The sequence below is a fragment of the Rhodococcus erythropolis R138 genome (assembly GCF_000696675.2).
Lineage (GTDB): Bacteria > Actinomycetota > Actinomycetes > Mycobacteriales > Mycobacteriaceae > Rhodococcus_F > Rhodococcus_F erythropolis.
Map to the genome: position 1 here is coordinate 6,110,132 of NZ_CP007255.1, position 115,343 is coordinate 6,225,474.

Here is a 115,343-nt window from a genome sequence, read left to right on the forward strand (position 1 = left end):
CCGCGATCGGCCGACACCGCGGCAACCCATCGCCGATACGCAGTGGCGCCAACGCGACCTCGAAAACGAAGTTCGTTCGGCAATCGCCGCGGGCATCGACGGATTCTCCGTCGACATCATCGCCAAGGCAACCGACACCAGTTGGTGGGGTTCCACCGTGCCCACCGCCCTGATCAAAGCGGCCGCAGCAGTCGATCCGAATTTCAAGATCATGCTCATGCCTGATATGAACGGCGCGTTCAAAAACATGACCGCAGCTCAAATGGCAGCAGAGATGAAACCGTATTCGACCATGGCATCATCGTTCAAATTGAACGACGGACGGCTCGTGATATCTCCATTCCTTGCCGAAAACAAGACAGCGGGCTGGTGGTCGGAGTTCATCACTCTTATGAAGAATTCTTACGGCATAAATGTGGCATTTGTTCCGGTTTTCCTCGACGCTGCAGCCAACCGGAATTCTTTTGCATCGATCAGCTACGGGATGTCGAATTGGGGTAATCGAAATCCGGCAGGAAATCCGCTCTCGGGATCGAACCCGAACTCTCCGATGGGACTTGCCGCTGCCGCTCACTCCTTGGGAAAGATATGGATGCAACCAGTCGCCTTCCAAGATGTTCGTCCAAGTCAGTCGATCTACGACGAGGCACAGAATTCACAGAATCTGCAGAACATGTGGCAGATTGCGATTGCGTCCAACAGCGAATGGGTACAGCTCGTCACCTGGAACGACTACAGCGAGGGAACGTCGTTCGCGCCCAGCGTCGGCCATGGGCGTGCGTTGCTCGACATGAGTTCCTACGGGTTGTACAGCTTTCGCACCGGCGCCTCACCCGCGATTGTTCGCGACACCGCGTATCTCATCTACCGCAATCAGTCGGCCTCCGCGGTCCCCGTCAATCGCTCTGCTGCCCCTATGACACTGCGCCAATGGTCATCCCCCGCTCGCGATACCGTCGAAGTCCTTTCCTTCTTGACGGCGCCGGCGGTCGTCAAAGTGACGGTGGGAACCACGACAACTACCTGCAATGCCCCGGCCGGGATGAGCAGCTGCATCGCCCCGTTGAAAGTAGGTTCCATCAAGGCTTCTGTCGTTCGCGGCACTACCGAGGTGTCCCGGGTGAGTTCGCACGCTGCCGTAACGGCAACCCCGTACAACCAGAATCTCGAGTACCTGGTTGATTCCAGTCGAAGATAACGGTGACGACGAAGATCGGGTGTGTCCGTCGACTCACCCGATCTTCGTTGCGCCATCGGTTTCGGCTGCAATTGGTAGCTCGGGCAGCGATACCGCCCCCGTCCGCTCCACCTTCACTGCCAACGTCACAGCGGCGGCCAGTGCTGATACGCCCGCTCCGATCCAGTACAAAACCGCGAACGAATGCAGGGTCGGCACAGCGCTCGCACCGATCACCACCGTTGAACTGGCCAATACCGCTGCCGCAACGGCGCTTCCGGTGGAGGTACCGACCGAACGGAGCAGGCTGTTGAATCCGTTGGCCGAGGCAGTCTGATGGATCGGCGCAGATTCGGTGATCAGAGTCGGCATGGCCGCCAGGGAAAATGCCACACCGGCCGATACCACGGCAGCGCCGATCACGATATTGACCAACGTCGGCGCCAACAGCACACGCAAGACATATCCGATTGCAATGACGATCGCACCCGACGCCAACGTAGCCTTCGCTCCCCATCGCCTCGTCACTTTCGACGACACCGGCGCCAATCCGATCATCAGGACTCCGCCCGGCATCATCGCCAGTCCGGCTTCGGCAGCCGAGAGTCCGAGACCGTCCGCCGACGCCAGGGGCAACTGAAGTTCCTGCGTTGCCGCCAACGCGCTGATGAACATGGCAAAACCGAGTAATACTGCGCAGACGTTCGAAACCAGAATCGGAGCGCGAAGGGAAGTCCGCAGATCGACCAGTGGTGCCGGCGTGTGCAGTTCCCACGGAATCCATCCACAGAGCAAGACCACGCCGGACGCGATCAGAACCAGAACCTCGGGGCTTGCCCAGCCCCATTCGGTTCCTTTCGAAACGGCCAGCAGCAGTGCAGTCATAGCGAGTGTGAGGACCGTGGCCCCCAGAAAGTCGAAGCGTCCGCGACTCTTCACCGCCGATTCCGGCACCACCAGCGGCAAGACGACTATCAGTACTACCCCGAATCCACCGGTGACCCAGAAAAGCGCGGGTAGTCCCCAGTGCGCCGAGATCACCCCAGCCATCGGCATACCGAACATGCCACCGATCCCCAACGTCGCACTCATGAGAGCTACTGCACCACTGAGCTTTTCCGGAGGAAGGACATCGCGCATGATGCTGATTCCGACGGGCAGAAGTGCCGTCGCGAACCCCTGCAACGAGCGCCCGAGGATCAGTAACCAGAAACTCTGGCTGAGCGCAGCAACCATGCAGCCGACGATCATCACGGCAAGACAGACGAGCATCATCGCGCGCTTGCCGAACATGTCGGCGAGTCTGCCGATGAGAGGGGTTGCGACGGCACCGGTCAGCAACGTCGAGGTCACCAGCCAGGAAGCGGTGGACGACGATACTCCCGATGCCGTCGCGAACGCAGGCAGGACCGGCACCACCAAGGTCTGTTGCAGCGCGACCACCACACCGCTCAGACTCAGGACGCCGACGACCCACCCGGTCCGCGCTTTCGCGCGAACAGTCTTGTCCGTCAAGCGTTCGAGCGAGCGGCTACTCCGGCGTCGACAGGAACCACGATGCCACTCATGTGGGCACTCGCGTCGGCGGCGAGGAACAGGACTACTCGCGTGATCTCGAAGGGATCCAGCCAACCGACCGGCTGCGCATGCAGAGTCGCGTACACGGGTTCGACGTCGTCTGCCGTCGGCGATTCGAGGTCAGGCCGCATCATTGCGTACATCATGTCGTTGTGAATCATCGGCGTCGAGATATTCCCCGGCGCAATAGCATTCACGGTCACACCCGAGTTGGCCAGTTCGAGCGACACACTCTTCGTCAAACCGATGACGCCCCATTTGGAGGCGCCGTACGCCGCCATCTGGGTGCCACCTGATCGACCCATCATCGAGGAAATCGTGATGATGCGACCGTAACCACGTTCCGCCATTCCACCTGACACGGCCGCAACGGTGTTGAACACACCGGTCAGGTTCGACGAGATGACTTCGTTCCACTGTGCCGACGTCATCGACGTGATCGGAGCGGGCACGGACACACCGGCATTCGCGACGGCGATGTCGACACGGCCGAACTCGGCTTCAGCGCGGGCAACGAGCGCGTCCATTGCGTCGCGATCAGCAGTGTCCGCCTTGACGGCAATGCACCGACGACCGGTGGCTTCCACCAAACGAACGGTTTCCTTCAGATCCTCCTCGTTTGCGAGGGGGTAGGCGACGACATCACTGTTCTCGCACCGGTCGCAGATCACGATGTCCGCGCCACGCTCCGCGAATGCGACAGCGTGGGCGCGCCCCTGACCGCGCGCGGCGCCGGTGATCAGTGCAACTTTTCCTTCGAAGCTGCCTTCGAGGCTGTTCATGCCGTCTCCTAGTTCGTCGTATGCAAGCGTGCGCTGTACTGCATGCGTACTCCGAACCCGCCCGAAAGAAACAGTCGATCCCGGACAGCGGGAATCCAGCCGATCACTGGTAAACGGCGGTCTCGAATTCCAGGTATCCGTTGATGGATCCAGCGTCCGCGAACGGCAGAATCTGCGTTGCCCAGAACCCGCCGACGCCGGTCTGCCGGTCGATCCAGTAATAGAGGTTGGCAAGACCCGCCCAAGCCAGCGATCCGGCCGGCCTACCGGTGGGTGCCACCTCTTCATTTGTCATGAAGGAGTATGCCCATCCCTTGGGTACACCGGGGAAGAATTCCGCATCGTTGGACAGCGTCGGGAGAACTCCGGGCAACAACCCCACGTGCTGGCCTTCGAGCCCGTTCTGAACGGCTGCAGCTACCGTCTCCGGCGACAACACGCGACCGGATGTGCCCGCGCCGTCGTTGAGCCACATACGAATGAACTTCATGTAGTCGCCGACAGTGCCGTGCAAACCGTGACCACCCATGTGCACCTCGGGTTCGGCCGGAAGCTCGAATCCGATGAGCGGAGTGAGGCTTCCGTCGCTATCACGCTGATGGATCGGCGCAAGTCGATCCTTCATCGACGGGCTCATCGTGAATGCCGTATCGGCCATCTCGAGAGGTTCGAAGATGCGCTCACGCATGACATCGCCGAGTCGCTGACCTCGAATCGACTCGACGACCTGTCCGGCCCAGTCGATGTTGGTGCCGTACTCCCATTTCTCACCCGGGTCGAAGAGCAGCGGTGTCGTGAGCGCCGCTTTGCTACACGTGATCACGCTGGGCTGCCCATGTTCCTGCGAGAGCCGGTTGTACGACTCGTTGAAGAAGTCGTAGCCGAACCCTGCAGTGTGAAGGAGCAGCATGCGAGTGGTGATGTCGCGCTTGGGTTCCCGAAGAACGGGGTTTCCACCGGCGTCGAAACCGTCCAGGACCTTCAGCTCACCGATGTCGGGAACATAGGTCGCTGCAGGTGCATCGAGATCGAGCAACCCCTCCTCCACACATTGCAAGACAGCGGTACCGGTGATCGCCTTGGTGGTGGAGAAGAGCGCAAAGGTTGTATCGAAGGTCATCGGAACGCCGGAAGCGAGAGTCCGCTCGCCCGCAGCACCCTCGTAGATGTTGCCTTCTCGATCCGTGATCATCGCGACAACACCCGGGACGCGATCAGCCCCCTGAGTTGCTCGCGCCAGCACGTCGTCGAGGCGCTGCTTCGAAAGGGGCTTCCGCGCAATATCTTCGATCGTCACTGCATTTCTCCATCCGACTTGCAACTTGTCTTGTCGAACAGAATGTAACGGCGATCACACACCCGGCTCTGCCTCGAAACGGCAGGAAAACTGTCTCGTTTCGGCAGAACCGGGCAGAGTCTGGAGTCAGCTCTGGGGCGCTCCGATATTCACCAGCCAGGAAATACCGAATTTGTCTGTACAGGCGCCGAATTCGTCGCCCCACATCTGCTTCTCGAGCGGAACGCTGACGGTACCCGTTCCCGACAGTTGCTCCCAGTACCCGCGCAGCACATCGCCGTCGTCGCCGCTGAGGCTGACCGTGATGTTGTCGCCGGGGTTGTACGGCATGCCTGGCGGAGTGTCAGCACCCATCAGGGTGTATCCCTGATCGGTTTCGAGCATTCCGTGCATGATCTTGTCCCCGCCTTCGCCGGGATTGCCGAATTCACCGAACGTGCTCAGCGCCAGCGTGCCACCGAAAATGCCCTTGTAGAACTCCAACGCTTCACGCGCGTTACCGTTGAAACTGATGTACGGATTGAGTCGAGTTGCCATGACGTACTCCTAGCTCGTGGGATTGCTGTCACGTTCGATTTCAATCCTTGCAGAACGCTCCGACACGAAACAACGGATCATCGCAGTTCATCGAGTGCGTAAACCGATCGTCATGACCGTTCAAACAACCGTCCTCAGAGTGGGTTCCGAGTCTCGGAAGGCAACTCTCCGAACCGTTTCCGGTAGGCGGCCGCAAACATGCCCAGATTGACGTAGCCCCAGGCGTTTGCGATTTCGGAGACGGTTCTCCCCTCGGAACGCAACAATTCGCTGCGTACCCCCTCCAGTCGACGCGCGCGCAATCGTTGCCCCGGCGTGGTGTCTCGGTACCGCCGAAATCCCGCAGTGAGCGCCCGGACACTGACACCCACCGCAGCGGCGATCTCGGACGCCGTCGGCACCGAGCGCGCAAAGGTATCGATGTACTCCTCCGCCGATCGCACGTATGCCGGTTCGGCGGAGGCGACGTCGGCGCCGAGTTGCATCCCGGCCTGCGTCGCCCACTCGTCGAGAAGCTGAGCCGTGATGAGTTCTTGAACCCTGGCGCCCAGCCTTTCACTCGACATCGCGTCAGGCGACTCTGCAATCGCGCAAACGACGTAGTCCATCAATGCGAGCCAACTCGAGCCACGCCCGCCGATGGTGCACTTGTGCCGCCACAGCCGATCGTCGGGAACCGCCCCGTACCACTGCTGGGCGTGGTCGGCGACAAGCTGATGCGGCACAGTGAGATTCAGCTGCAGATGATCCTCGTCGAATTCGACGAAATAGTCGGTCCGACTACAGTCGGCGACAAAAGTCTCCCCCACGGCAGTATTTGCCGCAGCTCCCCGGCCAAGGGCATGTCGGCCGTTGCCTCTGATCGTCGTCAGAACCAGAATGTTTCCGGCCTCAGGAGAACATTCACCGACAGAGACCGGAATGCCGTAGCAGAATCGGGTGACGTCGATCTTGCCCACCGCCGCCGAGTACATGTCCGAAGCCGGCTTCAACCGACTTCCTATCGGCGTGACCGTATACGGCATGTAGATGTTGTCGGACCATTCCTTGATGCGGTCCCAGTCCCGAGAAAAGGCCTGGTGATGCTGCATGGTGGGCCGGCCGGCCGCGTCGATGAGCAGGGCATCCTCGAACATGGTTCGAGTATCGCACCAGGGCCTGGGAAGGTCACGAAAGTGAGCCGACGCGGTCTATGGCTGTACGGCGGCAGGTCGTGTTGCAGCAAAAAGCAGCGAATCCACCGCGGTCCCCCGGATCACCATGTGCGCCCTCATCCGCCCCTCCTCCACCATCCCGATTTTGGTGAGCACCGACGCCGACGCCGAGTTCTCCGGACGACACGTTGCCTGCACGCGCTGTGCTCCAAGGCGAGCGAAGGCGAGTCCCAGGACCGCGCTCCCTGCCTCGGATGCATAACCTCGTCCTTGGGACTTCGGGTTCACGACAAAACCGAGTTCCGCCCGCCGGTGCGCGGCGGATACTTCCCACACAGCTACGGAACCGATGACCGTTCCATCAGCCTTCGACGTGATGGCCAGGGTGAACGTGCGACGTTCGACGAGCTCAGCTTCGAGTGCCGCGTCAGCCAGGAATGCCCTGGTCACCGCGGGGGTGTTCGGCCCCCAATCAACATATCTACAGACGGCAGGGTCGGACGCGTACTGATGGACGGCATCTTCATCCGCGGCAGTGAAATCTCGAAGAACAAGGCGTTCCGTAGTCAACATGAACATCCAGCGATCCTAGAGCGAGCCCAAAAGCACCCCTTGACTCGAACGCATGTTCGAGTATTCTCTGAGTAGGGGATCGGGGGATTCAATGAGTGTCTATCTGTCGGACGTGGTTTCGGGTTCTGCGGTGGGGTTGCGCGGACGCCTGTGGCAGTTGTCTGCTTCTGAGTTGCGTGCGGCTGCGGTGTCGGCGAGTGCGGAGATTCTGCGGCTCGAGGCTGTGCGTGTGGCGGTGGTGGACGAACTCTCGATGCGCCCGGATGATCAGGTGATCGCGAGCCGCGGGGTGGGGTGCTGGTTGGCGGCGAACACGATGCTGCAGGTTCGGGACGGGAAGAAGATCGCCGCGTTGGGTGCGGCGCTACGACCGTTTCCGGCGGTGACTGCCCGGTTCGATGTCGGGGACTGCTCGTTCGAGCATGCCGTGTTGATCGTGGCGTTCTGCGAATCACCACCGAAGGGGATGCCGGACGAAGCGCTACCGAAGTGCATCGACCTGTTGTTGGCTGCCGCGTCCGGGGTGGAGGCCACGACCACGAAGGTGCGGAACGTGATCGCGACCTTGGAGCGAGTGTTCGAATCCGATGAGATTCCACCCGCCGAAGATAACGACCGGAACGAGTTGCGGATCGCGTCGACATTGAACGGTCGGGTGGTGGTGCGCGGCGATTTCGACGCCCTCACCGGAGAAATGTTGTTGTCGGCGTTGTCGAATCTGACGATGCCCACCCCCGCTCCGGATGGAACCCCCGATGCTCGGTCGGCAGCGAAACGCACTGCGGATGGGTTCACCGAACTGATCCGCCGGTACTTGGACTGCGCCAAGACCGGTTTCGATGGTGGTCAGCGTCCGCACGTGAACGTGCACATCAACGCCCGCGATCTCGCGGAGCATCGGGACTGCGCCGCCGCACCCGCTGCTCCTGATGGTGGAGTGGCTGTGTCGGATCTCGATGTCGGGCACATGCCCTGGCTCGGACCACTGTCCGTCTCGCAGACCAGACTCCTCGGTTGTGATTGTTTCCTCTCGACCGTGCTGCTCGACGATCACGGGGCGCCGCTCGATGCGAAACCCGGGAAACGGTTGGTCACCGCGGAGCAGCGAGTGGCGTTGATCGCGAGAGACAAAGGCTGCGCCTTCCCCGGCTGCACATGCGTGCCCGCGTGGACCGATGCGCACCATATTCGGCACTGGGCGAACGGTGGCCCGACGGTGATGAACAACCTTGTCCTGCTGTGCCGTTCACATCACCGGCTGATGCACCGCAAATCCGGGTTCGTCGGGAAATGGGAAATCCGCATCGGCGTCGACAACAAACCCTGGTTCATCCCACCACCCTCGATCGACCCCGGGCAGCACCCCCGGCCGGCGAACACCACCTTCAAAACCTGAGGTAGTACTCCTCGGGCACAACAGAACACGGCCCAGCACCGCATCGAAGGAGACCTCGATGCGGTGCCAACAGGCCATGACGCTTGATGAAGCTGTGCCCACAACGATCAGCGAGTCAGAACAAGCCCTGATGTCGGAACGCCCGTTCCCGCAGTCACCAGTACATTCTCGACGGAGTCGACCTGGTTGACCGAAGTACCGCGGATCTGCCGAACTCCCTCGGCGATACCGTTCATCCCGTGGATGTATGCCTCGCCGAGCTGCCCACCATGGGTGTTGATCGGAAGCTTGCCTCCGAGTTCGATTGCGCCACCGGCGATGAAGTCCTTGGCCTCTCCCCTACCGCAGAAACCGAGTTCCTCGAGCTGCATCAGAACATAGGGCGTGAAGTGGTCGTAGAAGATCGCCGTCTGCATGTCCGACGGGCGCAGCCCACTTTGTGACCAGAGTTGATCGCCGACAAGGCCCATCTCCGGTAGGCCGGTCAAACCGTCGCGGTAATAGCTGGTCATGATGTATTGATCTGCCCCGCTGCCCTGTGCGGCGGCAGCGATAACGGCAGGGGTGTTCTTCAGATCTTTGGCTCGTTCTGCCGAGGTGACGACGATGGCGATGCCGCCGTCGGATTCCTGGCAGCAATCGAGGAGATGCAAAGGTTCAGCGATGAATCGCGAGTTCTGATGGTCCTCGAGGGTGATCGGTTTTCCGTAGAAGAACGCCTTCGGATTGGTGGCTGCATGCTTACGGTCCGCGACGGCGATTCGACCGAAGTCCTCGCTGGACGCTCCGTATACGTGCATGTACCGCTGCGCGACCATCGCGACAAACGATGCGGGAGTACCCAATCCGTGAGGATAGGAAAAGGCGTTGTCCGTTCCCGACGAATTGACCTGCGCAACAAGGCCGGAGTTCACCTGCCCGAAACGCGCACCCGATCGCTCGTTGAACGCGCGGTAAGCGACGACGACGTCTGCGACGCCAGTGGCAACCGCCATGGCCGCTTGCTGAATCGTCGCCGCAGCGGCACCGCCACCGTAGTGAATACGACTGAAGAACTTGAGGTTCGGGATACCCACCGAACGAGCCACTGCCACTTCGGTGTTAGTGTCCATGGTGAACGAGGTAAGACCGTCGACGTCGGCGGGTGTCAGACCGGCGTCGTCCAACGCGGCTTGAACAGCCTCGGCGGCCAGTCGCAGTTCACTGCGACCGGAGTCCTTCGAGAAATCCGTGGCTCCGATTCCGACGATCGCGGCCTTGCCGGACAATGCGCTCATTCAATGTCTCCGTTTTCAATGTCTCCATTCGAGCCCGACGCCGGAAATGCCAGTGTGACCTGCGCAGTGATGTGATCTCCCAGACTGTTCTTGCCGACCACCGCGAGCGAAACGAGATCCTCGTCGTAGGAGGTCACCGTGCCGGAGAGCGTCAAAGTGTCGTAGGCGTACCACGGGACCCCGAGGCGCAGCTTGATCGACGTGAGTACTGCCCGCGGTCCTGCCCAGTCGGTCACGAATCGCTGCACCAGGCCGGTGTCCGTGAGGATGTTGACAAAAATGTCTTTCGAGCCGCGTTTCTGTGCGAGATCACGGTCGTGGTGAACATCTTGAAAGTCGCGGGTAGCGAGCGCTGCCGAGACCACAAAGGTCGGGTCGCCGTAAATCGAGAGCTGCGGAAGAACCTCTCCTACAGTGATATCCGTCGTCAAAGTCATCGTCACTCCTTCCCCGCTGAAACCGCAGGAACCGCCGAAACCTCAGAAGCCCCAACCGGCTGCCAGGCGTACAAAGTCCAGGGAGTTCCCCCGGTCTCGTCGTCTCCGGGGAAGTCGAGGTAGATCGCCTCCACCTCCATTCCGATCGACACACTCGAGGGATCGACGCCGCGCAATTCGCCGAGCATTCGCACACCCTCAGGCAGTTCAACCAGGGCAACGACGAACGGCAACGACCGACCAGGAACCTTGGGCGCGTGGTGAACGACAAAACTGAAGACCGTTCCCCGCCCTGACGCGACCACGTAGTCGGTCTGCTCCGACTTGTCCTTCCAGATCGCGGGCACGGGTGGGTGCTGCACCGAACCATCCGCACGCAGTTGAATACGCAACTCGTGTGCGGCGACACCGTCCCAGAAGAACTGTGTGTCGAGAGACGCCGTCGGGCGCAGCATCCGAGATGCGTCCAGGTCCGCAGGTACGTCAGTGGAGGGACGCTCACTTTCCGGCGGCGCGAACTTCAAGATCCGGAACATCATCTCCGAGACCAGTTCTTCGCCTACCCGCCAGAAGCTGCGGGTAGTGAAGAACCACCCTTCACCAAGACCTGTCTTCTTCGGTCCCACTACGTCTTCCAACACCGAAGAGATGGTGACTTCTTCACCCGGCTTCAAATAGCGGTGGTAGATCTGATCGCAGTTGGTCGCGACGACGGACGTGAATCCGGCCTCGTCGAGAATGTCCGTCATCCGGCCCAACGGATCGTCGGCTTCTCGAATTGCCCCCAGACCGCGCATCGTCCATACCTGCGCCATCGCCGGCGGCGCGACTATTCCGTCGTGTCCGGCGGCGCGGGCGGCCGATTCGTCGACGTAGATCGGGTTCTCGTCACCGATCGCCTCGACCCAGTTGCGGATCATCGGCAAGTTCACGGGGTCCCGGCCGGCGCGAGGAGCGCTTGGCCCGTCCTCTCGAACCCGCTCGGCAGCAGTGAGAATGGGATCTGACACGATTTGTTTCCTATCTCGGAACGCGGGGAAGCTTCAGGCCGGCGGTAGCGATCAATTCGCGCATCACCTCGTTGACTCCACCGCCGAAGGTGATCACCAGGTTGCGCTTGATCTGCATGTCCAGCCACTCCATGAGATCAGCCGTTTCGGGATCGATCGGATTTCCGTACCGTCCGACGATCTCTTCCGCGAGTCGACCGACTCGCTGGATGCGTTCGGTGGCAAATACTTTGGTTGCCGAAGCGTCGGCAATGTCCACCGACTCCGAATCACTCGATGCCACTTGCCAGTTGAGCAGTTCGTTGAGGCGATACGTCGCGTGAATCTCGCCGAGCGCGCGTCGTACGTCAACGTGATCAAGCAGGTTTTCACGCTTGGCCCAATCGAAGACGTGGTCGTAAATCCCTGCGACGCGACCTGCCGGACCGAGCATGACGCGTTCGTGGTTGAGCTGCGTCGTGATCAGGCGCCAACCCTGATTCTCTTCACCCACAAGCATGTTCGCCGGAACGCGAACGTCCTCGTAGTAGGTGGCATTGACGTGATGCGCACCGTCGCAAGTGATGATCGGGGTCCAGGTGTAGCCGGGATCTTTGGTATCCATGATCAGGATGGAGATGCCGCGGTGCCGCGAATCGGCAGACCCGGTTCGCACGGCGAGCCACACGTAATCGGCGTCATGCCCGCCGGTGGTGAAAATCTTCTGACCGTTGACGACGTACTCGTCACCGTTTCGTGTCGCCGAAGTACGCAGGGCTGCAAGGTCGGTGCCGGCTTCCGGTTCGGTGTAGCCGATCGCGAAGTGCACTTCACCGGCGAGGATCGCGGGCAGGAATTTCTGCTTCTGCTCCTCGCTGCCGTACTTCTGCAGAGTCGGACCGACGGTCTGCAACGTCACCGAAGGCAGTGGGACATCCGCCCGCACAGCCTCGTTGACAAAAATCTGCTGCTCGACTTCACCGAACCCACGTCCGCCGTACTCCACCGGCCAACCGACGCCGAGCCAACCGTCCTTGCCCATACGACGGATGACCTCACGATAGGTAGGGCCATGCCGCTCCACACGCATGATCTTGGCCTCCTCGGGCGAGATCAGCGTCGAGAAGTAGCGTCGAAGTTCAGCTTGCAATGCGCGCTGACTGTCGGTCAGATCGATGAACACCGGGCCCCCACGAGGTCGAGTCGCTGCGAAGCGCCGCCGAGCAGGCGCGCCAAGTCTTTTGCAGTCGAGTAGTAACGATGAAGCGGATACGTGACGTCGACGCCCAGACCGCCGTGCAGGTGGTGAAGCACCTGCATCGTGGCGGGTACTTCCTGGGCGATCCAGTACGCCATGACGTCGAGGTCCGACTGAGCATCCAGGCCCTCCGACACGCGCCAGGACGCCGACAACGCCGCGACGTGAAGAGTCCGCGAGGTGACATAGGCGTCGGCGATCTGCTGTGAGACCGCCTGGAACGTGGCCAGCGGCTTGCCGAATTGCTCGCGTGAGCCGACATGTGCCGCAGTGAGATCGACGGCACCGGACACCAAACCGTCTGCAACGGCTCCGATACTCGCCGTAGCGATCCGGTACAGCGTCTGGACGGCTTCCTCGCCGGCACCGAGAAGTTCACCGACTGCCTCGTCCATCGTGACTGCGAACTCCGGACTGCCGGACGCGCTGGGTGTCGGCGTCAATGCGACGCCGGCGGCGGTCGGATCGACGAGCACGACTCCGGCGTCGGTTGGCACAAGAATTCTGTGTGCGCTCGCCGCGAAAGGCACGGCAAGCACCGTCCCGCTGACGCGATACCAGTCGCCCGACTGATGGGCGGTGGTCGACGGTTGCGCCGGGAACTGCTGACCCGGCTCACCGAGCGCCGCGGTGAACACCCGTCCGGCGCTGACTCCGGTGAGCAATTCGTCCTGCTGAGCGTCGGTCCCCAGAGCGACTATGGGGAGTACGCCGAAGCCGAGGGTTGCGAGAGCCGGAATGGGAGCGGCGGCCCGGCCGACCTCGACGAGAAGAGAGCCGACGTCGGTGACCGAGAGGCCCTCACCGCCCAGACGCTCGGGCAATGCCAACGTGAGCAGATCGGCTTCGGCGAATGCCGCCCAGAGCGCGTCCGGCTCCAGTTCGCGGGCAAGGAGCGCGGTAGCCACCTCGGCTACCGCCTCCTGGGTTTCATCGGGAGTGAAGTCCACGCTGGCAATCCTGTCTCTGATGTAGAACGTGTTCTAGTTGTATCACCAACGTGGACATTTCTAAAGGCCTCTACTCACGCCGTCTAATCACGGGGCAGACCCAGAATTCTCTCCGCGGCGACGGTCAACAGAATCTGCGTGGTTCCGCCGGCAATCGACAGGCATCGCGTGTTGAGGAACTCACGCGAGAGCGGACCCTCCACCCATCCGGCTGGGCCACCCAATTCCATGGCGAACTCTGCGACATTCTGACGCTGGCGCACACCCACCAGCTTGCGGACGCTCGACGCCGGGCCCGGATCCTGACCATCCAATTGCCGCAGTGTCGTGCGCAATTCCAGCAACGAGCCCACCATGGCGGTTCCGATCAGCCCACCGAGCTTGTCTGCAACCACAGGATCGGGATCGCCCGCCAGCTCGAGCAATTCCTCCATTGCACCGCCGAGCGAAGAGCCCCCGCTCATCGCGACTCGCTCGTTGGCGAGGGTCGTTCGGGCCAGTTTCCAGCCTCCGCCGAGCTGGCCGACGACGCAGTCGTCCGGCACGAAGACGTCGTCGAGGAAGACTTCGTTGAAGAGCGCGTCGCCGGTGATCTCACGCAGCGGCGAGATCCGAATCCCGGCTGTCTTCATGTCGAGAAGGAAGTACGTGATGCCCTTGTGCTTGGGAACCTCGCGATCGGTTCTGGCGAGGCAGATGGCCCAGTCAGCTTCACGCGCAAGCGAAGTCCAGACTTTCTGGCCGTTCAGCTTCCAACCGCCGTCGACCTTCTCCGCGGTCGTACGCAGCGCGGCAAGATCCGAACCTGCGCCAGGTTCACTGAAGAGCTGACACCAGGTGATCTCACCCTTGAGCGTCGGTGTCGCAAATCTTTCGATCTGCTCCGCACTGCCGTGCTCGAGGATGGTGGGAACTGCCCACCACCCGATCACGAGATCGGGCCGGCCGATACCGACGGCCGCCAACTCTTCCTCGATCAAAATCTGTTGCGCGGCCTTGGCGCCCCGGCCGTACGGCTTCGGCCAGTGCGGCGCAAGGTAGCCCGATTCGGCCAACGCGTTGCGCTGTTCGGATTCGGGCAGCGCCACCAATTGCGCTACCTCTTCGCGAATGTCGGACCGGTCGGATTCCAGCTCACTCAAGTCGATCTGAAGGTGACGCCGTGCGCCGCCGATCGTCAATTCCGCGACGCGGGCGCGCCAGCGGGACGATCCACCCAGAATCTGCCGGAGCGACAATGCTCGACGAAGGTAGAAGTGCGCCTCGTGCTCCCAGGTGAATCCGATGCCGCCGAGCACTTGAATGCAGTCTTTTGCCGTGTCGACAGCGGCGTCCAGAGACACCGCGGCCGCCACCGCCGCCGCGATCGGAAGTTCGTCGCCCGACTCGGCAGCGACCGCACCGTCCCAGGCGACAGCTCCGGCATTTTCCACTCGGCACAGCATTTCGGCACAGATATGTTTGATCGCCTGGAACGAACCGATGGGTTTTCCGAATTGTTCGCGAATCTTCGCGTACTCCACCGCAGTACGCAGACTCCACGCCGCAATTCCGGCAGCTTCGGCAGCCCCAAGTACCGCCGCTAGATCGGAAACCGATCCTGGCGCAATGTCATCGAGGATTCGGTCGGCGTCGACCGTCACTCGGTCGAAGGAGACTCGTGCCAGTGGTCGCGACTTGTCGATCGTGTCGACCGCTTCGTAGGTCACACCTTCGCCGTCTCCGTCGACGAGAGCCCAGACGACACGCGAGCCTTCACCTTCCGACACCACGCCCGCCGACACGAGGACCGATACGCCCGAGTCTCCACCCCAGGCGTAACCTCCTTCGCCATGAAGCTCGATGCCGCCGGACGCATTCGCCGTTGCCGCAACTGGACTTTCGTCCAATACGACGGCACACGGCAACGCACCGTCGGCGAGCATTTCGGACCAGCGCTTGGCAGCGGGCGACGAACTACGCCCAACCACCAGAGCTGCAAGCGCAGTCGTGAGAACAGGACCCGGCACGAGTTCGATTGCCGCCTGCTCGAGCATTGCTGCGAGATCGACGATTTCGGCTCCGGCTCCGCCTACCGATTCAGGAACGGCGACCGAAAATATCCCGAGAGACGCGAACTCGGACCATTTCTCCCGCCACGAAACTGCTGGTCCACGGCGTACCATGTCCATCGGCGTGGCCGAGCGAGCCCAGGCCTCTATCGATTCCTGGACCGCCCGCTGTTCATCGGTCGTGGCGATTGTCACAACTGGTTCCCGCCTCTCGATAAGTGACACAATTGTTTAGAACGTGTTCTAATATGACACCTGGCCAAGAGTCAAGGCGCGAAGGAATTTGTCGATGACCACAACATCCCGATCCCGCTCCAACGCGGTTGCTTCTGCAACGCTCGGGGACGACGATCTCAGCTCCAACGCGCAACGTGAACGCCGCAAGCGGATTCTCGACGCAACCCTCGCCCTGGCGTCCAAGGGTGGCTACGAGGCTGTTCAAATGCGCGCCGTGGCCGAGCGCGCCGACGTCGCAGTCGGAACGCTCTATCGCTACTTCCCGTCCAAGGTTCACCTGCTGGTGTCCGCTCTGGCACGCGAATTCGAGAAGATCGATTCCAAGGGCAAGATCCCACCCGGAACCAGCCCGCTCGAGCGGATGCAGCTGATCCTCAGCCTCATCACCCGCGCGATGCAGCGCGATCCGCTCCTCACCGAAGCCATGACTCGCGCGTTCATGTTCGCCGACGCCTCCGCAGCGGCAGAGGTCGATCAGGTGGGCCAGTTGATGGACCGCCTCTTCGCACGAGCGATGACCGAAGAGGAGCCGACCGAAGAGCAGTTGGCAATCGCGCGCGTGATCTCCGATGTGTGGCTGTCCAATTTGGTGGCCTGGCTCACGCGACGTTCTTCGGCTACCGATGTCGCCAATCGACTGGAATTGACGGTTGAACTGCTGCTCGGTGACGGAACTCGGAAACCCGAATAGACATCCTTTGTCGCATCTGTCATTTTTGCACTGATCTGGCAGAAACGTATCGAGCCAGGAGTCGCTGCATCACCTAGATTTGAAGAGGTGAGCGCACAAGATCTGTCCATCGAACTCCGCCGAGCGCTGTCGGGCGTGGCACGCACGCCGCGTCTGCTCGTAGCCTCCGACTACGACGGGACGATGGCACCCATAGTCGCCAACCCGGACAAGGCGTATCCCCGCGCGGAAACGGTGCGTGCGCTCCGCTCCCTCGCCAGCCTGGCGTCGACGACTGCCGCCGTGATCTCGGGCCGCGCCCTCAAGGATCTGGCGGCGCTGTCCCGGCTTCCCGCCGAAGTGCAATTGGTCGGCAGCCACGGCTCCGAGTTCGACATCGGATTCGTTCACGCGATCGACGCCGACGCCAGGAAACTGCTCGACGAGATCGTCACCGAGTTGGGCCGAATCGCCGCCGACACCCCCGGCGCAACTGTGGAGAAGAAGCCGGCCAGCGTCGCCTTGCACGTACGCAACACCAGCGCCGACGACGCCGAGAAGGCGCTCATCGCCGTTCGCACCGAATCGGCCCTCTGGCCGGGTGTTCAGGTCACCGAGGGTAAGTCGGTGGTCGAGTTGGCGGTCATCGCCACCGACAAGGGCCACGCACTCGACTTGATCCGCCATCAGGACGGCGCTACCGCTGCCGTCTTCATCGGGGACGACGTCACCGATGAAAAGGCGTTCAGCAGGCTGCAGGGGCCGGACATCGGAATCAAGGTCGGCAGCGGGGACACCGTCGCCGACTATCGCGTCGACAGCACCGAGGATGTCGCTGCCGCTCTGGCATTCCTGCTCGACGAGCGTCGTACGTGGCTTTCCGGTGCCGACGCTCCGCCCATCGAGCGACTCTCGATGCTCGCCAGTCCGCGCACCGTCGCTTTGGTGACCCCGGATGCGACGCTGACCTGGTTGTGCCACCCGGAACCGGATTCCGCGGCGGTCTTCGCGCACCTTCTCGGCGGAACCGGGGCAGGGCACTTCTCGGTCGGGCCTCGCCGCACAGCCTTGCCGCTGAGCCAGAAGTACATCGACAGCACGATGACCGTTCAGACCCGCTGGGCGAGCCTGTCCGTCACCGACTACCTCCCCCACGACGTCCCGCAGGGACGAACCGACCTGACCCGCATCATTTCCGGTCAGGCAGACGCGATCGTCTCGTTTGCACCCCGTCCCGAGTTCGGCCAGGGTCAGGTCACGCTCGAGGTCGTCGACGAGGGCATTCGGGTCCTCGGCACCAACGAGCCGTACGTGCTCCGCTCCCCTGGTGTGCTGTGGAACATCGCCACCGACGGAAACCAGCAGACTGCCCACGCCATCGTCGAGCCGTCCAAGGGTGACGTCGTACTCGAATTGCGCTGTGGAACAGAAGAACTCGGCCCTTCCGAAGTTCCGGAACTCGAGCGTCGAGCGACTTCGGAGGCGTACTGGTCCGATTGGGCCAAGACGCTCGAACTGCCGAAGCTGAAGCCGGACTTGATGAAACGCTCTGCGTTGACCTTGCGCGGGCTGGTTCATGCCGATTCCGGTTCCATCATGGCCGCCGCCACAACATCCCTGCCGGAAGAGATCGGCGGAGTCCGCAACTGGGACTACCGCTACTGCTGGTTGCGCGACGCCGCCCTCACCGCAACAGCTCTCGTGAGCGTCGGATCCACCGACGAAGCCGAGAACTACCTCGACTGGGTCCACCGCGTGCTCGAAACGCTGCCGGGACCCGAGCGCCTGCACCCCCTCTACACGCTCTACGGGACTTCGCTACCGCCAGAGGCCGTCATCGATTCACTTCCCGGATACGCCGGCTCCAGGCCGGTCCGCGTCGGAAACGCCGCGAATCAGCAGGTTCAACTGGACGTGTTCGGCCCGATCGTCGAGCTGATCGTCGAACTGGCGAATGCACGCGAAAAGGCCGGTGCTCCCGATCCTTTGAGTGATCGCGACTGGGAACTGGTGTGCGCCATGGTCGAAGCAGTGCAGCGGCGCTGGTTCGAACCGGACCACGGCATCTGGGAAATTCGCGACAACCCGCGCCACCACGTCTATTCCAAGGTGATGGGTTGGGTCACCGTCGACCGCGCCGTCGATCTTGCTACTCGCTTTTCTCGCGAGGCTCTGCCCGAGTGGGCGGAACTGCGTGACCAGATCGCCGACGAAGTACGACACAAAGGCTGGAAGGACGACGTCCAGTCGTACACCGCGGCCTACGACGGTACCGATCTCGACGCCGCTACTCTGCACATCGGACTGTCGGGACTGATCGATCCGACGGATCCGCGCTTTGCAGCGACCGTCGTAGCCACCGAGGCTGAACTACGCAGCGGCTCAACGGTATACCGATACCATCACGACGACGGTCTGCCCGGCATCGAAGGCGGGTTCCACCTCTGCGCCGCCTGGCTCGTCGAGGCCTACCTGCTGATCGGACAACGCCTGCAAGCAGAGGCACTGTTCGATCAGTTGGTCGCGGCAGCGGGTCCTACCGGACTACTCGCGGAGGAGTACGACCCCATCGCGGAACGCTCGCTGGGCAACCATCCCCAGGCGTACAGCCATCTGGGATTGTTGCGCTGCGCCCAACTCCTGGCGTGAGCGCTACCCCTTGATCCGACCTGATGTTCGCCCGGCCAGCAGTTCGGTGTCGAGCATCTCGACTATCGGAACGCCGGATCCAGACGGCGACATCAGGAGCGCACCGGCGCGCCGGCCCTTCTCTTCCTGGGGCTGGCGCACCGTTGTCAGTGATTCGCGCAGCGCCTCGTCGACGCCGTCGAATCCGGTGATCGACAGTTGGCCAGGTACATCGATGCCCTGCCAGCGCGCCCAGTCCAAGGCGCCGAGAGCCAGCACGTCGGTGGTGCAGACCAGTGCGGTGATCTCGGGGTTGGTCGCGAGAGCTTCCGCCGCCGCCGAGTGCCCGGACTGCGATGTGTGGACGTACCGCTCGATCACCGTGAGTGAGAGTGGGTCCATGTCGGACGCCACCATCGCGTCGCGCACTCCTTCGATCCGCTCACGCTGGACGTGGAAGTGCGGGGACTTGAGTCGTTCCTGGCTGACCACGCCGTCCATCCGGTCGCGCCCCAGCCTCATGCAGAGCACGCCGATGTCGCGGTGGCCCAGCCCGATGAGGTAATCGGCGACCTTGCGCATGGCAGCGCGGTCGTCGATGCCCACGAGGGATGCACCGGGAATCTCGCGCGGCTGGTCACACACGACGATCGGAATGTGACGCTCGAGCACGGCAGCGAGATACGGATCGTCGTCGGCCACGGAGTAGACGACAAAGCCGTCGACGCCCGCCTGCTGGACCACGGCTGCAGCATCCACCTCGTCGCGGCCGGGCCCGGCCGGGATGAGCAGCAAGCCCTGGCCGGCGTCCTCACACGATTCCGAGAGACCGGCGAGGAAGCTCATGGCGGCCGGGTCGCGGAACGAATAACTGAGTGCTTCGGTGAGCAGGAGACCGACGGCACCGGCTTTGCGAGTTCGCAAGGAGCGGGCGACCGGATCGGGTCCGGGATATCCGCGTCGCTTGGCCGCTTGGAGCACTCGATCCCGCAGCTCGACGGAGAGCTGATCGGGTCGGTTGTACGCGTTCGAGACTGTAGTTCTCGACACATTGAGCTCGGCGGCAAGCGACGCCAAAGTGGCTTGACGGCGTGGCTGACGGGACCGGGGCATAAACGGACGTTAGCCGTAGTGCCCGCAGACGGCGCGTTGGGGCTGAACCGAAGGTGAACTACCAGCGACTATGCGCTAATGTGTAACGGTAACGGTTTCCAATAGCATTTAGCCCAGCCTTTGTTCAGGAGAAAAGCACGTGCGTTCGTCGTCGAAATTCCGCACCGCCACCGCCCTCGCGGCCGTCTCGGTCGCCGCAGCATTCGCGCTCACCGCGTGCAGCTCCAGCTCGTCGAAAGACGAAGGCATCACCGTCGTCGCATCGACGAACGTGTGGGGCGACGTCGCGCAGGCCGTCGCCGGCGACAAGCTGACCGTGACGTCGATCATCAACGAGCCATCCGCGGACCCGCACTCGTTCGAGGCGACTCCCGCCGATGCCGCCAAGATCACCGACGCATCGCTTGTCGTCTACAACGGCGGCGGCTACGACCAGTTCATCACCGACGTCCTCGACGCGGGCAAGGGTGAGCAGAAGACGGTCAACGCCTACAACCTGCTCGACGGTGGCATCCACGCCGGCGAAACCGCGGGCGAATCGCATGACGGTCACACCCACGGCGCAGTCAACGAACACGTCTGGTTCGACATTCCGACCGTCGACGCCGTCGCACATTCGGTTGCCGATCAGCTGAGCGCTCTCGATCCGGACAACGCGGCGACCTACGAGGACAACGCGAAGGCATACAGCCAGAAGCTCGCCGGCGTCACAGCGATCACCGATTCCATCGCCGCTGCCCACGCGGGCGCACCGGTGGCGCAGACCGAGCCGATCGCGCACTACCTCCTGGTCGCAGCTGAACTGAAGGACGCAACTCCCGAAGAGTTCACCAGTGCCATCGAAGACGGCAACGATCCGTCACCGGCCGCAATCGCCGCAACGCGCCAGCTCCTCTCGGAGAAGCAGGCCCGCGCACTGGTCTACAACATCCAGACGCAGGACAAAGTGACCCAGGACATGCGCACCACAGCCGAAACCGCCGGAGTGCCCGTCGTCGAGGTTACGGAGACTCTCCCCGAGGGCCTGGACTACATTCAGTGGCAGACGCAGACCGCGGAGTCGCTCGCAAACGCCCTCTCTGCCCAGTAATTATTTGCCCCACCATTTCCGAGAAGAACCGATCGGCTTGTGACAGAAACTTCCGCGAATACTCCTGTGCCCCCTGGTAACACCGTGCCTTCTGGTAACACCGTGCCTTCAAAGGCCTCCGTGCCCGCTGTGACGCTGAAGGACGCTCGATTGTCCTTCGGTGCGCGCACTTTGTGGGACGGGCTCGATCTCGAGGTACAGCCAGGTGAGTTCATCGCCGTACTCGGGCCGAACGGGTCGGGCAAGACCTCGCTCCTGAAGATTCTGCTGGGCCAATTACAACTCAGCGGCGGTAGTGCACAGATCGTCGGCACGCCGGCACGGGCCGGGAACTCACACGTCGGGTACATCCCGCAGCAGAAATCCATCGACGACGGCCTCCCGCTCCGCGGCCGCGACCTGGTAGGCCTCGGCGTCGACGGTCACCAGTGGGGTACGGGCCTACTGCGCCGGGGGCGTCGCCGCAAGATCGTCGACGACGCCATCGCACAGGTCAGCGCCCAGTCGTTTGCCGACGCTCCCATCGGTTCCATGTCCGGCGGTGAGCAGCAGCGACTGCGGATCGCGCAGGCTTTGGTCGGCGACCCGCGGATCCTGCTGTGCGACGAGCCGCTGCTCAGCCTCGACCTCGCCAACCAGCACCTGGTCTCGACGCTGATCGACAAGCGTCGGCGCAGCCATGACACCGCAGTGCTGTTCGTGACGCACGAGATCAATCCGATCCTGCCGTTGGTCGATCGAGTGCTCTATCTGGTGGACGGCAAATTCCGGATCGGGACGCCGGCCGAAGTGATGACGTCCGAGGTTCTCTCGGATCTGTACAACACCGACGTCGAAGTGTTGCAGGTTCGTGGCCGCCTCGTCGTGATCGGCACCGGAGACGCCATCGACGCGCTCGGCAGCGCAGGCGGACTACGTCCGGGAGAAGGCGTTCACCATTCGGATGAGGATCACCACCAGTGAGTAACAAGTTCACCGACGCGATGTCGCGGATGTTCGACGTGTCCGCCACCGTCGACCTACTGCAGTACGACTTCGTCCAACAGGCGTTGATTGCCGGTGCCATCCTCGGATTGTTGGCAGGCATCATCGGGCCGCTGATCGTGAGTCGTCAGATGTCGTTCTCGGTGCACGGAACGAGTGAGCTGTCACTGACGGGTGCATCCGCCGCACTTCTCGTCGGTGTGGGCGTCGGCTTCGGTGCCATCGTCGGATCCGTGGTCGCGGCAGTGCTGTTCGGGCTGCTCGGAGCCAAAGCGCGCGACCGAGATTCGGTGATCGGCGTGATCATGGCTTTCGGTCTCGGCTTGTCGGTGTTGTTCCTCTGGGCGTACGACGGTCGCACGGGAACCAGCTTCTCACTGTTGGTCGGACAGATCGTGGCGCCGGGAAACAGTGGTCTCGAACTTCTTCTGCTGTGCGCGGTCATCGTGATCGGCACACTCGGATTCATCTATCGCCCTTTGCTGTTCGCGAGCACCGACCCCGAAGTTGCTGCAGCTCGCGGTGTTCCGGTTCGGGCACTGTCGATCGTGTTCGCAGTGTTGGTCGGCATCACCGCAGCACTCGGCGTACAGATCGTCGGTGCGCTGCTGGTGATGTCGCTGCTGATCACCCCCGCAGCGGCCGCCGCGTACGTCACGGCAAGCCCACTCAAGGCCACGATCCTCTCCGTCGTGTTCGCCGAACTGGCAGCCGTCGGCGGCATCCTTCTCTCGCTGGCACCCGGCGTTCCCGTCTCGAGTTTCGTCACCTCGGTCTCGTTCGTGATCTACCTGATATGCCGACTCTTCGGATCCGCACGTCGCAAGAATGCGGGACGGATTCCGGCGCACGCCTGAACACCGAGAGCCCATACCTACCTAGAATCGAGGTATGGGCTACAGCGTTGATCTGAACAGCGACATCGGCGAGGGCTTCGGAGCCTGGACCCTGGGCGACGACGACGCCATGCTCGAACTTGTCACCAGCGCGAACATCGCCTGCGGATTCCATGCCGGTGACCCGACAACGCTGTTGGCGACTTGCGAATCAGCCGCCACCCGCGGCGTGCGGATCGGCGCGCAGGTGGGTTACCGAGACCTCGCCGGTTTCGGCCGACGCTTCATCGACATGTCCCCGAAAGACCTCACCGCCGACGTCATTTATCAAATAGGGGCACTCGACGGTTTGGCTCGCGTCGCCGGATCGCGGGTCACGTACGTCAAACCCCACGGCGCGCTTTACAACGCAATAGTCCATCACCGACGGCAGGCGCGGGCCGTGGTCGCCGCCGTCGTTGCCTACGACAGTTCGCTACCTGTTCTCGGACTACCTGGTTCGGTGTTTCTGGAAGAGGCGTGCGAAGCCGGCCTCGACGTGGTCGCCGAGGCTTTTGCCGATCGCGCGTACACGGCAGAAGGCACCTTGGTCCCCCGCACCGAGTCGGGCGCCGTTCTGCACGACCCGGCGCTGGTTGCAGAACGGGTTCGGCGAATGGTCGTCGACGGCGAGTTGGATGCGGTCGACGGGAGCACCCTCAAAATCACCGCGGAGTCGGTGTGCGTACACGGTGACAGTCCGGCAGCCGTCGACATGGCCGCAGCGATCCGCGCTCTCCTCGAATCCTCCGACGTCGAGATCACGCCGTTCACATGATCACGATCCTGCCAGCCGGTGAATCCGCAGTCCTCGTCGAATACGACGAACTGCCGAGCGTGCTGGGCAACTTCAGGGCTCTCGACGCCAGTCGGATCCCCGGAGTGATCGATCTGATTCCCGCGGCGCGAACCATCCTGATCGAGTACGACAACACGATTACCGGACGCAAACTCGTGGAGAAATGGGTACGTGGGGCCGTACCCATCGAACTCACAGCAGATGAGAGCGGGCCTGCTGTCGAGATTCCGGTCCGCTACGACGGCGACGATCTCGTCGAAGTGGGCAAGCTGACCGGACTCGGGGTCGACGGTGTCATCGAGGCTCACACGTCTGCGTCGTGGACCGTCGCGTTCATCGGTTTCGCCCCCGGCTTCGCGTATCTGACCAGCAACGAGAGAAAGCTCGAAGTTCCACGTCGATCGGATCCGCGCAGGCAGGTCCCTGCCGGTGCAGTCGGGTTGGCCGGACCGTTCTCGGGCGTCTACCCGCGTAGCTCCCCGGGCGGCTGGCAGTTGATCGGAACGACGGAACTGTCGGTGTGGGATGCCGAGCGCCGCCCGCCGGCGCTGCTTCTACCCGGCACCACAGTCACCTTTGTCCGTGCATGATTTCGGTGCAAGCATGATTTTGGTGTCTTCATCGCGTTGTTGCGGGACAATGGATTCATGGCCTGGCTCGAGGTAGTGCGTACCGGCCCGCTCGCCACAGTTCAGGACCGCGGGCGGAGAGGCTACGGCGCTCTCGGGGTCGGCAGATCCGGCGCCGTCGACATGATCTCGCACGACAGCGCGAACAGACTCGTAGGCAACACTTTTCGAGCAGCAACCATCGAAGTCACCACTGGGGGTTTTGCTATGCGGGCCGTCGGTTCGATGACGGTGGCAGTGACAGGCGCGCGGGTGCCGCTGGCCGTCGACGGACGGCCGGCACCTGACTACGCGAGCATCCACCTGGGCGGTGGCAGCACTATCGAATTGGGTTACAGCACAACCGGGTTGAGAACGTATATCTCTGCGCGCGGTGGCGTCGACGTCCCACAGGTACTCGGCAGCAGATCCACCGACACACTCTCCGGACTCGGGCCGCCGCCGCTCGCCGCCGGCGATCTACTCCTCCTCGGGGCAGAGGAAGGGACGTGGCCCACCGAAGAGTTGATTCCACCGCCCGCACCTGCACTCGGCGCAGTTCCGATCGAGATCACGCTCGGCCCCCGAAATTCCTGGTTCACCGCCGCATCCGTTCACGCGCTCCTTCACACCGCGTGGAAAGTCACCGAACACACCAACCGAGTCGGGGTCCGGTTACAAGGCCAAGGGCCTTTACATCGCTCACGCACCGAGGAATTGCCGAGCGAAGGCGTCGTGATGGGATCCATCCAGGTGCCGCCAGGCGGCCAGCCCGTCGTGTTTCTGGCCGACCATCCAGTGACTGGCGGATACCCGGTCATCGCCGTCGTTTCCGACGCCGGGATTGCGTCGCTGGCACAGCTGCGGCCCGGCAGCACCATTACCTTGAAGGCCACTACCAGGCCGTCCTAGCGCTGATAGTCTCAGCCGCGCCAGCAATGCTGCCGGCGGCGCTCGGCCGTCGCCAGAACCTGAAGGACTGTCACACTATGAGCCCTAAGAGCAGCACACTTGCTCTCGGAATAGCGTCACTGATCACTGCTGCACTCGTCCTGTCCGGATGCAGCAGTTCGGAAAGCGGCGACGCTGTCTCCAGTGATACCAGCACCAGTGAGACCACTGCTTCCGAAAGTTCTGCATCCTCGTCGTCTACCGCTGCCGCGACGCCGACTTTGCGGGACGGGACACCGTTCATTGGTGAGCGGACGACGATCGAAACCGGCGACGACCCCGAAGCGCCGAGCATCAGCGTCAGCCTCCCGCCGAGCTGGACTCACGGCGAGAACATCCCTGCCGGCGTTACGGATGCGTTGTCCAGCAACAGCCAGGAACCCAGCGGTTTCATGCCGAACACCACCGTGACGGTCGAAAACCAAGGCACCGCAACAAAAGACGAGGTTCTTGCCGCTGCGCGTGAAACGATCGCCACCCTCGACGGATGGACCGAGGTGAAGTACACCGAGATCGACGTCGACGGACAGCAGGGGTTCCGCCTCTCCGGAACCTGGACCGCCCCAAACCTGGACGTTCCGCTCTACGCCGTCATGACAGTCGTCGCTTACCAAGCCGACGACAACTCGCCGGTCTACCTGGTCAGCTTTGCGAATCAGTTCACCGACACGACGAACATGCAGACCTCCAACCAGGTGGAGGAAATCAACACCTCGATCGAATTCGGCTGAGCACCTCATGATTTGAGCGCTTGATCACCGAACAACCGCGGCGGGCCGAGACTACGACAGTCTCGGCCCGCCGTTTCACAATTCTCGGCTAACTCGAGCCGAACAGTCCGCTGAGGGAACCGAGGCCACCACTCAACGAGCCGAGCGATCCGGTTCCGCCACCGGTTCCGGGGCCAGTGGGATCAACCGGATCAACGGGATCAACCGGGTCAACGGGATCGACCACATCCGCGGCGCGGACAGTGATGGACGGGCCCAAGTTGGCGAAATTCGCACTCGACTGGAATCCGTTGCCCATCACCGTGGCACCTACCGCCAATCCACTTCCGTACACGGTTCCCGGCGCACACGAAGCAGTGACCGTGTAGCTGGTCTTCATGGTCACCGGTTTGCTGCCGTTGTTGATCCAGCCGGCACTGGTCACCTCGAGCGTCGTGGCTGTCAGTTCCGGCGTTTCAGTGGTTTCGGTCATCGTCCCGCCAACGTGAAACTTCGTGACTTTCGCCGAGCCCGGGACAAAGGTCAAGCATGCGGCATGCGTCTCGGTGAACCTGCTGATATATCCGTCGATTCCGCTCTTCTTCGACACTGTCGTGTAGGTGATCGTGTCACCGATCTTCGGGGACGCATTGTCCACGGTGCGAGTAAATGTGTAGGCACCAGAAGTTGCCGTCTCGGCAGTCGCGACTCCCGCACCCAGCGCGCTTGCGCCCACAGCAAGAGCAATCACCCCCAAACCAGCTCCAACGGTGGACAGACTACGATTCCTGGATCCAAACTTTGCCACGAACAATCTCCACTCTGTGTGGTTCCAGGACAACCGAATTCATTGATTACTGGAACTTGTTGCAACCCGACTCTCGAAGTACGATACAGTCGACCTGGACATTCGCCCAGCTTTTCGCCGAATTGGTCGCCAATCAGTTAACAACAGGCAATCAAGGCCGAAAAAGTCCTCTCAATTCGGACTTTTCCGTAAATTCTGCCGAACTGACACATAGGCAAGCGTCCGATAGGTTTCAATGGTTACCACGGCGCAACCTTTGAAGAGTCATCCCCATCGCCGTCAGCGTGAACCCCTCGAACGGAGAATTTCATGTCACGTTTCTCAATGCGCAAGACACTCACCGGAATCGCAATCGCTGCACTTGCAACCAGCGGGCTCGTAATGACCGCAGGCACCGCGGGCGCCGATGCCACCCACCCGTCCTCGGCAACGGTCAACTCCTCCAACGTCCGGATCACCAAGAGCATCGTCGGCGACGGCGAAGTTGCACCCGGCGGCAAAGTCACCGTGCGCACGGTCATCTCCACGACCAGCCACCCCGAGCGTTATGTCGACCAGTTCGTCGATCGCTACCCCGCCACGTTCAAATACATCCAGGGCACGGCGACGGTCAACGCTTGGCATTTGATCGGCGGTCAGAAGACCGAATCCGTCACGCCTTCGGTTGACACTGCCGCCCGAACCGTGAATGTGCCCAGCACCGGTTGGCTGATCTCGCCCACAGGCAGCAAGACCGTGACGATCGAGGCGCAGTACCTCGTCGCCGACGATGCACCGATCGGTTCGTACCAGGAAATATCGAGCTCGATCGGCATCTCGACGTTCAACACCGAGCAGAACATCAGCGGCGTCTACGCCAAGATCCGCGCCAAGAACCCCGGTGAGGCTGCCGCATCGGGCTCGGCAGATCTGGGCTTCGGCTCTTCTGACGGCGAGGGCGGAACCGGTTCGGCCGGCTCCTCCATCCTCGACAACCCGGCCGGCTTCATCTCCGACATCATCAGCGGTGTCCTGGCCAACGGCAGCTGATTCACCTGCTCCACCTGTAAACACTCCGTCGGGGAATGTGATCGAGGGTGGCATCGAGTTTTCGGACTCGGTGCCACCCTCGGTCTTTTGTCGCGACCGCACTCCCTCGTGCCCTGGATCAAAGAACCAAATAGGAAAGCATTACCTAAGTCATTCGCGGTATGATCCACCGATGAGTTCCACAGGATTTCCGTACTGGGCTGTGCCGGCAGGCCGGTACGTTCCGCTCCCCTTCGCGATGACGACGTCCACCATCGGGCGCGATCAGAAGCGCGTGTGGCGTGAGATCCGCCATCCCGAGCACGAACTCCTGTGGGGCGCTTCCGGCGAGATGAGCGCGTACATCGACGACGTTCGTTGGCAGATCCCACCGACGGTCGGCATGTGGATTCCGGCTGGAACTCCACGGCGCATCACGCTCGGCGCATCCACCGAGGCTCGCTTCACCTATTTCCGGCCCGAGTCGTTCCCCCACCCGTGGACGAAGCCCGCGATCATCGGCATCGACGACGTGGTCAAGACGATGCTCATCCATCTGCACCAGCGAAACATGCCTACCGAGGCTCGCTTGCGGGCGGAATCCGTGGTCTTCGACACGCTCGCGCCCATCGAGGCGGCTGATGTCGCAGTGCCGATGCCCGCCGATCCCCGGGCCCTCGCCGTTGCACGCCGCTTGATCGCCGACCCCGCCGATCAACGCGGGCTTGCCGATTGGGCCTATGTGGTCGGAGGAAGCCCCCGTACCCTGAGCCGCGTGTTCTCTCAGGGAACGGGGATGTCCTTCACCGAGTGGAGGATTCAAGTTCGCGTCCGCGCCGCGATGTCCTATCTCGCTGCGGGCGTTCCTGTTTCGACGGTTAGCCGTCGCGTCGGATACGAAACCCCCAGCGCCTTCACCAGCGTGTTCCGCAAGGTCACCGGACGAACACCGAAGAACTATTACTCGGACGCGTGCGAATTGTCAGCCTAGCTGGTCAGAAGCCGTTCATCTTCGAGACCAGTTCGGCGAAGGCATATTTGACGCTCAGCGACGTGGGCGAAGCCAGTGCCATGACTCGGGCCAGACCGAGCTGCTGAATCAGCCTGCCGTCCTTGACTGCAGGCAGGTCGGCAAACAACTTGTCCCCCATCAATCCGGGGAGCCCCTGACCACTCGCGTCGTTGAGCACGATCACGTCCGCGTCCAGTTCGTTGTACTGTTCGCGCGATGCAGTCACCGACCCCTGGGTGTCGCCGCACAGCTCTGCGCTTCCGGCCGACTGCTTCAGTCCGAGCTGGGACATCAGGATGACTCTGCCGTCGTCGGCGCAGTAATTGGTGAGGCCGTCGATGTTTCCCGAGAGGAAGGTCAAGGTTTTCCCGTTCAGATTCGGGGACCCCGCAGCCAGGTCGGCTATGGAATCGTCAGTTTCCTCGATCAGCTCAGCCGCCCGCTTCGGTTGTCCGAGTACTGAACCGATGGTCGACATCTGCTCCTGCCACGTAGTCGCCCATGCGGTCTCCTTGAACGGAATCGTGGGTGCGATCTGAGAAAGACGTGCGTAGTCGTCTTCGGTGATTCCCGAGACCACCGCGATGATCACGTCCGGCTCCAACGCCAGGATCTGCTCGAACGGCACACCGGAAGTGCTGTCGAGCAACGTGGGTTCGACGTCGCCCAACACTTCTTCGTCCCACGGCAGGATTCCGTTCTCCAAGCCTGCCCCACTGAACGACTCCATGGCGACGGGCGTCTTGCCCAGTGCGAGGACCGAATCCTGGCTGTTCCAGCCGATGGTCACGATCCGCTGAGGTTCGGTCTCGATGGTGGTCGAGCCGTACGCGTGATCTACGGTGACCGGCAGAGCGCCGGCCTCGGCCAACTGCGTCGTGTCCTCCGACGCTGTTGACTCGGTGCTGCTCTGGCAGCCTGCGAGCAGGGCAATCGCGGCCAACGCAGCCACTATTCGGGTAGTGCTTTTCATCTTCTGTCAGCTCTCTTTGCAAACGTACTTGTTTCGACCAGGCAGGTATATCGAGACCTGATCCCGGTAATGGGGTGTCGATACTCCATCTGTCCGCTGCCGCGTAGCCCTTGGCATCTGCGAGCACTTTCCGCACTCGCTCCGGCTCTACCGTAGAACTGCACAACGAGTGTTCAGATCTGGGCGAGGAGTTTCACGAGTGTCAGCGCTGCCCGAAACTCGTTCCGGTCCGATGGAGATGATCAGAGTCGGATCGTTCTCCTCCGGACGCGGCCCGCGACTGGTTGCAGCCGTCACCGGCCAGGCGTCGTATCAGGTAGCTCAAGCCCTCATTCCGGTGCTGATCGGTACCGTCGTCGACCGTGCAATCGGAAAGTCCGACAGCACAGCACTTCTCGTATGGATTGCTGTGTTGTGTGCTCTGTTCGTGGGACTTGCTCTGTCGTGGCGCATCGCGGTTCGCCTGAACACGCAGGTCTTCGTCTACGGCGAACACGACCTACGATTGAACGCTGCCAGACGGGTACTCGATGCCAGAGGCATGCAAGCTCAGCGCTCGACGGGTGAAGTTCTCACCATCTCCACCTCGGACGCCTCACACGTCTCGGGCTTCTCCTGGGTTGTCGCCGAACAGGGCTCAGCTTTTGCGGGGCTCGCCGCGGCAGTGATTTCGCTTGCCTTCGTCTCGTGGCCGCTCGCACTGATCGTCGTACTCATCACTGCTGCGCAGCTCGTATTCATTCACAAGATCAGCGGTCCACTGGACGAGCGTGTGTATGCAGAGCAGAAGAAGGCAGCCGAGGCAGGCATGCTTGCAACTGATTTCACGCTTGGGTTACGAGTACTGAAGGGTTTCGGGGCCGAGCCCACTGCCCTGTCGCGATACGTCAAGGCGAGCCGGGCGTCGATGAAAGCAGCGATCCGGACGGTCAGAGCAATGTCCAGTCTGACCGCGCTCAATTCCGGGGTCTCCGCGTTGGTGCTGGCGTCGGTCGCACTTGGAGCCGCGTGGATGGCGCATCAAGGCACGATCACCGTGGGCAACTTCGTCACCGTTGTCGGCTTGAGCAGGGTCATTGCCGGTCCGATGGAAACTCTGGGGTTCTTCGGTGCAGAACTCGCTGCCAAGCGAGGCTCCGCACGCAGGCTGTCCGAACTCCTGGCCGAGCCGCACCTGATCGAACTGCCGCCCTCCACCGCCCCGATCAGCGCTGTCAGAAGTGAAGACGCCCTGCTGATTTCGACGGACAACGGAACCGTCGTCTCAGCTCGCCGCGGCGAGGTGGTGGGCGTGCGCGCGGACGATTCCGCTCACCGACTGGCACGCCAACTCGCCTTTCAGACTCCGCTGGACCCCGACTGCTACTTCGTATTCGGCACCGATGCAACCGAACTCGGTCCGGACGGAGTTCGCGATCAGGTGTTCGTCTCCGCTCATGAAGGAACCGTGTTCACCGGCACCGTCTTCGACAATCTGGCTGCACCGAACGTCGACTCGTCGGCAATGACGTCATCTGCGCTCGACGACGTGTTGACGCATCTGCCCGACGGCCACCTCTCCGAGGTAGGTGAGCAAGGAAAGAAACTCTCCGGAGGTCAGCGGCAACGCCTTCTCCTCGCCCGCGCTTTGCATCAACCCCAGCCGATCCTGGTCCTCCACGAACCCACCACTTCCGTGGACTCTGTCACCGAACATCGAATTGCACACTCACTGAGAAACTTTCCCGACAAGGCCATTGTGGTGATCACCTCGAGTCCGACCTTGCTCCATTCGTGTGACCGTGTCGTCACGATCGACCACGCCGCTCGGGACGGAGACTCACTGTGACCGACACCCTTCCGGATGCATCTGCTGTTCCGGCTACATCTGCCTTGCCGATCGCGTCGACCACACAGACGGTCCGCGCATTGATCGCACTGCTTCGGCCACGGGGGCGAGCGCTCGCACTCACGACCGTCGTACTTCTCTCCGCTACGGCCTGCGGCCTGTCCACCCCGGCGCTGCTCGGGCTCATGGTCGATGCAGTCACGGAGGGCAAACCGTTTGTCTCACTTCTGCGTATCACCGCATTCATGCTCGGCGCAGCGGCAGCAGGAGTTGCGCTGACTTGGTGGAGCACACAGCTTCTCGCGAATGTCGCGCAGAACGTGCTGGCCGATCTTCGTGAGGACGTGTTCGCCGCCACGCTCGCGCAGACGTCGTCGCTGGTCGAGGATGCCGGAACCGGTGATCTGATTTCCCGGGTCTCGGGTGACGTCGAAGCGGTAAACACCGTCATCGCGCGGGTGCTACCCGCAACGGTGTCCGCCCTGTTCATGATTTCACTGACGCTTGTCGGTGTGGGAGTGATCGATTGGCGATTCACCGTGGCGATCGTTGCCGTTGCGCCGATTCACTATTTCGCTCTTCGTCATTTCCTCCGACGCTCCGGACCCGTCTACCGACGCTCTCGCGCTGCGCAGGCCAGGCGGGGACAGCAGCTCATCGAAACCCTGGGTGGTGCAGGTACTGTCACTGCCCTGCGTCGAACCGACGAGCACATCGGCCGAATCGCCGAGACCTCCGAGCATGCCATCAGCTTCGACATGCAGGCAGTTCGACTGCGCACCAACTTCTTCGCTCAACTCAACGGCGCCGAACTGCTCGGACTGGCCGCGGTCCTGAGCGTCGGCTACTGGCTCGTGACCACGGGGTCGGTGTCCATCGGGGCCGCTACCGCCGCTGCGCTCTACTTCCACAGTCTGTTCAGCCCCATCGCGGTATTTCTCTCGAACATCGACGAATTGCAGGATGCGGGTGCCAGCCTGGCTCGCCTGATCGGTGTCACCGCGATGCCCGGGCGTCCCGCGAGCATTCCTGCCTCGGCTCGGTCCGCACCCATCGGAGTCGACGTGGAGCGGGTTTCTTACTCGTACAACAACTCCACCCCGGTGATCGATTCGATCTCGATCTCGATCGCACCGGGGGAACGAATCGCCGTCGTCGGCAGCAGTGGTGCCGGAAAGACCACACTCGCCAAACTGATTGCCGGCATCATTCCCGTCGGGGACGGGCAAATCACCGTCGACGGCACACCGATTGACGACCTGAGTGATGCCGAACTTCGGCACAAAGTCGTCCTGGTCAGCCAGGAAGTTCACGTGTTCGTCGGGACGATCGCCGACGATCTCCGGTTGTGCGCACCAGATTCGGACGATGCGAAGATCACCGAAGCCGTCGAAACGATGAAAGCTCAATGGATCCATGAGCTTCCGGACGGGCTCGAGACCAGGGTCGGGGCGGGCGGGTACCAGTTGACGGCGGCACAGGCACAGCACATAGCCCTCGTCCGGCTGGCTCTGCTCGACCCGCCCGTCGTCATCCTCGACGAGGCGACTGCCGAAGCCGGAACCACTGCAGCAGGTCTACTCGATCAGGCAGCCGAGCTCGCAGTCACCGGCAGGACTGCCGTGGTGATCGCACACCGCCTGAGCCAAGCAGTCCGCGCCGATCGCATACTCGTCATGAGCGGTGGCCGCGTGGTCGAGAGCGGGACACATGACGAACTGATCGGCGCGGACGGTTCCTACGCTGCACTGTGGGAAGCCTGGTCGGTACGGAGCTAGAACCCCGCCAGGCTCACCTGAAAGCCGTTACAACTCAGCTGCTACGACGCCTGCGGGCGATGTCCGCCAGGACGACTCCGGCGGCAACCGAGGCGTTGAGCGACTCGACCGGACCGGCCATCGGAATCGACAGGATCGCGTCGCAGTTCTCGCGGACGAGGCGCGAAAGGCCCTTGCCCTCGGAACCGACCACGATCACCACAGGACCGCTGCCGTCGAAATCGTCGAGAGTGGTGTCACCTTCGGCGTCGAGACCGACGACCTGAACACCCTTCGACGCCCAGTCCTTGAGCGTGCGAGTGAGGTTGGTTGCCCGAGCAATCGGCAGACGAGCGGCAGCACCGGCGCTGGTACGCCAAGCGACAGCACTCACGCTCGCGCTACGACGCTCCGGAATCACGACGCCGTGTCCACCGAAAGCTGCGACCGAGCGCACAACGGCACCCAGGTTGCGGGGATCGGTGATGTTGTCCAGCGCGACGAGCAGAGGGGGCTCGGCGTGCTTACGTGCCTCGGACAGAAGATCGTCCGGGTGCGCGTAGCGGTACGGCGGAACCTGCAGAGCGATGCCCTGGTGAAGACCGTTGGCGCTGAGGCGATCCAGATCCGAGCGCGGCACCTCGAGGATGGAGATACCGGCGTCGGCAGCCCGCTGAACGGATTCCTTCAACCGGTCGTCGCTCTCGGTACCGACAGCCACCCACAGCGCCGTCGCCGGAACACCCGCGCGCAGGCACTCCACCACCGGGTTGCGACCGAGCACGGTCTCGGGACCGTCGAGAACCTTGCGGCCCGGACCCGGACGGCCACCGCGGCCCTGGTTCTGCTTCTCGTCGGCCCGGGCGGCGCGCGCTGCACGCTTTGCCGCTGGGTGCTTGGTGCGTGCCTCGGCGGGAGGCGTAGCACCGCGGCCGGCGAGACCACGCTTGTGCTGGCCACCGGAACCGGCAACCTGGCCCTTCTTGGTGCCGCCCTTACGGACTGCGCCGCGCCTGCTCGAGTTTCCAGCCATTGTTACTGCCCTGCCTTAAGGGACCATTCGGGTCCGTCGGGAGTATCGGTTACTTCGATACCCGCCTTGATGAGGCGATCGCGGACCTCGTCCGCCACCGCCCAGTTCTTTTCCGTACGTGCCTGCTGCCGACGATCGAGATCGGCCCGCACCAACACGTCCAAAGCTTCCATTGCCGTCTCGGTGTCGCCACCGGACTGCGTCCAATGCTCGTCGAGTGGGTCGACGCCCAGGATCGCGAGCATGGCCCGCACCTGACCGGCAGCCACCCGAGCCGCGTCGAGATCACCGGCAGCGAGCGCGGAATTACCCTCGCTCGCCTTGCCGTGAATCTCGGCCAACGCGATCGGCACCGACAAGTCGTTGTCGAGAGCCGCCGCGAAACCTTCGGTCCACGTACCGAGTTCGACGCCACCCGCACGCTTGTGTGTGCGCAGGACGAACGACTCGAGCCCCTGGTAGGACTTCGCGCTTTCGTCCAACGCCTCGTCCGAGTACTCGAGATTGGAACGGTAGTGCGCACTACCGAGGTAGTACCGAAGTTCTTGCGGACGAACCTTCTTGAGCACGTTCGGCACCGAGAGAACGTTGCCCAACGACTTGGACATCTTCTCGCCACTCATCGTGACCCAGCCGTTGTGCAACCAGTACTGAGCGAAATCGTCGCCGGCGCACTTGGCCTGCGCAATTTCGTTCTCGTGGTGCGGGAAGACGAGATCGCGTCCACCACAATGGATGTCGAATGCCGCCCCGAGGTAGAACTCCGCCATGGCCGAGCACTCGAGGTGCCAGCCCGGACGGCCAGGTCCCCACGGTGTCGGCCACGAGGGCTCACCGGGCTTGACGGCCTTCCAGAGGGTGAAGTCGCGAGGATCGCGCTTGCCCTCGGCCGCACTCTCGCCCTGATGAACGTCGTCGAGTTTGTGGCCGGACAGTGCGCCGTACTCGGGGTAGCTCTGCACGTCGAAGTAGACGTCGCCGCCCGCCGCGTACGCGTGGCCGTTTTCGATCAGGCGTTCCATCATCTCGACCATCTGCGTCACGTGACCGGTGGCCCGCGGCTCGATGGACGGCGGCAGCACACCCAGTTGGTCGTAGGCCCACGTGAACGACCGCTCGAACGTCGCCGCCCACTCCCACCAAGGTCGACCGGCGCCGGCGGCCTTGTTGAGAATCTTGTCGTCGATGTCCGTCACGTTGCGCACGAAGGCAACGTCGTTGCCGTGCGCCAACAGCCAGCGTCGCAGCACGTCGAAAGCGACGCCGCTACGAACGTGTCCGATGTGAGGATCGCCCTGAACTGTCGCCCCACACAGGTACACCGATGCATGTCCGGGGGCCAACGGAACAAAATCCCGAAGGGCCCGCGTACCGGTGTCGTATAGGCGCAGGGTCACGACCAGCGATCTTACCTGTCGTGTTCGGTTGTCATGACCAACGCGGTGGCCATGGCGGCGATCCCCTCGCCGCGGCCGGTCAAGCCGAGCCCGTCCGTGGTGGTCGCGGACACCGAAACAGGCGCGCCGAGAATGTCCGAGAGCACCTTCTGCGCCTCGTCGCGTCGCGGCCCGATCTTCGGTCGGTTGCCGATGACCTGCACCGCGGCGTTGCCGACGGTGAACTGGTTCTCTTCGAGCAGTCGACGAACCTCGGCAAGCATTCGAGCGCCGCTCACGCCGTCCCATTCGGGCCTGCCGGTGCCGAAAACCGAACCGAGGTCGCCAAGACCTGCGGCGGAGAGCAACGCGTCACAGAGCGCGTGGACGGCGACGTCGCCGTCCGAATGCCCCGAGCACCCGTCTGCTTCCTCGAACAGCAACCCGGCCATCCAGCAAGGTCGGCCGACCTCGATGGGATGAACATCCGTGCCGAGACCGACGCGCATCTATTTTCCGTCCTGTGAGTCCGCGCTCAACTCTGTCTCCGAGATCAGGAGCGCCCGTGCAAGGACGAGGTCGAGCGGAGTGGTGATCTTGAAGGCGAGAGCGTCGCCGGGAATCGTCTGCACCGAAACACCGAGACGCTCCACCAGAGCGGCGTCGTCGGTCGCGGCGACATCACCGGCGTCGTACGCACTGCGCAGGACGTCGGTGGAGAAGCCTTGAGGAGTTTGAACCGCACGCAACTCCGAACGCAGAGGCGTTCCGGTGACTGCGCCGAGTACGTCGACCGACTTGATCGTGTCGGTAACCGGGAGTACCGGGATGACAGCGGAGCTGCCGGCTCGGAGAGCGTCGACGACGCGCGCGATCAACGCCGGTGGTGTCAATGCCCGCGCGGCGTCGTGCACGAGTACAAAATCTGCGTCGCCGGCAGCACTGAGACCGGCTCGAACCGAATCGGTTCTTTCGGCACCACCACCGACGACGTCGACGTCCGCTGCACGACCGAGGTCGGCTACGACGGATTCGACCAGTTCAGGCGGCACAATGACAACAACGCGGTCGATCGCTCCGGATTTCCGGAGTCCATCGACCGCGCGTGCAAGCATGGTGCACCCACCGAGTTCGACAAATGCCTTGGGCAATTTCTCGCCCAATCGCACTCCCCGACCTGCGGCAGGTACCAGGGCTACTACTGCCACTGTCAGCTTTGTTGTGTTGCAGTCAGGACGCGGCCGCGAGGACCTCGTCGAGAATGGTCTCTGCCTTCTCGGTGTCAGTGCCCTCGGCGAGCGCGAGCTCTCCGACGAGAATCTGACGAGCCTTGGCGAGCATGCGCTTCTCACCAGCGGAAAGCCCGCGGTCCTGCTCACGACGCCACAGGTCACGAACAACTTCTGCAACCTTGTTCACGTCACCTGAGGCAAGCTTCTCGAGATTTGCCTTGTATCGACGAGACCAGTTGGTGGGCTCCTCGGTGTGCGGTGCTCGCAGAACCTGGAAAACCTTGTCGAGGCCTTCTTGGCCGACCACGTCACGAACTCCGACGTACTCTGCGTTGTCTGCAGGAACCCGTACTGTGAGATCGCCTTGAGCGACCTTCAGAACCAGGTACTCCTTCTGCTCACCCTTGATGGTGCGGGTTTCGATAGCTTCGATCAGCGCCGCACCGTGATGGGGGTATACGACGGTGTCTCCGACCTTGAAAATCATGTGTCCCGTGCCCCTTTCGATTCCACTAGTTTAACACGTGAAAGAACCGACCACTCATCAACTGTGCAGGTCAGGGGCATCCTTGCTCGAGCGTAGGGGTTGACAGGGCTTGTTGTACGTGCATTCAACTGGTCTGGAGCACCCCTGCATAACCGACTGAAAGCCCACGCAGACAACCGTTGTGGCGACCCGACGGCCAGCCCGCGGGACCTTATCTACTACTCTGCCTAGTGGAGTGCGAACCTGACGCCGTGGAGGACAAATCGTGACAGCTATCCGTAAGCCGACTCGTCGAGTCGCTACCGCCATTGCACTGGCTGCAGGCGCAGCCATCGCGCTGTCCGCTTGCGGTTCCGGACAGGTGAGCCAGACCGCCGTCCAGCAGGCCGCCGTGAACGGCAACAGCGCCGACCTCGGTGAGATCGCACTGCGCAACGTGCACATCGCCTACCCCTCGTCCGAGGAATACAGCATCGAGCCGGGCGGCAACGCCGTGCTCGCGTTCACCGTCGTGAACGACAGCGCCGAGACCACGGACAAGCTCGTCAGCATCACCACCGATTACGCAGCACGCGTCATCGCGGGTGAAGAGGTAGGTGGCTTGACGATCAAGCCGCAGACGTCGCTGCAGGCCGGCCAGTTGCCCGCAGGCGAAGGTGCCGCGACCGAGGCAGAGACCCAGATCAAGAACAACGAAGAGAACGACGACGCACCCGCTGCGCTCACTCTCGTCGTTCTGCAGGACATCAAGGCAGGCGTTCGCCCCGGCTTGACCGTCCCGATCACCTTCAAGTTCGAGAAGGCCGGCTCGGTCACCGTCGACGTACCGGTCGACGCAGGCCCGCAGCTCGAGCGCAACGAGTCGGACAAGTCGCCCGACGTCGCAGAAGCCGGGCACTGAGCCCGAATCACCAAGGCGCACACTGCGCTTCGCAGAACAACTTCAGAATCACACTAGAGGCGGGGTCCATGTCGGACCCCGCCTCTAGTCTGTCCCGGTGGCCAAAGTGAAATCGAACTACCGATGCTCCGAATGCCAGTCGGTAGTGCCCAAGTGGGTCGGTAGATGTCCGGACTGCGATTCGTGGGGCTCGATGACCGAGGTCGCGGTAGTGGCACCCGTCGCCAGTCGCGCCGGCGCCTCACTCGCCAAAGCAGGATCGAGCGCCGTGCTCCCTACGACGCCGGCCACGCCGCTGACACAGATCGACAGCACCTCGACGCAGGCCAAGCCCACCGGGATCGGCGAGTTGGACCGCGTCCTCGGCGGTGGCGTCGTACCTGGTTCGGTGGTGCTGCTCGCGGGCGAGCCCGGAGTCGGAAAATCGACGCTACTTCTCGAGGTCGTCTACCGCTGGGCGATGCGCAGCGCGGATGATCGAGCGTTGTACGTCACCGGCGAGGAGTCCGCCGGTCAGGTCCGACTTCGGGCAGATCGCACCAACTCTGTCCACGAACGGATGTATCTGGCGGCCGAATCCGATCTCGCGACCATCCTCGGCCACATCGAGCAGGTCAAGCCGACCCTGGTCATCGTCGACTCGGTGCAGACCATGCTTGCTGCCGACGTCGACGGAGTCGTCGGCGGCGTGACTCAGGTCAAGGCCGTCACCAGCGCCTTGACCTCCCTGGCGAAGGCCAGTGGAATCCCGGTGCTTCTGATCGGCCACGTCACCAAGGACGGCGCCGTCGCCGGACCGCGCTCGCTCGAGCATCTCGTAGACGTGGTTCTGCACTTCGAGGGTGACAAGCACTCCACGCTGCGCATGGTCCGCGGCGTCAAGAACAGATTCGGTGCGGCCGACGAGGTGGGATGCTTCGAGCTGAGCGAGCAGGGCATCAACGAGATCAGCGATCCGTCCGGACTGTTCCTGCATCACCGCGAAGAAGCTGTGGAAGGCACGGCCGTCACCGTGATGATGGACGGTAAGCGACCGCTACTCGGTGAAGTTCAGGCCCTCGTCGCCGCCACGCCTCTACCGACACCTCGTCGAGCCGTCAGTGGGCTCGACACCGCCCGTGTGGCCATGGTTCTGGCCGTGTTGGAGCGCCGCGTCGGGGTGTCGATCTCGAAGGCCGACGTCTACGCCGCGACCGTCGGCGGTATGCGGATGACCGAGCCGGGTGCCGATCTGGCTCTTGCCATAGCGGTCGCTTCCGCTGTGAAAGCAAAACCTGTCCCCAAGGGGCTCGTCATCCTCGGCGAGGTCGGACTCGCCGGAGAGGTTCGACGAGTTGCCGGTGTGAACCGACGGCTGATCGAAGCTGCCAGATTGGGATTCACCAGCGCCATCGTGCCGGTCGATTCCGGCCCGAACATTCCCGGCATGCGCGTCAACGAAGTAGCGAACCTGGCCGAGGCACTCGCCTATGCCGGATTGATGGGCGGCAAACAAGCCCCGTCTCGCCCAAAGCTCACTCCGGTGAAGTGACCGGCCTGCGGCCGACTACCGCGTCAGACCGACGAGGTGCCGAACGGGGAAGTCGGTTCGCCGTCCACGAACTCCTTGGTCTTGGCGAAGTGTTCCGACGTGATGGTCAGGAACAGTCCGCGGGACGTTCCCACCACCGTGTCCGGATCCGCTGTCGGACCTTCGACGATCACCGCTTCCGCGCTGGTGTAGACCTTGCGGCGCACAACGCCGTCGATGCGAGCCCGAAATTCGAGCACCGATCCCAACGGGATCGGTCGGGCGAAGTCGATCTCGAGGTGCCCGGTCACCACCGGCGAGCCGAGAGCCATGCATGCCATGCCTTGCGCCTCGTCGAAAGCCGTCGACAAAATGCCGCCGTGAATGACCCCCGGACCGCCCTGATACTTCTTGGCGACCTCCAGACGGCCCGTCACTTCCAACCCGTCACCAGCCCTGAAACTCATCGCCATTCCCGCAGGCTGGTCGTCGCCGCAGCCGAAGCATTTCGACCAGTGCTGAGGCAACTTCTCGCCGGCGGCCGGAAAGAATTCGACCGGCTCCGGGACAGTCAGGTCATCAGGCAGGGTCCAGGTACTACTCATGGATAGGTAATCTAAACGGGGATCAGTCCGGCGCAGGCATCGGACCCGACCGAAGTGACATCGACCTCAGCAGGGAGTTTCTCAATGATCAGTGCGATGGCGGACACACAGTCGTCGTCGGCATTGCGAGAGACCATCGCCAGGTTGGCGCCGGGTACCGCTTTGCGAGACGGGCTCGAACGAATTCTGCGCGGACGTACCGGCGCGCTGATCGTCCTCGGATACGACGAGGAGATGGAAGCGCTGTGTGACGGCGGATTCAACCTCGACGTGGAGTTCGCACCGACCCGATTGCGTGAGCTCTCGAAGATGGACGGCGCGGTAGTCCTCTCGACGGACGGCACACGCATCGTGCGCGCCAACGTCCAACTGGTTCCCGATCACAAGATTCCCACCGTCGAATCCGGCACCAGGCACCGTGCCGCCGAGCGCACGGCAATTCAAACCGGCTATCCCGTGGTCTCGGTCAGTCAGTCGATGTCGATCGTCAGTGTGTACGTCGGTGGTATCCGGCACGTCATCGACGGCTCGGCCACCATACTTTCGCGCGCCAACCAGGCCGTCGCGACGCTCGAACGATACAAAGCGCGACTCGACGAAGTGACACGGCAACTGTCGGTGGTCGAGATCGAGGATTTCGTGACTCTGCGCGACGCGTTGACCGTCGTACAGCGACTCGAAATGGTTCGCCGTGTGTCGATCGAAATCGAGCAGGATGTCCTCGAGCTCGGCACCGACGGTCGCCAGCTGGCACTGCAGCTCGAAGAACTGGTCGGCGACAACGACATTGCACGTCAACTGATCGTTCGGGATTATCTTGCCGGCCCCGAACCCATCGGCACCGCGGCGATGGACAACGTCCTCGTCGCACTCGATCGTGTCACCGACGCCGACCTACTCGATCTCACGACTCTTGCGCGTGTTCTCGGTTATCCGGGCACGATCGAAGCCCTCGACACTCCGATGACTCCTCGCGGATATCGCGTACTGATGCGTGTGCCTCGATTGCAGTTCCATCAGATCCACCGGCTGGTCGGATCCTTCGGCACTCTCCAGTCGCTGCTGGCCGCTACGGCTGCCGATCTGCAGTCGGTCGAGGGCATCGGCGGGCTGTGGGCCCGTCACATCCGTGAGGGACTTTCCCGGCTCGCGGAGACGTCGATCACCGGATCGTTCAACTAGCGGGCCTGTTCGGGCTTGCCCGCTCTCACGCGATGTTGAACGGCTCCGGAGAGCTTCGCAGTGCACCGAGCTGACCGACAACCGTGTACGCGCCTGCGCCCACCGGATTGCGCTCGGGGTTCTGCGCGGTCGCGCACTCGGGGGTCGACGTCGTGGCCGACCAGGCGACCTTGAACGCAGCTTGCTCGCCGGGAGCGAGATTGCGTACGTCGGCTGCGGGCTGGGGATAGCAGTCGACGTTGGACCACAACCGGGTCTTGCCGTCGATGCTGTAGACGAGCACCTGCTGAAGGCCGCCCGCCAGATCTCGATCACAGGGTGCCGAACCGATGTTGGTGATGACGATCGTGAAGGACGGCTCTTCACCGGGAGCGAAGGTCGCCTTGTCTGCGGTCGCCTTGACTGCCAACGACGAGTCCGCGCACTGACCAGCCGGGACCGGAGCGCCGGTGGTCGACGAGGACGAGGACGATGCCGACGTCGACGATCCCGAAGCCTGCGTGCCCGAGCCACCTGATCCACCCGCAGCACCGCCACCCGAACCACCGTTACCGTCCGGCGCGTTGGAGCCGGAAGGGTTGGGGGTGAAGGAGACGTCCGTCGTCAGCGAGGAACTCGCAGCGGCCGAATTGGCCTCAGGAGTATCGCTTCCACCGCCGAAGAGGGCGGACGCCGCCCAGATGATCAACGCCAGTGCAATGACGGCGGCACCAATGGCCAGCGCCCGGCGACGCCAGTAGATCTCGGGGGGCAGTGGTCCATTCGGTTCCAACACGGACTCAACGGTAGTTGGCGCAGGGTCCACTAACCGTCAGCTGAGGCGGCGTGTCGGTACCCATTGTCTGCTACCGGGTATCACTGCCCCGGAAGATCTAACCCTCGACGGTCTCGACGCTCTCGCCGATGTCGCCGACCGCGCCCTGAACTCGCATGTGACCGTCGGACAATGTGTACGTGACGCCGACGATCGCGCACGCACCGTTGTCCACCTTGTCTGCGATGATCCGCGACCTCTGCATGATCAACGAGCCGGTCTCCACGACGTGTCGACCTTCGAGTTCGTCGACGGTGGACAAGCCTTCGTTGCGACCCATCAGGATGGACGGAGCAACGCGCTCGACCACGCTGCGAATGAAGCCGTCGGGAACCGCACCCTTGTCCAGGGCGTCGAGCGTTGCCTTCACGGCACCGCAACCGTCGTGACCGAGGACGACGATGAGCGGCACGTTGAGCACGTGAACCGCGTACTCGATCGAACCGAGCACCGAATCGTCGAGCACGTGACCTGCCGTACGCACGACGAACATGTCGCCGAGGCCCTGATCGAAGATGATCTCGGCGGCTACGCGCGAATCACCGCAACCGAACAGCACCGCGGTGGGGTGCTGCCCATCGACGAGCTTCGCGCGATCGGCGATTCCCTGGCTGGGGTGAATGGACGCGTCGTTGACAAATCGCTCGTTGCCTTCGCGAAGGGACTTCCAAGCGGAAATGGGGCTTGATCGTGGCATTCACTCATTGTGCACCCGTCGCATTTCGGACTCTCGCCGGGAAGGTTGCGTAGACGCAAACGGAAGCTCCGCGTCCACATTCACGCCTTGTGATGGCGTGCCCGAATTGGAACTTACTTCAGAGTCAGTTTCCTGATACCGTCTCCGAACGTGACCTGGAGCACTTCGACCTTCCGAGTGTGATCGAAGAAACCCGACCAGAACGATTCGGCCGGAAAGGGGGATGGCGTGAGCACTGAAGTTGGAACAACCGGGGACGCAACGCCTGCCTCCCCCGCCAAGACGAACATGTTCTCGAACCTGCTGTCCGAGATCGGACTGCTGTTCACCTTCACCGTTCGCGTATGCGTCGCCGCTTTCACAACTCTGCGACACAAGCGCCTCGCCTGGCGTGAGGCGCTCGACCAGATGTGGTTTCTCGCCCACGTCACCTCGGTCGCTTCGGCACTGGTGATGATTCCCCTCGGCGTGGGCGTAGCTCTCCAGATCGGTTCGCTCGCAGACCAAATCGGCGCGGGTTCATACAGCGGTGCAGTCGTCGCGTTCCTCATCATCGGACAGGCCGGACCGCTGGTCTGCGCCCTGATCATCGCCGGCGTCGGCGGTTCCGCAATCTGCGCAGATTTGGGAGCGCGCACGATCCGCGAAGAGATCGATGCGCTCGAAGTACTGGGCCTGCCGGTGTTGGAACGCCTGGTCGTGCCGCGGATGATCGCAATTGCCGTCGTCTGCCTCCTGCTGAATTCGATAGTTCTCGTGATCGGTTTGGGCGCAAGCCTCTTCGTTCACGTCCTGATACTCGACGGCAACGCACAGAGCTTCCTGCGCAATCTTGTTCAATTCAGTCAACCGAGCGACTTCGTCGTCTCTGGTATCAAAGCCGTTGCCTTTGCTCTCATCTCGGGAATCGTGGCCTGCTACAAGGGCCTGACCGTCAAGCGCGGAGCTCAAGGCGTCGGCGACGCAGTCAACGAGACCGTCGTGCTCTCGTTTGTCCTCGTGTTTGTCGCCAACCTCGCAATTACCCAGTTCTACCCGCTGTTCGTCTCGGTGAAGGGTGCCTACTGATGCACCTGCCCATCGCAATTCGTGCCAAGCGGGCCAGTTCGCGCACCGTCGACGGTCTGAGTCGACTCGGCGATCAGTTCACGTTCCACGCGCGTGTCATCACCTCGATTCCGGCAACCCTCAAGCGATATTGGCGTGAAGTCGCCCGTCTCGTCGCCCAGGTGGCATTCGGTTCGGGCACCCTGCTCGCCGGCGGCGGCAGCGTCGTCGTGATCTTCGCGATCTCGTTCTTCGCAGGTTCCCAGATCGGACTCGAGGGCTACCGCGGACTCAACCTCGTCGGCCTCGCACCGCTGTCCGGCGTGATGTCCGCCATCGCGAATACTCGTGAGGTCGCACCACTCGTTGCCGCAATCACCTTGGCTGCCAAGGTCGGAACTGGATTCACCGCGCAACTCGGAGCCATGCGGATCTCCGAGGAAATCGACGCACTCGAAGTCATGGCGATTCCCTCGCTGCGATACCTGGTCACCACCCGAATGATCGCGGCGCTCATCGCGGTGGTCCCGCTGTACCTGGTCGGCCTGTTTGCTTCGTACATGGCAACGGCGCTTGCGGTGATCCGGGTCAAAGGCCAGTCGGAGGGAACATACGGCTACTACTTCAGTCTTTTCCTCTCTCCCAACGACATCTGGTTGTCGTTGATAAAAGTCATGGTGTTCGCGGTCGTCGTGACCCTCGTGCACTGCTACTACGGTTATACCGCGACGGGCGGACCTGAAGGCGTCGGACGAGCAGCCGGGCGAGCGCTGCGCACCAGCATCGTCTTCCTGGCCTTCACCGACGTCGCCATGACCATCGCGCTCTGGGGACTCAAACCTCAGGTGCCCGGGTTGACCGGATGATCGTCACGGGCACCAGTCGAATTGCACTGGCACTGCGTGGTTTACTTGCGATAGTCCTGCTGATCGTCGCCTACGTCTTCTTGTTCAGCAGGGGCACGGACACGTTCAGTTCCACACCGCAGGTCAGTGCTGTCGTCCCTGCCAGCGCCGGTGCGCTGCGAGTCGGATCCTCGGTTCAGTACCGCGGCGTCGTCGTCGGTTCGGTCGCCGATATCGAGCCTGGCACCACCGCTTCCACCATCTCACTCGCAATCGACGAGGGTGCATTCGAAGACATACCGTCGACAAGTCAGGTGCGACTGATGCCTCGCAACATCTTCGGCGACTTCTTCGTGGACTTGATTCAACCTGACGATCTCTCGCACGGTCCTGCTCTCGCGCCGGGTACCGAGTTGGTATCAGATCAGTCCGAAGTCGCGGTCCAGCTCTACCAATCGATCTCACGGATCTACTCGCTCGTTTCTTCCCTCGACCCCGCCGACATCAACGTGGCGCTCACGGCAGTCTCGGATGCGATGAGCGGCAAGGGAAACCAGATCGGTGAGTCTCTCGATTCAGTCCACCAAGCGTTGGTCGGTGCGCAGCCCGTCATCGACGGACTCGGTGACGACCTCGACGACATAGCCACGCTCGCCGACAGTCTCTCGACGAGTGCGCCCGACATGCTCGCCGCATTCGAGAACTCCATCACCACATCCAAGACCGTCGTCGAGAAATCCGACGGATTGGCGGGGCTTCTGCGAGCAGGCACCAGCACGGGATCTGCTGCCACGAGTCTGATCGGCGACAATCGCGACCGCCTGATCACCTTGGTCGACGACGCCGATTCCCTCACCGGTGCAATCACTTCGCGGCCGGACCACATCACTACCTTTTACAACGGCCTGCGCAATCTCACGATCAAACTCCCGCCCGCATTGGCGCACGGTCCCTGGCTCAGCACTGACTTGCGCCTGTCTGTCACAGATCTATATCCGTACGGAAAGACCGACTGCCCACAATACGACGGGACCCGCGGCCCCAACTGCCCTGCCGCCGCGACCGCGTTCGGCGGAACCGTCGGCCCGGTCGGCAGCCCTGCCGAACAATCCCTGATCTCAGCTATCACCCAGGGCGGTACAGCTTTGGACACTCTCGTGGCGGGGCCGGTATTTCGCGGCACGACGGTGGTGGGCGGATGAGCGTGAAGAAATCTCTGATCAGGTTCGGACTGTTTGCCGCGCTGTCGATTCTCGCCACCGTGGTCGTGGTGAGCACTCTGATCAACCCAGTCTCCGGGTCTAGTTCGCAGTACCGGGCCGTCTTCGTCAATGCCTCCGGCCTGGTCACCGGCAGCGATGTTCAGATCGCCGGGGTGCGAGTAGGGCGCGTCGACAGCGTCGAGTTGGTGAACAACCAAGCCGTCGTCGGCTTCGAACTCGAATCTACACAACGTATTCCGACCGACGGTCGGGCTGTGGTGAGGTATGCAGATCTGCTGGGGGCACGGACGATCTCGATCGAACCCGGACAGGGCGAACTCGTAGCCGGCAACTACCTCTCCCCCGGAGCCACAATTCCCGTGGAACAGACTCAGCCGGCGATCGACCTCACCGACATCCTCGGCGGTTTCCGTCCCCTGTTCGACGCACTTGACCCCGCAGAAGTCAACAAGCTTGCCGCACAAGTCGTCCAGGTATTCCAAGGACAAGGTTCCACCATCGAAAGCCTGCTGGAGCGCACAGTTGCCGTCACCGAGAACTTGACGTCCCGAGACGCGATCTTGGACCAACTACTGACCAACCTCGACCGGGTACTCACCGTCACGACGACGAATCGACCCAACTTCGTCGAGATGATCAACACGCTCGACACGCTGGTAGGCGGTTTGGCACAGGATCGCCAACAGATCTCGGCCGCAGTTGATTCCGCAGGTGCCCTGACTTCTTCCCTTCAGGACTTGGTGACGCGCGTGGAACCGGACTTGGCTGGCGCGCTGACTTCGATCGATCAGTCGGCCAGCGTCGTCGTCGACAATCGTGAGTCGCTGGCGACCGGTATCACCGCTTTCGATCAACTGTTCACCCAATTGGGAATCGCAATGAGCTACGGCAGTTGGGCGAACATCTACATCTGTAACTTCCGGCTCAGCGCGCTGGACCAATCGGTGACTCTCGGCGGCCCCGAGCGTTCGGCGGTGTGCCGATGAACTGGCTCACCGTCAAGAACCCGGTCCGCAACGGAATGATCTGCATTCTCGTCGGAGTCTGTGTCGTTCTGGCCGCACTCGTTGTCCCTCAACTGATCTTGAAGGTCAAGACCAACGAGTACAACGCCGTGTTTGCCAACGCCACCGGATTGACGCAGGACGATCCGGTCAACGTCGCGGGAGTCCCGAGCGGGGTGGTCACCTCGTTGGCGGTCAGCGGCAACTCCGTTGAAGTCACCTTCCGACTCGACGACGGCGTCACTCTCGGCGAAAACTCGCGCGCGGACATCAAGATCTCGACTCTGCTCGGCCGACGCTCGCTAGACATCACTCCGAACGGATCGCGCTCGTTACCCGGAGGTTCGACCATTCCCATCGAGAACACGAGTGTTCCGTTCACTCTCGACGATCTCGGACGAGGAGCACAATCCACTTCGGAAAACCTTGATCTGCAACAACTGCGAAACATGCTGACCGTGGTGTCCGACAACTCACCGGACGATCCCGAACTCATTCGCCGCTCGCTCGAGGGAATCGACGCACTCTCCGGAGTAGTCAACGACAACGACGTTGCGCTCCGTTCCCTTCTCACCGGAGCGCAGCAGACGACCGCAACACTGATCGAGCAGAAGGACACTCTGGAAACCCTTCTGGGAAATGCGGACCTGGTGATGGCCACGATCGCCGACCGGCGAGATGTGCTGAATGCGCTTGTACAAGACCTCAATCAGTTGAGCACCACACTTGCCCAGTTCCTGGGTGACAACCAGGCATTGGTCAACTCGGTCATGGGAGACATCCACGAGGTGACGGGAGTTCTTTCCGAGAACGAACAATCACTGACCACGTTGCTCGACAACTTCGCCCCCAGCGTTCGGTACGTCACCAATGCGACCGGTAACGGCAACTGGCTCGACCTCAACTCACCCTCCACCCTAATCCCGGACAACTGGTTGTGCGTCGTCGGGCTCGTTCAGGGGTGTCGATGACCACGACCGTCAAGAAGCTCGCCGTGCTGGCAGCGATAATGATCTGCGCGATCGGTGCGGTCCTGTTCGTCACGCGTGACGAACACCAACTCACTCTCACTGCCGAATTCACCTCGACCGACGCCATCTTCACCGGCAACACGGTGACTATTCTGGGAGTTCCCAGCGGGAGGGTCGAGAGCGTCACGCCGGAAGGGTCCCGGGTACGAGTGGCGATGAGCCTGCCATCCGGAACACGCATACCGGCCGACGCGCAGGCCTGGGTCCTGTCTCCTTCGGTCATCAGCGACCGCACGATCGAACTCGGCCCCGGCTACGAGGACGGTGAGTTCCTCGCGGACGGCGCAGTGATCCCTCTCGAACGAACTCACTCCCCTCTGACATGGGACCAGCTCACCGCATCGGTGAACGAACTGACGGTGGCGCTCGGCCCTGGCGCGGACGGCGGTGGGATCGGTGACCTCATCGGAGAAGGCGCCCACGCGTTGGACGGCAACGGGCAAGCATTCAACGATGCCGTTCGGTCCATCTCACAGGCTAGTTCGGTGCTGGCGGGTGCAAGTCCCGACATCTCCGAACTGGTGAAGAACCTGAACACCCTCGTGCAGTTGATCGCGGACAACCAGACCAAGGTCGACTCGCTGTCGAATTCGGTGACAGTCACCGCCCGCGCGTTCAGTACCCAGCGAGAAGACATCAGCGGGGCGCTCGATTCCCTGACCACGTTGCTCGGACAGGTCTCAGCGCTACTCGCCGAACACGGCGAGGCGGTCACCGCCGATCTGGGTGCGCTCGCACAGTTGGCCGGTGCAGTCGCGACCAAACAGGACCAACTGCGCGAGATCATCGAAACGGCACCAACGGGATTCGAGAACGTCGCCAACCTCGTCACCGAAGAAGGCCGAGCCAGAGCGCGATTGAACGTCGCCACCGATCTCTCACAGTTCGACACGACGCGAGAACTGTGCGAGAAGATGCCGATTCCGCTGTGCACCGGGCCTGGGATCGTCAATCCCATCGAATTTCCTTCGGCAGGCAGCTCCGACCTGGCACGCATCCTCGGTGGGGGCAACTGATGGCGTCGAACAAGTCCGTGGTGAGCGTTGTCGTGGCACTTGTCATCGCGGCGCCGTTGACCGGCTGCAGTCTCAACTTCCAGCACCTCCCCCTCGGGCGCGGTCTGCCAGGAGAGTCGTACCCGCTGAACATGGAATTCGTCGATGCGTCATTACTCCCCGTCGGCGGCGAGGTGCGGATCGGCCAGGCAGTGGTCGGCAGAGTCACGTCGATGAGCGCGGAAACCTTTGCAGCCGTGGTACATACCGAAATCGAATCGAACATCGAACTACCCGTCGGCACTCGCGCTCGGATCGAGCTGTCCACCCCGATCGGCGACGCATTTGTCAACCTCGAAGTTCCGGTCGATCCAACGGGCCCCAGGCTCGAACCAGGTTCCACCATCGCGCGAGCGGAGACCGTGCGCGGACCCGATGTCGCACAACTGCTCGGCGCCGTCGGAACTCTGTTGAACGGCAGCGGGTTGGCGCAGGTCAAGAACATCGTCAGTGAGGCTGATCAGATTCTCGACGGCAGGGAGGAGACGATCCGCGATCTGCTTGCGCGCCTTGACACTTTTCTCGGAACACTTGACGACCGAAAGGAATCGATCAATTCGGCACTGAATTCCCTGAACCGGCTCAGCGCTCTGATCGGTGACGAGAGCGCCACCATCGACGAAGGCTTGCGAACACTCACACCCGCATTGGGCGTGATCGCCGACCAACGACAACCGCTCCTCGATCTACTCGATGAAACCGATCGGCTCAGTACCGCAACCAATTCCGTGCTCGACCAGTCGGCCGACCAGATCTCCGAGATCACCGGACGACTGTCACCCATCCTCGACCAGTTCTCGGCAATGGGCCCGACTCTGAGTGAGACCATGTCCAACCTGGACAACGCGAGAGTGCTCCTCGAGCGCGCCAGCCCAGGTGATTACGTGAACATCGACCTCGACGTCGATGTCGAGGGCACCGTGACCGGGGTGCTCAACGAGATAATTCCGGGCGCCGCACCGCCACTGCCACCTCTGCCCGCCTCCGATCGGGAACTGCCGATCACGACACCCCTGCAAGGAGGAACGCGATGAAGAACCGAACCGTCTATTTCGAGATCGTCGCCTTTCTCCTCATCGCGGTGGTCAGCACGACGTACGTGCTCCGACAAGTAGGTGCCGGAGATCCCTTCACCGGAACATTCTCGGTCACCGTCGAATTGGAGAACGCGGCCGGAATCGCTCCGGGTTCGGAAGTGGCCTATCGCGGAGTCACCGTCGGCGACGTCGAGTCGGTGGAGGTGGACTCTGCCCAGGACCTCGTCGTGATGACGTTGAGCATCGCCGCCGACCAACAGATCCCCAGCGATTCGCATGTGGCCATCAGCCAGGACACCGCCGTTCCGGTATTGAAAGTTCAGTTGTCCTCGCAGACCGACGGCGGCCCGTATCTGGTTGAAGGTTCGGTTGTTCCGACTGAGCGCACTTCGATCCCGGTCGCGTTGGGAACCGTGATTGCGAATTTCAACGCTGCTGCGGACACCGTCGATCCGGCAGACCTACGGACCCTCTCGCACGAACTCGGTGAGGGATTGAACGGATTGGGTCCGGATCTGCAGGCGCTCGTCGACAACTTCGACGTGCTCGCGCGCACTGTCCAAGCCGATCAACCGCGTGTCAACACACTCGTCGAGAACTCGCGCTCACTGTTCACTGCGAACGAGGAGAATGTTGACGCTCTTCCCGAAGTTGCACTCACACTTCGCCAATTGACAGATCAGGTACGAAACTCCGATCCGCAACTGCGCACACTCCTCGATCGAAGCCCGAGTGTTCTCGACAATCAGATACTGCCTCTCATCGAACAGAGTCGTGAGCCGTTCAGTCTGCTGTTGGCCAATTCTCTCGTCTCCACTCAGATCGTCACTGCACGGATGCCCGCCGTCGACGCCTTGTTGGTGGTGGTGCCCAAAGGATTCGAGAAGTTCGGAAGTATCGTCAAAGACGGACGGGCACAGCTTGATCTGATCACAGCACTCGGACCGGTCTGTATCTACGACACGCCCCGGCGATCGGTACAGGACACCTCACCGAGCACGCTCGACAAGAACCAACACTGCGCGGACCAGTCGGGCCGGATCCAGAATCGCGGTTCGCAGAACGTCCCCACCGGAACTGGAACGATCGACGGGGTTGCCGAATACGATCCTGCCCTCGGCACAGTTGCGACCGGTGACGGAACGTCGATTCGTCTGGGCCTCAACGGTGGTCAGAACACCGTTCTCGGTGACAACTCGTTTGCCGCACTACTAGTACAAGGAACGCAATGACCGAGACACCCCAGTCCGAGACACCCCAACCCCAGACTCCTGAGAGTCCGACACCCACAATCGTCGAAAAGCCCAAGCGGCTTCGCAAGCAGACCTTGTTGATCGTTGCCGGCGTCCTGGTCGTGGTCGCGGCGCTCGGATGGGGCGCATTCGCGACCTGGCAGAAATCGGCCGACGAAGACGCGCGTACCAGCGCACTGGACAGCGGACGGCAATTCGCCACTGATCTTGCGACGTACAACTTCCAGAACCTCGATCAGAATCTTTCCGTGGTGCGTGACAACTCTGTCGGCGAGTTCGCCGGTCAGTACGCCCAGGTGGCAGCCAACCTGCAGAACATGATCGTGCAGTATCAGGCGACCTCGTCCGCTCAGATCATTTCAGCCGGGCTGGCGAGCAGTGATCGCGACAACGCCGAGGTGCTCGTGTTCCTCGATCAGACGATCACCAATACCAACTCCCCCGATCCGAGGATCGACCGTAACCGCATGCAACTTTCTCTGGTCCGCGAGGACGGCGAGTGGAAACTGAGTAACGTGCAGTTGTTGTGACCCGAAGGTCTGGCGTCACAGGCAGCCGTGTCGGTGACTGCCGATAAAGTGGCGTCCACAAGTCGACGTGTCCTTCGTCGACCAGGAGCACAGGTTCGAGGAGTGTGTCGGTAGCAGTGGCAGTGGAATCTTCGGTGCTACTGAAGTGGTACTCCGAGACGGCTCGTGACCTGCCGTGGCGACGCGAGGGCGTCAGTGCCTGGCAGATCCTGATGAGCGAGATCATGCTCCAGCAGACGCCGGTGGTGCGCGTTGCGCCCATCTGGGAAGAGTGGGTGGAGCGCTGGCCGGTACCGTCCGCGATGGCAGCGTCGAGTCAGGCAGAAGTACTTCGCGCGTGGGGCAAACTTGGTTACCCACGACGCGCGCTTCGGTTACACGAATGCGCGGGCGTCCTGGCCGCCGAGCACGGTGACGTGGTGCCGGAAGACGTCGACACCCTGCTCTCGCTACCGGGAATCGGTTCGTACACCGCCCGCGCCGTGGCGTGCTTCGCCTACGGACAGCGAGTGCCGGTGGTGGACACCAACGTACGACGCGTAGTTGCGCGAGCCGTCCACGGCAATGCGGAACCAGGCAATCCGTCCAACACGCGAGACCTCGCCGACGTCGCGGCGCTGCTGCCACGGACACGAGCGCGCGCCGCCACCTACAGCGCCGCTCTCATGGAACTCGGTGCACTGATCTGCACTGCGCGGACGCCGAACTGCGAGAACTGCCCTTTGCCGAACTGCGCGTGGGTCGCTTCGGGCAAACCGGCACACACCGGACCACCCAAGAAGGTGCAGAAGTTCGCGGGCACCGATCGCCAAGTTCGCGGAAAATTGATGGCCGTTCTGCGCGATAGCCACCGTCCGGTCGAACGCGCGCAACTCGACATCGTCTGGCCGACCGATCCTGGTCAGCGTGACCGCGCACTACATTCCTTGTTGGTCGACGGACTGGTCGAGCAGACCGATGACGGCCTGTTTGCACTGGCTGGAGAAGGTACGCCCTAGCCCACTCGCATCGGGTCGCATGCTTCTGCTGGTTCGACGGTCTGGGGTGGTGCAACTTCAGGATCCGAACGCCGAAACGCAGCGGGAACGACGGGTACCACCGGGTCGCAAGGCGGGAGCGTCAGGATCGGTAGGGCCGCTCCGGACGGTGGCCCGCTCGTCGGGTTCGCCGGCTCGGCGCCGACGTTCGGGCGATCAGTGGACACCGCTCGCGACCCGTCCGGCGACAGAGCGATCAGCAATCCCGTCAGCATGAGCAGGAGCGGCAGCACTATCGCCGCCGCCCACCGGATTCTGTTGACGGGCTGAACAGCCGCGCCGCCAGCGGACCTGACCTCGCTCCCCCGATCGGCCGCCACCAGCGCAGCGCCTATCGCCAGTTGGGCGCGCTCGCCGAGATACAGGAAGCCGAGCCCTACCGATTCGGCGGCTTCGGCGGACAACTGCCGTGACTCTTCCTTGCCGAGCATGGCGACGAGCATCTTGGGCACGGGGTTTCGTTCAGCGACGAGCAGGTCCAATGTCGCAGCAAATGTCGAGCTGTCTGTAAGCAACTCGGCGGTAGCGTAACGGTGCGCCGAGTCCACGACGCCCGCGCGCGGATCGATGGCAGCGATCACAGTCTCACTGCCGTCCGGCCAGAATGCGAGAATCGGCGAAATACCATTCAGGGCGTCGACCGTCCGCAAGTAGGCAAGGCGAGCGTCCAGACCGTTGACCAACTCGATGTTCTCGAAAGTGCTGGAGGACAATGAATCCGGGACAAATTCGCGCACGTCCGCGCGCTCGCACATCACTCCGACGACGGTGGGGCACAGGTTCGAGCGCAGGGCCCGACCGGTGGCGACCTCGGCAGCGGAGGCGAGCGCGCGTGCCGACGCTTGCGCAGAGGGAACAGTCCCGTTCGCGCCCCACGGATGACGGAACTCGTCGATCGAGCCCAGAAGGGGTGTGTCCGCATCTACGAGAGCTGTTGAAATGGAATTGTTTTCGAATACCACGCCCAGGCTTTCACGCACTGGATCCTCCATTGACTGTTTCCAACTGGTTCTGAACTGTTTCAGGTGTTGCTATCACTGTGGAGCTGTATCAGAACGTCAGGCCACCGACCGCCATTGCGCCTGGTTCCAACACCACGTCCACCGGCGCTCGGCCGTCGACCGTGACGCGATACGTCCCCGGCAGGAGTCCGACAAACGAGAAGCGACCCTCGAACGGTTTCACCGTCCGCGCTATCGCGTGCCCGCATTGATCGACGCCGTTGATCACCACCGCCTCCGAGATGCCCGACGTCACCAGACCTGAGATCCGACCATCTGCCGAGACAGCTGTCCCCTGGTCTCTCCGACCACCAACAGAATTCCCTTGTGGATCACACACTCCCGGGGTGGTCGCCACCCGCACGGTGACATCGTCCGACCGCACGCGAGCCGCCCCTCGATCTGCGGTGACCAGTGCAGCAATCGATAGACCGTCGGCGTCTTCCCGCTTTCCCGCAGTCATCGTCGCTGTCCGGGTGAAGTACCGGTCCGCTTCCAGATTGCCTATCAGGCAATGTAACCCGAACTCGTCGACACCCGAGCCGTCTCCGCAGTAGTCAGGCACGGAGGGTAGAACGAAACCTCGAGGCACCGGAAGCTGCACGACCACGTCCGAGAGCGGGTTGCCCCGGACGCCGATGTCTACGACATACGTCACCGGATCACCCTCTCGGACAATACCGTTGGACGGTCCGGTATCGAGCCCTGGACCGTCACCGGGGTCGAAGGGCGGCGCACCGTCAATCGCCGTCAACTCGACGGTGAAGGGAGAAGCGGACTCTCCCTCGGCTGCCAATCGAACATCCGACTGCATCGGTAGCGCACCGAGCGCAGCTGCGCCGACAAGTAACACTCCTGTCACCACGACTGCGCCTCGCACTCTTCGGGCGCACGCTCTCGGTCGGAGTCGGACCGTAACCGCCTTCGACCACACCTCTGACAGACGAGTTCTCACGACGCTCCTTCGATGGCCGACCCTCGGGGCCCGGTCGGGCACTCTCGACCAGATTTGGCGAATCCCGAGCTACGTTCAATAGAAGTCGCTCGAGGGACTCGAAAGCCAATGGTGACGGCATGATTATGTGGGTGAACTTCTCTCACCCGGGGTGAAGTCGCGGGTGAATTGCCCGGGATGACACGCTCTGGATTCGCACCAGCTACGCTCCTCCCTGTAGATAGATGGATCGAGACAATCCGCCCAAATCCGCCAATTAGCGTGGGGCGTGAAAGCAGAAAGGGTCCGCGTTGATGTTCGGGAGGGACGGCCACGACTGGGCAGCTATTCCCGAAAGGCGCACTCTCACCGAGTCGATTCCTCGGCAAGCACTGTTCGCGAAACTGGATCGACGCGCCGCTCTGACCGTCGTCCGTGCACCGAACGGCCACGGGAAATCGTCGTTGATCGCATCGTGGCTGCGCGCCCATCTGGCATCCGAACGAATACTCGTCTGGGTCTCGGCCCCACAGCCCTCGTCGACACTCGAAGATTTCTGGGCCGTTGTCCTCGATCGAATCCACGCTGCCGGAATCGCACTGCCCGACGTCGACGATCTCGCCGATCCTTTCACCGCTGCCGCCAAATCCCTGAACGCCCTCAGCCGCCCCGTACTGCTCGTGCTGATCAGGCCGGATCTGATATCGGAACCAGAGTTGGACGATCAGTTGATCGATCTCCTCACCCTCTGCCACAACCTGGACCTCGTGGTCACGCTCTCGGGATTCGGCATGTTCGCCGAGCCATACCTTCTCGACACGGATCACGAGGTCATCGGCGCCGATGAGCTGTTGTTCACGACATCCGATACCGCCCAATTGCTGGAACAGGCGGGGGTGCGCACGGCTGAGGGTGATGCAGAACAAATCACATCCCTGACGGGTGGGCTGCCCGCATTGGTTCGCGCCGCAGTCGCCGCCGTCAGGGACTCACGTAACAGCAACCGTGAGCGGGAGATCAAAACGAACACCGCGCAAGCGATAGACGATTACGTGACTGATTCCGTTCTCGCCACCGCTGAGCGCCTAAAGCAACATGAGTTCCTACTCGCGACCGCCTTTGGTCGATCGATCACCGTCGGCGTCGCCACAATGCTGTTCGAGTCCCAGCGCCCTGACACTGCCGAAACCGTTCATGAGATCCGCTCGCGGCTCGTGACGCTGGAGACAGCCGGCTTGTTGTCGCGCGTCGAGGCCGAAGCCGACGAAACATGGGAATTGCCTCCCGCCATTCGACGATCGATACTCGCGCACCACACTCGCGTGGGAATCGATCCGTCGCAACGTCTTTCATTCCTCGCTCACAATCGACTCGACAACGGTCATCACGCGTCGGCGCTGGACTACGCGGTCGAGGCACAGAACTGGACCCTGGCAGTAGACATCGTCGAACAACATTGGGTGACGATGATCGTGCATAACCTGGACTCGGTTCGCTCCGCCCTCCAACGGATTCCGGCGGAAGCTGCCGACAAGCACTCGGCCGTTGAGGCCGGGCGTGCCTTGTTCACGATGCATCCGAGCAAGCGATCCACGGCAATCGACTTGCTACCCGAATCGCCGGCCGAACTGTGGGAACTCGGCGCCCAACCCAGCGCGAAGGACGCCTTGAGCATCGCCTGCGTTCAATCGATCATGCTCAGGATGGCCGGTGAATACGGGCTCTCGGCAGAGACCACCAGGCGGCTGTCTCACCTCAGCCGCAGTGCGCTGGAAAACAATCCGGAAGCGGTCAGCGCACAACTCCCCCTGATGCGACTTCAATGGGCGATCAATTTTCAATTGAGCGGCAGGTTCACCGAATCCACGATCAAGGCTCGAATGGCATACCACGGCGCCCTGTCTCACGGAGTCGACTTCATCGCTCGCAACTCTGCGGGTAGTGCCGCCCTGAATTGGGCTTTGGCAGGTGAGCCGCGGCAGGCCAGACACTGGTTCGAACTCGAACAGAAGCATCCTGACCCCGGGGGTTGGCTCGAACCTGTAGTCAAGATCGCCGGCTTGACGGCACGGGCTCTCGCCGCTCTCGACACACTCGACTTCGGTGACGCACGTATCGCACTGACCGACCTCGGCGTTCCGTCCGACACCGAGGAGCTATGGGCGTTCGTCGTCTATGCGCACAGCCAATTCGCCCTGACTCAGAGCAGTGCATCTTCCGCTCTGCCCTTGCTCCACAACGCGATTGGAGTGCATTCCAAGCAGTACACGGCCACGTCTTTCGCGCTTCCTCTGCTGCAATCCGCAGAAATCGATCTCCTGCTCGCACTCGGCGAGGGAAACAAGGCGACGGCTCTGGCCAAGGAAATTGCCGATCCTGCAGCCAACCCGTGGACGCTCGCGTCGGTGGCGCGTTTACGTCAGCGAATCGGCCAGAACGAGGCCGCTGTGGCGCTGTGTCATCAGTTCGACTGGTCTGGCGAATCCTATCCGCGGGCACAGATGGAATCGCTTCTGGTGCAAGCGGTTGCACACTCCGAGCTGGGTGAGCCTCGACTCGCCTCTCAGGAGTGGTCCAGAGCGTGCAGTATCGCGGACCAAACCGGACTTCTGCGTCCGTTCGCGACCATCGGATCGGCGGACGTCGAGAAACTCGAATCGATGGCAGTAACAAAATCGCGTGCACTCGCCGAGTTCTCGAAAAGTGCTCCTGCGGAATCATTTCCGGGATCCGTACGTATCGTGGAGCTGACCGAACGCGAACAGAAGGTCCTCTCACTCCTGGCGCTCGGCATGGGGTCGGCCGCGATGGCCGACAAACTGTACGTGTCCGTCAACACCGTCAAGACTCAACTGCGCACTCTCTACAAGAAGCTCGACGCACACAATCGAAACGAAGCGATCACGAAGGCACGTCAGCTGCGCCTGCTGTAGTCCCGGGTCGGATCTGATTCGGACTACATTCTGTAGGCATGAGCACCGATACCTGTGTCTTCTGCAAGATCGTCGCGCTGACCGAGCCGGCGATTCTCGTCCACGAGAGCGAGACGACTCTTGCATTTCTCGACGCCCGACCGGTGAGTCGCGGGCACACCCTGGTGGTCCCCAAGCGTCATGCAGAAAACCTCGATGCTCTCGAAAGCCACGAGGGCGCAGAGATGTTCCGCGTCGGCACGCTCATCGCCGGAGCTCTACGCCGCTGCGACATCGCCGCTGACGGAGTCAACTTTCTGGTCAACGACGGGCGTGCCGCGGGCCAAACCGTGTTCCACTCGCACCTCCACGTCGTCCCCCGCCATCGCGGCGACAAGGCGAAGTTCGCTGCCGGACTCCTGGCCAGGCGAGCCGTCGAACTGGAGCAGGTGGGCGCGTCGATCCGCAGTCAGCTCACCGTCTGAAGGAATTCCGTCACCACTTCGCGATAGCGCTGCGGTTGATCGTCGTGAACCAGGTGGCCTGCATCGGCAATACGTACGTACCGAGTTCCCGGCCTCTCGGCCATCTCTCGCATCTGTCCCTCGGGGGTGATGGTGAACTCTCCCTCGATCAGCAAGGTCGGCACGTCGATCGCCTTCCACTGATCCCAGAAATGCCTCGTGCCCCACTCCTCCGAGATGTCGCGGAAGGTCGACACCTCGCCGTGCAGGTACCACCCGTCGTCGCGGCGGTCGAAAGAGTCGAGAAAGTACTGGCCGGCGACGGGCCCGAAGAATTCCTTCATCGCGTCCTCGGAAGCAAACGGCTGCGGCCACGCCGAGATCATCTGAGCCCAATCCGCGGCGGTGCGTCCGCGAAAATCCGGAGCCATGTCTTCGAGGACCAGTGCACAAACCTTTTCGGGATGCGATGCGGCGAAGCACCACGCGTGCAGAGCCCCCATCGAATGGCCGATCACGATCATCGGCTCCTCGATGGACGCAACGGCAGATGCCAGGTCGTCGACGAATGCCTCGGTGGTCAGCTCTGACGGCGCGGGCCGGCCGTGACCGGCGGCGTCGAACGTGTAGACGTGGCCGAACTCGCGGATCCACGGCACCTGGCGTCGCCACGTCCTCGAGCTGCCCATGAGGCCGTGCAACAACAGAATCGGTTGTCCTGTTCCACCTTCGTCATGCAACACGAGTGTCACGGTACGCGGTGAAGGTGCGCGGGTAATGTCGCTTGCATGGCAGTCGTGAAGATCAATGCAATCGAGGTCCCCGAGGGCGCCGGCCCCGAACTGGAGAAGCGCTTCGCAGCACGCGCTCATGCAGTCGAGAACTCCCCGGGCTTTCTCGGATTCCAACTCCTCCGCCCCACCGCAGGTGAGAGCCGTTACTTCGTGGTGACGCAGTGGGAGTCCGAGCAGGCGTTCGCCGATTGGCGTGACGGCCCTGCCCGCGAAGCCCATTCCGGCGAGCGTGCGAAGCCCGTCGCTTCGGGTGCGTCGTTGCTCGAGTTCGAAGTTGTCCTGGACGTCGCCGCAAAGAGCTGATCTCGAACGATTGTGCCCGCCTTGGCGGGCACAATCGACGGTCATCTCGGCTTCACGCGTTGACACGGTGCGGGCAGTAGTGCAAAAGTTCGCATGTAAACGCGATGGTCCGACAGGAATCCGGTGAAAGCCCGGAGCGGTCGCGCCACTGTAATTCGAGGTGAAGTGCCTTTTTCGGCACGACTATTTCGACAGCCAGACACTTCGGCCATCGCATGGACCTAGGGGACGCGAAAATCCCAGGAGGCTTCGATGGCTCTCGCCTATTCTCCCGATACGTCGATCGATTCGACTCGTCTTGCTTTCCTCGCCGCTGCAGTAGTTCTGTTCGCGATGCTCGCTCTCTACCTGGTCGGATTCGACCAGGGCGCTATCTCTCGCACCGGCATGTACATGCATGAATTGATGCACGACGGTCGACACTTGATGGGCCTGCCGTGCCACTAGTCGACAATTTCACGAAGCTTCTCATTCGTGGTTTGTTGGCTGGTTTGATCGCAGGCATCCTTGCCGGCGGAGTTGCATTCGTGCTGGGTGAACCGCACGTCAATGCCGCCATTGCGATCGAAGAAGCCAACAGCGCCACCGGTGAGGTTGCCGGCGAAGCCGCTGGGCATTCGCACGGTGACGAAGAAGAACCACTGGTGAGCCGCGACGGGCAGCGCGCCGGGCTGTTCCTGGCCACAGCGCTGGCCGGACTGGCACTCGGGGCGATCTTCTCGGTCGTTGCCAATTACGCTCGACGACTCACCGGAATGTCCGGGCCGTTGTTGGCGATCACCATCGCCGTCGGTGGTTGGCTGGCCATCGAGGCCGTGCCCTTCTTCAAGTACCCGGCCAATCCGCCGGCCGTCGGAGATCCCGACACCATCAACCAGCGCACACTGCTGTGGCTGGCCGCCGTGATTCTCGGGCTACTGTCCGTCACCGCGGCAGCAGCGGCGGCAAAGGCAGTTTCCGGGCACGAGTTCCTCAGCGTGCGCATCGCTGCTCCGGTGGCTGCGTTCCTGGTGATCGCCACGATCGGTTACGTCTCGCTTCCCGGCATCAACGAGGTGGGCGAGGACTTCCCGGCAACTCTGCTGTGGGAGTTCCGACTTTCCTCGCTCGCTACGCAGGCGACGCTCTGGCTCGTACTCGGGTTGGCATTCGCCTTCCTCACCGAGCGCGCGACCAAGAACACCGAAGTAGCAAAGAAGTACGCCCTTCGCTGAACCTGCTGTGCGCCTTTATTAACCGCGGGCGGTTAATAAAGGCGCACAGCAGTTCTATTTCAGCTCAGGTGATGCACTTCCTGCAGTCCGTACACCGGCGTCGGGATGCCCTCGTAACGCGCCTTCAACTGCAACGCCAAGTACAGCGAGTAGTGGCGCGACTGGTGCAGATTGCCTCCGTGGAACCACAGCGCTTCCTGCTGCGTCGGCTTCCACATGTTGCGCTGCTCGCCTTCCCACGGTCCCGGATCCTTGGTGGTGTTCGACCCCAGGCCCCACACCTTGCCGACCTTGTCGGCGGTGTCCTGACCGATCAGATCCGCCACCCAGCCGTTCATCGAGCCGTAGCCGGTCGCGTAGACCACCACGTCGGCAGGCAATTCCGTACCGTCTTCGAGGATCACGCTGTTCTCGGTCAGCTCACGAATGTTGCCGTGCGCGAGCTTGATGTCCCCGTTCGCGACCAGTTCGGCCGCGCCTACGTCGATGTAGTACCCCGAGCCGCGGCGTAGGTACTTCATGAACAGACCTGAACCGTCGTCGCCCCAGTCGTGCTCGAAGCCCGCCTTCTCGAGGCGATCGTAGAAATCCTTGTCGCGCTCATGGATTGCGTCGTACACCGGGATCTGAAACTCGTGCATGATCCGGTACGGCAGCGAACCGAACGTGAGGTCTGCCTTGTGTGTCGTCATGCCCGCGGCCAGTGCTCGCTCCGAGTACAGATCGCCCAAGCCCAAATCCATCAGCGAATCCGACTTCACGATGTGCGTCGAGCTGCGCTGCACCATCGTGACGTCGATGCCGTTCTCCCACAGTGCGCCGCAGATGTCGTGCGAGGAGTTATTGGCCCCGATCACGACGACCTTCTTGCCCACGTACTGATCCGGGCCGGGGTGCTTGCTCGAGTGGTGCTGATCGCCGAGGAACTTGTCCTGCCCGGGGAACGTCGGAACGTTGGCCTTGCCGGACATACCCGTCGCCATCACCAACTGCTTGGGACGCAACGTCAGCTTCTCGCCGTTGCGGTTGACCTCGACGGTCCATTCCTGGGTCTTCTCGTCGAACGACGCAGAGGTGCAGGTCGTGGAACTCCAGTACGGAACCTCCATGACCTTGGTGTACATCTCGAGCCAGTCGCCGATCTTGTCCTTGGGCGCGAACACCGGCCAGTTGTCGGGGAACGGCATGTATGGCAGGTGGTCGTACCAAACCGGGTCGTGCAGGCACAGGGACTTGTAGCGTCCGCGCCACTGATCACCCGGCCGCTCGTGGCTGTCGATCACGATGGCCGGAACTCCGAGTTGGCGCATCCGGGCACCGAGGGCGATGCCTCCCTGTCCGCCGCCGACGATCACGACGTAAGGCTGTGTGGTGTAACCGAGTTCGCGATCCTCGATCTCCTTCTGCTCGGCCCACGTGATGCGGTTCGGGTCTGCTCCGTGCTTGGCTCCACGAGGCCGGCGAGTGCCCTTACCTTCTTCGTGTCCCTTCAATTCCTGCAACGACGTCAGCAGGGTCCAACCTTCATCTCCTTTCAAACGAAGGTGCCCGTGCGCGCGACCGGTTGCAGTCTCGAATTCGATCCAGGCCGACGTGACGCCGTCGGCTTCGTCGGGTGTCTCGGTGGTCCGGAATCCCGAAGGATCGGTGTCGTCGAGACGCTCGGAGAGCATGTCGGCAATCTGCTCGCGACCTTCGACGGTCTTGATGTTCCAGGTGAACGACACCAAGTCTCGCCAGAAGCTGTCGAGTGCAAATTTGCCTGCCACACGCTCGATGTCACGAGCCGCGAGGGCCGACTCGAAATCCGCCAGCCAGGCGTCGACGCGTTCCTGAGGTGTCACCGCCGTCAACTTCACCTCGGGGGTGACTGCGGAATCGATGGTTTGCGTCATCACTTCTCCTTGTTTGTGAATGTGACACACAGCACATCCCATAAGTGGCCCCGGTCACAAGCGTTGCAGTCTGTTGCAATCAGCGGGCGCGGTGCCGCCGCCCGATACCGGTTACCCGCACCGATGTGCGGGCAACCGACTCACCCCTCAGTAGGCTTGAATTTGCCGAGTCCCAGCGACTGAAATCCCACGACGTAGAACAGCGTCCACAACACGGCCCAGTCCACGAAACCCAGTGCATTGCCGTGCAATCCGTCGACAACTGCCGGCTCGTGAAGAATGTGCTCTGCCGCAAAGCGGTAATAGAACAAGAATGTGACCACCGCGAGCGCAAACGTGAGCAGCGCGCGGATCGCCAGGTTGACCCCGTCCGCAAAGCCCGTGGGCTTGTTACCGAAGGCGTTGGCCCAGAAGATCATCCAGAAGGCCCAGCACACACCGAGCTGCGCCGGGAACTGATGGACCACACCACCCAACTCGGCAACGGCATCGCTTCCCACCAACACCTTCACGACCGGAAGTGCCACGAAGTACAAGCCGGTTCCGACGGCGAAGTTACCGATCGTGGCTGCGAGCGCCGTCTTACCGCCGCCGCCGAACAGTCGCCACGGCCAGTTGTCGAGCGTCTGGCCAGTCAGGATCACGACCACCACGACGCAGTAGAACCACCCGAGTACGGTGTCGACGGTCATCAACGGATCCGTGGCGGACAGCGACACGGACGGCAGACCGAACACGAAGTACAGCGCCAGCGTCGGAACGGCGACAAACGCGATCTCACACAAACCCACCAACGGCTGCTTCATCCCTAGGGAAGTCCACGGCCAATGCTGCCAGTTCAGGACCACCATCACCCAGGTCCCGAAGCCGAAGAGCACGAACAGCGCACCCGCGAAATATCCGAGGCCGCCCTCACGATCGGCCGCGAAATCCGGGTACAAACTCCCCAAGCCGTTTGCCAGGAGCCACGTCACCACGACGGCGAAGGCCGCGGTCGCGACCATGATCGCCAAGCCTTTCGCCGACTGTGGGAGTCGATCGAAGCCGGCGAACTCGCAATTGAAGCCGATGAACACAACAAAAAGGATTGCCCAGAAAAGCGCCGCGTTGAACGGCAGAGGATAGAAACTCCAGGGACTGGTGGTCGGATCGGCCAGAAGGTACCAACTCGCCACGGCCAGCACGAGAACGATCACGAGGTTCGCGATCCCGAACCCGATCCAGCGGCGTGACGGTTGTCGGCTCGGCGTGGCCGGTTCCGTGGGTGTGTCGACTGTAGCGGTCATGTGCCCTCTCCCAGATTGTCTCGCAAGATGATTCGCGAAGTGGTGGCGCAACTATGGAACCGTCGCGCGGGGTACCGGGAGGGTTGCCGAGGGTTGCAACTGCTGTCCGATTTTCCGGAATTGCAACACGGTGCAACCCTTCCGCATTGTGGTCGCCGTCACATACAAATCACTCACCGGTTCACAACCGACTGGTTCACTGCTTACGAGGAGATCTGCATGAGCATCACGGGCAAGGTAGTACTGGTCACCGGCGCCGGCCAAGGAATCGGACGCGGAATCGCTCTCCGCCTCGCCCACGACGGCGCCGACATCGCGTTGGTCGACCTCGACCAGACCAAGCTGGATGCGGTTGCCGACGAGATCAGACAGATCGGTCGTCGTGCGACGACGTTTATCGCCGATGTCAGCGATCGCGCGCAGGTTCACGCCGCAGTCGAACACGCGCACAGTGAGTTGAGCGGATTCGACGTCATCGTCAACAACGCGGGAATCGCTCTCGTCGGCCCGATCTCCGATGCGACGCCGGACGAGGTCTCCAAGATCTGGAGCGTCAACGTCGACGGTGTCCTGTGGGGAATTCAAGCCGCAGCGGCAAAGTTCCAGGCGCTCGGTCAGCGCGGAAAGATCATCAACGCGTCGTCCATCGCCGGTCATGACGGGTTCGCCATGTTAGGTGTTTACAGCGCAACAAAATTCGCGGTCAGGGCCCTCACTCAGGCTGCGGCCAAGGAATACGCGACCGACGGAATCACCGTCAACGCGTACTGCCCCGGCGTCGTGGGCACCGACATGTGGGTGACGATCGACAAGAGGTTCGCCGAGTTGACCGGTGCACCAGAGGGCGCCACCTACGAGAAGTTCGTCGGCGGAATTGCGCTGGGTCGAGCTGAAACCCCCGACGACGTAGCCGGTTTCGTCTCTTACCTCGCTGGGCCCGATTCCGACTACATGACCGGGCAGGCCGGTCTCATCGACGGCGGTCTCGTCTACCGCTGACCGAGGTGTCTTCACTGAAAGCGGCGTCTTCGCCGAAAGCGGTGTCTTCACTGAAAAAGCGGTTGCCAGAGCCTGCGATGCCGCCCGGCGAGGATCCTCGCGACTACGCGAGGACCCTCGCCGCGGTGTACGACGCGACGATGGCCGGAGACCGCGCACCGGCCCGCCCAAGGGACGTGGTTCGCCAATCGTGGCAGCGCCTGCGCGAACTCGGTATCGATCCCGAGCACAGCCGGGTCGAACCGTCGATGGACGTCGCCGAACTCGATCTCCGTCGTCGTGAGTCCGGACTGTACGACGTGCTCGACGACGTGACACGCGGACTCGAATCGGTCACCGCGAGCGGTGAGAACATCATGGTCGTCGCAGATCTTCGCGGAACTGTACTGTGGCGCAGCGGGTCCCATCGCGTACTGGACCAAGCTGCGCGTCTGGGATTTGTCGAAGGGGCGAACTGGGCGGAGGACAGCGTCGGCACCAATGCCATCGGAACGGCATTGGTGTCACGACAGGCGGTTCAGATCTTCTCGGCGGAACACTATGCGCGCAGCCATCATCCGTGGACGTGTGCGGGGGCGCCCATCCGCGATCCGCGGGACGACCGTGTCATCGGCGTCGTCGACATCAGTGGTCCTGCCAAGACCGTCCATCCCACGACGCTCGCCCTGGTCGACGCCGTCGCACGCCTCGCTCAATCACACCTGCGCGACAAGCATCGGGACAATCTCGATCAACTACGTTCTGTTGCAGGGCCGATGCTTGCACGAAGCGGATCACCCGCATTGGTGATCGACACCCACGGATGGGTCGCAGCGGTCGACGCGTTACCTCATCGCTCGCGCGTGCTGCTCCCCGCAGCTTTGGCTCCCGGCAGGACATGGTTCCCGGCACTGGGCCTTTGCGAACTGGATCCGCTTCCCGGCGGGTGGCTGGTTAGACCGATCACCACCGGCGAGAGAATCAGCGCGCCCACGGTGCATATCGATCTGCGCGATTCCGAGAACATGTCGGTGACCGTCACGTCGGGTTTCGGCGAATGGGCATACGCCCCCACCCAACGACATGCGGAGATTCTGTTCCTCCTCGGATCCGAGAGACGGGGACTGACTGCATCGCGGTTGGCGCAAGATCTGTTCGGCGACCCGGCCCGCACGGTGACCGCGCGGGCCGAGATGTCGCGTCTGCGAAAGAACCTCGCCGGAGTTGTTGCAGCGCAGCCGTACCGGTTCGTCGATGCAGCGCACGTGACGTTGTCCTGCCCCGTGAACGGCGCACATCTGTTGCCGTTTTCGAACGCCCCGGCGGTGCGTGCCGCTCGCCTTACTCAGGCCGGTTCGGAGGCCTGAGTGAGCAACTGCAGAAACACCTCTTCGGGCTGAGCGCCGGACACGGCAACCGCACGGTTCGCGACAAAGAACGGAACGCCGCTGACCTGCAGTTGGCGGGCCATGGAGAGATCTTCGCGGACAGCCTCCGCTGCGGCATCGGAGCCCAGTTGCTCGCGCACGACATCGGCGTCGAGGCCGACGCTCACGGCCAGCTCGACCAGCACCTCACGGTCGTCGATCACCTTGCCGTCGCTGAAGTGCGCTTTGAACAGCGCTTCGAGGAGTTCGTTCTGCCGCTCACCCGCGAGATGCAGCAACCTGTGCGCATCAAAGGTATTGGCGGCGATCACGGTTTCGAAATCCAAGGTCAACCCGACCTCGGCGGCCGTCGCGCTGACGTGGGCGAACATCTGACGTACCTGATCAGGCGCCATCCCCTTCATCTCGACCAAGGCGTCGAGTTCGGTTCGGCCCTCTCCCACCGGGGTCTCCGGAGCGAGCTGGTACGAGCGCCAGATGACGTTGACGCGGTCCTTGTTCTCGAAACGATCCAGCGCCGAGAGGAACCTGGTCTTTCCGATGTAGCACCACGGACAAGCGACGTCCGACCACACTTCGATGGTCACGTCTTGGTCAATCACGATTTGATCAGTCACCGAAGGTGCAACAACGAACAGGGTCGGGATTAGTCCCGAGTCACGTGACCAGGCCACACCGGAACGCGATCAACGATGCACTCACGCGGTTGGGCACACCCAGCTTGGCGAACAGCGAAGAGATATGCGTCTTGACGGTGGTCTCACCGAGGTACAGCCGCTCCGCGATGACACTGTTGGCCGCGCCTGTCGCCAGGATTGTCAGCACTTCGCGCTCGCGCTCGGTGAGCGAAGCGAGCGGAGTCTGATCGGGCGCTTGCCGACGCGGCGACGAGGCCACGATGGCGCGCAGAGAATCGCAACTGAACAACGAGTGGTCCGACGCCACTACCCGCACCGCCTGCTGGAACGCCTGCGGAGCTGCGTCCTTGCTCAGGAAACTGTGCGCGCCCGCCTCGACTGCCTGCACAACCATGTCGTCGACGTCGAAGGCGGTCATGGCAATGACCTTCGGTGGATTGCTCATGGTCATCAATTCACGCGTGGCCTCCAAGCCGCCGACCCGTGCCATTTTCAGATCCATCAGCACCACGTGGGGACGAAAACGAGTGACCTTGGCTGCGACCTGATCGCCGTCCTCGGCCTCGGCAACCACCACGATGTCCGGCGCTGCTTCCAGGATGTCCTTCATCCCGCGCCGAACCCACGCGTCGTTGTCGACGATCAAAACTGTGATGCGCGAGTCAGCGTCCATAGTGCGCTCAGATTACCCAGTGTCCCCGACAGTTAGAGGGTGGGAGGGCTACGACGACCAGGGCACCCAGCAACTGACGAGGAAATCGTCCCCCAACGCGCCTGCCTCCACCTTGCCGCCGATCTCTCGCGCCTGTTCGGCCAACCCGCGTAGGCCGGATCGAGAACCGATCGACGTCATGGGTGCAAGCTCGCTCAGCTTGTTGCGTGCGAGGATGCGGATTCCGTCGTGCGGCGACCCGGTCACGGAAATGACGAGCATCTGGTCGCTCGCGTACTTCTGGACGTTGGTCAACGATTCCTGAACGACGCGATAACAGACATGCCCCGCCAACATTCCGACATCACCCGGGAGCAACTCGGATTCGAGACGGCAGTGGATGCCTGCCGCGCGTGCACCGTTGACCAGGTCACCGATCGCGTCGATCCCCTGGTGCCCACCGTGTTCGCGGCGATCACCGCTTCCCCTGAGCACTCCGACGATTCCCTTCAATTCGTCCAAAGCCTCGTGTGCGGTGGTTCTGATCATCGCTGCGGTGTTGACGACCTTCTCGGGATTGTCTGCCGCGCTGACCTGCAACCCGCCGGCGAACAACGAGATCCGGCTCAAACTGGCCGCGATCGTGTCGTGCATGTCTCGAGCGATCCGCGTTCGTTCCTCGGTGCGAATCATCTCGTCGCGCATCACGTCGGTTTTCTCGGTGGCCAGATCCCGTACGTGCTCGGCCTCGACGAGTTCGGTTCTGGTCCGAATCAGGAGCGAGAGCGCCACGACAATGCCGACCATGACGGCAGCGACGAGCCACGGGATCCAGATGGCGACGTCGTATTGAACAACCACCGAACCGTCTTTGGGTTTCGCGGTGCCCATCGTGAGAACGGAGTACTCACGATTTCGAAAAGCGTCGTAGGTCAACGAAATTCCGCACACGACGAAGACAGCTGCCGCGGCTGCTGCAAGCCGCGGCCCACGCGCGATCCGAGCAACGGCGAACAACGCGATGAGCGCCGCCGTCGCATCGGTGGGGAAGAACAGCGGGCCGACCAGCGTGATCGCCAGAACCACCCAGGGATGTTGATGGCGCCAGACAAGCGATATCCCACCGGCCACGCCCAGGACGAACCCGATCCCGACCAATGCCGGTGGCATATTTCCCGACGCGCCTGCGATGCCCACCGTCATGAAGGAACAGAAAAGGCTGAACGCGACGGCGGCGGTAGTCCATACGCGTCGTCGCACAACGGTTCCTTTGGTGGTGATCACCGGGCAAGCGTATCCACCGCCACCGACGCCTCGAATCAGCCGAACGGGTGGACGAACCGTCAAGCTCCGACCGAAAGGATGAGGCTCCCCGATCTTTCGACCGAAGCGGTGAGCGGTCCCCACATCGTTGACTTGTGCCATACCAACTCTCGAAAGGCGCACATCATGCGATCACTCCGTACTCCCCTCGCCCTCCTCGCCGTCGGCGCAGCCCTGTTCGCAACCATCGCCTCGGGCGAGACCGACGAAGCGAAGAAGGTCGACGACAACGGGTCTTCCGCCGCACCCGCGGCTGCCTTCGGCATCGGTGACGTCGTCGAACTGGGCGACTGGCGCGTCCAGGTACACGGCGTTGTCGATCCCTATGTCTCGACCAATCAGTTCATCACCGCGGATCCCGGAAACCGCTACGTCGTGGTCGACACCGAGGTCACCAACAACAGCGACAAGCCGTCGACCGTGTCATCGATGATGTGCTTCGAACTGCAGGACTCGACCAACAAGTCGTACAACATCACGTTCACCGACAGCAGCACGTCGAGTGTCGACGGAGAGCTTGCGCCGGGTGCAGCCAAGCGAGGCGAACTGGCGTACGAGGTCCCCGAAGCCGCCGCCGGTCTTCGCCTTCAGTTCAAGTGCGACCTGTTCTCGTCCGGCTCGGCAACCATCAACCTGTCGTGAACCGCCCGGGCGATCTGCTGCTGAGTCCGTGGGCGCTGGTCTCGGTGGCCGTCATCTTGGTCAACGACCACGTACTCAAAGGGGCATTCGGGAACACGATGACGGGCAAGCTGTCCGACGTCGCCGGCGTGTTCCTGTTTCCCTTGCTTCTGCTCTCGGTTCTCGAGGTGCTCAGACGAAAGCTGGCGGGGCGAGCAGCGATCGCCTGGTCCATCGCGGTCACGGGCATCGGCTTCGCCGCGGTGAAGACGGTCTCGCCGATCGGCGACGCGTACGAGTGGGTGATCGGGTTTTTCCGCTGGACCGCAGGAGGATTCCGCGGCGAGCTCTTGCCGATCGTGGTCTTTCGTGATCCCTCGGATCTGTGGGTGCTCCCGATATTGTTCGCAAGCTACCTGGTCGTCACACACAACCGCACTCGGGCGCCGCAGGGGGCGCCCGAGCACGAGGTGATCAGTCCAGTGCCGCATCCAACGTGATGTCGACGCCGGTCAGTGCCTTGCTGATCGGGCACGTTTCCTTGGCCGCCTGGGCAACCTTGGCAAAACCGTCGGCGTCGAGGCCGTCGACCTCGGCGCGAACGGTGAGCTTGATTCCGGTGAGCTTGAAGCCGACCGTGTCGGGGCCCAGCGACACGTCTGCGGTGATGTCGAGGCTCTGCGGGGTTCCGCCGGCCTCGGCGATCAGTGCCGACAACTGCATCGCGTAGCAGGACGAATGTGCCGCGGCGATCAGTTCTTCGGGGCTGGTGGTTCCGCCGGCTTCCTCAGCTGCGCGCTTGGGGAACGACACATCGAAGGTCGCGACACCCGAGCTGGTGAGTTCGACCTGTCCCGACCCGGCTTCGAGGGTGCCGTTCCAGGCGGTGCGTGCGGTACGAGTTGGCATTGCTGTCCCTACTTCCGTCTTCACATGATTCGGTGAACGCCTTGCGATCACGAACCTACCCGCGATACGTGAAGTCACACCTACTGTTTCGGACTGCGCTACCCCAGGAGAGTCGCGGTCAGCAATTTCTCGACGCGTGCTTGCGCGGAGTTCTCCGAGGAAAAGTGCACGATCCTGCCGATGTCGAACACCAGACCAAGCGCCGCGTGGACGTGGAACCGCGCTTGGACGATCGTCAACTCCGGCCGCGCCTCGACGCACAAGTGCGCCCACTCCTCCACGTTGAGCCGCTGGATGTTCCGCAACTCGGTCCGCGACCGGTCCGGCAAGCTGCCGATCTCGGCGAAATACACCGCCAACAGTTCGCTTCTGCCGAACGAAACCTCGACGTACATCTTTGCCAATGTCTCTACGGCCGCGAGTGGTGTCTCCGACTCCGCCAACGCCGAACCCAACGTCATCGTCAGGCGATCGGACGCCCGGTGGAAAGCCGCGGCGAGCAGATCGGCCTTGCTCGCGAAGTGCCGGTACACGCTCGACGCGTTGATACCCGCTGCGGCGCCGATCTCCTCGATACTCACGTCGTGATAGCCGCGCTGATAGAACAGCAATACGGCTTCCTGAAGCAGCACTTCACGTTTCGACGTCCAGGCAAGACCGGGTTTGCGTTCGGGCGCCTGTTTCTTGCCGCCGCCCTTCGCACCAACGGGCAACTCGACGCCGATGACCGACCAACAAGCTGTGAGAATCAACGATTCGATCTGCTTGGCGGACAACGCCGATCGATGACCGGTGATACTGGCGATCACGCTGAGCACAGCCGGTGCGATCAGCTCGACGTCGGCCGGGGCCAGTTCCGGGCGCACTGCGGCCAACGGCTCGGCAATCCGAAGATTGAGCGTGCGCATTCCCTCCCGCAATTGCTCACGATCCTCGTCGACCAGGTACCGGCCCTCCCAACGGTAGAGCCCTCCCCTACGCCGATTCTCGATCGTCGCGCGGATGACCCCCACCATGGTGGAGTTCAACTGCTCGCGTGGATCGTCGTTTCCGTGTACCGCGGGATCGCTGGCATCCAGCAACGCCTGGGTCAGGTTGTTCACGGTGTAGACGAACAGCGCGTATTTCGTGGGGAAATGACGATAGAGGGCCGGCCCGGAGATTCCGACCTTCGCTGCGATCTCGTCGATGCCGACCGCGTGGTAGCCACGTTCACTGAATGCCTCCGCGGCAGCGGCCGCGATTTGGGCCTTCCGATTCTTCGGACGCGTTCGTGGTGCAGAGCCACTGCCGCTCACGGAGACGCGTGTCTGTCCGGGCACCTGACCCTCCACTTCCGTTGCTTTCTTCCGCTGCCTTCGTCCGCTGCACCGCACTTCTACGGGCGCGAGTCCGAACGGACCATGTTAACCGTCGCGAAGGTCGCAATTCGCGCCCGGTACGGCTTCACCCGAAACCCTACAACGCGGCTGTCACGGCGGACGTATTCCGGAAAAAGAGTCTTGACACCCGCTCTCACACCGGTGTTATGTTAGTGATGATTCGCACAAACTTGCACGCAGTCCGCTGGCGGGCTCGTTCCATGCAGCGCAGGATTTTTCTTCGCCTGCAATAGGGTTCGATGCCGATTGACCGATCGTAAGAAAGTAGTTGTGAGCAGATGATTCGCACTCGCTTCACCGAGATGTTCGGCGTAGACCATCCGATCGTGCAGGGCGGCATGATGTGGGTAGGACGCGCAGAACTTGTTGCGGCCACGGCAAATTCCGGCGCCCTGGGGTTCCTGACCGGCCTTACCCAACCCACTCCGGAAGACCTCGTCAAGGAAATTGCTCGGACCCGCGATCTCACCGACAAGCCTTTCGGCGTCAATCTCACGATTCTGCCGTCGATCACGCCGCCGCCGTACGCCGAATATCGCCAGGCGATCATCGAATCCGGGATCAAGATCGTCGAGACGGCCGGTTCCAATCCGATCGATCATCTTCCGCATTTCAAGGACGCGGGCGTGAAGGTGATCCACAAGTGCACTGCAGTTCGTCACGCGGTCAAGGCCGAGAGACTGGGCGTCGACGCCGTCAGCATCGACGGCTTCGAATGCGCCGGACACCCAGGTGAAGACGACATACCAGGGCTGATCCTGATTCCGGCGGCCACGCAGCAACTCACGATTCCGGTGATCGCGTCAGGCGGAATCGCAGATTCCCGCGGTCTCGTCGCGGCGCTTGCGCTCGGAGCAGACGGCGTCAACATGGGAACTCGATTCATGTGCACCGTGGAATCTCCTGTAGCGCAATCAGTTAAAGAACAGATAGTCGCCAACACCGAGCGTGACACCAAGCTGATTTTCCGGACCCTGCACAACACCGCACGCGTAGCAGCGAATGCGATCAGCGCCGAAGTCGTCGACATCGAGGCGCGCGGCGACGCGCAGTTCAGCGACATCCAGCATCTGGTCGCCGGGGCACGCGGGCGCAAGGTCTTCGAAGACGGCGATCTCGATGCAGGCATCTGGTCCGCCGGGCAAAGCCAAGGGTTGATCAACGACATCCCGACCGTCGCCGACATGATCGACCGCATGGTCTCGGAGGCCGAACACCTCATCACCTCACGGCTTTCCGGATTCGTCACCGCTGTGAGCGCGGCATGACCGCCACCGCCGAGACGGGCTTTCGCTCCGAAATCACCGACGGTGTACTGCGATTGACCTTCGACCGCCCGAAGCGGATGAACGCGATCGATCTACCCACGATGGCTGCTTTCGCAGCCGCCGTCAGAGAGGGCGGCGCAGACCCGAGAGTTCGTACCATCGTGATCACCGGATCCGGTCGAGCGTTCTGCACCGGAGCCGATCTTGCGGCAGCGGCCCTCAACCCCGCAGACCCGAAAGTTGTCATGGATGCCGCGACTTCTCTGATTCGCGCCATCACCAGCGCCCCGGTCCCGGTGATCGCCGCGGTCAACGGCCCGGCAGCCGGCGTCGGAGTGTCCATCGCCCTGGCCGCGGACCTGACGTACGCAGCATCGAGCGCCTATTTCCTCCTCTCGTTCGTCAACATCGGCCTGATGCCCGACGGCGGCGCCAGTGCGCTGGTGCCGGCAGCGATCGGACGTGCCAGAGCGGCCGAGATGGCGTTGCTGGGCGAGCGGGTTTCCGCCGAGGACGCAGAGCGTTTCGGGCTCGTGTCCCGCACCGTCGCAGACGACGCGTTCGACGCACTCGTCGACTCGGTCGTCGATCGCACGTCGAAGGCTCCCCGACGCGCACTCGAACTCACCAAGCGCGCACTCAATGCGGCGACGCTGGACCGCCTCGATGCCGCGTTGGAGCTCGAAAATACCGGTCAGGCAGAACTTCTCACCGGCGACGACTTCAAAGAAGGCGCGATGGCGATGCTGCAGAAGCGCGCACCGCACTTCAAGTAGTCGTTGCGAATTTTCGTTAACAAAACCACTGTGAGAATCGACGGCTCACTGTAGCCTGAGTCACACAATCACCCACGCATGAGAGGAACCCATCGATGGCCTCCACCGATGCAGTCTCCGAGGCGCAGCGTTCACGCCGCACCAACTGGAACAATCAGATCGCCAGGCATGCGCAGATGATTCCCGATCGCACCGCGCTGCGATTCTTGGGCGATTCCATCACCTGGAGCACCCTCGACGCACGCGTCGAGAAGCTGGCAGACGCTCTAGCCCGACGCGGCGTCAGCTTCGGCGACCGCGTGCTCATCCTGATGCTCAATCGCCCCGAATACCTCGAGATCGTGCTCGCGACCAACGCACTGGGCGCGATAGCTGTTCCGGTGAACTTCCGTCTCACGCCACCCGAGGTCGCTTACCTGGTCAACGACTCCGGCTCCAAAGTCATTGTCGCCGAAGGACCATTGGCTCCACTGGCCGGAGCCGCGCGTGCCGTGTCAGAGGGTATCGACATCTCCATCACCGTAGGCGCCCCCGCCGAGGGTGACAGCCTGAACTACGAGGACCTGATCAGCGAGGCGGGCGAGCCGCACGCGTTCGTCGACATCCCGGACGACACTCCTGCACTCATCATGTACACCTCGGGAACCACCGGTCGCCCCAAGGGTTCGGTGCTCTCCCACTCCAACCTGTCTTCGCAAGCATTGACCTGTATCAGGGCCTTCCACCTGTTCAATGCCGATTCCATCGGCTTCTGCGCGTCGCCCATGTTCCACATCGCGGCCCTCGGTTCCATCGCGCCGAGCCTGCAACTCGGCACGACCACGGTGATCCATCCGGTCGGCGCATTCGACCCTGGTCAACTACTCGACATTCTCGAAGCCGAGAAGGTCACCAGCTTGTTCCTCGTGCCCGTGCAATGGCAGGCCGTGTGCGCAGTGCAGAAGGCGCAACCTCGAGCACTGTCGCTGAAGAACATCTCGTGGGGCGCCGCACCATCGTCCGATACCATCCTGCGGGCAATGGCCGAAACCTTCCCGGACGCGTTCAATGTCGCAGTCTTCGGTCAGACCGAGATGTCGCCCATCACTTGCGTTCTCGACGGTGAGGATGCGATTCGCAAGCTCGGATCCGTCGGTCGGGTCATCCCGACCATTTCGGCCAGGGTCGTCGACGAGAACATGGACGACGTGGCGCCCGGTGAAATCGGTGAAATCGTCTACCGCGGGCCCACGATGATGAGCGAGTACTGGAACAACCCCACCGCCACCGCTGACGCCTTCCACGGTGGATGGTTCCACTCCGGCGATCTCGTTCGAGTCGACGACGAAGGCTTTGTCTACGTCGTCGATCGCAAGAAGGACATGATCATCTCCGGCGGAGAGAACATCTACTGCGCCGAGGTGGAAAACGTTCTCTACGAACACGAATTGATCGTCGAAGCGGCCGTCGTCGGTCGCCCCGACGCCAAGTGGGGTGAGGTGCCGGTAGCGATCGTCGCGATGGCGCCAGGTTCAGCCGTGGACCTGACCATCGAGGAACTGAGCAGCTTCCTCAATGATCGTCTCGCGCGTTACAAGCACCCGAAGGACATCGTCGTCGTGGAAGCGCTGCCGCGCAATGCAAGCGGCAAGGTCGTCAAGGGCGAACTGCGAGAGAAGGTTCGAGCGGTCGACGCAGTTTCCTGACTCCACACGCAAACGGGTGGCACCTCCAGCGGGGTGCCGCCCGTTTGCGTGTGCCCGTCAAGCGCTCTGCGAATGCAACTTCCGATGCAGTTCTCGCACCAACGGAACCAACTCCGGCACCGGACCTTCGACCGGGACGTTCGGCGCAACCTCGTTGACGGACAGAGACTTCACCGGCGCCGGGGCCGCACCCCACTCTGCGAGCCAGTCGCCGAGTTGAGCCGAAGAGCAGATGTAGACGATACGTCCGAGGCCCACCCATGCGTGCGCAGCCGAACACATCGCGCAGTGCTCCCCCGAGGTGAATACCGTTGCCGTCGAACGCTCTTCCGGCGTCAGATACTGAGCCGCCCACCGAGCCAGCTCGAACTCGGGGTGGCGGGTGTTGTCGCCGCCCGCGATCCTGTTTCGATCTTCCGCCAGAAATGTTCCGTCGGCCGCTGCCAGGACGGAACCGAAAGGTTCGTCGCCGGCATCCAATGCTTCCGTTGCCAATTCGACGCAACGACGCAGGTGACCCAGTTCGATGTCGTTCATGTGTACGCCCTCTCCCGTGATACACGAAACGGGCGGCACCGGTGAGGTGCCGCCCGTTCGTTACTTACTCTGCTGTACTACTCTGCTGCGCTTTCGCTTTCGCCGGCCTTGGTCAGCTCGATCGGCGGTGCGTCCGGCACGTCGATCGGCTTCTTGGTGGGCGTGAACGTGAACTTCGCGTCCTCGCCCGAGCCTTCGCCGTCCCAGTTCTCGACGTCGACGAGCACGATGTGGCCGGGTCCGATCTCTCCGAAGAGGATCTTCTCGGACATCTGGTCCTCGATCTCGCGCTGGATGGTGCGACGCAGCGGTCGTGCACCCAGTACCGGATCGAATCCGCGCTTGGCCAGAAGCGACTTGGCCTTGTCGGTGACCTCCATGGCCATGTCCTTGTTCTTGAGTGCCGCCTCGACGCGAGCGAGCATCAGGTCGACCATCTGAACGATCTGCTCGTTCGTGAGCTGATGGAAGACGACGATGTCGTCGATACGGTTCAAGAACTCGGGACGGAAGTGCTTCTTCAGCTCGTCGTGAACCTTGAGCTTCATGCGCTCGTAGTTCGACTCCGTGCCCGTTCCCGAGCTGAAGCCCAGGCCGACTGCCTTGGAGATGTCCGACGTACCGAGGTTGGACGTGAAGATCAGCACCGTGTTCTTGAAGTCGACGGTACGTCCCTGACCGTCGGTGAGACGGCCGTCCTCGAGCACCTGCAGGAGGGTGTTGTAGATCTCCTGGTGTGCCTTCTCGATCTCGTCGAACAGCACAACGCTGAACGGCTTGCGGCGCACCTTCTCGGTGAGCTGGCCACCCTCTTCGTATCCGACGTACCCGGGAGGGGCACCGAACAGACGCGAAGCGGTGAAGCGGTCGTGGAACTCGCCCATGTCGATCTGGATCAGAGCGTCGTCGTCGCCGAACAGGAAGTTGGCGAGCGACTTCGCGAGCTCCGTCTTACCGACACCGGACGGGCCGGCGAAGATGAACGAGCCCGAGGGACGCTTGGGATCCTTCAGACCTGCACGCGTACGACGGATCGCCTTCGAGACGGACTTGACTGCCTCTTCCTGGCCGATGATCCGCTTGTGCAGTTCCTCTTCCATGCGGAGCAGACGAGTGGTCTCCTCCTCGGTGAGCTTGAAGACGGGGATACCGGTCCAGTTGCCCAGAACCTCGGCGATCTGCTCGTCGTCGACCTCGGCGATGACGTCCAGGTCGCCCGCACGCCACTGCTTCTCACGCTCAGCGCGCTGAGCAACGAGGGTCTTCTCCTTGTCACGCAGGTTCGCAGCCTTCTCGAAGTCCTGCGCGTCGATCGCGGATTCCTTCTCGCGACGCGCGTCGGCGATGCGATCGTCGAATTCGCGCAGGTCCGGCGGTGCAGTCATCCGACGGATGCGCATTCGCGCGCCCGCCTCGTCGATGAGGTCGATCGCCTTGTCCGGCAAGAAGCGGTCGTTGATGTAGCGGTCGGCCAGCGTCGCCGCTGCCACGAGAGCACCGTCCGTGATGGAGACACGGTGGTGAGCCTCGTAGCGGTCACGAAGACCCTTGAGGATCTCGATGGTGTGCTCGACGGTCGGCTCGCCCACCTGGACGGGCTGGAAACGACGCTCGAGAGCGGCATCCTTCTCGATGTACTTGCGGTACTCGTCGAGAGTGGTAGCACCGATGGTCTGCAGCTCACCGCGGGCAAGCTTGGGCTTGAGGATGGAGGCCGCGTCGATAGCGCCCTCGGCCGCGCCCGCACCAACGAGGGTGTGCAGCTCGTCGATGAACAGGATGATGTCTCCGCGGGTGTTGATCTCCTTGAGAACCTTCTTCAGGCGCTCTTCGAAGTCACCGCGGTAACGGCTGCCGGCCACGAGCGACCCGAGGTCGAGCGTGTACAGCTGCTTGTCCTTGAGGGTCTCGGGGACCTCACCGTTGACGATTGCCTGAGCCAGGCCCTCGACCACAGCGGTCTTACCGACACCGGGTTCACCGATGAGAACCGGGTTGTTCTTGGTACGACGCGAGAGAACCTGCATGACGCGCTCGATTTCCTTCGAGCGGCCGATGACCGGGTCCAGCTTGCCTTCGAGGGCAGCTTGCGTCAGATTGCGACCGAACTGGTCGAGCACGAGCGAGGTGGACGGCGTGCCGGCCTCTCCGCGGGTGCCACCGGTTTCGGTTGGCTCCTTGCCCTGGTAGCCCGACAGCAGCTGGATGACCTGCTGGCGGACACGGTTGAGATCGGCACCGAGCTTGACCAGAACCTGGGCTGCTACGCCCTCACCCTCACGGATGAGACCGAGCAGAATGTGCTCCGTACCGATGTAGTTGTGTCCGAGCTGCAGCGCTTCGCGCAGACTCAGCTCGAGGACTTTCTTGGCGCGCGGTGTGAAGGGGATGTGACCGGACGGAGCCTGCTGGCCCTGGCCGATGATCTCCTCGACCTGGCTGCGGACTCCCTCGAGGGAGATACCCAACGACTCCAACGACTTGGCTGCAACACCTTCGCCCTCGTGAATGAGGCCGAGAAGGATGTGCTCCGTGCCGATGTAGTTGTGGTTGAGCATCCTGGCTTCTTCTTGAGCCAGGACAACAACGCGCCGCGCGCGATCGGTGAACCTCTCGAACATCGCTCTCCCTCACACTCTCCGGCGGGCAGGTTCGAGACCGGATGTCTCGTCCCTGGTCGCCGCGTTTCGCTCCGGCACTACAGACTGATCGCCTCGCCGGTCAGCGGACTGACGTCCACGAATCGACAAAGGTTGCACGACCCCACTTATTACTCTAGAGGGCGCGAAGTCCACCTGCTGCTCCTCCACCCGATTGGCGGCGGAAGCCGGACTGCTTACCGTTCACAACGTCGCAGCTGAGGGAATCGTTTCCCGGTTCCTGTACGCCTGAAGCGAACAGCGATTTTCGACGCCTGATCAGCCGAATATCGGGAGTACCCGAGTGCACGGCACCTCACGCGGATTCGACGGATCAAGCGCGTTGAGCGTCAGAGTCGCCGTTCGCTGCGACGCCACCAGCGCGATGTGATCCGACAGGTCCTGCTCGCAACCGTCCTGAACAACTATGTTCGACGCGTTCGACGCGGCCAGTATTCCGCTGCTGTACGGAACGACCACTTGATCGAACCGAGTCACGATGTTGGTGTACTCGACGTCATCGGAGTAGACGCCCGCGTCGCGCAGTTCGGTCACGAAGGTGGCGTTGTCGAAATCCGGTCCCCCGACGCCTTCCGGCGGCCCGACCTCCGAGCCGTCCCACAACGGAGCGATGGAGACGATCTTGGAAACCTTCGCGTCGCCGCCGAGAAACTTGGCGTAGTACGCACTGACCGTCGTCCCCTGAGAGTGTCCGATCAGGTCGACCTTCGAGGCACCCGTCGCAGAGAGAACGTCATCGACGAAGTCCGACAGCTGCCCTGCGCTGTCTCCGAGTGGTGCGAGACCGCCGGCTGCGGAAATCGGCCACGGCTGGTCCGTTCGATTCCCGAAGGTGAGCGCGAAAACGCAGTACCCGTCGTTGGCCAGTACGGGTGCGAGTACGCCCCAATTGGTCTGACGGTTGGCCGCCGTCCCGTGCACCAGGACGACTGGATCAGGATGAGCAGCGGAAGGCGTGCACGAGAAGTCGTTGGTGCCAGGGGCCGATCCGCCCGGGTTGGTCGCTTCGAGGGCGATTCCGCTGAAGAAACCGAACGGAACGGGAAGAGGTTCGTTCGCCGACGCAAGAGGTGCGGCGGTCGCGGCCACGGCACCCGCCAGAGCGAGCGCACCCACGCATGTTCGAATCCCCACCGAAGGCCTCCACATATTGATCAACCCACGACGGGCAATACCGAGTTGCACGGTACCGGCCGCTGATGCGCGGGATCGAGTGCATTGAGAGCAAAAGTCGCCGCGCGCAGCGACGCCGCGATGGCGAGATGATCGGAGATGTCTTGCTCACAACCGTCCTGGACGACGATGTTGGTTGCGTTCGGCCCGGGCTCCAGCCCATTTGTATACGGCAGCACCAGTTCGTCGTAGCGCGTCGTGATGTTCGTGTAGTGAACGCCCGGCGCGTAAACGCCTCCCGCACGGAGATTTTCGATGAACTCCGAACCGGCCCCCATGTTCAGGCACGCCTTGCAGATCGGGAATCCTGCCTGTGCCGCCTCGGATACCCCGAGTTCGCGAAGGCTGCGGCCGATACTTGCCTGCTCGTTTCCGAGGGTTCCCTTCCACAGCGATGCCACCGAGACGATGTTGTCCACTTTGTCGGCACCGCCGAGGAACTTCGCGTAGTACCCGTTGATGATCGTGCCTTGCGAATGCCCGACGAGATCCACCGACGTTGCGCCCGTAGCGCCAAGAACTTGATCGACGAAATTCGACAACTGTGCTGCGCTGGAAGGAATTTCCTGCATTCCACCGATGGCCGACAACGGCCACGGCTGCTCAGGGAAGTTTCCGTACGTCAGCGCGAAGACGCAGTAGCCCTCGTTGGCGAGCAACGGCGCATAGGTGGCCCAGTTGGTCTGCCTGTTTCCACCCGTTCCGTGAACGAGCACAACCGGATTGGGATGTTCGGCAGTAGGTTTACACGAAAAGTCATTGGATCCAGGAGCTGAACCGCCAGGATTTCCCAACTCCTGAGGAACACCGGCAAGGAAGGCATTAGGCACGGGCAACGGGGCCTGAGCCGAAGCCACGGAGGTGAACCCGACAAGCATCAGAGCGGCAAGAACCACGCCCCCGAACAACCCGATTCTGTGCACGACCGACTCCTCTACGAGAGATGCGAACCGTGCAGACGCTAACAAACTAGAACGCGTTATCAATCCGTTTCGGCAAAATGCGCCCGAATCCATTCGCGATCCATTTCAGACGGCCTTTTCGTAGGCTCGGCGCACCTCCGTGGAAATACGACCGCGGGCCGAAATCTCGAAGCCCGCACCCTTGGCCCATTCGCGGATGGCGGCACTCTGATCGCGGTCCGCAACGGGACGGGATTTGGTCACCGCTCCGTTGACTGATTTGGCGGAATTCGACTTTCTCGCATGAGGAATCCACTTTTTCAGTGCATCGCGCAGTTCCGCGGCGTGGGCGGCGGTCAGATCGATTTCGTAAGCAACTCCGTCGACGGAAAACTCCACAGTTTCGTCCGCGGGCGATTTTTTGTCCAGATCGTCAACCATCGTGACAACAACCTTTTTCACCACGACCATTCCTCCCCAGATCCTTCGATAAGCAGCGACAATAGCACCTGGACAAACGTCCTGTCTTGGCTCGTCCGGATGATTGGGACTGATCTCCGCCGGGTATGCCAGTCGACTTGTCTTGCGGCAAAGACAGTGCCGATACATTCCTTGCGGCGCATCGGGGGATGCATCCAGACGGGGGAATCATGCCAGACGACGGCTCGAGAAAAGACCTCTACCGAGCGCAATCTTCGCCTCCAAGAACGGCACTCTCGCCAGCATCGCTTACAGCGGACCCACGAATTTCACCATCTCCGGACGCCCTGCGATCCGGCACACCGCAACCGTCACAAATATCCCGGCGGACAACGAATGCGATCCGCCCTCAGCACAATTCGATGTCGTCACCACACCCGGATACTCCACAGCCGAGGTCATGGTCTTCCTTGTCCAGTCGGATCAGGGACTACCTGACGCACTCAACCAGGGCACGATCGACCAAATCATCGCAACAATTCGAAAGTCCGAAACTCAGGCGACCACGCATGGATGAATCCTTTGCCGCAGGCGAATGTCGTTGGGAACTAATCGAATCCCAACTACGAGCGCTCCCCGCTGAGCTGATCGAGCTGAAGAACTCACCCAGATTCATCTGGTTATCGGCACCGCCGTAAGCCGACGACGACGCCGACTGTGAACCGTATCGAATACCTTGGGAGCGCCCCAACTGAAAAAGGTTCGGCCGCAACATGTGCGGCCGAACCTTGATCGAAGTAAAGCTAGCGAGCGGACGGACGAACGATCGGGAAGAGAATCGTCTCGCGAATACCGAGACCCGTCAAAGCCATCAGCAGTCGATCGATTCCCATGCCGGTGCCGGTGGTCGGCGGCATGCCCTGTTCCATCGCGGCGAGGAACTCCTCGTCCAGCACCATCGCTTCGTCGTCGCCTGCCGACGCGAGGCGCGCCTGGTCGACAAAGCGCTCACGCTGGATGACGGGGTCGACAAGTTCGGAGTAGCCGGTCGCCAACTCGAATCCGCGGATGTACAGGTCCCACTTCTCGGTGACACCCTTCTTGCTTCGGTGATCACGGGTCAGGGGCGACGTCTCGACCGGGAAGTCACGGACGAACGTCGGCACGTACAGCTGATCGCCGCACTGGTGCTCCCACAACTCCTCGACGAGCTTGCCGTGGCCGTAGCCCTTGTCCTTGGGAACCTCGAGGCCGACCTTCTCCGCCAGAGCGAGAAGCTCGTCGACCGTCGTATCCGGCGTGACCTCGGTGCCGATGGCAGCCGACAGCGACGGGTACATCTCGAGAACCTGCCACTCGCCACTGACGTCGTACTCGGAACCGTCGGCGAGGGTGAGGACCTGCGTGCCGAATGCTTCCTGCGCAACTTCCTGGACGAGCTCACGAATCATCTTCGCGGAATCGTCGTACGTGCCGTAGGCCTCGTACGTCTCGAGCATCGCGAACTCGGGCGAGTGAGTGGAGTCGACGCCCTCGTTGCGGAAGTTGCGGTTGATCTCGAAGACCTTCTCGATACCGCCGACGACGCAACGCTTGAGGAACAGTTCCGGCGCGATACGCAGGTACAGGTCGATGTCGAGGGCGTTCGAGTGCGTGACGAACGGGCGAGCTGCCGCGCCGCCGTGCAGCGTCTGCAGCATCGGCGTCTCGACCTCGAGGAAGCCGCGGCTCTCGAGCGCATTACGCAGCGCACGGACAACAGCGACACGCTTGCGGGCGTTGTCCCGAGCCTCGGGCCGAACGATCAGGTCCGCGTAGCGCTGACGCACACGGGACTCTTCACTCATTTCCTTGTGAGCGACCGGCAGGGGACGCAGCGCCTTGGACGCGATCTGCCACGCGTCGGCCATCACGCTGAGCTCGCCGCGACGGGAGCTGATGACCTCACCGTGGATGAAGACGAAGTCGCCGAGGTCGACGTCGGACTTCCAGGCGGCCAGTGCCTCTTCGCCGACGCCGGCGAGGCTGATCATGGCCTGCAGCTGGGTACCGTCGCCTTCCTGCAGAGTCGCGAAGCACAACTTGCCGGTGTTGCGCATGAAGATGACGCGGCCGACGACGCCGACCAGCACGCCAGTCGCCGTGTCCGGCTCGAGTTCCGGGTACTCCGCGCGGATCTGCGCGAGCGTGTGGGTGCGATCGACCGAGACCGGGTACGCCTCCTGCCCCTGCGCGAGGATCCGTTCACGCTTCTCGCGCCGGATACGGAGCTGCTCGGGGGTGTCGTCGACTGGCTGGGCTTCTACATCACTCACGGGGTACAAGACTACTGGGCCGTGTCCACCGCGTTTGTTGCTGGTAGCACCGCGGCGACCGCGAGCACGATTCCCGACAGGAGGTACAGCGCAACCCTGACGTGATTCCACACCGTCCAACCCGCCTCGTACGACGCCCATGCGGCTGCATCGGTAGCGCTGACCGAGGCAAAAGCGTCGTTGCGGGGGACGTGGTAGATCGCTGTCACCGCGAAGGACGCGAGCACCCCGACACAACCGACAACGGCAAGGACCCAGCCGTCCGGTCTGGAGATCGCTGCCCAGATTCCGGCGGCGATCGCGGTGAGCGCCGATCCGACGAGGGGCAGCATCAAGGCGCTCCGCGGAGCTTCGACGTTGATCGCCTGCATCGACGTGATCGCGGCGTGTGCATCGACCGACCGCAGAGCGGGCATTACGAAGGATGAGAACGCGAACAACGCGCCACCGGCAACGAGCGCGCCGAGCGCAGTCACGCCGACGAGCAACTCCAAGAAGATCTCGGATTTCTTCACGACGAAGATCTCGGATTTCTTCACGACCAGACCCCCGTTCGAGCAGCCTCGGCGGCAAAAGTGGTGAAATCTCGAGCGGGTCGTTCCAGGACCTCTTCGACGACGCCGGTCACACTTTGATTTCGTCCGTCGAGAACCTCGGCAAACAAGTAAGTGAGCAACTCCACGACATCACTCGGGACGCCAACTTCTGCCATGCCGCCGGAAAACTGTTGCAGTCCAATTCTTTCGAATGACACCGCACGCCCCGACACCGCCGAAATCGCCTCAACGGCCTCCGCGAAGGTGAGCAACTCCGGACCCGTCACCTCGAGAACTCGGCCGAGGAAGTCGGTTCGAGTCAATGCGGCCACCGCCACGTCAGCGAGATCGTCGACGTCGATGAACGGCTCCCCCACCTCGCCTACGGGAAGTTCCAGGTGGCCTTCCCGAATCGGATCGAGTAGATACCCCTCACTGAAGTTCTGGGCAAACCAGCTGGCCCGCACCACAGCCCATTCCAGACCGGTGTCGGCCAGAACCTGCTCGGCTTTCTGCGCCGCCGGTTCACCGCGCCCGGACAGGAGCACCATGCGACGAACCCCTTCGCGGTACGCAAGCTCCGCGAGTTCCTCGATGTGGGTGCTCGATTCCGGCACTGCGAGGTCCGGCGCATACGTCACGTATGCCGCTTCGACACCGGACATCGCGGGCTGCCACGTCGACTGATCGTTCCAGTCGAAACGCGTCCCGGATGTTCTCGACGCGATTCGGGTACGGATTCCCACCGCCGTCAGCCTCTGCGCAACGCGCGCACCGGTCTTGCCGGTACCACCGATCACTACTGCCGATTGAATGTCGCTTGTTGTCGTCATGAACTCATTCGATCGCGCGGCGGCAATACGATCCATAGCTGAAGGTCGCAAAAACATACGTCAGCGTCTACCGTCGAAACATGGATGCATTGTCGATGATGCTGGCCGGATCGCGGGCGGAGGGCGCTTTTCTGCTGCGCTCGCTGCTCGATCCACCGTGGTCATTACGTATCGAAGACCACGCACCGATCACCGTGCTGGTTCTGGTTCGCGGCACCGCAGTTGTCGTGTCCGACACCGGACAGACCGAAGATCTCGAGGCCGGCGACATTGCGCTCCTGCGCGGCCCCGATCCCTATACGGTCGCCGATCACCCGGACACCCCGGTCCACGTACTCATCGACGAGGCACAAAACTGCGCCGCGGTCGACGGATCACCGCTCGAGGACATGTCAGTTCTCGGCGTTCGCACCTGGGGCAACTCGACCAGCGGCCAGACCGTCATGCTCACGGGCACATACCGTTTGGACTCCTATGTCAGCCGTCAGATCCTCGACAGCCTGACACCCGTCGCGGTAGTGCGACGCAGCCTGGAAACCACGCCGATGACGACGCTTCTGGAACAACAGATCGCCGCCGACGGGCCAGGACAGGAAGTGTTGTTGGACAGGCTCCTGGACCTGGTTCTGATCTCGGCGGTCCGTACGTGGTTCGCCGAGAACCAGAATCGATCACCGCGATGGATCAAGGCCTACGAGGATCCCGTCATCGGGCATGCCTTGCGGCTCATACACAATCGGCCGGAACACCCCTGGACGGTCGCGAGCCTGGCCCAGGAGTCCGGCAGTTCACGAGCAGCCTTCGCGCGCCGGTTCACCGGTCTCATGGGGATCGGACCCGTCGGCTATCTGACCGAGTGGCGCTTGTCGGTGGCGGCGGATCTACTCGCAGACCCGGCACGAACGGTGTCCTCGATCGCGCGAGAAGTGGGCTACTCGAGCCCCTTTGCGCTCACGACGGCCTTCACCCGCCATCACGGAATGAGCCCGAAGATTTACCGCCAGACCCGCTGTGCGCCTTTATTAACCGCCCGCGGTTAATAAAGGCGCACAGCAAATACCTCAATGAGCCGAAACCGCCGCCAACTCGCGGGAGCAATGACGAACTCCGCTGAGCGCACCGAGCAGTCCGGCGGCCTTGATCGCCTGGTACCCGCCCACGAGATCGGTGGCCTTGTGCAGACCCAACTGCTGCAACGACGCTGCGGCCAGGCTCGAGGTGTAGCCCTCGGAGCAGACGATTACCCACTCGACGTCGTGGTCGGTGGCCAACGCGAGGTGTGCGCTGCTGGTGGGGTCGAGTCGCCACTCGAGAACGTTTCGCTCGATCGCGAGTGCACCGGGGAGAGTTCCCTCGATGGCGCGCTGCGCCTGCGGGCGAATGTCGACGAAGATCGCGCCGCGATGGAAGGCTTCGGTGAGCTGGAAGACGTACATACGATCGATCTGTGCGCGAGCGTCGTCGAGCATTTGGTCGATGGTCATTTGGTGCCCCCCTCGGGCAGGTCGGTCAGCTCGGTACGGGTGCGACGAAGAGTCCGGTGATCCGTCACTTCGTAGAAGGACATTGCCGTCAGTGGCGGCGAGTAGGCGTGAACACTCAGAGTCGGTGCATCAGAGCTGATTTCGATCGGAGCACCAGGAGCATCCGTCGAACGCACGACATCGTGAACCCAGCCGAGCGGGAAAGAAGCCTGATCGCCGGCGTCGAGCTGGCGTTCCACCAGGGCGTCACCGGCCCAACGGAATTCGGTGAGAGAACCACTGAGGACGGTCAATGCGCCGAACGAACCTGCGTGGTCGTGCAATTCGGTGTTGCGTTCGGGTACCCAGCTGATGAGCCACACATCGACGTCGTCGTCCGCATGCAGGCGAGTGGACCAACGATCGAGCGTCGGGAAGGCGTCGGGAATGAGGTGGTCGAAACGGCCGTCGAGCACGCCGTTCGCTCCCTCGTCGGTCAGTCGCAGCAAATCGGCCGGGCGAAGGCGGGTAGGCAACGACGCACCACTCGGACGGCGTCCGGACGCCCCACGATTAGCGCTACGACCTGCGGAAACAGCACGGTCAGCAGCGAGAGTAGGGGTCAAAACAGAGAGATCTGCAGAATATGTGGATAGCACGAGCTAGCTCCAAGGAATGTGAATTGGTCAAGGCAGCGGTCAGCCTCGACAACACTCCTGAGCACCCATGCAGCGATTCACGAGCACCATTGTGGCATAACTTTTGCAATCGCGAAACTGCTGGAACGAAACCATCGATCAGGCGACCGGTCGTCGACCGGATCCACGACGCGCCTGATTGCGCTCGAAGACCAACCTCAGCCCCTCGAGAGTGAGGTCCCGTTCGAGGTGGTCGATAGTGTCGGATTCGGGAATGATCAGCGGTGCGCTGTCCCCGGTTGCGATCACGGAGACGTCGTCACCACCGAACTCCGGCAGTTCGTCGCGTACGCGGTTGACCAATCCGTCGACGAGGCCGGCAAAGCCGAATACCGCACCGGACTGCATGCATTCGACGGTGTTCTTGCCGACCACCGAACGCGGGCGCACCAATTCGACCTTGCGCAGCGCAGCGGACTGCGACGCCAAGGCATCGGTCGAGATCTCGAGTCCGGGCGCGATGCAGCCGCCCAGAAACTCACCCTTGGCGGAAACGACGTCGACACAGGTCGACGTACCGAAGTCCACGACAATGCACGGACCCTCGTAAAGATGGTGAGCGGCAAGACTGTTGACGATCCGGTCGGCTCCCACCTCTTTGGGGTTGTCCACCAGCAGTGGCACACCGGTGCGAATACCCGGTTCGACCACCACGTGGGGAACGTGACCCCAGTACCGCTCCAGCATCACGCGGATTTCACGCAAGACGGACGGCACTGTCGACAGCGCCGCAACGCCGGTGATCTCATCGACATGAGTACCCAACAGCCCACGGAAGGTCAACGCCAACTCGTCGGCAGTCATCCGAGGGTCGGTTCGCATTCGCCAGTCCTGCAACAGCTTCGAATACTCACCAGTCCCGGAAAACAACCCCAGAACGATATTGGTGTTCCGCACGTCGACCGTGAGCAGCATGGATTACACCAGGCTGGATTCGCGCGAGGCCTCGAGTGTCGACAGCATGCGCGGGGTGATCAGACCCGAACCCTCCGGCGCGTGAGCCGGGTCTGAGCCGAGTTCGATCTGCTTGTTGTCGGCATCGACGAAGACGACGCGCGGGGAGTATTCCTTGACTTCCTGCTCGTTCATCACGCCGTAGGCGATGAGGATGACCAGGTCACCCGGCTTGACCAGATGCGCTGCCGCACCGTTGATTCCGATGACACCGGTTCCGCGCTCGCCGGCGATGACGTACGTCTCGAGACGCGCACCGTTGTCGATGTCGACGATGCACACCTGTTCGCCCTCGAGGAGGTCTGCGGCGTCCATCAGATCCTGGTCGACGGTGACGGAGCCGACGTAATGCAGGTCGGCGTGAGTCACGGTGGCGCGGTGGATCTTCGACTTCATCATTGTGCGAAACATATCCAGGTCCTTACTCGTGAAAAGTGCTCAGTGAGACAGCAGGTCGTCGATGGCGTCGGCGGATGGGTCGGTGTCACGCTCGAGGAACCCGGTTCCCACCGCGACACCGACGTTGTCGATCAAACGGGTGGTTCCGAGCTTGGCGGCCACTAACAGTCGGCCGTCACCTCTCTCGGGCGCGGGGCCCAGATCGACGCCCCGAACCTCGAGGTAGTCGACCTCGATTTCCGGAACAGCTGCCAGAACAGCGCGTGCGGTTTCCAGAATTGCTTCCGCTCCCCCGGACGCCGCGTGTGCACCGGCGATCAGAGCAGCGGACAGCGCGACCGCTGCGGCGCGCTGGCCCTCGTCGAGGTAGCGATTGCGAGAGGACAACGCGAGGCCGTCGAACTCGCGGACCGTCGGAACTCCGATGATCTGTACGTCGAAATTGAGATCCCACACCATCTGACGGATGAGCGTCAGCTGCTGGTAGTCCTTCTCACCGAAGTAGGCGTGATTGGGTGCCGCGATCTGCAGCAGCTTCGCCACAACCGTCAGCATTCCGGCGAAGTGAGTGGGGCGCGCTCCGCCTTCGAGTTCGCTACCCAACGGGCCCGGCACGATGGTGGTGCGCTGGCCCCGCGGGTACATCGTCTTGGCGCTCGGCGCGAACACCAATTCGACGCCCTCGGCGCGAAGCAGGTCGAGATCCGCATCGAGAGTGCGCGGGTACGCGTCCAGGTCTTCGCCCGCACCGAACTGGAGCGGGTTCACGAAGATGGAAACGATCACGACGGCGCCGGTGACCTTGGCCTGACGAACCAATTCGATGTGGCCGGCATGCAACGCACCCATCGTCGGAACGAGCGCCACCTGACGCCCGACACCTCGCAGTGCCCGCGAGACGCGCCGAAGCCTGTCCGGATCGTGGTGCACCGTCAGTTCGCCGCGCTTGTATCCGCCCTGCAGATCACTCACGACGGTCACCTCCCGTTTCAGTCAAGATGTCGAACAATTCGGTGGGGGCGCCCACCCGCTGGGCCGATCGCAAGGACATCGCCCGATAGCCGGCAGCGAGCTCCGGATCCAGTTCTGTCAGTACGCGCAAATGTGTGTCGACGGCAGCAGCGTCGCCGCGTGCCACCGGACCGGTCAACGCCGAGGGACCGCGTCGTAGCGCGTTGTCCAAGGCTGCCGACAGCAGCGGCTGCAGGACACGCTCGGCCACTCCACCCGGATCTCCGTCGACCAACTGTTGACCGAGCAGCTCGTCACCTTGCAACGACGCTCGCAGCGCCTCGACGGCGTCGACCACGAGCGTGACCAGGTGATTACTGCCGTGAGCCAGTGCCGCGTGGTAGAGCGCGCGGTTCTCCTCGCGCACTCGGACGGGCTCGCCGCCGATCTCGAGGACCAGTGACTGCGCGATCGCGTAACCGATGTCGTCGGCAGCAGTGATTCCGAAGCATGCCGACGACAGCCGTGCGGTGTCCTCGTCGTGACCGGTGAACGTCATCGCCGGATGGATAGCCAAGGGCAGCGCGCCGAGTTCGGTGAGCGGAGTCAGGATCGCGATGCCGTTGGCACCGGACGTGTGGGCGACGAGCGTGCCCGGCTTGACGGCTTGGGTGGCCGCGAGACCTCGCACAAGATCCGCAAGCTGGTCGTCAGGAACGGCAAGAATCAGCAGTTCGGAGCGAGCTGCGACGTCGGCAGCCGGAAGAATTTCGGTATCGGGAAGCCGCTTCACAGCGCGGGCGACCGAGGCACTGGAGACGGCGGAGCAAGCGCTGACAACATGACCGGCTCGCTCCAATGCGGCACCGACAGCTGTTCCGACCCGTCCTGCTGAGACAATTCCTACCGTCAATCGCGCAGGTGCAGGCCCATTAGTGATCCCGAAGGAAGTCACCGGATTCCTCTCGTTCGTTCCAGTCCCGCTCGGCGGGTACCAGACGTTCTGCGTCCGAGGATATCCTTCGCCCGAACCGTCATGCCATGGCCGGGCGAGTGATCTGCGACTCAGTCCTCTCGGCGACGACGTCGACCGGAGCCTTCGGACGGGTTGCTCGAACTCAGGTTCGCCATTATTTCGGCGACGGTCAATCCGTTGGAATGAGCACCGCTCGCGGCATCTTCCGGAGCGGCACGGCGACGACGGCGAGGCTCTGCGTCAGGCTCCGCAGCGGGTTCAGCTTCCGCGACAATCTCGGGAACAACCTCGGGCGCCTCTTCGACGACAGCGTCTTCGATGACGGCGTCTTCGATGTTCGGGGCCTGGGCGGGAGCCTTGACTTCAGGCTCGACGGGCGCTACCGGTTCCGGATCCTTCTCCACCGGAACGTCTTTCACCGTTCGTGTCGGCGAGGAACTCACAGTGGAACTCGCTGGGGAACTCGCTGGGGAACTCTTCGGTGCCTGGTTCCCGCTCTGATTCTGTGGCTTCTGCGTCTCTTGTGGCTTCTGCGTCTCTTGTGGCTTCTGCGTCTCTTGTGGCTTCTGCGTCGGGATGACGCGCGGCGCCACGAAGCTGCTGTCACGCCACGACGTCTCCGCGAACACGACGGTCGTCTCAGCAGTCACCGGATCGTCGTTGGGCGATGCCAAGCCGCCGACGTTCGGTGCCGGTTGGCTGGGTCCGTTCTGGCCGGCGCCGGGAACGTACAACCCCGACGGTGCCGGCTGGTACGCGCCATACGAACTACCGCCAAGTTCCGGTACTCGCGTGGAATCGGTCTTGAGCGCGGTCTGTTCGGGCAGCAGTCCACCTTCGAACAGTGCTTCGAGGTTTCGGCGCAGTGCCACCAATTCGGCGCGCAGCCCGGCCAGTTCCTCCGCGTCCGCGGTCACCTCACGTCGCACGCGACCTTCGACGCTCAGTTCGTACTCACGTCGAGCCGAAATTTCACGTTCGAGCTGCAGTTCGTACACGGTCTGCAGATCGGCAACCTTGGCTTTGTCCAGTGCCGACTCACGCCGATACTTGGTCATGGCGATAGCGCCGAGGGTGGCTGCCCACAGAGCGACGACCAGTCCCACCCGAAGAAGCTGAACGCTGTTGCTGAAGATCAGAAACAGCGAAGCAATGACAGCAAGTGCCAGAAGAGCAGCAATGATCATCTGGCTCGCGCTGCGCTTGCTTCGGCGCGCAGACTTCGATCGACCAGAATTTGTCATGGTTGCCAGGGTACTTGCCGAGACCGGGGTCGCCACGTACCTCGGTGGGTGATTTGCCGACCAGGCTGTCAGTGCGCGGGCTCGTCAGGTGTATCTTCCGGCGTCTTGCAACAATGTTCGAGCCACAGAGCTGCCGCTACCAGCGCAATTGCGGCGCCCAACCCCACCCACGCGCCCGGCGTGTCGGAGGCTGCGGCCTGCAGAACCGAGCGCTGTGGGATGAGATACACCAGCACTCCGACCCAGACACCGACGGTAGCTGAACCGACCAAAGCGGATGCTTTGGCCAATGCCAGCGCTCGGGCGGCGGTGATGGGATGAAGCTGTCTGAGCCCGTCACCCACCTGACGATTCTTGACGCGCGAACGAATGACAAAAGCGAAGACGGCCTCGGCAACGGCCACGAAGTACAGCGACGCTCCCGCATAAACAGGGATCGGCGGCATCGAGCCGTAGAACACGCGAATCAGAATCCAGGTGGCCACAGCGGCAATCGCAGCCAGAACCGCGAGTTCACTGATCCGGGTCGGCTTCAAACCCTTGCCTTCTTCGGTCACCGCGCAAGCACCACATCGGTAGTGCGCACACCTTGACGCTCAGTGCGATCGAGGCCGTCGAGAATTTGTGCCACCGACAACTTCTGGCCGTCGACGATCAGCGTCGCGTCAGGCTCGACGTCCAGCCAGGGAACGAGAACGAATGCCCGTAGATGCGCTCGCGGATGCGGAAGGGTGAGCACGGGATCGGAACTGACGACGCCATCGCAGTCGACCACGTCCACGTCCAGGCTCCGGGGTCCCCAACGCTGTTCGCGCACCCGGTCTGCAGCTTCCTCGAGAGCTTGCGACCGGCGAAGCCACTCAGCGGCGTCGGCCTCGGGATCGTCGACCACCACCACCGCGTTGAAGAAATCCTGCTGCTCGACGCCACCCCACGGCGCCGTCGAGTAGACCGGTGAGACAGCAACGACGGCGCTGCCCAACCCGTCGACAACGGACTGCAGGTGAGCCACGCTGTCGCCGATGTTGGAACCGATCGACAGAACAGCGCGCGTCATGCCGATCTGGTCCGATGTGCGACGACGGCGACGTCCGCAAAAACCAGCGGAATCGGTGCCGACGGTTTGTGGACCACGACCTCGACGCTCTCGACTCGCGAATCTTTCATGACGTCGTCGGCGATCTCAGCGGCGACAGTCTCGATGAGATCGCGCGACGGGCCGGCGACGATGGCTGCGGCGGCTTCCGCCAACTCGCCGTAGTGCAGGGTCTGGGTCAGATCGTCCGACGCCGCGGCGGGAGCCAAGTCCATCCACACGGTGATGTCGATGAAGAAGTCCTGACCGTCACGCTTCTCGTGGTCGAACACTCCGTGATTGCCGCGAACCTTCAGCCCGCGCAATTCGATTCGGTCCCCCATGTCAGGCCCTTTCTCGTCCACGGTTCCAGGCGTCGACCACGGCAATGGCGTCGAGCGAGGCTTGTGCGTCGTGCACCCGAACTCCCCAGGCGCCCTCACGTGCTGCAAGGGCCGAGACCACGGCCGTCGCAGTCTCGCGGCCACCAGGTGGACGGGGATTGCCGTCGGGATCGCTGAGCAGAGACCCCAGGAACCGCTTGCGGGAAGCGCCGACCAGTATCGGGAATCCGGTCGCGTTGAACTCGGGTAGTGCTCGCAACAGGGCCCAGTTGTGGTCGGCGTTCTTCGCGAACCCGAGGCCGGGGTCGAGGATGATCGACGACGAATCGACCCCTGCTTTCAACGCCAGATCGACCTGCGACAGCAGTTCGTCACGGACGTCGCGGACCACGTCGTCGTAGTGATCGGCGCTGCCACGATGGACGTAGTCACCGGCCGAGCGCCAGTGCATGAGGATCCAGGGCACTCCGGCGTCGGCCACAACGGATGCCATGTCGGGGTCTGCGCGACCGCCCGATACGTCGTTGACGATGCCTGCGCCCGCTTCGATCGCGGCGGCGGCGACGGAAGCACGCATCGTGTCGACGCTGACGCGAATTCCGGCTGCCACGAGTTCTTCGATCACCGGGGCAATACGGTCCGCCTCGAGTTTCGGATCGACGCGGGTGGCTCCGGGGCGGGTCGACTCGCCGCCGACATCGACGATGTCGACGCCTATGCGTTGCAGTTCGAGCCCGCGAGCGATCGCCGCGTCACGATCGAGAAATTGACCACCGTCGGAAAACGAATCGGCGGTGACGTTCAGAATCCCCATCACGACCATCCGGGCCGGATCGCTACCTGCAACGGGAGCCGCGGACATCTCGCTCACTTACGAAGGATGAGGTCCAGCGCTTCGGACCGTGAGGCCGCGCTGGATTGCAGGAGCCCACGAACCGCTGACGTGGTCGTGCTGGCTCCAGGCTTGCGGATACCGCGCATCGCCATGCAGAGGTGCTCGGCTTCGATGACGACGATGGCTCCACGCGGGTCGAGCTTGCGCATCAAAGCATCCGCGATCTGGCTGGTCAGGCGTTCTTGAACCTGCGGACGCTTGGCGTACAGATCCACGACGCGCGCGAGCTTCGACAAACCGGTGACCTTGCCCGACTTTCCCGGGATGTAACCAACGTGAGCAACACCGTGGAAGGACACCAGGTGGTGCTCGCACGTCGAGAACATCGGAATGTCTCGCACGAGCACCAATTCCTGGTGACCCTCGTCGAAAGTTGTGTTCAACGCGTCGTCGGGCTCGGAGTACAGACCCGCGAAGATCTCCTTGTACGAGCGCGCAACCCGGGCCGGCGTATCGAGCAGACCGGGGCGCTCCGGATCTTCACCGACCGCGATCAACAATTCCCGTACGGCAGCCTCTGCCCGCGCCTGATCGAACGGGCGGCCCGTTCCGAGCGACACCAGTTCACTGGCCACATCATTCACCGACAACCGAACTCTCCTCGAGAATTGTTCACAGGTCCCCCGCCGCAGAGCCTAGTGGCGCAAGGTCAGCGGGATCCGTCCGGTCCGTCCCAGCGAGCGGTGCTCGGGCCGTCGTCCTCAGCCGAATGATGCGGCGGCGGAGTCTGCGGCTGTTCCGGTGCGGGGCTCTGCCACTGGTTTTCGCCGGTCGGGTTTCCCCGGTTCGGATCGGCGAAGGGTCCACCGTCCGGGTACTGCACCGGGTAATCGGGCTGCGCGGGGTAACGACGGCCGGGGTGCGGCTGCTCGGGGTACGCCTGCTGTCCCGGGTGCGGCTGACCGTACTGCCCCTGATCGGGCTGGGGCTGACCGTGTTGGGGCTGACCGTACTGGCCCTGCGACTGGTTCGGCGGGGTCGGATTCTGTCCACCGGTGTACCCACCCGACTGCTGTCCGGGGTACGTCGGCGACGGGTTCTCACGCGGAGGCCAACCCGGTGCAGACCATCCGGCGGGCGCTCCGTAATCGGGTGTTCCCGGTTGCGGCGTCTGCTGCGGGGCACTCGGCTGCGGGTACGAGGGCTGTGCGTAGCCGTTCGAGGGCCCCTGGTTGCCGTTGTTGGGGAGACCAACGTTGTTGGGGACACCGCCGTTGGGTGCACCGCTGTTGGGTGCGCCTGCCTTGACGAGAACAGGTGCAGCAGCGGGCTCCGGCCACGTTTCGCCGCGCTCGATCGCGAGTTCGCGAGGAGTCTTCACCGGCGGACGATCCGAAGGCGTGCGCCCACCGAAATCGTTGAAAGCCGTGATACGCGGACGCTTTTCGACGCCGGCAAGGATCTTCTCGAGGTCCTTGCGAGTCAACGTCTCACGCTCGAGCAGTTCGGTAGCGATGAGGTCGAGCGCATCGCGGTACTCGTTGAGGATGGCCCACGCTTCGGTGTGCGCCGCCTCGATGAGGTTGCGCACCTCCTCGTCGATTTCGCGGGCGATCTCGTGCGAGTAGTCGGACTGAACGCCCATCGAACGGCCGAGGAACGGATCCCCGCCCTCCTGTCCGTAGCGAACTGCGCCGAGCTTGGCGCTCATGCCGTATTCGGTGACCATTGCGCGGGCGATCTTTGTCGCCATGTCGATATCCGACGACGCTCCGGTGGTGGGCTCGTGGAACACCAGCTCCTCGGCGGCGCGTCCACCCATTGCCATGACGAGACGAGCGATCATCTCCGAACGCGTCATCAAACCCTTGTCATCCTCGGGCACCGTCATCGCGTGACCGCCGGTGCGACCGCGAGCGAGGATCGTGACCTTGTAGACCGGCTCGATGTCAGGCATTGCCCAAGCAGCCAGCGTGTGACCGCCCTCGTGGTACGCCGTGATCTTCTTCTCGTGCTCGCTGATGATGCGACTCTTACGCCGCGGTCCACCGACAACACGGTCCACCGATTCCTCGAGCGAAGCTTCGGTGATGACGGTCCCGTTTTCGCGTGCGGTGAGCAGCGCAGCCTCGTTGATGACGTTCGCGAGATCGGCACCCGACATGCCGACGGTCCGCTTGGCGAGACCTTCGAGGTCGGCGTTGGGATCGATCGGCTTGCCCTGCGAGTGCACGCGCAGGATCGCGCGGCGACCGGCGAGGTCGGGGGCGCCGACCGGAATCTGGCGATCGAAGCGTCCCGGACGCAGCAGTGCGGGATCCAGGATGTCGGGGCGGTTGGTTGCGGCGATCAAGATGATGCCGGTGCGATCACCGAAGCCGTCCATCTCGACGAGCAACTGGTTGAGTGTCTGCTCGCGCTCGTCGTGTCCGCCGCCCAGGCCTGCTCCGCGCTGACGACCGACGGCGTCGATCTCGTCGACGAAGATGATGCAGGGGCTGTTCTGCTTGGCCTGCTCGAACATGTCGCGAACACGCGAAGCACCGACACCGACGAACATCTCGACGAAGTCCGAACCGGAGATGGTGAAGAACGGGACGCCGGCTTCGCCTGCGACAGCGCGAGCGAGCAGCGTCTTACCGGTTCCGGGAGGGCCGTACAGCAGCACACCGCGCGGAATCTTGGCGCCGAGCGCCTGGTAGCGAGCCGGGTTCTGCAGGAAGTCCTTGATCTCGTACAGCTCTTCGACAGCCTCGTCCGCACCGGCGACGTCGGCGAACGTGGTTTTCGGCATGTCCTTGGTGAGCTGCTTGGCCTTCGACTTACCGAATCCCATGACTCCGCCGCGACCACCGCCGCCCTGCATCCGGTTCATGACGAAGAAGAAGATGCCGAACAGAATGATCATCGGCAGCACGAACAGAAGGATCGACGTCAGCCAACTCTCCTGAGTGACCGTCGTGTTGAACTTGTCCGCTCCGGCGCCTTCGACCTTGTCGAAGATCTGCTCCGACGCACTCGCGGGGTACTTCGCCAGGATCTGCGTCTTACCGTCGGTGGCGTCATTGCCGTTCTTGAGCCACAGACGAACCTGCTGCTCACGGTCGTCGATCTGCGCCGACTCAACGTTCTTGGCGTCGAGTTGGGATATCGCGACCGAGGTGTCGACGGTCTTGAAGTCGCGGGTGTCGTTGCTGAAGTAGCTGAAGGCATAGATCACCAACAGCACGACGGCTACGAGTAGCACGTTACGGAACACAGTCTTACGGTTCATACAGGTCGGCCGATGTGGCCGGTCCTTTCGAGAGTGCGGGTCTGCCAGGTCGCCTTCCGGCTGCCAACCGGACACCTGCAGGTTACCGCGATCGGCCCCATCGATGCCCGCCAGCGGCCGTGCCGCTTGGTTGGAACGGTCGTCACTGTGTTCAACGTGCGCATTGCCGATCAGGTTCCCGGGCTACGTCGCAGCACAGTTTCCTGTGAGCGAACATGCTCATAGTGGTTATCGTGCGCTTTTCCGACGCTCGTCCGTCGTTATTCGTCAGGCCGTTTCGGAGAGGATTCCCGCAACAGCGTCAGCGGCGCCCGATTGGTCACCGTCGATGATGCGGTGAGCGAGCTGATCGAGCCGCGCAGACAGCCGAGCCGAGGACTCGGGCACGTCCGCCTGCTGGGCGATGGTGTCGTCGAGATCGGCCATCAAGCCGCGTCCGATCTACTGGCCTAATTGACGCTAGACAGCTCAAAACACTACGAGGCCTTTTCCTGACCCCCTCGACTGAGGAAAGGTCGCTCGCTCAGTATCCTGAACCAAGGCGACTCTCCAGCCATCTACCAACTTGAAAAACCTTTCCAGAAATTAAAATCTATATGCACACCACCGGGGACTCTCGCCGACAAGGTCCGTTCAACATATTTTCGCAAACCCTCCTGAGACGAATCCGCGATCCGCACACAATCCTTCATATAACGCATTCTTCCAGAAATGAACCCCGAAACCCCGCACAATGCTACGTTGCAACCGTCGCAATTCGAATATGACAGCAATTTCCCCCCCATCCAAAAAGGCCTCTTCCAGTAATCCCTTAATGGAAATCAGCTCACCAATAGCCATTTTCGAATATGCCGAATCGAGTTCGAGCTTTAGGAGATGAAATTCCGCGTCTCCTTGCACTGCAGCCGGAAGTCTCTTACTTACCGAGAATACTGTATCAACAAATTCCGCATCAGATCTCACGTCGCAATGCAGCCAACTCTCAACCGAAGCAAAACTATCAAAATTTGCATGCAAGAATCGTCCGTTTGCCGAACCGACAATCGAGGCTTTTTTAGTATTGCACTGACTGCAACACGGGACCAGATTGGAGGAAAGAATACTATACTCAGGGTATATCACCTTAGGAAGGTAATGATCCAGCCCATAAAAGGGTCGCGCCCCGCAAAGTGAGCAAAAATTTCCAATTGAATTCTTTAAGATCTCAACCCGAAGATCTCCAAGAGATTTACCTTCATATGTCAAATTATAATTACTCTCCAGAGCAGCCAAAACTTCCGGAGAGAAGACACACACAGGCGAAATCAACGGTGAACCCGATTTGCTACGGTAGACTGAATACAAGGATACGACTGTATCGCGAAGTGAACCGAGCATAATCTTTACCGAGTTCAATTTACGGCTTGCGCACACTGTTTCGAAATCCGCAATTTCGTCTCGAAGCAGCGGAGATCTCTCAAGCATTGCTATCTCTAAGCTGTCGCTGGATGGACCGTACATAAGCACGGCCTTGGATGCTCATCTCCCCGCCGAAAATCGTGTCGATCTCCTCTAACGAGCGGTTTTCCGCCAGATTCCTCAGCACCTCGTGGAAGTCGGTAGCCGTACTATCAAGGTCAAAGACACTACTCGTCAGGGATCCAATGTTCTCAGCGAAGGTCTCCTGAACTACTTCCTCCACTCGCGTGGAATTGCCAATTCTCTTAAGAACGCGCACGTACCTTCTAGGGATCTCTTGAATCACAACTGGTGAATGCGTTGCAATAACCGCAAAGCAATCAAGATCTCGAAGTATCCCACTGAGTGAATTCATAAATGCAGATAAAAGAGAGGGATGCAAATGCGACTCTGGCTCGTCAATCAAAACAAGACTTTTGGGCTCGCTATAGCAAACGATATGCGCAATAATATTTAGGACAATCTTATGACCTGTACTTAATTTCTCGAACTGACTGTGCCAATTTGTGCTTTCCATAGCAAGAAAACGATCAAGCCCGATCCGACCGAAAGACGGTTCTCGCCCAAGCGATTGCAACGCTTTCGTCAAAACCGCACCCTTATCCGAACCTTGCGCAATGTCAAGAGCGATTGTGAAGTCCGCAGTTAGGTCCTCAATGGATTTCAGCGGCCGAACCGGTGGAGAATTCTCTTGAGAACCGACAGAAACTAACCTACGCAGACCACAATACGTATATCCGAAAGTACTTGCACCCAAACGGAGACGTGCACTTACCATAGATCTCTCACGATCGGTGTGCCATATTTCGTCAGGCATCGCGAATGTATCAAAAGCGCTGTAGGAAATTGCTATTACCGAACTGAATATGGTTGCAGCATCTTCGAATACTCCGTACTCGTCAACATTTCTTCGATGGATGCTAGCCGTTGCAACCATGGCCAAATTTGCCATCAATTGTGTCTTACCTGAACCGTTGTACCCAATTATCGCATTGATCCGATCAGGCAAATTCGGCGAATCGTTGAATATGAACCTGATTGGAAAAGTCCCTCCTCCCACATCAGTGTTGAATCCCAGAATTACTGTTGGCTCGGAAACCTGGACTAACCCTGAAATAAACAAGTTCGGCGCGTCCCTAAACGCAGTCATTGCCGACCCGGTCCGCAGTAGAGATAGTTGAAATACCTCCTCGTCTTCAAATGCATCCCTGATTCCGGGACGGTAAACCACGTCATTGATCCCGCGCAGGAGCATATCCGCCACTTTTGCGGGAAGCTCCTTAACGAGATTATAATAAGTATACGATTGCCCCAGCGAGCAATAGTTAACAGGGAGGCCCTTGAATCTTCTATCGACGAATGATGTTGGCCCGCCACCTTGGCCAAGCTTCATAATCTTCACATCTCCAATTCGAACCATAGATGTACGGTCCAAATAGATAGTTAAAGAGAAAAGTGTTCGAAAGGTGTAGTCATCCCAAGGATCACGCTCAAGTGTCACATAGGGATAATGCTGCTCACGAGGCGTACGTTCCCCTCGTTCAACGATAACGAATAGAATAGATTCAAGGTCCGAAGTCGAGGATTTTTTCGGTAAGGAGGGGCGAACCTGACGCGTCTCAACAGGATCGAGTTCACTTAGCATTTCTGCAATCAAGGGACGCGTATGTCGTTCAGTATAAATAACCGCACGGCAGTAGTATCTGCCTCGATCGAACGCAAACACCACAAATTCCGCGTCTGGCCTCCTCGAACTTTGATATCGTTCAAGTGCATCGATAGTCAAAAGATCGTTAGATCGTGTGTCGTCCGGCAATACTGCAATCAATATGCGCGCGCCACGAGGTCGTACTGACTGATCAAATCGTACTGCGGCATTGCCCGGCTTTGAAACGTAAGATGTATAGATATCTTCCGCAGGTCGCAATATCCACGTTCCGAAATAGCGCTCCAGATCGCGGTACTTATGAGCGTTCGGCGCCGAATGGTCAATCTCTGAAAGCATCGAATTGATCGAATCCATCAGTTTCGTTCGCCTAGTTGGCTCGTTCATGGACACACCATACTGCAATCTGACTTTTTCCGCTGACAATACGAGCCCCGATTGCGTCACCCTGAATGACACATCTCCTGCTCATTCGAGCTTCGACGCTGCATCTCGGAGAGCAATGCGATTGAGGATCTTGAGCGGACTCGAAGCACCTTCAGATCGTCGACAGATCGAAGAGGGCATGAAGGAAGCGCACAACCCGGATACCAATTGGCCATCCGCGCGTTCATCTAATCTATCGGTCACTCAAGTGGACCGGACTGCAATGAACGCCAACCCGCAGGCTCGCATCCACTTGAAGCTGGTCTAGTTGAATCTAGTTTAATAGATTTTGACGAATCGAATTCGATTCTCGATCATCGGTCCGAATTGCGCGAGGCCGAGCCTCCATACGGATGAAGACCCATTCGAATGAACCCGAAGGAATTAGTGGTTGTCGGATTTCGCCGAACTGGAGCTGGACCTCTGGATTCTGGGACTCAGTCTGCGCTCACGTTCTGCCCAGCGAGCAGGCTCAGCCGCCGTAAACCTCGGGGTCCAGGGTGCCGATGTACGGCAGATCGCGGTACCGCTCGGCGTAGTCGAGGCCGTAACCGACGACGAACTCGTTGGGGATGTCGAAGCCCACGTCCCGGACGTCGACGTCGATCTTGACCGCGTCGGGCTTGCGGAGCAAGGTGACGACCTCGAGCGAAGCGGGGTTACGAGTCTTGAGGTTGCGCATCAACCACGACAGCGTGAGACCGGAGTCGATGATGTCCTCGACGATCAGCACGTGGCGACCGGCGATGTCCTTGTCGAGGTCCTTGAGGATGCGGACGACGCCCGAAGACGAGGTCGAGGATCCGTAGGAGCTGACGGCCATGAATTCCATCTGCGACGGGATCGGCAGGGCGCGGGCGAAGTCGGTCATGAAGAAGACCGCTCCCTTGAGGACGCCGATCAGCAGGAGATCCCCTTCGGGGGCGCCTGCCGGGTAACGCTTGGCGATTTCCTCAGCCAGTTCCGCCGTTCGTGCACGGATCTGTTCTTCGGAGATCAGTACCGATGCGATGTCGCCCTCGTACACGCGTCAAACCCTTCGTCGGTCTTCGAATCCGAGGATCAGCCTGCCACGTCGCCGGGCCGCCACCAACCTCGCCTCCGGTGTTCCGCCCCCGATCGCGACGCCGCCTTGCCCCCGCCAGTCGATCACCAGGGCGTCGACCGCCCGTAACTGTTTGTCCGTCAATGCTTTTGCGCCGCCCTGCAGCAGCCAGGCTCGCAGAGCGCGTCGGCGGATTGCGGTGGGCGCTTCGGCAAGTGTGTCCACTTCCACTTCCCCGTCGACGACAGCCCGTAGAAGTAGGGCCTCGGCGTACTCGTCGAGCGCCTCGCCGTCCTCACGCAACTGCGTCGCGGTTCGGGCCAACGCCTCGGCAACTCCCCCGCCGAGAATTTCTTCGAGCAGCGGCAACGCCTCGTGCCGCAGACGCACGCGAGTGAACTCGGGATTGTTGTTGTGCGGGTCCTCCCACGGCGTGATGCCCAGGTCGACGCAGGCCGCCCTGGTCACCGATCGACGGATGCCGAGTAGCGGCCGTCCCCAGGGGGCGTCGAATGCAGCCATACCCTGAATCGATCGCCCACCGGACCCGCGGGACAGTCCGAGAAGGACGGTCTCTGCTTGATCGTCGAGCGTGTGTCCGAGCAGAACCGGGAGGTCAGTCCTGGCGTCGCGCAGAGCGCTGTACCGAGCCTCACGCGCAGCGGCTTCGAGGCTCCCACCTTCCGCTACGTCGACGGTCAGCACCGTCGCGGTCCGGCAACCCAGCGCCAGCGCCTGGTCTGCGGCCGAGCGCGCGACGGCATCAGAACCATCTTGTAACCGATGGTCCACGATCAACGCGTCGACAGAATCGGTTTCCGCCACGGCTGCTGCGGTCAGCGCCAACGAATCGGCTCCCCCGGACAGGGCGACGACCACACGGCGTCGTGGCTCGAATGCGAGCGTCCACGCCCGCACAGCCTGTCGCAGCGCCAGTAGGGCAGGCGTCTCAGGCAGCAGCATCTAGCCGAGAACGCGCTTTACCCACGCGTCGGGATTGTCGATCTCGTCGAGCAACGGCAAGGTCTCGGGCCCGGTCCAGATGGTGTTGAACTGCTCCATGCCGACCTTGAGAACTACCGCGTCGACGAAGGCCTTGCCGCGTACGTACTGCGCCATCTTGGCGTCCATGCCGAGGAGCATCTTGATGATCCGCTGCACGGGGTTGGACTTGCGCTGCCGACGCTTGTCGAAGGCCGCGCGGATAGTTGCCACCGACGGCACCACGGCGGGGCCGACGGCGTCCATCACGTGGTCTGCATGCCCTTCGAGGAGAGTGCCGAGTACGAGCATCCGATCCAGCGCGTCACGCTGGGGTTCCGCCTGCGAAGCACGCAGCAGGCCGATGATCCCGCCCGCCGTCGCACCGTCACTGGAGTCGGGTTCCTTCCGCGAGCGCAGCTCTGCAGCAAGGCGCCCGACAACGTCGGTCATCGACTCGTCCACCGTCGCACCAAGCGTTTCGACGGATTCCTTCATGTACTCCGCTAGCCACGGTGAGGACGAGAACTGAACCCGGTGAGTGACCTCGTGCAGGCAGACCCACAACCGGAAGTCACTCGGGTTCAGCCGAAGGGACCGTTCGACGGAGACGATGTTCGGTGTGACCAGAAGCAGGGTGCCGTGCTCGCCGGTGAACGGGTCGTACTGCCCGAGGATCGCCGAAGACAGGTACGCCAGCATTGCGCCGGCCTGCAGGCCCGCCGGCTTTCCGACGATGAGATTGCCACTGCCGTCAGGGTCGGCGCCGGTGAGATGCGCCATCGACCGCGAGGCCGCCGTGATCCACCCGGCCCGGTCAAGCACGTCAGCGGCCGGGACCGGTAGACCGTCGGCCAAACCGGTCACTTCACGAACCGGCAGTTCGGCACGCTTGGACGCTTCGGCGAGTTCTGCGGTTGCCGTCTCGGCCGTGTAGCGAGACATCGCGGGGCCGCCGCGCGCCAGTTTTATCCCGGCTTTGGCGGCAAGACTCCAGTCGACGGCGCCACCGAGCGGAGCCGAGGCTTCATCATCTTGTGGAGTCTTTTCGGCCACTATTGGCACCCGCAATTCCTCAATGCTCCGGCAATCGCGTCCAGGGCAGGACGGCTCACTTCTGGCGGCCGGTCATTGGACATCAGTGCGAAGGTGAGCACTCGCCCGTTCTGATCGACCACGAACCCTGACAACGCGCTGGCCGTCGAGAGAGTTCCCGTCTTGGCCCGTACCCAACCCGCACCGGTTCGGTTTCCGGACGCGTAGCGGTCGGACAAACTTCCTGTTCCGCCGGCCACCGGAAGGTAGTCCAGCAGCGGACGCAGTTTCGGATCACCGTCACCGGCCGCCGCCGTCATGACGCGATCGAGTACCTGAGCGGGAATGAGATCGTCGACGGAAAGTCCACTGGAATCGTGCAGCGAAACTCCGGTGTAGTCGAACCCGGCGGCCTGCAGGGTCTTGCCGGTCGCGTCGACGGCTCCGGTGAACGAGGCTTCGATTCCGGAGGCAATCGCGACCTCACGCCCGATGGTCTCGGCGAGCACGTTGTCGGAATGTTCCATCATCTGCAGCAGCCGGTCGCTCAGCGGCGCCGACTGCACGGTGGCGATCGGCTTGGCACCGGCAGGCGCCGCGCCGAGACTCACGTTGGCGGGATCGACACCGAGGGCCTGAGCGAGCACCTTGCCCGCGTCCAACGCGGGCGTTTCCGAACGCGGCGACTCGTCTTGAGTGCCGTCGTACCGACCGCCTTCGATCATCACCGATTCGATCGGGGTGATGTAACCGGCCGCGATGTCAGCGGGGAACCACCCGGTGGCCATGTTGTCGCCCTTGAACAAACTCGAGTCCACCACGACGCTGGTCACCGGCGTACCGGCAGCCTTGATCTGGTCGACGAGATCCGCGATGTGCGCTGCGTTGGCGTAGTACCCGCTCTGCCCCTTCGGCGTCGCCGTCAGCGTCGGGTCACCACCGCCGACCAGAACGACCTGCCCGGGGCTCGCTCCGGGGACCACCGTCGTGGCCAGCCTGTGGTCGAGCGGCAGCTTCAGCAGTGCCGCCGATGCGGTCAGCACCTTCGTCGTGGACGCAGGCGTCATCGGCGTCGACGGGTCTGCGCTCCACAGAATGTTTCCGGTGAGCGCATCAGCGACAACTCCGGTGAACTTCCCCAGATCCGGGTTGGCCACGGCCGGGCCGATCGCCGCTGCGATTCCCGACGCGCTCGGGATCGGTGCGTCCGTCGGGACGGGCACCACCTGAGGTGACGGCGTCACGAGCGCAGGCTGCGGCGACGTAGTCACGGTCGCGCTGCCGGCTGTGTCGTTCGACGTACCGAGTTTCACGACGACAACTCCGGCGACGGCCAGTACAACCACTGCACCGACCGCCAGAAGGATGCGGAAGTTACGCCGTCGACTCTCTTCCAACGAGCCGATCTTCTTCTTTCCTTGGCCCGCCAACGCCCCTCCGTCTGTGCTCTGCCTACTGGGTGGTCAGGCAACCTTATCCTTGACCCGATATCCTTCCGACGAATCATTACCGACACGACAGCGAGGAATCGGCGTGGAGTTCGACGTCACCATCGAGATCCCCAAGGGTCAGCGCAACAAGTACGAGGTCGACCACGTAACCGGTCGCGTCAAACTCGATCGCTACCTCTACACAGCTTTCGGCTACCCGGCCGACTACGGCTTCATCGAAAACACCCTGGGTGAGGACGGCGATCCGCTCGACGCCATGGTCCTGCTCCCCGAGTCGGTCTTCCCCGGCGTCATCGTCGAGGCTCGCGCAGTCGCGATGTTCAAGATGGTCGACGAGGCCGGCGGAGACGACAAGGTCCTCTGCGTTCCGGCCGGCGACCCCCGCTGGGATCACATCCAGGATCTGGGTGACATCTCACAGTTCGAGCTCGATGCGATCAAGCACTTCTTCGTCCACTACAAGGACCTCGAGCCGAACAAGCACGTCGAGGCAGCCAACTGGGTCGGCCGCGCCGAGGCAGAGGCCGAGATCGAGGCTTCGATCAAGCGTCTCGCTGCCAACGGCGGTCACTGAGCTCGAGTTCTCAGGCCTTACGAAAATCCCCGCACATCGGAAGATGTGCGGGGATTTTTGTGCAGTTTCTACTCACCCTTGCAGTTTCTACTCACCCTGGAAGACCGGCGGGCGCTTCTGGAAGACGGCGGTGATGGCCTCGGTCAGATCCTGCGACGGCAGGAACGCCGCGTTCCAGGCTGCGACGTAGCGAAGGCTGTCGTTCACGCTCGCGCTGCGGGTGTGATCGAGCACGTCCTTGATCCCGTGGACCACGAGCGGCGGATTGAGCGCAATCTCCTTGGCGGTCGCGCGCGCCGCGGCCAGTACCGCGTCGGCATCTTCGAAAACGTCGTTGACGAGGCCGATCTTCTCGGCGCGCGCTGCGTCGATGTCCTTGCCGGTCAGAGCCAATTCACGCAGGTGTCCGTCACCGATGATCGCGGGCAGACGCGCGAGGCTGCCCATGTCTGCGACGATCGCGACCTTGACCTCGCGGATGCTGAACTTGGCATCGGCACTTGCGTAGCGGATGTCCGCCGCCGTGATCAGGTCGACGCCGCCGCCGATGCACCAGCCCTGCACAGCTGCGACGACGGGCTTGCGGCAATCTGCGACGGCATTGATGCCCGACTGCATGCGCTTGATCATGTCGTGGAACTTGGTGCGCGGGCCCGCCTGAGCCTTGTCCGCGAGGACAGCACCGAATTCGCCGCTCATCGCCGGCAGGTCCAGGCCGAACGAGAAGTGCTTGCCGGAACCGGCGATGACGATTGCACGTACCTCGGGATCGGCGTCGAGGTCGGCGAAGATTTCGGGGAGTTCACTCCAGAAATCCGGCCCCATCGCGTTGCCCTTGCTCGGCCCGATCAGCGTCACCTGGGCGATGTTGTCTTCGCGCTCGACGGTGAACGCATTCCAGCTCTTCTGTTCAGTCATTACTCAAGAGTAACTAAAGGTCCGGCTCAGCCGAAGACCGCTGCCTTCATCCGAAAATTCCTGCCTCGTCAAGTACCAGTACGACGAGGGTGACGGCCATCAGGGCGAACATGATCAGCATCGCCATCCTGGCTGCCCGCTCACTGGTCGGTGGGAAAACGCGCTGCGCCGGATGCTCGGCCACGTACTCGGACAAGGACATGGTCCTGGCACGTGAGCGTGTCGGATTCTGTACCGCTGCTGTTGTAGCCATGTCGGTGATCCTTTCAACTACGCAATCTCAGTCAGGTACCCCAAAGGTGAAGTACCCGACTGAGTTCGACTTCTCCAATGTAGACCCGCAGATCGAAGAAGTCAGCGTGAGTTTCGTGCGAATTACCTGAGAGTTAGTCCACACAGGGGATGCCGCCATTCGCGTCCGCTCGGATAGGTGATCCCTGCGCTCCCGTATCGGGAACTGTGCCGGCGGATACCGAGGAGTCCGACTGCGCCGGAGCGGCCGAGAACACGGTCTGCGCATTGTCCTCACCGATCAGTACAGACACTGATTCGGCCGCTGCCTGCTCGTTCGGCACTGCGGCCACGCCCAACTGCTCGGCCAGCGCCTCTGCGACGGCTTTGGCGCCGACTCCATAGCTGACCACCGACTTTGCCGTCGCAGCTGCGGTGCTCACCTCTCCGACTTCGACTCCCGACGCTTTCATCGCCGCTGCCAACGCGGCGCCCAACCCGTCCGTCGCGGTTCCGTTGCGGATGTCCACAACTTCGTTCCCGGTCGAGATCGCGGTGTCCATCGCAGGTGCAGATGCCGAGTCACCTCCCGCGAAGATCCGCGACACTTCGCTACGCAGACGCGCCGGATCGACCATGTTGACGTCCTGGCCGTCGACGGTCTCGTATCCCTCGATGGGCAGGGTGTAGAAGTCGATGTTCCCACCCGCGAGAGCGCTTGCCTGAGAAGCGAATCGGACGGGATCCATGGCGGAATCGATCACCACGTCCTTCTTCACCACGTCGGCCAGTGCCGTCATCTTCGGAATGTTTCCGATGACGCCGGAGCCCTTCAAGTTGGCGATCACCGCGCTGATGAAAGCCTGCTGCCGGTGGGTGCGATCCAAGTCCCCGTTGTCCAGGCCGTGGCGTTGACGGACAAACGAAAGTGCCTGTGACGCATCGAGAGTCTGAACCCCCGCCGGGAAGTTGGCGCCCGAGAAGTCATCCTGCACCGGATTGTTGAGGCACACCTGAACAGGACCGATAGCCGAGACGACGTCATAGAAGCCCATCAGGTTAACTTCGGCAAAGTGATCGATCGGAACCTTGAGCAGATTCTGCACGGTGGTCAGTGTCGACCGCCTACCGACTTCACGCGCTTGTTGTTCTCGTGCAGCAGGATCCGTCACACCGTCCGCTGCGAGTTTGGCGTCCGCATCAGCCTTCGCCATTCCGTAGGCTTCCTTGATCTTGGCCATTCCATAGCCGGGTACAGAGACGTAATCGTCGCGTGGAATCGCCACTGCACTGGCCTTGCCACCATCGCCCGGAACATGGAGCAGGATAAGCGTGTTCGTGTTGTACCCACCCACATCACTGTCCCCTGCGTGCAACTTGTCGGTGACGAACTCTGCCGGCAGGTCACTGCCGTCCATCGCCTTGCGACTGTCGAGCCCGATCAACAAGATGTTGGTATCCCCGTCGAGAGAACTTCCGGCGTCGTCACCGAGGGCGGAGAGCGCATCCGACCGGTACAGCCCCGACGTCAGATCCGACTGCACGTACCACCCGATTCCGACGCCCACCAGAATCGTCGTCGACAGGGACGCCGCCGCCAGCTTGCGCCCTACCGAGAGCGTCGACCGCTGCGGTTGACGCCTACGCCTGTGCCTGGTTGCCGAGTGTCGAGGTCGCGGTTCCACGGCCGACACGCTATCCACCGTTCCTGAGTAGAACCTGTCGATACCGGACACGGCTGGTCATTCGCTGAAAGAACGCTGAGAATGAAGTCCGAATTGGGCGAATCTGCTCTAGGCTCCGCCCTGTGGACCGCCGACGCTTCCTCAGTGCCCTCGCAGCAGCAACTCTGACCGGAACCGCCGCGGTGACCATGGGAACCGCTTGTTCGTCACGTTCGGTCGGGACGGCGGTCGCCGCAGCCGACGAGCCAGCAGACCCTGCCGCTGTTCCGAATCTCCCGCCTGCCTTGCTGCCGCCTCCACCGCCGTCTGCCCGGGTGCCGCTGCCCGCCGGCGGATCGTTGACCGCCCTGCCCGGCGGCGGGGATCTGTTTGCCCTGACGGTTGACGACGGAGCCAGCTCCGAAGTCGTGCGCCTCTACACACAGTTCGCAAAAGACACCGGCATCCGTTTGACGTACTTCGTCAACGGGCAATACAACTCGTGGACCGAAAACGCCGGACTTCTCAGACCTCTTGTCGAGAGCGGACAAATTCAGCTCGGCAATCACACCTACTCGCACCCGGATCTGACGTCAGTGTCGAAGCAGCAGATCGCCGACGAGCTGACGAAGAACGGCACGTTCCTGCGCAACACCTACGGGGTGGACGCGGCGCCGTACTTTCGGCCGCCGTATGGAAGGCACAACGCGACAGTCGATTCCGTGGCCGCGAGCGTCGGCTACACCGTGCCCACCCTCTGGTACGGGTCGCTGTCGGATTCTTCGTTGATCACCGAGGAGTACATCCTGCAGATGGCGAACCAGTACTTCAATCCGGGGGCCATAGTGATCGGACACCTCAACTATCTGCCCGTGACCCACGTGTATCCGCAACTGGTGGACATCATCCGAAGCCGGAACCTGCGGACCGTCACGCTCAACGATGTCTATTTGAAGCCGTGACGCCGTGGTGACCTCAGCCGACAACGAGGTTCCGGCCGACAACAGGGCTCCGTCTGTGAAACAACGCACCGAGGCCTGGCTGCTCGCGGACATCACCGAGGAACCCGCCGGACATCTGGGGCCACACCGGATGGCGCCGAAGAAGGAGAAGCGCCACCCGTGGTGGAAGGTGATGTGCCTGACGGGTGTCGATTACTTCTCCACTCTCGGTTACCAACCCGGTATCGCGGCGTTGGCGGCCGGCACGTTGGCTCCCATCGCGACAGTCGTGTTGATTCTACTGACGCTGTTCGGTGCGCTCCCGGTCTACCGGCGAGTGGCTCGCGAGAGTCCGCATGGCGAGGGTTCGATCGCGATGCTCGAGAAGCTGCTGCCCAAGTGGCGCGGCAAGATCTTCGTTCTCGTGCTTCTGCGCGAACCGGAGGTGCCCCCCCCCCCCCCCCCCCCCGGTTGGGGGAAATCGCGGCCGAATCGTCGGCAAATCTCACTAGGGTTAGGTGCGTGTCCTGATGGCCGACGTCCTAACGCTTCCGGCGATCCGGAACGGGAACGATTCGAACGGTTCATCGTGCGCGGACCTGGCGAGCGGGATTGCCATTTTTGGACCGGCAGCATTTCCGATGACGGGTACGGAAGAAACTGAGCGGAATTACATCGGGTATACATTCGACCGATACCGACTTGGTGCACGAGGAGCAAACAGATGCCGGAGCCGTTCGCGATCGAGGTGGACTCCTTCTACAACACGATCGTCCTGCGATCACCGGATGACTACGAACCGCTCGCGCCAGAATGGTTTCCCACCGAACCCCAGTTGGTGAACAGCGGAGCAGGCCGGTTCGTCATCCACACCGGTGGACGCGGACTCGTACGCGTGACAGTCTCCGCAACCGACACGCCCGCAGCCTAGTTCGGCTCCACGTCAACCCGGGTAAGGCTCGTCGAGAGCGCGGAGGCGACGAGGCCGTCAAGCAAGCTGAGCGGAGGTTGCATCAAATGCAACATTGATGCATCTGTTTCGGCGCCGATTGCCGTTATGTCCGGTGGTCAGTGGTGTCCGGGGAGGTCGACTGGCGGATGTGCAGTATTCGAAACGTGCTACATTCCCAGCCTCTTCATCGCCGCCCGATTCAACCGACGGACCGTGAGATTGGCCTATCATATTCCCATCACGGCTGAGGGCTCGTCATACTTCATCCAGAAACGCGCCCGCAATCGATATCGGATCCTCTCGTCCAGGTCGCACTTCTGGATGACCTCGCAAGCATCAAGCAGAAGTGCACGGTCGATGTCTGGTGGAATCGATGGCCTCGCACGCCGAAGTTCGAGTTGGTCGTCACCGGTAGCGCTCTCGTGAAACGCTGCGAGAACGCGTGAGACAACGTCATCGATCAGTTGACCTTGCTCGTCATTGTCGCCCCAGTACCCGGGTGGGCTGTGATCGGAGGACCACGTCGAGACGCTATAGGCCAGAACACTTTTCGGTCGTGGATCCGACGGGACGTGCGGGACCTTCGCGAGGTCCAGCGGGGTTCGGGCAGTTGGCCGCGCCGCCGCCGCGACGGCGGGGGTTGACGTGGACGACTGGAGCGGGGCTATCGGCGCCGGCACGGGTTGGCGATCGACTTCGACCACTGCTGCATCGACCGCCGCGCCGTCGATGTTGTCGAGTTCATCGACAGCCGGATTAGGTGCCGACTAACACCATGCGCTTTACCCTCGACAGTCGGTACAGCGAGCAGCAGGACCTGGACTCCATGCACCTGGGCTTCCTCGACTGCTTCGGCGAGATCATCATCGCCGGAGACGAGAAAGAACACGTCGGATGCCCTGTTGCGTGCTTGGGCCACGAGGTCGAGGCCCATTCGAAGGTCGACCCCCTTCTGCTCAGCGTTGACACCGAACCGTCCGAGTCGGAGCTTCACTTTGGGGAGCTCGCCGATGCGTTCCTGCTGTGCATCCGGAATCCCGTTGCGGGCCGAGTCGCACCAATGCACCCGCAGCATCGCAGTCCTGCCTTACTTCCGCAGCTGCCAACAGTGAGCCGATCAGTTTCGAGTAGTCGACATGGATGCCGCCTCGCAGTGAAGTGCCGGTGACACGAGTCGCAGCAGAGGCGAGGAGATACCCGGCATCGATGTAAGAGCGCAGGTCGACCGCATGCGACATTATGGCACGCAGCCAATCACCGCCCCGTCCAATCACAATCAGCCACTAACTGAGGCCAATTCAATACATCAAGAAAGAGTTTCCGCGATTAGCACTAAAGTAGTAGTACTAAAGTTCAGAGCTTCAGTTCTCAACCTACTGAATGGTAGGGAATTTGCAGGAACCGTCACCAGAAACAGATCACTACGTCCACGATTTTTAAATTTCTAGAACGGGTTCCATCCCGCCGAATAATCAGCTATGGTGATTCGCGTCACCCCAAAGATGCAAGGTTCGCGAAAATGCTTTGAGACGCCCGGTTTGATTACGATCAAACATTTAATGGCCACTCGACGTCCATTCGGAATCTCACATCGGGGCTGGCTGGGCTTCATGGCTGCAGATCATCGTCGGCTACTCGCGTTCCGACCTGACTCCTCAGTGCCCAATTTTCGTGGGGTGCAAACCGACTTTTTTGTCAGACCGCACAGCGAGATACAGGTGACCTTGTTAAGAACAGAAAGGTTCGGAACATGAACATCAAGAGGATTTCGTCTGGCGCCCTCGCCCTCGCAGGAGCATCCGCCATCGCTTTCGCTGGGCTCGCATCGGCCGGCCCGGCCGTGCCGGGCGTTCCCACCGCCGACAACCAGGTCTGCGGAATGGCTTCAGATCCCGCAGGAAATGGCGTAGCAGGCGTTGTCATCAACGGCACTGTAGGTGGGGTGGCCATGCCGATCTCGGCCACGACGAATGCGAACGGAAGCTACTGCGTCCAGGGCACATCCACCCTCGCCAATGATGTCATCGGCGGCGCCAAGGTCCAAATCTTCGCTACCGCACCCGCCGGCAAGACGATTACCAGCTCCAACCCCTGGTACTCCACCACGTTCGGAACTAACCAGATCGATACGTGGATCTTCTTGGCCCATCTCGACTCCACGTACAACTCTGCGGTCGGATTCAACTTCACTACATCATAAGGAGGAATAAATGTCAGTAGAGTTCCTGCGTGCACTCAAGGCTCTCGTAACCGGTTTGACCCCAGTTCTCGGCGGTTCACTTGATGGCTTGAACGCGATGTCCATGAATAGCAACTCGGATGGTGGTCTGTGATGGGTTCGGTAGCCGAGGCGACCTCGTCATTGGGTCAAACCGTAGTTCAGATGGTTCCCACTCTGTTCATGTTTTTGATCCAGACCCCATTGGAGCTATCCATGGGATTCAAGGTCTAGAAAAGGAGAGCGCGATGTCGCTTGAAGCAACGTCAGTCGATTTGATGGCACTTGTGCGGAAAACATGGATCGGTTCCATGAACCCGTTACGAATGTTCCTCTTGGCACTCTCCTAAGAAAGGACCTGGATGATGCTAGGAAACTACTGGAATGGTCTCGTGAACCTAGTTCTAGGTTTAACAACGGTCATGGTTGTCGGACTGGACACCGCCTCGAAACAAGGGGCTGGATGGTCTAGTCTGGACTCTGCGAGTAGCAATTGACAGTGATCTAAGCGAGACTGCGTGGGCGTGGCCGGATTCCGGCCACGCTCACGTGCTTTCAAATGGTGCCTGGACCTGCGCTTTTCGAACTCTCGCCGAGTGCTTGGCATCGCACAGTCGCGAGCATCTCGATGCAGTCGCCGCCGAGCTCAACAACCGGCCCCGCAAAATACTCGGTTGGAGTACGCCCGAAAATCGCCTCCGCGGTTTGCTCTATAACTTGTCTCCGTAACCATCGCGACCGAGTTGCACCATCGTTCAACGCCGGATGAACTGCCACCCTGACCAGGTGATCGTGATTCGACAGGCATGGTGGCGGCTGCTCTCGCAGCCCGTCTAACCACGTCGTGGGCTGTATGCAGCCCACGCGCAAGTCGATCCTGGCCGAGCCCGAGGTTTCGTACAGCCCCTGACCATTCAGGAGCCTTACAGTGACGTCCCTCGAAATCACCACTGCACGCAGCGACCGTCTACGCGACGACATCGCCGAAAACCCGAGCCGATACCGAGTCCTGACCGGTGAACGCCCCACCGGCCCAATGCATCTCGGACACTACTTCGGCACCCTCGCAGTAAGGGTTCGCCTGCACCAACGCGACGTCGACACGTTCATCATCCTCGCGGATTACCAGGTCATCGCCGACCGCGACGCCATCGGCGAAGTCCGCGACAACGTGTTCAGCGCAGTGCTGGACTACCTTGCCGCAAGCATAGACCCGCAACTAGCGACGATCTTCACTCACTCCGCGATACCCGCACTTAACCAACTCGTGTTGCCATTCCTGAGCCTGGTCACCGAGGCCGAGTAGCACCGCAATCCGACAGTCAAGGCCGAACACGCCGCATCCGGGCGTGCCCTCAGCGGTCTCCTGCCCATTTACCCGGTCCATCAGACCGCGGACATACTCTTCTGCAAAGGCAACCTCGTTCCAGTCGGGAAAGACAACCTCCCACACGTCGAAATGACCCGTGTCATCGCGCGACGCTTCAACGACCGCTACGGCCAGGTCTTCCCCGAACCTCAAGCGCTGCTTACCTCGAGCCCCGAAGTACCTGAACTCGACGGCAGAAAGATATCCAAGAGCTACGGAAACGCCATCACACTGTCGATGACCGCCGACGACACCGCAGCGGCAATCCGCAAGGCACCGACCGACTCACAACGCCGCATCACCTTCGACCCGATCAACCGCCCCGGGGTATCCGCACTGCTGACCACAGCAGCATTGTGCTCAGGTCGCGACGAGAATGACCTCGCCGACCAGATCGGCGACGCCGGCGCAGGCGCACTCAAAAAGCTCACCACCACGCTCGGGAACGACTTCCTCGCCCCTCACCGGCAACGCAGAAACGACCTCGCCCAAGACCCCCACCATGTCGCCGACGTCCTGCGCATCGGAAACCAGCGCGCGAACGAAATCGCCCAACAGACCCTCGAGGAAGTCCGAACCGCAATGGGCACCATCTACTGATCGACTCCTACCCATAGCGCACTCCAGTAGTTTGGACATTCACCGGGTTGCGACGATCCCTGGAATCCGCCATCGGGAGTGTCTGATCAACGGTGGATCCGACCTCGGTATCGGTTAATTACTGTTGAGGGTGATGCGTGCTTCGAAGGTGATAGCGAACGCGTTCAGCGCTGGCTTCCACCTCATCGCCCATCGCGCCTTACCTTTCCCAGTCGGGTCCAGAGCCCGAGTCGCCAGATACAAGCATTCGAGCGCCGCCTGCTCCGTCGGGAAGTGCCCACGAGCACGCACAGCACGCCGGTAACGAGCGTTGACGGACTCGATCGCATTGGTCGAGCAGATCACCCGCAGGATCTCTTTCGTCGTAATCCAAGAACGGAACGAACTCGGTCCAGG

At 62.0% G+C, this 115,343-nt stretch carries 111 protein-coding genes, 4 pseudogenes and 1 riboswitch (2 of these 116 running past the window's edge); of the genes and pseudogenes, 49 read left to right on the top strand and 66 right to left on the bottom strand.

The features are described from left to right. Positions 1 to 1,198 carry the 3' portion of a glycoside hydrolase family 71 protein gene (locus tag H351_RS28020; RefSeq protein ID WP_244891408.1) on the top strand. Its footprint begins 761 nt before the window's first position, so only the last 1,198 of its 1,959 coding nucleotides appear in the window; its start codon lies off the left edge, out of view; it ends in the stop codon at positions 1,196 to 1,198. Between the two features lie 33 nt (positions 1,199 to 1,231). Here the strand turns inward: H351_RS28020 and H351_RS28025 are convergent, their stop codons facing one another. The 6 genes from H351_RS28025 to H351_RS28050 form a co-directional block, all read right to left on the bottom strand. Further along, the gene (locus tag H351_RS28025; protein WP_021342838.1) at positions 1,232 to 2,692 is read right to left on the bottom strand and encodes an MFS transporter; all 1,461 of its coding nucleotides are present in this window, start codon (positions 2,690 to 2,692) and stop codon (positions 1,232 to 1,234) included. Continuing rightward, positions 2,689 to 3,537 carry a mycofactocin-coupled SDR family oxidoreductase gene (locus H351_RS28030; RefSeq protein WP_003945658.1) on the bottom strand — a complete coding sequence of 283 codons (849 nt, stop codon included), beginning with the start codon at positions 3,535 to 3,537 and terminating at the stop codon, positions 2,689 to 2,691. Before H351_RS28030 ends, H351_RS28025 begins: the two co-directional genes overlap by 4 nt. A gap of 103 nt (positions 3,538 to 3,640) precedes the next feature. Beyond that, positions 3,641 to 4,834: a methyl acetate hydrolase AcmB gene (gene acmB, locus H351_RS28035; RefSeq protein WP_037119184.1), complete on the bottom strand. Its 1,194-nt coding sequence runs from the start codon at positions 4,832 to 4,834 to the stop codon at positions 3,641 to 3,643. Between the two features lie 126 nt (positions 4,835 to 4,960). Then, the gene (locus H351_RS28040) at positions 4,961 to 5,371 is read right to left on the bottom strand and encodes a VOC family protein (protein WP_003945857.1); all 411 of its coding nucleotides are present in this window, start codon (positions 5,369 to 5,371) and stop codon (positions 4,961 to 4,963) included. Between the two features lie 134 nt (positions 5,372 to 5,505). Further along, the gene (locus tag H351_RS28045; RefSeq protein ID WP_029254445.1) at positions 5,506 to 6,507 is read right to left on the bottom strand and encodes an AraC family transcriptional regulator; all 1,002 of its coding nucleotides are present in this window, start codon (positions 6,505 to 6,507) and stop codon (positions 5,506 to 5,508) included. A gap of 54 nt (positions 6,508 to 6,561) precedes the next feature. Continuing rightward, entirely contained in the window at positions 6,562 to 7,104 is a 543-nt protein-coding gene (locus tag H351_RS28050) for a GNAT family N-acetyltransferase (RefSeq protein WP_029254444.1), read from the bottom strand. An 85-nt stretch (positions 7,105 to 7,189) separates the two neighbouring features. On the opposite strand from H351_RS28050, the gene H351_RS28055 reads away from it, so the two are divergent. Further along, positions 7,190 to 8,494, top strand: a complete 1,305-nt coding sequence (locus tag H351_RS28055; protein ID WP_029254443.1) for an HNH endonuclease signature motif containing protein — start codon at positions 7,190 to 7,192, stop codon at positions 8,492 to 8,494. Between the two features lie 107 nt (positions 8,495 to 8,601). Here the strand turns inward: H351_RS28055 and H351_RS28060 are convergent, their stop codons facing one another. The 6 genes from H351_RS28060 to H351_RS28085 all read right to left on the bottom strand — a co-directional run bounded on the left by H351_RS28060 (position 8,602) and on the right by H351_RS28085 (position 15,651). After that, a complete protein-coding gene (locus tag H351_RS28060; protein WP_003945661.1) occupies positions 8,602 to 9,771 on the bottom strand; it encodes a lipid-transfer protein in 1,170 nt (389 codons plus the stop codon). Further along, entirely contained in the window at positions 9,768 to 10,208 is a 441-nt protein-coding gene (locus H351_RS28065; protein ID WP_020968404.1) for a MaoC family dehydratase, read from the bottom strand. Before H351_RS28065 ends, H351_RS28060 begins: the two co-directional genes overlap by 4 nt. 2 nt (positions 10,209 to 10,210) lie before the next feature. Next, complete coding sequence (locus H351_RS28070) at positions 10,211 to 11,221, bottom strand: bifunctional MaoC family dehydratase N-terminal/OB-fold nucleic acid binding domain-containing protein (RefSeq protein WP_024487736.1); 1,011 nt, start codon at positions 11,219 to 11,221, stop codon at positions 10,211 to 10,213. 7 nt (positions 11,222 to 11,228) lie between these two features. Continuing rightward, a complete protein-coding gene (locus tag H351_RS28075) occupies positions 11,229 to 12,380 on the bottom strand; it encodes an acyl-CoA dehydrogenase family protein (RefSeq protein WP_020968402.1) in 1,152 nt (383 codons plus the stop codon). After that, a complete protein-coding gene (locus H351_RS28080; RefSeq protein ID WP_020968401.1) occupies positions 12,365 to 13,405 on the bottom strand; it encodes an acyl-CoA dehydrogenase family protein in 1,041 nt (346 codons plus the stop codon). Before H351_RS28080 ends, H351_RS28075 begins: the two co-directional genes overlap by 16 nt. 83 nt (positions 13,406 to 13,488) lie before the next feature. Beyond that, positions 13,489 to 15,651, bottom strand: coding sequence for an acyl-CoA dehydrogenase family protein (locus H351_RS28085; RefSeq protein WP_029254442.1), 2,163 nt, complete (start codon positions 15,649 to 15,651; stop codon positions 13,489 to 13,491). A 94-nt stretch (positions 15,652 to 15,745) separates the two neighbouring features. Here H351_RS28085 and kstR point away from each other — a divergent pair, with 94 nt between their 5' ends. Together kstR and otsB are read left to right on the top strand one after the other, a co-directional pair. Beyond that, a complete protein-coding gene (kstR, locus tag H351_RS28090) occupies positions 15,746 to 16,384 on the top strand; it encodes a cholesterol catabolism transcriptional regulator KstR (RefSeq protein WP_003945752.1) in 639 nt (212 codons plus the stop codon). 87 nt (positions 16,385 to 16,471) lie between these two features. Beyond that, positions 16,472 to 19,012 (top strand): trehalose-phosphatase, encoded by a 2,541-nt coding sequence (otsB, locus tag H351_RS28095; protein WP_019746851.1) that lies wholly within the window; start codon positions 16,472 to 16,474, stop codon positions 19,010 to 19,012. A 3-nt stretch (positions 19,013 to 19,015) separates the two neighbouring features. On the opposite strand, the gene H351_RS28100 is transcribed toward otsB, so the two are convergent. After that, on the bottom strand, positions 19,016 to 20,104 hold the full coding sequence (locus H351_RS28100) for a LacI family DNA-binding transcriptional regulator (RefSeq protein ID WP_007733995.1): 1,089 nt from the start codon (positions 20,102 to 20,104) through the stop codon (positions 19,016 to 19,018). A 139-nt stretch (positions 20,105 to 20,243) separates the two neighbouring features. On the opposite strand from H351_RS28100, the gene H351_RS28105 reads away from it, so the two are divergent. The 7 genes from H351_RS28105 to H351_RS28135 all read left to right on the top strand — a co-directional run bounded on the left by H351_RS28105 (position 20,244) and on the right by H351_RS28135 (position 26,142). Further along, the gene (locus H351_RS28105; RefSeq protein ID WP_019746850.1) at positions 20,244 to 21,194 is read left to right on the top strand and encodes a metal ABC transporter solute-binding protein, Zn/Mn family; all 951 of its coding nucleotides are present in this window, start codon (positions 20,244 to 20,246) and stop codon (positions 21,192 to 21,194) included. A gap of 102 nt (positions 21,195 to 21,296) precedes the next feature. Continuing rightward, positions 21,297 to 22,157, top strand: a complete 861-nt coding sequence (locus tag H351_RS28110; protein WP_029254441.1) for a metal ABC transporter ATP-binding protein — start codon at positions 21,297 to 21,299, stop codon at positions 22,155 to 22,157. Continuing rightward, entirely contained in the window at positions 22,154 to 23,035 is an 882-nt protein-coding gene (locus tag H351_RS28115; RefSeq protein ID WP_003945811.1) for a metal ABC transporter permease, read from the top strand. The genes H351_RS28110 and H351_RS28115 overlap by 4 nt, the downstream gene beginning before the upstream one ends. 34 nt (positions 23,036 to 23,069) lie before the next feature. Further along, on the top strand, positions 23,070 to 23,831 hold the full coding sequence (locus H351_RS28120; protein WP_021332370.1) for a LamB/YcsF family protein: 762 nt from the start codon (positions 23,070 to 23,072) through the stop codon (positions 23,829 to 23,831). Then, the gene (gene pxpB / locus H351_RS28125; RefSeq protein WP_021332369.1) at positions 23,828 to 24,442 is read left to right on the top strand and encodes a 5-oxoprolinase subunit PxpB; all 615 of its coding nucleotides are present in this window, start codon (positions 23,828 to 23,830) and stop codon (positions 24,440 to 24,442) included. The genes H351_RS28120 and pxpB overlap by 4 nt, the downstream gene beginning before the upstream one ends. Before the next feature lie 57 nt (positions 24,443 to 24,499). Then, on the top strand, positions 24,500 to 25,372 hold the full coding sequence (locus tag H351_RS28130) for a 5-oxoprolinase subunit C family protein (protein ID WP_029254440.1): 873 nt from the start codon (positions 24,500 to 24,502) through the stop codon (positions 25,370 to 25,372). 77 nt (positions 25,373 to 25,449) lie between these two features. Then, entirely contained in the window at positions 25,450 to 26,142 is a 693-nt protein-coding gene (locus H351_RS28135) for an LpqN/LpqT family lipoprotein (protein WP_029254439.1), read from the top strand. An 88-nt stretch (positions 26,143 to 26,230) separates the two neighbouring features. Here the strand turns inward: H351_RS28135 and H351_RS28140 are convergent, their stop codons facing one another. Then, entirely contained in the window at positions 26,231 to 26,872 is a 642-nt protein-coding gene (locus tag H351_RS28140) for a hypothetical protein (RefSeq protein ID WP_029254438.1), read from the bottom strand. Positions 26,873 to 27,238: 366 nt separating this feature from the next. Here H351_RS28140 and H351_RS28145 point away from each other — a divergent pair, with 366 nt between their 5' ends. Both H351_RS28145 and H351_RS28150 read left to right on the top strand, forming a co-directional pair. Then, a complete protein-coding gene (locus H351_RS28145; protein ID WP_244891409.1) occupies positions 27,239 to 27,958 on the top strand; it encodes a hypothetical protein in 720 nt (239 codons plus the stop codon). 172 nt (positions 27,959 to 28,130) lie between these two features. Continuing rightward, positions 28,131 to 28,928 (top strand): helix-turn-helix domain-containing protein, encoded by a 798-nt coding sequence (locus H351_RS28150; RefSeq protein ID WP_020968391.1) that lies wholly within the window; start codon positions 28,131 to 28,133, stop codon positions 28,926 to 28,928. Positions 28,929 to 28,932: 4 nt separating this feature from the next. Here H351_RS28150 and H351_RS28155 read toward each other — a convergent pair whose 3' ends face one another. Beyond that, positions 28,933 to 29,922 carry an iron-siderophore ABC transporter substrate-binding protein gene (locus H351_RS28155; protein ID WP_029254436.1) on the bottom strand — a complete coding sequence of 330 codons (990 nt, stop codon included), beginning with the start codon at positions 29,920 to 29,922 and terminating at the stop codon, positions 28,933 to 28,935. A 199-nt stretch (positions 29,923 to 30,121) separates the two neighbouring features. On the opposite strand from H351_RS28155, the gene H351_RS28160 reads away from it, so the two are divergent. Then, entirely contained in the window at positions 30,122 to 31,750 is a 1,629-nt protein-coding gene (locus tag H351_RS28160; protein ID WP_029254435.1) for an ABC transporter transmembrane domain-containing protein, read from the top strand. Then, entirely contained in the window at positions 31,747 to 33,528 is a 1,782-nt protein-coding gene (locus tag H351_RS28165; RefSeq protein ID WP_029254434.1) for an ABC transporter ATP-binding protein, read from the top strand. Before H351_RS28160 ends, H351_RS28165 begins: the two co-directional genes overlap by 4 nt. Positions 33,529 to 33,562: 34 nt before the next feature. On the opposite strand, the gene rlmB is transcribed toward H351_RS28165, so the two are convergent. The 5 genes from rlmB to carD are packed head-to-tail and all read right to left on the bottom strand — an operon-like array spanning position 33,563 to position 37,635. Beyond that, entirely contained in the window at positions 33,563 to 34,540 is a 978-nt protein-coding gene (gene rlmB, locus H351_RS28170) for a 23S rRNA (guanosine(2251)-2'-O)-methyltransferase RlmB (RefSeq protein WP_020906105.1), read from the bottom strand. Positions 34,541 to 34,542: 2 nt separating this feature from the next. Then, positions 34,543 to 35,937, bottom strand: a complete 1,395-nt coding sequence (cysS, locus tag H351_RS28175; RefSeq protein ID WP_003945830.1) for a cysteine--tRNA ligase — start codon at positions 35,935 to 35,937, stop codon at positions 34,543 to 34,545. A gap of 11 nt (positions 35,938 to 35,948) precedes the next feature. Further along, positions 35,949 to 36,425 carry a 2-C-methyl-D-erythritol 2,4-cyclodiphosphate synthase gene (gene ispF / locus H351_RS28180; RefSeq protein WP_020968387.1) on the bottom strand — a complete coding sequence of 159 codons (477 nt, stop codon included), beginning with the start codon at positions 36,423 to 36,425 and terminating at the stop codon, positions 35,949 to 35,951. Beyond that, positions 36,426 to 37,124 carry a 2-C-methyl-D-erythritol 4-phosphate cytidylyltransferase gene (gene ispD / locus H351_RS28185; protein WP_029254433.1) on the bottom strand — a complete coding sequence of 233 codons (699 nt, stop codon included), beginning with the start codon at positions 37,122 to 37,124 and terminating at the stop codon, positions 36,426 to 36,428. A 22-nt stretch (positions 37,125 to 37,146) separates the two neighbouring features. Continuing rightward, positions 37,147 to 37,635, bottom strand: a complete 489-nt coding sequence (gene carD, locus H351_RS28190; protein WP_003945666.1) for an RNA polymerase-binding transcription factor CarD — start codon at positions 37,633 to 37,635, stop codon at positions 37,147 to 37,149. 265 nt (positions 37,636 to 37,900) lie between these two features. On the opposite strand from carD, the gene H351_RS28195 reads away from it, so the two are divergent. Together H351_RS28195 and radA are read left to right on the top strand one after the other, a co-directional pair. Continuing rightward, complete coding sequence (locus H351_RS28195) at positions 37,901 to 38,536, top strand: copper chaperone PCu(A)C domain-containing protein (protein WP_003945942.1); 636 nt, start codon at positions 37,901 to 37,903, stop codon at positions 38,534 to 38,536. 97 nt (positions 38,537 to 38,633) lie between these two features. Further along, positions 38,634 to 40,067, top strand: coding sequence for a DNA repair protein RadA (gene radA, locus H351_RS28200; protein ID WP_003945739.1), 1,434 nt, complete (start codon positions 38,634 to 38,636; stop codon positions 40,065 to 40,067). A gap of 23 nt (positions 40,068 to 40,090) precedes the next feature. Here radA and H351_RS28205 read toward each other — a convergent pair whose 3' ends face one another. After that, positions 40,091 to 40,651 (bottom strand): PaaI family thioesterase, encoded by a 561-nt coding sequence (locus H351_RS28205; RefSeq protein ID WP_019746834.1) that lies wholly within the window; start codon positions 40,649 to 40,651, stop codon positions 40,091 to 40,093. A gap of 96 nt (positions 40,652 to 40,747) precedes the next feature. Here H351_RS28205 and disA point away from each other — a divergent pair, with 96 nt between their 5' ends. After that, on the top strand, positions 40,748 to 41,833 hold the full coding sequence (disA, locus tag H351_RS28210) for a DNA integrity scanning diadenylate cyclase DisA (protein WP_024487741.1): 1,086 nt from the start codon (positions 40,748 to 40,750) through the stop codon (positions 41,831 to 41,833). 25 nt (positions 41,834 to 41,858) lie between these two features. On the opposite strand, the gene H351_RS28215 is transcribed toward disA, so the two are convergent. Continuing rightward, the gene (locus H351_RS28215; protein ID WP_029254432.1) at positions 41,859 to 42,608 is read right to left on the bottom strand and encodes a DUF4232 domain-containing protein; all 750 of its coding nucleotides are present in this window, start codon (positions 42,606 to 42,608) and stop codon (positions 41,859 to 41,861) included. A gap of 97 nt (positions 42,609 to 42,705) precedes the next feature. Continuing rightward, complete coding sequence (locus tag H351_RS28220) at positions 42,706 to 43,344, bottom strand: carbonic anhydrase (protein ID WP_019746832.1); 639 nt, start codon at positions 43,342 to 43,344, stop codon at positions 42,706 to 42,708. A 228-nt stretch (positions 43,345 to 43,572) separates the two neighbouring features. Here H351_RS28220 and H351_RS28225 point away from each other — a divergent pair, with 228 nt between their 5' ends. The 10 genes from H351_RS28225 to H351_RS28270 all read left to right on the top strand — a co-directional run bounded on the left by H351_RS28225 (position 43,573) and on the right by H351_RS28270 (position 53,367). Then, entirely contained in the window at positions 43,573 to 44,412 is an 840-nt protein-coding gene (locus H351_RS28225; RefSeq protein ID WP_020968384.1) for an MlaE family ABC transporter permease, read from the top strand. Continuing rightward, positions 44,412 to 45,257 carry an MlaE family ABC transporter permease gene (locus tag H351_RS28230; protein WP_020906104.1) on the top strand — a complete coding sequence of 282 codons (846 nt, stop codon included), beginning with the start codon at positions 44,412 to 44,414 and terminating at the stop codon, positions 45,255 to 45,257. Before H351_RS28225 ends, H351_RS28230 begins: the two co-directional genes overlap by 1 nt. After that, positions 45,254 to 46,438 (top strand): MCE family protein, encoded by a 1,185-nt coding sequence (locus H351_RS28235; RefSeq protein ID WP_029254431.1) that lies wholly within the window; start codon positions 45,254 to 45,256, stop codon positions 46,436 to 46,438. Before H351_RS28230 ends, H351_RS28235 begins: the two co-directional genes overlap by 4 nt. Next, positions 46,435 to 47,445, top strand: a complete 1,011-nt coding sequence (locus tag H351_RS28240) for an MCE family protein (RefSeq protein ID WP_020968382.1) — start codon at positions 46,435 to 46,437, stop codon at positions 47,443 to 47,445. The genes H351_RS28235 and H351_RS28240 overlap by 4 nt, the downstream gene beginning before the upstream one ends. Next, positions 47,442 to 48,434, top strand: coding sequence for an MCE family protein (locus tag H351_RS28245; RefSeq protein ID WP_029254430.1), 993 nt, complete (start codon positions 47,442 to 47,444; stop codon positions 48,432 to 48,434). The genes H351_RS28240 and H351_RS28245 overlap by 4 nt, the downstream gene beginning before the upstream one ends. After that, a complete protein-coding gene (locus tag H351_RS28250; RefSeq protein WP_029254429.1) occupies positions 48,431 to 49,510 on the top strand; it encodes an MCE family protein in 1,080 nt (359 codons plus the stop codon). Before H351_RS28245 ends, H351_RS28250 begins: the two co-directional genes overlap by 4 nt. After that, the gene (locus H351_RS28255; RefSeq protein ID WP_029254428.1) at positions 49,510 to 50,583 is read left to right on the top strand and encodes an MCE family protein; all 1,074 of its coding nucleotides are present in this window, start codon (positions 49,510 to 49,512) and stop codon (positions 50,581 to 50,583) included. The genes H351_RS28250 and H351_RS28255 overlap by 1 nt, the downstream gene beginning before the upstream one ends. After that, positions 50,580 to 51,818, top strand: a complete 1,239-nt coding sequence (locus tag H351_RS28260; RefSeq protein WP_029254427.1) for an MlaD family protein — start codon at positions 50,580 to 50,582, stop codon at positions 51,816 to 51,818. The genes H351_RS28255 and H351_RS28260 overlap by 4 nt, the downstream gene beginning before the upstream one ends. Next, complete coding sequence (locus H351_RS28265; protein WP_020968377.1) at positions 51,815 to 52,369, top strand: hypothetical protein; 555 nt, start codon at positions 51,815 to 51,817, stop codon at positions 52,367 to 52,369. Before H351_RS28260 ends, H351_RS28265 begins: the two co-directional genes overlap by 4 nt. Before the next feature lie 116 nt (positions 52,370 to 52,485). Further along, a complete protein-coding gene (locus tag H351_RS28270; protein ID WP_029254426.1) occupies positions 52,486 to 53,367 on the top strand; it encodes an HhH-GPD family protein in 882 nt (293 codons plus the stop codon). On the opposite strand, the gene H351_RS28275 is transcribed toward H351_RS28270, so the two are convergent. Beyond that, complete coding sequence (locus tag H351_RS28275) at positions 53,364 to 54,386, bottom strand: hypothetical protein (protein WP_244891410.1); 1,023 nt, start codon at positions 54,384 to 54,386, stop codon at positions 53,364 to 53,366. The genes H351_RS28270 and H351_RS28275 overlap by 4 nt on opposite strands. A gap of 70 nt (positions 54,387 to 54,456) precedes the next feature. After that, the gene (locus H351_RS28280; protein WP_244891411.1) at positions 54,457 to 55,272 is read right to left on the bottom strand and encodes a hypothetical protein; all 816 of its coding nucleotides are present in this window, start codon (positions 55,270 to 55,272) and stop codon (positions 54,457 to 54,459) included. A gap of 383 nt (positions 55,273 to 55,655) precedes the next feature. Between H351_RS28280 and H351_RS28285 the strand changes: the two genes are divergently transcribed. Together H351_RS28285 and H351_RS28290 are read left to right on the top strand one after the other, a co-directional pair. After that, a complete protein-coding gene (locus H351_RS28285; protein WP_029254423.1) occupies positions 55,656 to 58,274 on the top strand; it encodes a helix-turn-helix transcriptional regulator in 2,619 nt (872 codons plus the stop codon). Between the two features lie 38 nt (positions 58,275 to 58,312). Next, on the top strand, positions 58,313 to 58,738 hold the full coding sequence (locus tag H351_RS28290) for an HIT family protein (protein ID WP_019746817.1): 426 nt from the start codon (positions 58,313 to 58,315) through the stop codon (positions 58,736 to 58,738). Here H351_RS28290 and H351_RS28295 read toward each other — a convergent pair. Then, positions 58,723 to 59,460 (bottom strand): alpha/beta fold hydrolase, encoded by a 738-nt coding sequence (locus H351_RS28295; RefSeq protein ID WP_029254422.1) that lies wholly within the window; start codon positions 59,458 to 59,460, stop codon positions 58,723 to 58,725. The two genes, H351_RS28290 and H351_RS28295, sit on opposite strands and share 16 nt — an antisense overlap. A 45-nt stretch (positions 59,461 to 59,505) precedes the next feature. Between H351_RS28295 and mhuD the strand changes: the two genes are divergently transcribed. The 3 genes from mhuD to H351_RS28310 all read left to right on the top strand — a co-directional run bounded on the left by mhuD (position 59,506) and on the right by H351_RS28310 (position 61,028). Further along, positions 59,506 to 59,814 (top strand): mycobilin-forming heme oxygenase MhuD, encoded by a 309-nt coding sequence (gene mhuD, locus H351_RS28300; protein WP_007726927.1) that lies wholly within the window; start codon positions 59,506 to 59,508, stop codon positions 59,812 to 59,814. An 88-nt stretch (positions 59,815 to 59,902) separates the two neighbouring features. Continuing rightward, positions 59,903 to 60,041: riboswitch (cobalamin riboswitch) on the top strand. A gap of 25 nt (positions 60,042 to 60,066) precedes the next feature. After that, positions 60,067 to 60,261 carry a CbtB domain-containing protein gene (locus H351_RS28305; protein WP_003945915.1) on the top strand — a complete coding sequence of 65 codons (195 nt, stop codon included), beginning with the start codon at positions 60,067 to 60,069 and terminating at the stop codon, positions 60,259 to 60,261. Next, a complete protein-coding gene (locus H351_RS28310; protein WP_019746815.1) occupies positions 60,252 to 61,028 on the top strand; it encodes a CbtA family protein in 777 nt (258 codons plus the stop codon). Before H351_RS28305 ends, H351_RS28310 begins: the two co-directional genes overlap by 10 nt. 59 nt (positions 61,029 to 61,087) lie before the next feature. Here H351_RS28310 and H351_RS28315 read toward each other — a convergent pair whose 3' ends face one another. Continuing rightward, positions 61,088 to 62,923 carry a flavin-containing monooxygenase gene (locus tag H351_RS28315; protein WP_029254421.1) on the bottom strand — a complete coding sequence of 612 codons (1,836 nt, stop codon included), beginning with the start codon at positions 62,921 to 62,923 and terminating at the stop codon, positions 61,088 to 61,090. 140 nt (positions 62,924 to 63,063) lie between these two features. Further along, positions 63,064 to 64,209: a hypothetical protein gene (locus H351_RS28320; RefSeq protein WP_029254420.1), complete on the bottom strand. Its 1,146-nt coding sequence runs from the start codon at positions 64,207 to 64,209 to the stop codon at positions 63,064 to 63,066. 219 nt (positions 64,210 to 64,428) lie between these two features. On the opposite strand from H351_RS28320, the gene H351_RS28325 reads away from it, so the two are divergent. Together H351_RS28325 and H351_RS28330 are read left to right on the top strand one after the other, a co-directional pair. Next, complete coding sequence (locus H351_RS28325) at positions 64,429 to 65,208, top strand: acetoin reductase (protein ID WP_029254419.1); 780 nt, start codon at positions 64,429 to 64,431, stop codon at positions 65,206 to 65,208. 77 nt (positions 65,209 to 65,285) lie between these two features. Beyond that, a complete protein-coding gene (locus H351_RS28330; protein ID WP_021342794.1) occupies positions 65,286 to 66,554 on the top strand; it encodes a GAF domain-containing protein in 1,269 nt (422 codons plus the stop codon). On the opposite strand, the gene H351_RS28335 is transcribed toward H351_RS28330, so the two are convergent. The 3 genes from H351_RS28335 to H351_RS28345 are packed head-to-tail and all read right to left on the bottom strand — an operon-like array spanning position 66,533 to position 69,290. Continuing rightward, complete coding sequence (locus tag H351_RS28335; protein WP_232816808.1) at positions 66,533 to 67,177, bottom strand: DsbA family oxidoreductase; 645 nt, start codon at positions 67,175 to 67,177, stop codon at positions 66,533 to 66,535. The genes H351_RS28330 and H351_RS28335 overlap by 22 nt on opposite strands. A 55-nt stretch (positions 67,178 to 67,232) precedes the next feature. Continuing rightward, entirely contained in the window at positions 67,233 to 67,886 is a 654-nt protein-coding gene (locus H351_RS28340; protein ID WP_019746809.1) for a response regulator, read from the bottom strand. Between the two features lie 48 nt (positions 67,887 to 67,934). Further along, positions 67,935 to 69,290, bottom strand: a complete 1,356-nt coding sequence (locus tag H351_RS28345; RefSeq protein ID WP_029254418.1) for a sensor histidine kinase — start codon at positions 69,288 to 69,290, stop codon at positions 67,935 to 67,937. A 24-nt stretch (positions 69,291 to 69,314) separates the two neighbouring features. On the opposite strand from H351_RS28345, the gene H351_RS28350 reads away from it, so the two are divergent. Then, on the top strand, positions 69,315 to 69,830 hold the full coding sequence (locus H351_RS28350) for a DUF4352 domain-containing protein (RefSeq protein ID WP_029254417.1): 516 nt from the start codon (positions 69,315 to 69,317) through the stop codon (positions 69,828 to 69,830). Then, on the top strand, positions 69,827 to 70,309 hold the full coding sequence (locus H351_RS28355) for a hypothetical protein (RefSeq protein ID WP_020906087.1): 483 nt from the start codon (positions 69,827 to 69,829) through the stop codon (positions 70,307 to 70,309). The genes H351_RS28350 and H351_RS28355 overlap by 4 nt, the downstream gene beginning before the upstream one ends. On the opposite strand, the gene H351_RS28360 is transcribed toward H351_RS28355, so the two are convergent. Then, positions 70,284 to 70,718 (bottom strand): OsmC family protein, encoded by a 435-nt coding sequence (locus H351_RS28360; RefSeq protein ID WP_003945839.1) that lies wholly within the window; start codon positions 70,716 to 70,718, stop codon positions 70,284 to 70,286. The genes H351_RS28355 and H351_RS28360 overlap by 26 nt on opposite strands. Positions 70,719 to 70,816: 98 nt before the next feature. Then, entirely contained in the window at positions 70,817 to 72,040 is a 1,224-nt protein-coding gene (locus H351_RS28365) for a TetR/AcrR family transcriptional regulator (protein ID WP_051636569.1), read from the bottom strand. A 338-nt stretch (positions 72,041 to 72,378) separates the two neighbouring features. Between H351_RS28365 and H351_RS28370 the strand changes: the two genes are divergently transcribed. From H351_RS28370 to fadD5, 3 genes are all read left to right on the top strand, one after another. Continuing rightward, positions 72,379 to 73,368: an NAD(P)H-dependent flavin oxidoreductase gene (locus tag H351_RS28370; RefSeq protein WP_019746804.1), complete on the top strand. Its 990-nt coding sequence runs from the start codon at positions 72,379 to 72,381 to the stop codon at positions 73,366 to 73,368. Then, positions 73,365 to 74,144, top strand: a complete 780-nt coding sequence (locus H351_RS28375) for an enoyl-CoA hydratase (protein ID WP_029254415.1) — start codon at positions 73,365 to 73,367, stop codon at positions 74,142 to 74,144. The genes H351_RS28370 and H351_RS28375 overlap by 4 nt, the downstream gene beginning before the upstream one ends. A 95-nt stretch (positions 74,145 to 74,239) precedes the next feature. Next, entirely contained in the window at positions 74,240 to 75,829 is a 1,590-nt protein-coding gene (gene fadD5, locus H351_RS28380; protein WP_020906085.1) for a fatty-acid--CoA ligase FadD5, read from the top strand. A gap of 57 nt (positions 75,830 to 75,886) precedes the next feature. Here fadD5 and H351_RS28385 read toward each other — a convergent pair whose 3' ends face one another. From H351_RS28385 to H351_RS28405, 5 genes are all read right to left on the bottom strand, one after another. Then, positions 75,887 to 76,366 (bottom strand): nucleoside deaminase, encoded by a 480-nt coding sequence (locus H351_RS28385; RefSeq protein ID WP_019746801.1) that lies wholly within the window; start codon positions 76,364 to 76,366, stop codon positions 75,887 to 75,889. A 77-nt stretch (positions 76,367 to 76,443) separates the two neighbouring features. Further along, positions 76,444 to 78,987: an ATP-dependent Clp protease ATP-binding subunit gene (locus tag H351_RS28390; protein ID WP_003945604.1), complete on the bottom strand. Its 2,544-nt coding sequence runs from the start codon at positions 78,985 to 78,987 to the stop codon at positions 76,444 to 76,446. A gap of 297 nt (positions 78,988 to 79,284) precedes the next feature. After that, entirely contained in the window at positions 79,285 to 80,175 is an 891-nt protein-coding gene (locus H351_RS28395; protein ID WP_420876478.1) for an esterase/lipase family protein, read from the bottom strand. 5 nt (positions 80,176 to 80,180) lie between these two features. Next, positions 80,181 to 81,122, bottom strand: a complete 942-nt coding sequence (locus H351_RS28400) for an esterase/lipase family protein (protein ID WP_019746799.1) — start codon at positions 81,120 to 81,122, stop codon at positions 80,181 to 80,183. A 105-nt stretch (positions 81,123 to 81,227) separates the two neighbouring features. Further along, complete coding sequence (locus H351_RS28405; protein ID WP_003945673.1) at positions 81,228 to 81,566, bottom strand: histone-like nucleoid-structuring protein Lsr2; 339 nt, start codon at positions 81,564 to 81,566, stop codon at positions 81,228 to 81,230. A 118-nt stretch (positions 81,567 to 81,684) separates the two neighbouring features. On the opposite strand from H351_RS28405, the gene H351_RS33080 reads away from it, so the two are divergent. Continuing rightward, entirely contained in the window at positions 81,685 to 82,098 is a 414-nt protein-coding gene (locus tag H351_RS33080) for a DUF8017 domain-containing protein (RefSeq protein WP_478013418.1), read from the top strand. A 226-nt stretch (positions 82,099 to 82,324) separates the two neighbouring features. Here H351_RS33080 and lysS read toward each other — a convergent pair whose 3' ends face one another. Genes lysS through H351_RS28420 form a run of 3 tightly spaced genes read right to left on the bottom strand, consistent with a single transcriptional unit; the run spans position 82,325 to position 85,205 of the window. Then, a complete protein-coding gene (gene lysS / locus H351_RS28410) occupies positions 82,325 to 83,836 on the bottom strand; it encodes a lysine--tRNA ligase (RefSeq protein WP_029254413.1) in 1,512 nt (503 codons plus the stop codon). Positions 83,837 to 83,847: 11 nt separating this feature from the next. Further along, a complete protein-coding gene (locus H351_RS28415) occupies positions 83,848 to 84,375 on the bottom strand; it encodes an anthrone oxygenase family protein (RefSeq protein ID WP_244891412.1) in 528 nt (175 codons plus the stop codon). Further along, a complete protein-coding gene (locus tag H351_RS28420) occupies positions 84,372 to 85,205 on the bottom strand; it encodes an NmrA family NAD(P)-binding protein (RefSeq protein WP_029254412.1) in 834 nt (277 codons plus the stop codon). Before H351_RS28420 ends, H351_RS28415 begins: the two co-directional genes overlap by 4 nt. 80 nt (positions 85,206 to 85,285) lie before the next feature. Between H351_RS28420 and H351_RS28425 the strand changes: the two genes are divergently transcribed. Then, the gene (locus tag H351_RS28425) at positions 85,286 to 86,245 is read left to right on the top strand and encodes an AraC family transcriptional regulator (protein WP_029254411.1); all 960 of its coding nucleotides are present in this window, start codon (positions 85,286 to 85,288) and stop codon (positions 86,243 to 86,245) included. A 21-nt stretch (positions 86,246 to 86,266) separates the two neighbouring features. Here the strand turns inward: H351_RS28425 and H351_RS28430 are convergent, their stop codons facing one another. From H351_RS28430 to dacB, 20 genes are all read right to left on the bottom strand, one after another. Next, the gene (locus H351_RS28430) at positions 86,267 to 86,689 is read right to left on the bottom strand and encodes a rhodanese-like domain-containing protein (protein WP_003945445.1); all 423 of its coding nucleotides are present in this window, start codon (positions 86,687 to 86,689) and stop codon (positions 86,267 to 86,269) included. Further along, positions 86,686 to 87,204: a cysteine dioxygenase gene (locus H351_RS28435; RefSeq protein ID WP_020906077.1), complete on the bottom strand. Its 519-nt coding sequence runs from the start codon at positions 87,202 to 87,204 to the stop codon at positions 86,686 to 86,688. Before H351_RS28435 ends, H351_RS28430 begins: the two co-directional genes overlap by 4 nt. 261 nt (positions 87,205 to 87,465) lie before the next feature. Then, positions 87,466 to 88,281, bottom strand: a complete 816-nt coding sequence (locus H351_RS28440) for a type III pantothenate kinase (protein WP_019746791.1) — start codon at positions 88,279 to 88,281, stop codon at positions 87,466 to 87,468. Between the two features lie 3 nt (positions 88,282 to 88,284). Next, a complete protein-coding gene (gene panD / locus H351_RS28445; RefSeq protein WP_003945761.1) occupies positions 88,285 to 88,731 on the bottom strand; it encodes an aspartate 1-decarboxylase in 447 nt (148 codons plus the stop codon). A gap of 27 nt (positions 88,732 to 88,758) precedes the next feature. Continuing rightward, positions 88,759 to 89,691, bottom strand: a complete 933-nt coding sequence (panC, locus tag H351_RS28450; protein ID WP_173362658.1) for a pantoate--beta-alanine ligase — start codon at positions 89,689 to 89,691, stop codon at positions 88,759 to 88,761. Further along, complete coding sequence (locus H351_RS28455; RefSeq protein ID WP_019746789.1) at positions 89,684 to 90,625, bottom strand: Rossmann-like and DUF2520 domain-containing protein; 942 nt, start codon at positions 90,623 to 90,625, stop codon at positions 89,684 to 89,686. The genes panC and H351_RS28455 overlap by 8 nt, the downstream gene beginning before the upstream one ends. A 110-nt stretch (positions 90,626 to 90,735) precedes the next feature. After that, positions 90,736 to 91,890 carry a DUF6779 domain-containing protein gene (locus H351_RS28460; protein WP_201026955.1) on the bottom strand — a complete coding sequence of 385 codons (1,155 nt, stop codon included), beginning with the start codon at positions 91,888 to 91,890 and terminating at the stop codon, positions 90,736 to 90,738. A gap of 68 nt (positions 91,891 to 91,958) precedes the next feature. Beyond that, positions 91,959 to 92,426, bottom strand: a complete 468-nt coding sequence (locus tag H351_RS28465) for a DUF3180 domain-containing protein (protein WP_201026970.1) — start codon at positions 92,424 to 92,426, stop codon at positions 91,959 to 91,961. Between the two features lie 17 nt (positions 92,427 to 92,443). After that, positions 92,444 to 92,947 (bottom strand): 2-amino-4-hydroxy-6-hydroxymethyldihydropteridine diphosphokinase, encoded by a 504-nt coding sequence (folK, locus tag H351_RS28470; protein WP_029254408.1) that lies wholly within the window; start codon positions 92,945 to 92,947, stop codon positions 92,444 to 92,446. Next, positions 92,944 to 93,309 carry a dihydroneopterin aldolase gene (gene folB / locus H351_RS28475; protein WP_003945780.1) on the bottom strand — a complete coding sequence of 122 codons (366 nt, stop codon included), beginning with the start codon at positions 93,307 to 93,309 and terminating at the stop codon, positions 92,944 to 92,946. The genes folK and folB overlap by 4 nt, the downstream gene beginning before the upstream one ends. A 1-nt stretch (position 93,310) precedes the next feature. Beyond that, positions 93,311 to 94,171 carry a dihydropteroate synthase gene (folP, locus tag H351_RS28480; protein ID WP_029254407.1) on the bottom strand — a complete coding sequence of 287 codons (861 nt, stop codon included), beginning with the start codon at positions 94,169 to 94,171 and terminating at the stop codon, positions 93,311 to 93,313. A gap of 5 nt (positions 94,172 to 94,176) precedes the next feature. After that, positions 94,177 to 94,794 carry a GTP cyclohydrolase I FolE gene (gene folE / locus H351_RS28485; RefSeq protein WP_019746783.1) on the bottom strand — a complete coding sequence of 206 codons (618 nt, stop codon included), beginning with the start codon at positions 94,792 to 94,794 and terminating at the stop codon, positions 94,177 to 94,179. A 59-nt stretch (positions 94,795 to 94,853) separates the two neighbouring features. Beyond that, a complete protein-coding gene (gene ftsH, locus H351_RS28490) occupies positions 94,854 to 97,418 on the bottom strand; it encodes an ATP-dependent zinc metalloprotease FtsH (RefSeq protein ID WP_029254406.1) in 2,565 nt (854 codons plus the stop codon). A 267-nt stretch (positions 97,419 to 97,685) separates the two neighbouring features. Then, positions 97,686 to 97,844, bottom strand: a complete 159-nt coding sequence (locus tag H351_RS31615) for a hypothetical protein (RefSeq protein WP_244891413.1) — start codon at positions 97,842 to 97,844, stop codon at positions 97,686 to 97,688. Positions 97,845 to 98,051: 207 nt separating this feature from the next. Further along, positions 98,052 to 98,882: an HNH endonuclease gene (locus tag H351_RS31930; RefSeq protein ID WP_148209176.1), complete on the bottom strand. Its 831-nt coding sequence runs from the start codon at positions 98,880 to 98,882 to the stop codon at positions 98,052 to 98,054. Beyond that, the gene (locus tag H351_RS28500; RefSeq protein ID WP_144440122.1) at positions 98,875 to 100,929 is read right to left on the bottom strand and encodes an AAA family ATPase; all 2,055 of its coding nucleotides are present in this window, start codon (positions 100,927 to 100,929) and stop codon (positions 98,875 to 98,877) included. The genes H351_RS31930 and H351_RS28500 overlap by 8 nt, the downstream gene beginning before the upstream one ends. A 511-nt stretch (positions 100,930 to 101,440) precedes the next feature. Then, the gene (gene hpt / locus H351_RS28510; RefSeq protein ID WP_019746778.1) at positions 101,441 to 101,995 is read right to left on the bottom strand and encodes a hypoxanthine phosphoribosyltransferase; all 555 of its coding nucleotides are present in this window, start codon (positions 101,993 to 101,995) and stop codon (positions 101,441 to 101,443) included. A gap of 3 nt (positions 101,996 to 101,998) precedes the next feature. Further along, a complete protein-coding gene (gene tilS, locus H351_RS28515; protein ID WP_029254402.1) occupies positions 101,999 to 102,976 on the bottom strand; it encodes a tRNA lysidine(34) synthetase TilS in 978 nt (325 codons plus the stop codon). Continuing rightward, complete coding sequence (locus tag H351_RS28520) at positions 102,977 to 104,050, bottom strand: zinc-dependent metalloprotease (RefSeq protein ID WP_019746776.1); 1,074 nt, start codon at positions 104,048 to 104,050, stop codon at positions 102,977 to 102,979. Then, positions 104,050 to 105,459 (bottom strand): D-alanyl-D-alanine carboxypeptidase/D-alanyl-D-alanine endopeptidase, encoded by a 1,410-nt coding sequence (dacB, locus tag H351_RS28525; RefSeq protein ID WP_029254401.1) that lies wholly within the window; start codon positions 105,457 to 105,459, stop codon positions 104,050 to 104,052. The genes H351_RS28520 and dacB overlap by 1 nt, the downstream gene beginning before the upstream one ends. Before the next feature lie 103 nt (positions 105,460 to 105,562). Here dacB and H351_RS28530 point away from each other — a divergent pair, with 103 nt between their 5' ends. Next, complete coding sequence (locus H351_RS28530; RefSeq protein WP_003941181.1) at positions 105,563 to 106,054, top strand: inorganic diphosphatase; 492 nt, start codon at positions 105,563 to 105,565, stop codon at positions 106,052 to 106,054. A gap of 87 nt (positions 106,055 to 106,141) precedes the next feature. Here H351_RS28530 and H351_RS28535 read toward each other — a convergent pair whose 3' ends face one another. From H351_RS28535 to H351_RS28545, 3 genes are all read right to left on the bottom strand, one after another. After that, positions 106,142 to 106,972, bottom strand: a complete 831-nt coding sequence (locus H351_RS28535; protein WP_007727023.1) for a crotonase/enoyl-CoA hydratase family protein — start codon at positions 106,970 to 106,972, stop codon at positions 106,142 to 106,144. Between the two features lie 46 nt (positions 106,973 to 107,018). After that, positions 107,019 to 107,225 (bottom strand): hypothetical protein, encoded by a 207-nt coding sequence (locus H351_RS31935; RefSeq protein ID WP_124568973.1) that lies wholly within the window; start codon positions 107,223 to 107,225, stop codon positions 107,019 to 107,021. 133 nt (positions 107,226 to 107,358) lie between these two features. Continuing rightward, entirely contained in the window at positions 107,359 to 108,888 is a 1,530-nt protein-coding gene (locus tag H351_RS28545; RefSeq protein ID WP_244891414.1) for an LCP family protein, read from the bottom strand. 122 nt (positions 108,889 to 109,010) lie between these two features. Between H351_RS28545 and H351_RS28550 the strand changes: the two genes are divergently transcribed. The 3 genes and pseudogenes from H351_RS28550 to H351_RS28560 all read left to right on the top strand — a co-directional run bounded on the left by H351_RS28550 (position 109,011) and on the right by H351_RS28560 (position 110,739). After that, the gene (locus H351_RS28550) at positions 109,011 to 109,829 is read left to right on the top strand and encodes a polysaccharide deacetylase family protein (RefSeq protein ID WP_019746772.1); all 819 of its coding nucleotides are present in this window, start codon (positions 109,011 to 109,013) and stop codon (positions 109,827 to 109,829) included. Between the two features lie 130 nt (positions 109,830 to 109,959). Continuing rightward, positions 109,960 to 110,241, top strand: a pseudogene (locus H351_RS31620) (amino acid transporter); the annotation flags it as partial. A 291-nt stretch (positions 110,242 to 110,532) separates the two neighbouring features. Further along, entirely contained in the window at positions 110,533 to 110,739 is a 207-nt protein-coding gene (locus tag H351_RS28560; protein ID WP_029254398.1) for a hypothetical protein, read from the top strand. A 248-nt stretch (positions 110,740 to 110,987) separates the two neighbouring features. Here the strand turns inward: H351_RS28560 and H351_RS28565 are convergent. Further along, positions 110,988 to 111,991: pseudogene (locus H351_RS28565) on the bottom strand (NYN domain-containing protein). A gap of 519 nt (positions 111,992 to 112,510) precedes the next feature. Here H351_RS28565 and H351_RS28570 point away from each other — a divergent pair. From H351_RS28570 to trpS, 3 genes and pseudogenes are all read left to right on the top strand, one after another. Continuing rightward, positions 112,511 to 112,960, top strand: a complete 450-nt coding sequence (locus H351_RS28570) for a hypothetical protein (protein WP_029254397.1) — start codon at positions 112,511 to 112,513, stop codon at positions 112,958 to 112,960. Between the two features lie 10 nt (positions 112,961 to 112,970). Continuing rightward, complete coding sequence (locus H351_RS32825) at positions 112,971 to 113,093, top strand: hypothetical protein (RefSeq protein WP_003941095.1); 123 nt, start codon at positions 112,971 to 112,973, stop codon at positions 113,091 to 113,093. 813 nt (positions 113,094 to 113,906) lie between these two features. After that, positions 113,907 to 114,947 (top strand): annotated as a pseudogene (trpS, locus tag H351_RS28580) (tryptophan--tRNA ligase). Positions 114,948 to 115,061: 114 nt separating this feature from the next. Here the strand turns inward: trpS and H351_RS28585 are convergent. Further along, positions 115,062 to 115,343 (bottom strand): annotated as a pseudogene (locus tag H351_RS28585) (IS256 family transposase) (it continues 962 nt past the right edge of the window).

Coding starts and splice junctions, on each gene's coding strand:
- fadD5 (WP_020906085.1), top strand. CDS start 74,240: ATGGCCTCCACCGATGCAGTCTCCGAGGCGCAGCGTTCACGCCGCACC.
- H351_RS28100 (WP_007733995.1), bottom strand. CDS start 20,104: ATGCCCCGGTCCCGTCAGCCACGCCGTCAAGCCACTTTGGCGTCGCTT.
- ispF (WP_020968387.1), bottom strand. CDS start 36,425: ATGCGCGTCGGTCTCGGCACGGATGTTCATCCCATCGAGGTCGGCCGA.
- H351_RS31935 (WP_124568973.1), bottom strand. CDS start 107,225: ATGGCTACAACAGCAGCGGTACAGAATCCGACACGCTCACGTGCCAGG.
- H351_RS28145 (WP_244891409.1), top strand. CDS start 27,239: ATGTCACGTTTCTCAATGCGCAAGACACTCACCGGAATCGCAATCGCT.
- panD (WP_003945761.1), bottom strand. CDS start 88,731: ATGTTTCGCACAATGATGAAGTCGAAGATCCACCGCGCCACCGTGACT.
- H351_RS28305 (WP_003945915.1), top strand. CDS start 60,067: ATGGCTCTCGCCTATTCTCCCGATACGTCGATCGATTCGACTCGTCTT.
- H351_RS28240 (WP_020968382.1), top strand. CDS start 46,435: ATGAGCGTGAAGAAATCTCTGATCAGGTTCGGACTGTTTGCCGCGCTG.
- disA (WP_024487741.1), top strand. CDS start 40,748: ATGGCGGACACACAGTCGTCGTCGGCATTGCGAGAGACCATCGCCAGG.
- H351_RS28245 (WP_029254430.1), top strand. CDS start 47,442: ATGAACTGGCTCACCGTCAAGAACCCGGTCCGCAACGGAATGATCTGC.
- H351_RS28315 (WP_029254421.1), bottom strand. CDS start 62,923: ATGACGCAAACCATCGATTCCGCAGTCACCCCCGAGGTGAAGTTGACG.
- H351_RS28345 (WP_029254418.1), bottom strand. CDS start 69,290: ATGGCACAAGTCAACGATGTGGGGACCGCTCACCGCTTCGGTCGAAAG.
- H351_RS28155 (WP_029254436.1), bottom strand. CDS start 29,922: ATGAAAAGCACTACCCGAATAGTGGCTGCGTTGGCCGCGATTGCCCTG.
- H351_RS28370 (WP_019746804.1), top strand. CDS start 72,379: ATGATTCGCACTCGCTTCACCGAGATGTTCGGCGTAGACCATCCGATC.
- folK (WP_029254408.1), bottom strand. CDS start 92,947: ATGACGCGCGCTGTTCTGTCGATCGGTTCCAACATCGGCGACAGCGTG.
- carD (WP_003945666.1), bottom strand. CDS start 37,635: ATGATTTTCAAGGTCGGAGACACCGTCGTATACCCCCATCACGGTGCG.
- H351_RS28255 (WP_029254428.1), top strand. CDS start 49,510: ATGGCGTCGAACAAGTCCGTGGTGAGCGTTGTCGTGGCACTTGTCATC.
- H351_RS28570 (WP_029254397.1), top strand. CDS start 112,511: ATGAACATCAAGAGGATTTCGTCTGGCGCCCTCGCCCTCGCAGGAGCA.
- H351_RS28340 (WP_019746809.1), bottom strand. CDS start 67,886: ATGGACGCTGACTCGCGCATCACAGTTTTGATCGTCGACAACGACGCG.
- H351_RS28205 (WP_019746834.1), bottom strand. CDS start 40,651: ATGAGTAGTACCTGGACCCTGCCTGATGACCTGACTGTCCCGGAGCCG.
- H351_RS28360 (WP_003945839.1), bottom strand. CDS start 70,718: ATGCCAACTCGTACCGCACGCACCGCCTGGAACGGCACCCTCGAAGCC.
- H351_RS28385 (WP_019746801.1), bottom strand. CDS start 76,366: ATGAACGACATCGAACTGGGTCACCTGCGTCGTTGCGTCGAATTGGCA.
- H351_RS28420 (WP_029254412.1), bottom strand. CDS start 85,205: ATGACGACAACAAGCGACATTCAATCGGCAGTAGTGATCGGTGGTACC.
- H351_RS28395 (WP_420876478.1), bottom strand. CDS start 80,175: ATGTGGAGGCCTTCGGTGGGGATTCGAACATGCGTGGGTGCGCTCGCT.
- rlmB (WP_020906105.1), bottom strand. CDS start 34,540: ATGGCTGGAAACTCGAGCAGGCGCGGCGCAGTCCGTAAGGGCGGCACC.
- tilS (WP_029254402.1), bottom strand. CDS start 102,976: ATGCTGCTGCCTGAGACGCCTGCCCTACTGGCGCTGCGACAGGCTGTG.
- H351_RS28535 (WP_007727023.1), bottom strand. CDS start 106,972: ATGACTGAACAGAAGAGCTGGAATGCGTTCACCGTCGAGCGCGAAGAC.
- H351_RS28500 (WP_144440122.1), bottom strand. CDS start 100,929: ATGAACGAGCCAACTAGGCGAACGAAACTGATGGATTCGATCAATTCG.
- H351_RS28030 (WP_003945658.1), bottom strand. CDS start 3,537: ATGAACAGCCTCGAAGGCAGCTTCGAAGGAAAAGTTGCACTGATCACC.
- H351_RS28135 (WP_029254439.1), top strand. CDS start 25,450: ATGAGCCCTAAGAGCAGCACACTTGCTCTCGGAATAGCGTCACTGATC.
- H351_RS28265 (WP_020968377.1), top strand. CDS start 51,815: ATGACCGAGACACCCCAGTCCGAGACACCCCAACCCCAGACTCCTGAG.
- H351_RS28120 (WP_021332370.1), top strand. CDS start 23,070: ATGGGCTACAGCGTTGATCTGAACAGCGACATCGGCGAGGGCTTCGGA.
- mhuD (WP_007726927.1), top strand. CDS start 59,506: ATGGCAGTCGTGAAGATCAATGCAATCGAGGTCCCCGAGGGCGCCGGC.
- folP (WP_029254407.1), bottom strand. CDS start 94,171: ATGTCCGCGGCTCCCGTTGCAGGTAGCGATCCGGCCCGGATGGTCGTG.
- H351_RS28250 (WP_029254429.1), top strand. CDS start 48,431: ATGACCACGACCGTCAAGAAGCTCGCCGTGCTGGCAGCGATAATGATC.
- H351_RS28040 (WP_003945857.1), bottom strand. CDS start 5,371: ATGGCAACTCGACTCAATCCGTACATCAGTTTCAACGGTAACGCGCGT.
- H351_RS28260 (WP_029254427.1), top strand. CDS start 50,580: ATGAAGAACCGAACCGTCTATTTCGAGATCGTCGCCTTTCTCCTCATC.
- H351_RS28320 (WP_029254420.1), bottom strand. CDS start 64,209: ATGACCGCTACAGTCGACACACCCACGGAACCGGCCACGCCGAGCCGA.
- H351_RS28130 (WP_029254440.1), top strand. CDS start 24,500: ATGGCCTGGCTCGAGGTAGTGCGTACCGGCCCGCTCGCCACAGTTCAG.
- H351_RS28330 (WP_021342794.1), top strand. CDS start 65,286: ATGCCGCCCGGCGAGGATCCTCGCGACTACGCGAGGACCCTCGCCGCG.
- H351_RS28425 (WP_029254411.1), top strand. CDS start 85,286: ATGGATGCATTGTCGATGATGCTGGCCGGATCGCGGGCGGAGGGCGCT.
- H351_RS28350 (WP_029254417.1), top strand. CDS start 69,315: ATGCGATCACTCCGTACTCCCCTCGCCCTCCTCGCCGTCGGCGCAGCC.
- H351_RS28055 (WP_029254443.1), top strand. CDS start 7,190: ATGAGTGTCTATCTGTCGGACGTGGTTTCGGGTTCTGCGGTGGGGTTG.
- H351_RS28290 (WP_019746817.1), top strand. CDS start 58,313: ATGAGCACCGATACCTGTGTCTTCTGCAAGATCGTCGCGCTGACCGAG.
- H351_RS28050 (WP_029254444.1), bottom strand. CDS start 7,104: ATGTTCATGTTGACTACGGAACGCCTTGTTCTTCGAGATTTCACTGCC.
- H351_RS28560 (WP_029254398.1), top strand. CDS start 110,533: ATGCCGGAGCCGTTCGCGATCGAGGTGGACTCCTTCTACAACACGATC.
- H351_RS28060 (WP_003945661.1), bottom strand. CDS start 9,771: ATGAGCGCATTGTCCGGCAAGGCCGCGATCGTCGGAATCGGAGCCACG.
- H351_RS28045 (WP_029254445.1), bottom strand. CDS start 6,507: ATGTTCGAGGATGCCCTGCTCATCGACGCGGCCGGCCGGCCCACCATG.
- H351_RS28440 (WP_019746791.1), bottom strand. CDS start 88,281: ATGCTGCTCACGGTCGACGTGCGGAACACCAATATCGTTCTGGGGTTG.
- H351_RS28065 (WP_020968404.1), bottom strand. CDS start 10,208: ATGACTTTGACGACGGATATCACTGTAGGAGAGGTTCTTCCGCAGCTC.
- H351_RS28220 (WP_019746832.1), bottom strand. CDS start 43,344: ATGCCACGATCAAGCCCCATTTCCGCTTGGAAGTCCCTTCGCGAAGGC.
- H351_RS28460 (WP_201026955.1), bottom strand. CDS start 91,890: ATGACAAATTCTGGTCGATCGAAGTCTGCGCGCCGAAGCAAGCGCAGC.
- H351_RS31615 (WP_244891413.1), bottom strand. CDS start 97,844: ATGGCCGATCTCGACGACACCATCGCCCAGCAGGCGGACGTGCCCGAG.
- H351_RS28375 (WP_029254415.1), top strand. CDS start 73,365: ATGACCGCCACCGCCGAGACGGGCTTTCGCTCCGAAATCACCGACGGT.
- H351_RS28390 (WP_003945604.1), bottom strand. CDS start 78,987: ATGTTCGAGAGGTTCACCGATCGCGCGCGGCGCGTTGTTGTCCTGGCT.
- ftsH (WP_029254406.1), bottom strand. CDS start 97,418: ATGAACCGTAAGACTGTGTTCCGTAACGTGCTACTCGTAGCCGTCGTG.
- folB (WP_003945780.1), bottom strand. CDS start 93,309: ATGGGGGACCGAATCGAATTGCGCGGGCTGAAGGTTCGCGGCAATCAC.
- H351_RS28285 (WP_029254423.1), top strand. CDS start 55,656: ATGTTCGGGAGGGACGGCCACGACTGGGCAGCTATTCCCGAAAGGCGC.
- H351_RS31930 (WP_148209176.1), bottom strand. CDS start 98,882: ATGCTTGAGAGATCTCCGCTGCTTCGAGACGAAATTGCGGATTTCGAA.
- H351_RS32825 (WP_003941095.1), top strand. CDS start 112,971: ATGTCAGTAGAGTTCCTGCGTGCACTCAAGGCTCTCGTAACCGGTTTG.
- pxpB (WP_021332369.1), top strand. CDS start 23,828: ATGATCACGATCCTGCCAGCCGGTGAATCCGCAGTCCTCGTCGAATAC.
- H351_RS28150 (WP_020968391.1), top strand. CDS start 28,131: ATGAGTTCCACAGGATTTCCGTACTGGGCTGTGCCGGCAGGCCGGTAC.
- H351_RS28230 (WP_020906104.1), top strand. CDS start 44,412: ATGCACCTGCCCATCGCAATTCGTGCCAAGCGGGCCAGTTCGCGCACC.
- kstR (WP_003945752.1), top strand. CDS start 15,746: ATGACCACAACATCCCGATCCCGCTCCAACGCGGTTGCTTCTGCAACG.
- H351_RS28430 (WP_003945445.1), bottom strand. CDS start 86,689: ATGACCATCGACCAAATGCTCGACGACGCTCGCGCACAGATCGATCGT.
- H351_RS28325 (WP_029254419.1), top strand. CDS start 64,429: ATGAGCATCACGGGCAAGGTAGTACTGGTCACCGGCGCCGGCCAAGGA.
- H351_RS28235 (WP_029254431.1), top strand. CDS start 45,254: ATGATCGTCACGGGCACCAGTCGAATTGCACTGGCACTGCGTGGTTTA.